The organism is Terrabacter sp. GCM10028922, assembly GCF_042666095.1.
Lineage (GTDB): Bacteria > Actinomycetota > Actinomycetes > Actinomycetales > Dermatophilaceae > Terrabacter.
Genome location: NZ_JBHTFG010000002.1, coordinates 112569 through 224438 on the forward strand (window position 1 = coordinate 112569; position 111870 = coordinate 224438).

Consider the following 111870-nt stretch of genomic DNA (forward strand, 5'->3'; position numbering starts at 1 on the left):
GGGCGTCACGAAGCCCCGCGAGTGGCGCGTCGCCCAGCTGCAGGCCCTGAGGCGCCTCCTCGTCGAGCACGAGGACGAGATCGCGCAGGCACTGCACTCCGACCTCGGGAAGAGCCTCACCGAGTCCTGGGTCACCGAGACGGGGTTCGTCGTCGCCGAGATCGACCACGCGCTGCGCCACCTTCGTTCGTGGCTGGCGCCGCGTCGGGTGCGGGTGCCGCTCTCGCTCGTGCCAGGGCGGGCGAAGGTCGTGCGCGAGCCGCTCGGGGTCGTGCTCGTCATCGCGCCGTGGAACTATCCGCTCCAGCTGTGCCTCGCGCCCCTCGTCGGCGTGCTGGCCGCGGGCAACGCGGCCGTGCTCAAGCCGAGCGAGCTCGCCCCGGCGACCTCTCGGGTGCTCGCGCGTCTCGTGCCCGCCCTCCTCGACCGCGACGCCGTGCACGTCGTCGAGGGAGGCGTCCCCGAGACGACGGCATTGCTCGAAGAGAGGTTCGACCACATCTTCTACACGGGCAACGGGGCCGTCGGGCGGATCGTGCTCGAGGCGGCCGCACGCCACCTCACGCCCGTCACGCTCGAGCTCGGGGGCAAGTCGCCGACCTACGTGTCCGACGACGCAGACCTCCCTGTCGCTGCCCGCCGCATCGTCTGGGGCAAGTTCACCAACGCCGGCCAGACGTGTGTCGCGCCGGACTACGTCCTCGGCAGCCGCGCCACCCTCGAGGCTCTGAAACCCCTTCTCGTGGAAGCGATCCGGGAGACCTTCGGTGACGATCCAGCGGAGTCGCCGGACTACGGGCGCATCGTCGACGCGCGGCACTTCGAGCGCCTGACCGGCCTCATCGACCCGGTGCAGGTCGTCACGGGCGGGCGTTCGGACGCGGCGAGCCGCTACCTGGAGCCGACGGTCGTCGAGGTGCGTGACCCGGGCGACCCGGCTGCGGCGATCATGCGCGACGAGATCTTCGGGCCGGTGCTGCCGCTGGTCGAGGTCGCCGGCCTCGACGCCGCGGTCGACTTCGTCAACGGTCGTGACAAGCCGCTGGCCCTCTACGTCTTCACGGCCTCGGACGAGGTGCGCCGGCGGTTCGTGCGCGACACGTCCTCAGGAGCGCTGGGGTTCAACGTTCCGCTCGCACACCTGTCGGTGCACGGGCTGCCGTTCGGCGGCGTCGGCGCGAGTGGGATGGGGGCCTACCACGGCGAACGCTCGATCGAGCTCTTCTCGCACGCCAAGCCCGTGCTGTCCCTGCCCACCCGGCCCGACACGACGGCGGTCGTGCGGCCACCGTTCACCGACCTCAAGCGCCGGCTCATCGACCGGGTCGTGGCGCCGGGCCGTCGACGACGCCGAGCGTCGTGAAATGACAGCGGTGTCATTAGCATGAGCTGAGGCAAAAGTCGCGCAACTCACCCAGTGTGTCGCATGTGATTTCTGGGAAACCAGTAATCACGTGGCCTGATTGTCCTAGATTGCCGGGAGCATCCTCAGGCAATCACGGGAGACCTACATGCCACTGGCGCCTCGCCCCCAGGCCGGCGGCGGCACGAGCCACGCCGACAAGGCGCGGCAGCGACGCGCTGCGGCGCTGCTCGCTGCGATCGTCACGCTCCTCGTGTCGACCGTGGGGGTCGCTGCCCCGGCCCGCTCCGCCGAGTGGATCGTCCTGTGCACCGGCTACGACCCATGCCAGACGGCGGGCTACCCGCACTCGGGCTACAAGGAGAGCGCCGCGACGAGCTGGTGGCGGCAGTCGACGGGCCACAACTGCACGAACTACGTCGCCTACCGCCTCGTCAAGAACGGCCTGCCCAACACCAGGCCGTCGACCCTGTCGGGCAACGCGTACAACTGGGGGCCGGCGTTCCCGAGCCAGACCAACGACGACCCAGCGGTCGGTTCCGTCGCGTGGTGGAACACGTCGTTCTCGTCGACCGGGCACGTCGCGTACGTCGAGCGGGTCATCTCGGCCGACGAGGTCATCATCTCGGAGGACAACTGGGGCGGGGAGTTCAAGTGGCGCAGGGTGACCCGCACCGGCGGCAAGTGGCCCAACGGCTTCATCCACCTGCGTGACCAGGGCACGACCGTCATCGACACCGACGTGTACCGGCCGGTCACCCCGACCCGGCTGCTCGACACCCGCACCGGTCTCGGCGCCCCCGCCGCGAAGGTGGCGGGCGGTACGTCGATCGGCGTGCAGGTCAGTGGGCGGGCCGGCATCCCGACGGGAGGCATCGGGACTGCCCTGCTGAACGTCACGGTCGCCGCGCCCGGGGCCGACGGCTACCTGACGACCTATCCCTCCGGTGTCACCCGACCCGGCACCCGAAGCCTGTCGTACACGTCCGCGACGACCCTGAGCCAGCTCGTCCCGGCCCGACTCGGCACGGACGGCAAGGTGCGGCTCTACACGTCGGCGACGACGAACCTCGTGGCCGACGTCGTCGGGTGGTACCCGACGACCGGTCACCTCGTCCCCGTGACGCCGACCCGGGTCCTCGACACACGCACCGGCCTCGGCACGGCCAAGGTCCGCGTGCCCGCCGGGGGGACCGTCGACCTGCCCGTCGCCGGAGCCGGGATCGTCCCGAGCACCGGCGCCTCGGCGGTCGTGCTCAGCCTCTCCGCCGCAACGCCGTCCGCTGGTGGCTGGCTGACGGCATACCCGACGGGCGCAGCGCGCCCCGTGACGGCGCATCTGCGCTTCGACCCGGCCGCCTCGATGAGCGGCATGGTCGTCTCCCGACTCGGGAGCGGCGGCAAGGTGACGATCCACTCGACCGCCCAGACCGACCTGCTCGTCGATGTCGTCGGCTGGTTCAAGACGGGTGGCGACCACGTCGCCGTCGCCCCGACGCGTCTGCTCGACACCCGCACGGGCCTGGGAGCGCCGACCGGACGCGTCGCCGCCGGCGGAACCTTGGGCGTGCCGGTCCTCGGACGCGGAGGTGTGCCGACCGTGGGCGTACGCGCCGTCTCGCTCACGGTGACGCCCATCGCGCCGCTCGCCACGACGACGGTCACGACCTACACGAGCGGGACGACCCGTCCCAGCTCGCCGAACGTCACGGTCGCCTCCGGGAGTACGCGAGTCAACTCCGTCGTCGTCCCCGTCGGGGCGGACGGGACGGTGACGCTGCACACGTCCGCGGCGGCATACCTCGTCGTCGACGTGCAGGGCTACCTCAAGAAGTAGCCCACGGACACGTCCGGCTCAGGCGACGGGCTCGGTCACGAAGTCGATGAGCTCCTCGACGCTCGCGAGGAGCGTCGGCTCAAGGTCGGCGTAGCTGCGCACGGTGCCGAGGATGCGTTTCCAGGCGTTCGCGATGTCGGCCTGGCTCGCGTGCGCCCAGCCGAGCTCGGCGCAGATGCCGTGCTTCCACGACGTGCCGCGGGGGATGACGGGCCACTGCTGCCAGCCGAGCCGCTCTGGCCGCACGGACTGCCACACGTCGACGTACGGATGGCCGAGGATCTTGACGTGCTGGGCGAGGCCCGGCAGCGCGCGAGCCTGCTCGACGATGCGCGCCTCCTTCGTGCCGGGCACGAGGTGGTCGACGAGCACGCCGAGGCGGCGGCCGGGGCCCGGCTGGAACTCCGCGATGATGCCGGCGAGGTCGTCCACGCCGTCCATGAGCTCGACGACGACGCCCTCGACGCGCAGGTCGTCACCCCAGACCTTCTCGACGAGCTCGGCGTCGTGTCGGCCCTCGACATAGATGCGTGAGCCGCTCGCGACCTTCGCTCGTGCACCCTGCACGGCGACGGAGCCGCTGGCGGTACGGGACGCCGCACGGCGGGCGTCGGCGAGGGCCGCTGTCGCCGCGGCGGTGGGCGGGGTGAGGGTCACCGGTGCACCGTCGACGAGGAAGCCCGGCCCGAGCGGGAACGCCTTGGTGCGACCCCGTCGGTCCTCGAGGTGGACGACGTGCATGCCGCCCGCCTTCTCGACGCGTACGACGGCGCCGACCCAGCCGGTCTCGACCTCCTCGACGACGAGGTCGCGCTCGGCGGGGGTCGGGACCGACCGGCCGCGCTTCGGCGCGCGCCAGTCCCCGCTCAGCACGTCGGATCCGTAGCGGTCGATGGGAGGCACCACGGGAGGGTATGCCGTGTGGATGCCACTCGCGCAGCCGCCACGCGGGTGCACGCGCCCCCTCAACCGTCGAGTGGGCACTTTCACCCGCGACCCCGGGTCGAGTGGAGCGCCTCGACCCGGGCGCGTCCTGGCCGTCCCGGCATACGGTTGGATGAAATCGGAGATCGGCCGCCCACGACGTAGACTTGGCACTCGTCAACGGAGAGTGCCAGAGACGCGAGGAGGGACGCGATGAGCGAGGACCGCAGGCTGATGGTGCTGCGCGCGATCGTGCAGGACTACGTCCAGACCTCCGAGCCGGTCGGCAGCAAGGCCCTCGTCGAGCGCCACCACCTCGGGGTGAGCGCCGCGACCGTGCGCAACGACATGGCCCTGCTCGAGGAGGAGGGTCTGATCCATGCGCCGCACACGTCGGCCGGGCGCGTGCCCACCGACGCCGGCTACCGCGTCTTCGTCGACCGGCTCAGCGCCGTCAAGCCCCTCGGCCCGGGGGAGCGGCGCGCGATCAGCCAGTTCCTCGAGGGGGCGGTCGACCTCGACGACGTCGTCGACCGCACGGTCCGGCTGCTCGCGAGCCTGACCCGCCAGGTCGCGGTCGTGCAGTACCCCTCGCTGACCCGCTCGACGGTGCGGCACATCGAGCTCGTCCCGCTGGGTGCCTCGCACCTCATGGTCGTGCTCATCGTCAACACCGGCCGGGTCGAGCAGCGGGTCGTCGACATCGGCCGTTCGCTCCTCGACGCCGAGGGGGAGGCGCTCGTCTCGTCGATGCGCACCCGCATCAACGACGTCGCGGCAGGCCTGCCCTTCACCGTCGCGGCCACGCAGCTGCGTCGGCTCGTCGACGAGGCCGATGACGCCGAGCGTGCGGGGTTGACGGCCGTGATCTCCGCGCTCGGCGACGCCCTCGTCGAGGAGCGCGAGGAGCGTGTAGTCCTCGCCGGTCAGGCCAACCTGGCCCGCGCCGGCACCGACTTCCCACGCACGATCGGTCCGATCCTCGAGGCCCTCGAAGAGCACGTCACCCTGCTGCGCCTCCTCGGCCAGCTCGGCGACGATCCCGACCTCGTGTCGGTCCGCATCGGCTCGGAGAACCCCGTCACCGGCCTGCAGACGACGTCGCTCGTCTCGATGGGCTACGGCTCGGGCGCCGAGCGCGTCGCGAGCCTCGGGGTGCTGGGCCCGACCCGCATGGACTACCCCACGACCATGGCCTCGGTCCGGGCGGTCGCGCGCTACGTGTCCGAGATCCTCGACGAGAACCAGGCCACCTGACCCAGACCCGACCCGGCCAGCCCGACCGGTGCATCGTCGCGCCGGAACCGAACGCACCACGTACCAAAGGAACCCGAGCTTGAACGACTACTACGCCGTCCTCGGCGTCTCGCGCGACGCGAGCCAGGAGGACATCAAGAAGGCCTACCGTCGACTCGCCCGCAAGCTGCACCCGGACGTCAACTCCGGCGCCGAGGCCGAGGACGAGTTCAAGCGGGTGTCGCAGGCCTACGACGTGCTGTCCGACCCGCAGAAGCGTCAGTCCTTCGACATGGGCGCCGACCCGTTCGCCACCGGCGGCGCGGGCTTCGGTGCGGGCCAGGGCTTCTCGTTCAGCGACGTGATGGACGCGTTCTTCGGCGCCGGTTCTGCCGCCGGCACGCGCGGCCCGCGCCCCCGGGTCCAGCGCGGCCAGGACGCTCTCGTGCGCCTCGACCTCGACCTCTCGAAGGCCGTCTTCGGCTCGGAGGAGGAGCTGAACCTCGAGACGGCGGTCGGCTGCACCCGTTGCGGCGGCGACGGCGCCGAACCGGGCACCGGTCGTCAGACCTGCCCGATCTGCCACGGCGCCGGCGAGGTGCAGCAGATCCAGCGCAGCTTCCTCGGCCAGGTCATGACGTCGCGGCCGTGCGTCAACTGCCAGGGCTACGGGTCGACCCTCACCGACCCGTGCCACGACTGCTCCGGCGACGGCCGGGTCCGCACGCGTCGCTCGCTCAAGCTCAAGGTGCCGGCCGGCGTCGACACCGGTACACGCATCCAGCTGACCGGCGAGGGTGAGGTCGGCCCGGGCAACGGCCCCAAGGCCGACCTCTACGTAGAGATCCGCGTCGTCAACCACGAGACCTACACGCGCCGCGGCGACGACCTGCACTGCAGCATCGAGCTGCCCATGGCGGCGGCGGCGCTCGGCACGACCCTCAAGCTGGCCACGTTCGACGGCATGCAGGACCTCGAGATCAAGCCGGGCACGCAGAGCGGCGACGTGCTGACCCTGCGCGGCCTGGGCGTGACGCACCTGCGCCACGGCGGCCGCGGCGACCTGCTCGTCCACGCCACGGTCCAGACGCCGACGCGGCTGACCGACGAGCAGCAGGAGCTGCTGCGGCAGTTCGCCGCGCTGCGCGGCGAGGAGCGCCCCGAGGGTCGGTTGACGCCGGCCAACAAGGGCATCTTCGGCAAGCTGCGCGACGCCTTCAAGGAGAAGTGATCGCGCCGGTGACCCCGCGATGACCCACCAGCTGTTCCTCGGCGAGCCGTCCTCGGTCGCCGCGGCCACGGTCGGGTCACCGCTGATCCTCGAGGGCGACGAAGGCCGCCACGCAGCGGCAGTCGTACGCATCCGGCCCGGTGAACGGTGCTTCGTCGCCGACGGCGCCGGTCGGCGGGTCCTCATCGAGGCCACCGAGGTCGACCGGGCGTGGGTGCGTGGCACCGTCCTCGAGGTCGTCGACGAGCCGGAGCCGTCACCCCGGCTCGTGCTCGTCCAGGCCCTCGCGAAGGGCGACCGCGACGAGCAGGCCATCGAGGCGGCGACCGAGCTCGGCGTCGACGAGATCGTGCCGTGGCAGGCGGAGAGGTCCGTCGTTGTCTGGCGCGGCGAACGGGCCTCCAAGTCGCTCGCCAAGTGGGCGTCCGTCGTGACGCGCGCGAGCAAGCAGTCGCGCCGGGCCCGGGTGCCGGTGACCTCGCCGGCGGTCGGGCTCGCGCCGCTCGTGGCGAGGGTGGGCCAGTCGGCCCTGACGCTCGTGCTGCACGAGGACGCCACCGAGCCGCTCGCGTCGGTCGACCTGCCGGAGTCGGGCGACGTGCTCGTCGTCGTCGGTCCGGAAGGCGGCATCACCGACCGCGAGGTGGACGCGCTCACGGTTGCCGGAGCCCGCGCCGTACGGCTCGGCTCGTCGATCCTGCGCGCCTCGTCCGCCGGACCCGCTGCGCTCGCCGTGCTCAGCGCGCGCACCCGCTGGCGCTGACGGCATACGCAGGCCCGCGGCACGCGCCCGGGACAACGCTTAGGTCAGGCGGACGCGGTTCGTTCCGGCGAGATGTCGCCGGAACGAACCGCAGTCACCCGCTCCACCTCCGACCGCCACGGTCGTGGGCTGCCTCATCGTGCGGTGAAGGGGATCCTCTGCTCGAACTCGAGCGAGCCGTCCTTCGCGCTGCTCGAGAAGACGCGCAGCGTGTAGGAGCCGGCAGCGAGGTCCTTCGTCGTCGTGAACCCGTAGGTGCCCCGCTTCGGTGCGCCCATGGTGGCCGTCGTGAAGCCCTTCTCGACGGACGTGCCGTTTCGGAGGAGCTCCCACTCGACGTTGGCCTCGAAGGTGCTGGCGATGCCCTTCACGGTCAGCGGTGCGCCGGCCTTGACGACCGCGCCGCGCGCGGGCTCGTCGACCCAGATCGGCGAGAGGACGTCGTACACGGCCGCCTCGTCACCCGGGCGCTGGTGCTCGCGGCCCGAGGGCACGCCGGGCGCGACCTCACCGCCACCCTCGACCGAGAGCACGACCGGGCGGGTGCCTTGGCCCACCGCGGCCTGGGCGGTCCAGACGAGCTGCTGCAGCGCGAGCTCCGCCGACACCGGCGCGCCGCTCGGCAGGGCGCCGGAGAGGGTCACCGCGATACGGTCTGCGTCGACAGTGACGGACAGCGGACGCACGCCGGCCCACGCCGACACGTAGGACGACGACCGGGGCGCGTCGCCCATGGCGAGGGTCAGCGCGGCGAGGGCCTTGCTCTCGGGACCCGACGGCTGGGTCACCGACCCGCGGACGAACTCGCGGAAGAGCCGCACGTCGTCGCTGCCGCTCACGACAGGCCCGAGGTAGTAGACCGGCACCGACAGGTCCTTCGTCGCGGGCGGGGCGATGCTCGTGGTGGGCCCCGTCGCGGTCTGGGTCGGCACGGTCGACGGACCGGTGGACGGTGTGCCGGTCGATGTGGCGGTCGAAGGACTGGCCGACGGCGTGCCGGTGTCGGTCGAGGTCGCGGCGACGGGCGGGTTCTGCGTCGAGGGCCGGTTCACGGCCCACAGGGTGCCCGCGACGAGGACGGCTGCTGCCGCTGCCGCCGCGGGCACGAGCCAGCGCTGGCGGCGGCCCGCCATGCCACGGGAGTCGTACGCGTGGGCCTCGGTGAGGATCGCGCCGAGGCGGTCGCTCGGGGTGATGCTGCGCGCGTCGCTGTCGAGGGCGCGACGCAGTCGGTCCTCCACGGGACGCAGGCCGGCGCCGATGACCACGGGCTCCTCGTCGGGCGACTGGCCACCCGGTCGTGTCGGGTCGGTGTTCATGACAGCTCCCTGGGGTCGATGGTCTGGCGCAGGGCCGTCAGGCCTCGGTGGGCGTGGGTCTTCACGGCGCCGGGAGAGATCTCGAGGATCTGGGCGATCTGGGCCTCGGAGAGGTCCGAGTAGTAGCGCAGCACGAGGACCTCGCGCTGCCGGGCGGGCAGGCCGCGCAGGGCGTCCATGAGGGCGTCGCGCTCGGCGGAGTGGATGACCTGGGCCTCCGCGCTGCCGGCGCTGCCGCGACCGACAGCGTCGGCGGACGCCGCGTCACGCACGTTCTGCCGGTCGACGACGATGTTGTGGCGCTGCACCGAGCGGCAGCCGTTGACGACGGAGGTCTGCAGGTAGCCGACGACGCGGCCCCCCTCCCGGATGGAGCCCCAGTTGCGGTGCGTGGCGACGAACGCGTCCTGGACGACGTCCTCCGCGGCGAGCTGGTCACGCAGCAGCAGCCATGCGAGCCGCACGAGACGGTGCCAGTGCGCGGCGTAGAGCTCGGTGATGCCGACGTCGGGGTCGGTCGGCAGGTCGCCACCGAACCAGCCGCGGGAAGTCCCCGCCTGTCCCGACGCAGCGCGGCGCGCGGACCCGGAGGCTCCTGGGTCACTGAGCTGGCCGGCCGGCATACTCAACGTTCTCACGGACAACAGACGCGCACGTGGACCCGAAGGTTGACGCATCCGCGCCGAAATGTCGCGAACGCGACGCCCGAGGGCCACGACACTCGCGACAGGAGTGCCGTGGCCCTCGGGCCGACGGTGACGACGCAGGTCAGGCGGCCGCCTTGGCGAGCACCTCCACCTCGCTGACCGTCATGTAGCTGTCGGCCGTCATGACGACCCTGACGGCGCTCGCGCGCACCGGGGTCACGGGCACCGACACCACGGGTGCCGCCGGGCCGGTCGCATCGACCGTGACGACTCCGGAGACGGTTTGCCACCCACCGTCGACCAGGGCCTCGACCTGGAGGGTCTTGGCGTAGCTGACGTTGCCACCGTCCTGGTAGAAGCGCGTCACCACACGCGTCACGTCACCCGGCGTCGGGAGGGTCACCGTGATGGTGTCTCCGGGACGCTGCGTCCCGGAGCGCCAGTTCGACCACGCCTTGTCGGTCACGTCGCCGTTGACGACGCCCTGCGGCGAGTAGCCGGGCTCGGTGTAGGTCGCGGTCGCGACCGTGCCGGGCGCCAGAGCCACGTTGGCCTCGACGGGCTCGGTGACCGTGACGACGAGGGTCGCGGGGATCGTGGACCCATCGGGGATGGTCGCGACTCCCGGCACGGTCACGTCGCCCACGTGGTCGTAGGTGACCCCGGTGGTGTCCCAGGCGACGGGAAGGTTCACCTGCACGGCGTACCGGTCGGACACCGCGGTGACCGTCGACGGCAGGGCGGGGATGCCGCCCACGTAGGTCTTGGTCGCGGCCGGCTGCGTCCGCGTGACCGTGTCGACGGTCACGACGGCGCGAGCGGCGTACTCCCGCCCCGTCGCCGGGTCGGTCGCCGTGCCGAAGACGAACACCGTGCCCGTCCGCTCCCACAGCACGGACGGCACCGAGCGCCACTGGACCGGGATGGCCGCCCCGCCACCGCCGGTGCGCGAGGGCGTCACCGTGGCGGGCAGTGTCGGAGCGACGCCGGGAACGGTGAACAGCTTGAGGTCGGCGACCCCGGTGACCGTCTCGTCGACGAGGCGCCACCGCTGGTTGTTGTTCGCGTTGGGCTGCCAGGTGCCGACGCCGGACCCGTCGGCCGTGGCCTCGCCACCGACCTCGACGTTCGCGGGTCCGGTCGCGCTGGCGATCGTGTACGTGCCGTCGCCGGTCGTGGACAGGTACCACTGGGCGGCCGTGTCAGGGGCCGTCTGCGCCGCTTCGAGCACAAGACCTCCCGGCCGCAGCGCGACCTGACGCCCGTCGAGAGCCCGGATCTGGTAGCGCTCGCGGTTGGTCACACCGTCGGTGACCCGGGTCGCGGTCCACAGCTGGTCGCCGGTCGTGGCGTCGGTCGTGCGGATCGCCAGACCGTTCTCCTCGGCGTCGAGCGACTTGCCGCTCTGCACGCCGACGAACCGGTAGAGGTGCCCGTCCTGGACAGCGGACGCGTCCTTGGCCACCCCCCGCACGTCGGACACGACGAGAGTCGTCACGGAGTGCGCGGGCACCCGCACCGTGGCCGCCGTGCCGCTGACCCGCACGGGAGCCTTCTCCTGCAGCGCCCCCGACGCGTCGGTCACGAACGCCGTCACCGTGGCCGCCGGTCCGACCGTGCCGAACTTCGACAGGTCGACCTGCACGTCACGCGCACCCGACGTCTTGTTCGTGTGGACGAGCGTGGCGGTGCGGGCATCGGGACGGATGGCGCCGACCGTGCTGGTGTCGTTGACCTTGACGACGTGGTCGCCTGGGCGGATGAAGTGGGTGAAGTTGCGGGCGGTGTTGAACTTCTGGTTGGTGTGGATGGCGCACGTGTCGAGCGTGTCCTCGGCGGTGCAGTCGAACGGGAGCTGGATCTCGCCCCAGTTGCCACCACGGCTGCCCTCGCCACCCGGTGCCATGTTGTTGTAGTCCTCGACCGGCTGCCAGAAGACCCAGGCGGACGGCTCCAGCTCCCGCAGGTCGTCGGTGATCTGCTGGGCGAGGCCGAGCCCGGGCGTCATGTCGGCGAAGTCCTGCCCGTTGCCCCAGTCGCCCTCGACCTCGGACATCCACAGGGGCTTGGCGTCGGACTTGGACAGGTCACGGACGGCGGTGCGCTGCCCGGTGCCGTAGGTGTGGACGTTCATCCGGCTGACGGCCGCCTTCACCTCCGCCGGGTACGACATCCAGTTGCGCACGAACGTGCCCGGGTTGGTCTCGTCCATCGCGGAGATCGTGGCCGTCGTCGACGATGCGGCGATCACGGGGGCCAGCGCCTTGATGACCTGCTGCTGGAGCTCCGGCCCGATGTGGGCGCCCTCCTGCCGTCCGCCGGTCGGCTGGCCGTCCGCGCCGAGCTGGGTGCCCCAGTAGCTCGTGTTCGGCTCGTTGAACGGGTCGATGGTGTCGACGGTGATGCCGTGCGCCGTCTCGAGGTGCTCGGTGACGCGCACGAGGTAGGCCGCGAAGTCACCGATGCTGCTCTGCTTGAGCTGGTCCTTCGAGGCGTCGAAGTTGCCGGAGACATAGCCGCTCTCGGTCATGAACCACGGCGGCGAGTTGCTGAACGTCTCCCACTTCGTGATCCCGCCCTTGATGCGGTCGATCCACCAGCGCTGGGTCTGGTCGGCGTCCCAGTTCCAGTCGGCCGGGTCATCGGCAGACCACCAGTCCACGTCGGTGCGGGTCGTGCCGGCCGGGGCCTTCCACCAGCCCTGCACGGCACCGCCGGGGCGCAGGTAGTCCTTGACGTCCGGGGCGTTGCCGCCGCCGATGTTGTAGCGGGCGATGTTGAGTGCCAGGCCGTCCTTGCCGAAGACGAGGTCCGCCAGCTTCTCGCGGACGGCCGGGGGATAGCTGCCCGTGGCGTTGGCGAACCACACGAGGCTCGTCCCCCAGCCCTCGAAGGCGGCCTGCTGGTACGAGGGGTCCGGCGTGACGCGGACCGACGGGACGACGGGCGCATCCGCCGCGGCGGGGGAGGAGGCCGGGGAGGAGTCCGAGAGCGCGGGAGCGGCGGCGGCGCCCGTCCCGATGAGGAGGGATCCGACGGCGACCGTGACGCTGGTCAGCGCGCCGGTGACGGCGCGGGTGGGACGGGGTCTCATGGTGGTGCCTTCCTGGAACGGCGTCGATGGCGGTCCGGGATGTTGCGCCAACATCGTCCTGGGTGAAGGGGTATGTTTGCGTAAACATCGGCCGCCGTCACCGTCCCAGCCGGGCGCGGTGGGTGTCAAGGGACTGTCTCGCCGTGGGTGGCACGATGTGAACGGTTCCGCCGCAGGTGCGTGGTGTTTCCGAGGTGGTTCACGAACGGGAGGAGGGTGCATGGCGGAGCGACGAGCGGTGTCGATGGCGGACGTGGCCCGACTCGCGAACGTCTCCGCGCAGACCGTCTCGCGTGTGTCCAACGGGGAGACGAGCGTCGTCGAGAGCACGCGCCAGACCGTGCTGCGCGCGATGGAGGAGCTCGGCTACCGACCCAACAGCGCGGCGCGCGCCCTCAAGCGCGGCGAGTTCCGCGCCATCGGTGTCATGACCTTCACCCTGTCCACGACGGGCAACGTGCGCACCCTCGAGGGGATCGTGGCGGCCGCGGCCGTGCACGACTACGCCGTGACCCTGATCCCGGTCAACGCGCCGTCGCAGGACGCCGTCCGCGGAGCCTTCACCCGGGCGGGCGAGCTCGCCGTCGACGCCGTCGTCGCCATCATGGAGACGCACCTGGCCAGCGACGCCCCGGCGCCGTACCCACCCGGCTTCAAGGTGGTCGTCGCCGACTCCGACGACGCCGGTGACCGGCACCCCGTCGTCGACACCGACCAGGCCGCGGGGGCGGCCTCCGCCACGGCGCATCTGCTCGACCTCGGGCACCGCACCGTCTGGCACGTGGCCGGTCCCGAGAGCTCGTATGCCGCCGCGCGCCGTCGCGACGCGTGGCGCGGCGAGCTCGTGGCGCGCGGCCTCGACGTGCCTCGCGTGCACCACGGTGACTGGACCCCCCAGTCCGGCTACGAGATCGGGCTGCGGCTCGCCGACGAACCGACGTGCACGGCGGTCTTCGCGGCCAACGACCAGATGGCGCTCGGGGTGCTGCGGGCGTTCCACGAGCGTGGGATGCGGGTCCCCGAGCAGGTGAGCGTGGTCGGCTTCGACGACGTGCCGGAGGCGGCGTCGTTCATCCCTCCGCTGACGACGGTGCGCCAGGACTTCGAGCAGATCGGCCGTCTCTGCGTCGAGCGGGTGCTCGGCCAGGTGCGCGGCACCGGGCCGACGTCGGGCACGACGCTCGTGCCGACGCGGCTGGTCGTGCGCTCGAGCACCGCCGCGCCGGGCCACACGGGTGCGCGCTGACGGCGACGTGCCTAGGGTGCAGTCATGACCTCGCAGACCCCTGGTGACTGCCTCTTCTGCAAGATCGCGGCCGGCGACATCCCGTCCGACCGGGTCGCCGAGAGCGAGCGGTCGATCGCCTTCCGCGACATCAGGCCGGCGGCCCCGGTGCACGTGCTCGTCGTGCCCCGGCGCCACGAGCCGACGGTGGGGGCGCTCGCGACAGCCTCCGACGAGGACCTCGCGGACGTGTTCCGGCTCGCGGCGCAGGTGGCCGACCAGGAGGGGGTCGCTGACGCGTACCGGATGGTCGTCAACACGGGCAGCGAGGCCGGGCAGACGATCTTCCACGCGCACGTGCACGTGCTCGCCGGCACCGCGTTCACCGAGAGGAAGATGGTGTGAGCGTCGAGCCCTCTCCTGAAGCGGACGAGAAGAGCCCCGCGACACCGGCGCCCGCCGACGAAGAGCCGAAACCCGCTGAGGGCGAAGCGAAACCGGCCGAGCCGGTCGACGACCTCGTCACGACCCATCACACGATCAAGGTCGGTCGCCGGCGCCTGCGCTACACGGCGACCGCCGGCCGCGTCGTCCTGCGCGAGGAGGACCACAAGGACGGGACGTTCCGGGGGCACAAGGCGCGCGCCGAGCTGTCGATGACGAGCTACGTCCTCGACGACGCCGACGTGCGCACACGCCCGGTCACCTTCGCCTTCAACGGCGGGCCCGGCAGCTCGAGCGTGTGGCTGCACCTCGGCCTGCTGGGCCCGCGCCGGGTCGTCAGCGGCGATGTCGGCGCGCTCGAGCCGCCGCCGTACGACCTCGTCGACAACTCCGAGTCGCTGCTCGCGGTGAGCGACCTCGTGTTCATCGACCCGATGTCGACCGGTTACTCGCGCGCCGTCGAGGGCGGCAAGCCGGGGGAGTACCACGGCTACCAGAAGGACGTCGAGTCCGTCGCCGAGCTCATCCGGCTCTGGACCTCGCGCAACGGACGGTGGATGTCGCCGAAGTTCGTCGCCGGCGAGTCCTACGGCACCCTGCGCGGCGCCGCCCTCGCGGAGCACCTCCAGGCGCGCTACGGCATGTACCTCAACGGTCTCATCCTCATCTCGAGCGTGCTCGACCTCAGCTCGATCGACTTCGACAACCAGCGCAACGACCGCGCCCACGCGCTCTACCTGCCGACCTACGCCGCCGTGGCCAACTACCACGGCAAGCACGGACGCCGGTCGCTGCGCGCCGTCCTCGACGAGGCGGAGGCGTATGCCGCCCGTGACTACCCGTGGGTGCTGTCCCGCGGCTCCCGGCTGAGCCGGGCCGAGCGCGCCGACGCGGTCTCGACGCTGGCCCGGCTCTCGGGCCTGACCGAGGACTACGTGGACCGCGCCGACCTGCGCATCGAGCACTGGCGGTACTTCACGGAGCTGCTCCGCGACGAGCGGCTCTCGGTGGGGCGGCTCGACGCACGCTTCACGGGTCCTGCGGCCGCGGCGATCGCCGAGAACATGGATGCCGACCCGTCGCACGACGCCATCACCGGGCCCTACGCAGCGGCCTGGAACCACTACGTCCGCGACGAGCTCGGCTACGGCAGCGACCTGCACTACGAGCAGATCTCTCGGCTCGTGCACCCTTGGTCGTTCAAGGACTTCGAGGGGCGACCGGTCGACGTGTCACCCAAGCTCGAGCGCGCGATGCGCCAGAACCCGCATCTCAGGGTGCACATCGCGTACGGGTACTACGACGGGGCGACGCCGCACTTCGCGGCCGAGGACGTCGTCGCCCACCTGCAGATTCCCGAGGACCTGCTGGGCAACATCGAGCACGCCTACTACGAGGCGGGCCACATGATGTACGTCCACGAGCCGTCGCGCATCCAGCAGAGCGCAGACCTTGCCCAATTCGTGGTGAGGAGCTCCGGCCGCGCCACGTAGACTCGTCACCACGATGAATGATGCGCAACCCCGACCATCCGAGTCCGACGGCCCCGACACTCCCGAGCGCCCCCTTGGCGCCGACGCCGGAGTCGAAGCGCCGGTGCTGACGCGCCAGATCCCACCACCGATCGAGATGGTCACGCTCCTCGGTCCCCGTGACGAGCTGCTGCGCACCATGGAGCGCCAGTTCCCCCTCGTGGACACCCACGTGCGCGGCAACGAGATGACCTTCGTCGGCCCGGCCGGCGAGCTCGAGATCATCGACTCGCTCCTCGACGAGCTCCTCGTCATCGTCGAGACCGGCCAGCCGCTCAACCGCGACGCGGTCGAGCGCTCCATCTCGATGCTGCGCAACCAGACCGTCGAGCGCCCTGCCGACGTGCTCACGATGAACATCGTCAGCAACCGAGGCCGCACGATCCGGCCCAAGACCCTCAACCAGAAGCGCTACGTCGACGCGATCGACCAGCACACCATCGTCTTCGGCATCGGGCCCGCAGGTACGGGCAAGACCTATCTCGCCATGGCCAAGGCCGTCGCCGCCCTGCAGGCGAAGCAGGTCAACCGCATCATTCTCACCCGTCCGGCCGTCGAGGCAGGGGAGCGCCTCGGCTTCCTGCCCGGGACGCTCAACGACAAGATCGACCCGTACCTGCGTCCGCTCTACGATGCGTTGCACGACATGGTGTCGCCCGAGACGATCCCCAAGCTCATGGCTGCCGGCACCATCGAGGTCGCGCCCCTGGCCTACATGCGTGGCCGATCCCTCAACGACGCGTTCATCATCCTCGACGAGGCGCAGAACACCTCGAGCGAGCAGATGAAGATGTTCCTGACCCGCCTCGGGTTCGGCTCCAAGATGGTCGTCACCGGTGACATCACACAGGTCGACCTGCCCGGTGGCACGAAGTCCGGCCTCAAGATCGTGCGCGAGATCCTCGGCGACGTCGACGACATCCACTTCGCCGAGCTGACCTCCCACGACGTCGTCCGGCACCGGCTGGTCAGCGCCATCGTCGACGCCTACGAGCGTGACGATGCCCGCGCGCAGAAACGGGCTCGGCGCCTCGCCCGGGACGTGGGGCCCAACGCGGGCGGGTCCGGCAGGCCGGCCACACGGCATACGCCATCGGCTCAGCCGGACGCCCAGGAGGACCTCGCGTGAGCATCGACGTCCTCAACGAGACCGACGCCGAGGTGGACGAGCTGGAGCTGCTCGCGTGCGCCGCGTACGTCATGGAGCAGATGCGTGTGCACGCGCAGGCGGACCTCTGCATCAAGCTCGTCGACGAGGAGGCGATGGAGGTCCTCCACGTCCAGTGGATGGACCTCCCCGGCCCCACCGACGTGATGAGCTTCCCGATGGACGAGCTCCGGCCCGGACGTGAGGGGCAGGAGCCCGAGGAGGGCACGCTCGGCGACATCGTGCTGTGCCCGTCGGTCGCGACGAAGCAGGCGCTCGAGGCGGGGCATGCGCCCATCGAGGAGATGCTGCTGCTCACGACACACGGCATCCTGCACCTGCTCGGCTACGACCACGCCGAGCCCGACGAGGAGCGCGAGATGTTCGAGCTGCAACGCCAGCTGCTGCTGACGTTCCTCGCCACACGCAACCGCCCCAGCGCCTGACGGCGAGCGAGAGAACGACATGCTTCCGCAGTTCGCCCTCCCGGCACTCATCAGCATCGTCGTGGCGTTCGTGCTCTCGGCCGCAGAGGCCGCGATCTTCCGGATGTCGCGCGTGCGCGCGCAGGAGCTCTTCGACGAGGGACGGTCCGGAGCCAAGTCGCTCATGACCGTCGTCGGCGACTCACCGGCCTACCTGTCAGTCATCGCGTTCCTGCGCGTCGTGGCCGAGGCCACCGCGGCGGTGCTCGTCACGCTCGCCGTTTCGGGCCAGGTCGAGTCGACCTGGAGCCGGGCCCTCATCAGCATCGCCATCATGGCCGTCGTCTCCTTCGTCGTGGTCGGGGTCTCGCCGCGCACCCTCGGGCGGCAGAACTACGACACGGTCGCCCTGTGGAGCGCGCCGTTCGCCGTCGGCCTGCGCCGCGTCCTCGGGCCGGTGGCCAAGCTCCTCGTGGTGCTGGGCAACGCCGTCACGCCCGGCAAGGGCTACACCGACGGGCCGTTCCAGACCGAGTCGGAGCTGCGCGACCTCGTCGACATGGCCGGTGACTCCGAGGTCATCGAGGCCGACGAGCGCGAGATGATCCACTCCGTCTTCGAGCTCGGTGACACGGTGGCTCGCGCGGTCATGGTGCCCCGCACCGACATGGTGGTGCTCGACGCCGACAAGACGCTGCGCAGCGCGATGTCGCTCTTCCTGCGTTCGGGCTTCTCGCGCATCCCCGTTGTGGGCGAGGACAGCGACGACGTGCGTGGCCTGCTCTACTTCAAGGACGTTGCACGGCGCCTCAACGCGGCCCCCGAGGACGGGCGCCATCTCGCGACCGAGGTGATGCGGCCGATGCACTTCGTGCCCGAGAGCAAGCCGGTCGACGACCTGCTCCGCGAGATGCAGCGCGACCAGAACCACTTCGCCATCGTCGTCGACGAGTACGGCGGCACTGCCGGGCTCATCACGATCGAGGACATCATCGAGGAGATCGTCGGCGAGATCGCCGACGAGCACGACCGCGAGGCGCCGGGCGTCGAGGAGCTCGAGGACGGCACGTTGCGTGTGCCGGCCTCGATGGACATCGACGACCTCGCAGAGCTCTTCGACGTGACCATCGACGAGGAGGACGTCGACACCGTCGGCGGCCTGCTGACGAAGGTCATCGGGCGGGTGCCGATCGTCGGGTCGTCCGGTACGGTCGCTGGGCTGGAGCTGACGGCCGAACGGATGGCCGGACGCCGACACCGCGTCGCGTCGGTCATCGTGCACCGTGCGCAGGTGCCGGAGGACGACGTCATGCGCCACGAGACGGAGGACGCCCATGGGCACCCAGGACGCTGACCCGAACCCAGGCGACAGCGACGCGTTCCGCGCCGGGTTCGCCTGTCTCATAGGGCGGCCCAACGCCGGCAAGTCCACGCTGACCAACGCGCTCGTGGGCCAGAAGGTGGCGATCACCAGCTCCAAGCCCCAGACGACGAGGCACACGATCCGCGGCGTCGCCACGACTGCGACGGCCCAGCTGATCCTCGTCGACACCCCCGGGCTGCACAAGCCGCGCACCCTGCTCGGCGAGCGGCTCAACGACCTCGTCCGCGAGACCCTGCTCGAGGTCGACGTCATCGGCTTCTGCCTCCCCGCCGACCAGCGCATCGGGCCGGGTGACTCGTTCATCGCCAGGGAGCTGGCGGAGCTGCGCTCCGTGCGCCGGCGCCCGGTCGTCGCCATCGCGACGAAGGCCGACGCCGTCGACCGCGAGCGCGTGGCCGAGCACCTCATCGCGATCGACCGGCTGGGGGAGTGGGACGCCATCATCCCGTGCTCGGCCGTGTCGGGCGAGCAGGTCGAGGAGGTGCGCGACGTCCTCTCGTCGTACCTGCCGCGGTCCCCGCAGCTGTACCCGGACGGCGTGCTGACCGACGAGCCCGAGATGGTCATGATCGCCGAGCTCGTTCGCGAAGCTGCGCTCGAGGGCGTGCGTGACGAGCTCCCGCACTCGCTCGCGGTCGTCGTCGAGGAGATGGTGCCGCGCGAGGGCCGTCCCGAGGACAACCCGCTGCTCGACGTGCGGGTCAACGTCTTCGTCGAGCGCCCCAGCCAGAAGGCCATCGTCATCGGCCGCGGCGGCTCGCGGCTGCGTGAGGTCGGCACCAACGCTCGCAAGGGCATCGAGGCGCTGCTCGGCCAGAAGGTCTTCCTCGACCTGCACGTCAAGGTCGCCAAGGACTGGCAGCGCGACCCCAAGCAGCTGCAGCGTCTCGGCTTCTGACGCCGCGTCGCTGCCCTCCGGAGAACCGGGCGGGGGCGGCCTCCGGTGACTACACTCGGGAGCCAGGAGGCGGTCATGGCTGAGATGGCGGCGCACGACCACGAGCTCGAGGTTCTCGAGGACGACCAGACGGTGCCCCCGCGGCCCGAGGAGCAGATCGCGGACGCACGCGACGAGGTCTCGACGCCGGATGAGGCAGGCGACGCAACGGCCCAGTGACCGACGCCGAGGACTCGTGGGGTCGAGGAGGCTCGTGCTCAACGGGCAGCGCGCGGAGGCGCGATGCCGCTCGGACGTGCCTCCACCGGTCTGACCTCGGTTTCGGCGATCCGGTCACGCGTCCCCCTCTGCGCCCCTAGCGTCGTCTCCTCGAGGACGGGTGCGGTCTCCCGTCAGGCCAGGGGAGGGAGGGCCCGTGCGCTACACCTACAGCGATGTCACAGACCGCGCGGACCTCGTGGCGCCGTATCCCGAAGTGGTGGCCACCTTCGAAGCGGTCGGCTGGCGGCCCCTCGGGCGGTACGCGCTCGAGCTCCCTGACCGGGTCGTCGAACGGCTTGTCGCGGGCTACTCCGAGCCCGCGAGGTCCGAGTTCAGGGCGCACCTGCCAGACGTGACGACCACCCTCGTCTCGCCGGACGGAGAGGTCTCCGCGTTCGTCTCGTGGTTCTGGGAGGAGCCGGCGGTACGGCTCGCGAGCGTGCTTTCCGACGGCACGCTGGTGGAGACGTCGCGCCTCTGGACGAGACGGCCTCCCTGGCCTCGTGCCATGAGGTCGGGATGGGCGGGCATGGACCTGCGTGAGGAGGTCGAGAGGTCGAGCGTGCCCCGACACGGCCGCTCCGTCAGAGGTGTCCTGACGGGCGACCTCGCCGACGTGGCGTCACTGTCGGCTCTCGTCGACGCCCACCGGGCGCACGTCGAGGATTTCCGCTCGGCCTGCGTGCCGTTCGCGTCCATCGGCGATGTGATCGCTGTGCGTCGCAAGGCGTTCGAGCACGATCTTCGGGTCCGCAACCGTGCGGTGGCGGTGCTAGCGGCCCTGCTCCTCCTCAGCGCAGTGGTGCTGGGATGGCTCACGGGCGCCTCTCCGCTCGCACGGAACACCACCTGGCTGGGTCTGCTGCTCGAGTCAGCGGTCCTGCTGGTCGCGATGACCCTGGCCCAGGGGTGGTTGCTGCGCACGCTGTCCTACGTGCGCTGGATCCGCCCGTCCTACCGATGAGGACGGGTCTCAGGATGCGGGCAGCGGTCCCGAAGGGTGGACGCGAACGCAGCGACCGGCATACGGTGGCTTCGTGCGTGCGGTGAGCCTCCTCCTTCTCTGCCGCGACGAGGCCTGATCCCGGCCCTCCTCGTCGCGGAGTTTCCCGTGTCCGGCCGGACACCGAGCGAAACGCAGACGAGAGAGTGAAGCGATGATCCACCCCCAGCAGACGTCGGGTATGCCGTTCCGGAAGTACGTCCCCTTCCACGAGCAGATCCCGTTCGAGCTCCCGGACCGCACGTGGCCGACGAAGCGCATCGAGCACGCGCCCCGCTGGTGCGCCGTGGACCTGCGCGACGGCAACCAGGCCCTCATCGACCCGATGAACTCCGAGCGCAAGCTGCGGATGTTCCAGCTCCTCGTGAAGATGGGCTACAAGGAGATCGAGGTCGGGTTCCCGTCGGCGAGCCAGACGGACTACGACTTCTGCCGCGAGCTCATCGAGGGTGGCCACATCCCCGACGACGTGACGATCCAGGTGCTGACGCAGTGCCGCGACCACCTGATCGAGCGGACCTACGACGCGATCCGCGGCAGCAAGCAGGCCATCGTCCACTTCTACAACTCGACGTCGGCGCTCCAGCGCAAGGTGGTCTTCGGGCTCGACCAGGACGGCATCATCGACATCGCCGTCCAGGCCGCACGCCTGTGCCGCAAGCTCGAGGAGACCATCCCCGACACGCAGGTGTACTACGAGTACTCCCCGGAGTCCTACACCGGCACCGAGCTCGACTTCGCGATGCGCATCTGCAACGCGGTCGTCGACGTCATCGACCCGACGCCCGACCACAAGATGATCGTCAACCTGCCGGCCACGGTCGAGATGGCGACGCCCAACGTCTACGCCGACTCGATCGAGTGGATGATCCGCAACCTCGAGCGGCGTGAGTCGATCGTCGTGAGCCTGCACCCGCACAACGACCGTGGCACCGGCGTCGCGGCCGCGGAGCTCGGCTACCTCGCCGGCGCCGACCGCATCGAGGGCTGCCTCTTTGGCAACGGCGAGCGCACCGGCAACGTCTGCCTCGTCACCCTCGGCATGAACCTCTTCAGCCAGGGCATCGACCCGCAGATCGACTTCGGCGACATCGACGAGGTACGCCGCACGGTCGAGTACTGCAACCAGCTGCCCGTGGGTGAGCGCCACCCCTACGGCGGGGACCTCGTCTTCACGGCCTTCTCCGGGTCGCACCAGGACGCCATCAAGAAGGGCTTCGAGGCGATGGCGGCCGAGGCGAAGGAGAAGGGCACGAGCATCGACGACCTCGTCTGGGGCGTCCCGTACCTGCCGATCGACCCGCACGACCTCGGTCGGTCCTACGAGGCCGTCGTTCGCGTCAACAGCCAGTCCGGCAAGGGTGGCGTCGCGTACATCATGAAGACCGAGCACCAGATGGACCTGCCGCGCCGGCTGCAGATCGAGTTCTCCGGTGTGGTGCAGCGGGGCGTCGACCAGGACGGTGGCGAGGTGGCCCCTGCCGAGCTGTGGGCGAGGTTCCAGGACGAGTACCTCCCGAACCCCGAGAAGGTCTGGGGCCGCTTCGCGCTCGTCAACGTCGTCACCGACTCGACAGTGGACGGCTCGAGCACCATCGAGGCCACCGTCACCGACGGCGGGGAGCCCGTCACGGTCACGGGCACCGGCAACGGTCCGATCGCGGCCTTCGTCGACGCACTGTCGACGATCGAGGGCACGCCGGACGTGCGAGTGCTCGACTATGCCGAGCACGCGCTGTCCGCTGGTGGCGACGCCCGCGCCGCGGCGTACGTCGAGTGCGCGGTCGGCGAGCGCGTCCTCTGGGGCGTCGGTGTCGACCCGTCCATCGTCACGGCATCGATCAAGGCGATCGTGTCGGCCGTCAACCGGGCCGAGCGCGACGCCTGACCGGACGCCCCGGATGACCCCTCCACCCGTGAGGTAGCGTCAGGCGCCATGGAGTCCCCGGTCGGTCGAGCCCTGCTCAGACTGGCCGGGGTCTCGCTCGTCGCCGTCGCGGTCGTCTGCCTGGTCGCGCCGCGCCCCGTCAACGTCGGGCACCGTTGGCAGGTGGTCGTGCCGGTCTGCGCGGCACTCGTGCTGCTCGTCGCAGTCGTGCGGGTTCCGCAGTGGGCGAAGGGCCGCTGGGTGCCGGTCGTCGTGGCCGTCGGCGGGGGAGTGGTCGCGACGTTCATCGGCCTGATGACCCGCTACCGCTACGGCTGGGACGCCCGTGTCGTCATGGACCTGGCGCGTTCCCTGCAGAGCGGTCGTCCGTTGGGATCCGCGGACTACGACTACCTCTCCCTCTACCCGAACAACCTGCCCCTCCTCGCCATCGACCGCACGGGTGTCGCTGTGGCACAAGGCTTCTCGCTGGCGCCGGACGCCGTCCTCATCCCGCTCAACGGCATCTGCGTCGGGGTGACCCTGTATGCCGTCCACCTCCTCGTCGTGCGGATGGCAGGGCGAGGTGCCTCCATGGTTGCGCAGCTCGCGACACTCCTGCTCGTCGGCACGAGCCCGTGGCTCGCGGTGCCGTACACCGACTTCTACGCGATGCCGTTCGTCGTGGGCGGAGTCGCGCTGGCCGTCACGGCGCTCGCCCCGGGGCCGCGTAGGGGCAGGGTCGTGCTGTGGGTGCTCGCGGTGGCGGCGCTCTCGGTCGGCTACGCCATCAAGACGACCCCCGTCGTCATCGTCATCGCGGTGGTCCTGACCGCGGTCATCGGCATCTTCGACCACGACCTGGCGCCCGCGCGGCGGGCGCGGGTGATCGCGGCGTGCGCCGCGTCGATGGTCGTGTTCGTCGGCCTCGGGACCGCCCTGTCCGTCGCCGCGACCTGGGTCTCAGGCGTCGACCAGACACGCATCGACCCCGATGTCACACCGCCGGTCGTCTGGTGGGTCGCGCTCGGTGCCGACGAGCAACGCTCGCCCACCGGAGTCGTCAACTACGGGGCGTACTCGCGCGAGATGGTCGACGCCCTTGCCGGGCGCACACCCGACGAGATGCGGGCGTATGCCGTGGACTTCCTCGGCGACCGGTGGGCCGAGCGCGGTCTCGGCGGCACGCTCGCGTTCTACGGCAGCAAGGCCGCCTGGAACTGGGGCGACGGGATGTTCTGGGCCTGGGGAGAGGGGCCCGACTCGCTGCCGGGGACGTTGGCACCGGCCACCGGAGTCACGGGCATCGTCCACGAGGTCAACGGCTTCCACGGCACGGGCTACGCGTTGAGGGCCGACCTGACGCAGGCCCTCTGGCTGGCCCTGCTGCTGGTGGCCGGCATCGGTCTGCTCCGGGCTCCCTATCGCCGCGAGACGTTGCTCCTCGCCCTGTCGGTGCTCGGCATCGCCGCCTTCACGCTCGTGCTGCAGGGTCGCTCGCGCTACCTCTTCGCCTTCGTGCCGCTCGTCGTGGCCCTCGCCGCGACGGTGCACGGCTCGATCCCGCGCCTCGCGGGCCGACGGGTCCGCTGACGCCGCCACAGCGAAGATGCCGGGTGGCATCAGGAGTGCGCATCCGCCTCACGGGTGCGTCGTGCACCACGGCCCTTTGCCGGAACGGCGCACCTCCGCCGTGGCCGCGCGCACCACGGGTGCCACCGCCGCATCACGTCAGTCGATCGAGCCGCCGAGCACGGCGTCGACGGCGGCCAGGGCGGCAGCGTCGCCGTCTCGGGTGATGTCGCCCTCGACCGGGCGGTTCCAGAGCCAGCAGTCGAGGTCTGCAGCCGAGCCGCAGATCTCAGCGGCTGCATCCGCGTCAGGCCCGTCGCTGACGAGGAACCGTTGCACGTCGATCTCGTCACCGTCCTCGTCGGTGCCCGTGATGCGTACCGGCGTCACGGTCCACGCATGCATGGCGTCGACCGTGGCTATGGTGACGGCGGGTCCGGTCGCCTCGTGGGTCAGCCCCGGTTCGGGCTCGTAGCCGCGCATGACGCGCAGCGCTTCGTCCACGCCGTCGGCGGCGAGCCGGCAGTCGATCGGGCTCCGGTCGCCGACCGTGAGCTCGGCGTCGAGCCGGTGGATGAGCGCCTCGTGCGCCTGCCGGCGCTGGATGTAGCCGGCGGACTTGTCGTCGGCCCACATCCACAACGGCGTCTCGGGCGGCAGCCCGGACAGCACGCGGTGCAGGCGCTCGCTCGAGCGGTCGTAGTACTCGAGCAGACCCGCGCGGTCGACCGGTCGATCGGGACGGTCGGCGTTCATCGCATCGAGCTCGGCCGGGTCGGTGAGCCCGCGTTCGGCGATCTCGCCCCAGAACCACTGCACCTCGCCGAGGTGCCACAGCAGGTCGTCGGCATCCCAGTCGGGACAGGTGGGCACTCGGTCGCCGGCGGGGGCGGTGGCCAGCACCTCCCGGAACCGGGCCGAGTCGGCCGCGAGGTGGTCGAGGAAGGGGAGCTGGCCACCTGAGCGGCTGGACGGCATACGGGATCTCCTGTCAGCGGACGCCGGCGACACGGAACTGCACGGAGATGCGCGGCCCCATCGGCTCTGACGTCTTCGGGACCGAATGGTCCCACGTCCGCTGGCACGAGCCGCCCATCACGACGAGGTCACCATGTCCGAGGGGATACCGCAAGCTCTTTGTGCTCGACCCGGGGATGGCGCCGCCGTCGCGCGGGCGCAGGGCCAGGGTGCGGGCCGACCCGAGCGAGAGGATGGCCACCATCGTGTCGCTGTCGCGCGAGCGGCCGATGCGGTCGCCGTGCCAGGCGACGCTGTCGCGTCCGTCCCGGTAGAGGCACAGGCCGGCGGTCACGAACGGTTCGCCGAGCTCGGCGGCGTAGTGGCGGCTCAGCGCGTCGCGCGCCTCGACGAGGATCGGGTGGGGCAGCTGCTCCCCAGCGGCGTAGAACTTCGTGAGACGCGGCACGTCCACCACCGAGTCGTACATCTGCCGCCGCTCCGCGTGCCATGGCACGTCGCGCAGGAGCACGGTGAACAGCTCGTCGCCGGTGGCGAGCCAGCCGGGTCGCACGTCGACCCACGCCCCGCGACCGAGCTGGTGACGGGTCATGCCGGTGCCGACGTCGCGCAGTGTCATCTCGTCGGTGAGGTCGAGCAGCGACCCCTGCAGGTTGAGGTCCATGCATCCACGATAACCCAGACCTCGAACGCGTGTTCGACTCGGCGTGAAGGTGCCGAAGCCGACTTCGCGTGGGCGGCGCGTGCGGTGCGGTCTGGCCGTGCGCGCGGTGGAGAATGGCCCCATGCCCCTTTACCGTGACGAGGCGATCGTCCTGCGCACCCACAAGCTGGGTGAGGCCGACCGCATCATCACGATGCTCACGCGCACGCGCGGCCGGGTCCGCGCCGTCGCCAAAGGTGTCCGGCGGACGAAGTCGCGCTTCGGCTCGAGGCTCGAGCCGGGGATGATCGTCGACGTCCAGTGCTACGAGGGCCGCAACCTCGACACTGTCACCCAGGCCGAGACGCTGGCACCCTACGGCGATGCGATCGCCCGCAACTACACGGCCTACACCTGTGCGACCTCGATGCTCGAGACCGCGCTCCAGCTGACCGAGGAGCACGAGCCGCAGACCCAGCAGTACCTCCTCCTCGGCGGCGCCCTGCGCTCGCTCGCCGAGCGGGCGCACGACCCGGGGCTCGTCCTCGACGCGTACCTGCTCCGCTCGCTCGCCGTCGCGGGGTGGGCGCCCAGCTTCGTCGACTGCGCGCGCTGCGGGGCGCCGGGCCCGCACCGGGCGTTCAACGTGCAGTCCGGTGGCGCCGTCTGCTCCGTATGCCGTCCGCCCGGTTCGAGCGCGCCCGCCCCCGAGACCTTCGAGCTGCTCGCCTCGCTGCTCACCGGCGACTGGGAGGTTGCCGACGCGAGCGACGAGCGACATCGCAGACAGGGCAACGGCCTCGTCTCGGCCTTCCTCCAGTGGCACATCGAGCGTGGGCTGCGGTCGTTGCGCCTTGTCGAGCGTGCCTGAGCCACAAGCGAGCTCACCATCCAACGGAGACCCATGACCGTCCTGCCCTTCCCGCACCCGTCCGGAGCCACAGCGCCGTCGATCCCGGCCGACCTCCTGCCGAAGCACGTGGCGATCGTCATGGACGGCAACGGTCGGTGGGCCAACGCCCGCGGCCTGCCGCGGACCAAGGGCCACGAGGCAGGCGAGGCGTCGCTGCTCGATGTCGTGGCGGGGGCGATCGAGGTCGGGGTGACCCACCTGTCGGCGTACGCGTTCTCGACCGAGAACTGGCGCCGGTCGCCCGACGAGGTGCGCTTCCTCATGGGCTTCAACCGCGACGTCATCAGACGCCGTCGCGACCAGCTCCACGAGTGGGGCGTGCGCATGCGCTGGGTCGGTCGCGCGCCCCGGCTCTGGCGCTCCGTCATCAAGGAGCTCGAGATCGCCCAGGAGCTGACGAAGCACAACACGGGGCTCACCCTCTACTTCTGCGTCAACTACGGCGGCCGCGCCGAGATCGCCGACGCCGTCCAGCGGATCGCCCACGACGTCAAGGACGGCCGGCTTCGACCCGGCTCGGTCGACGAGAAGACGATCAAGCGTTACCTGGACGAGCCGACGATGCCCGACGTGGACCTGTTCGTGCGGTCGTCGGGGGAGCAGCGCACGAGCAACTTCCTGCTGTGGCAGTCGGCGTACGCCGAGATGGTCTTCCAGAACCGGCTCTGGCCCGACTACGACCGACGCGACCTGTGGGCCGCGGTCGAGGAGTACGTCGCACGTGACCGCCGCTACGGCGGAGCGGTCGACACCCCGACCACTTCCGCCTGAGGGCCAGCCCGACGAGCGACCCTGACGGGCCCGAGCCACCCTCACGGGCCCGAGCCACCGGTGTGCGGGTGGCGTCGATCCAAAAGGGTGGCTTCACACCCTCAGCGACGCTCGATGGGGCCGCGCCGGCCGCGGCTGCGGGCAATGGCTGCGCGGATGCGGGCCCAGAGTGCGGCGGGATCGTCCAGGTCGGCCCACGTCACCCGGACCACGGTCCATCCCTCGTCCTCGAGGGCGTCCTGTCGCCGCTTCTCCTGCCACAGCACATTGCCCGCGCGCTGCGGGTCGGTGTACTTGACCTTCCCGTCGAACTCGAGCAGCACCGAGGTCCCGTCGATGCGGAAGTCGACGCGTCGCGTGCCCAGCCGCGTCGTGATCTTCAGCTGTGGGGTGACAGCCACACCGAGGTCAGCCATCAGATGGGCCAGGCGGGTCTCGCCTGCCGACTCGTGCCGGCCGTCGCACCGACCGAGAGCGGCCGCGGTCCGGCGCAGTCCAGGGTGCCCGGTCAGGAGCTCGACTGCCGACTGCAGCTCCTCACGCGTCACGCACTCGGTGCGGACCGCCGCATCAGCCGCGATGGCCGCATCCATGGCGCCCGCCGTCAGACCGGTCTGGACGATCGCCACGGCCAGCGGCACAACGCAGCCGAGTCCCGGGTGCGACGTGATGGTGAGCCCCGGCACCTGCGAGTGGCTGACCAGGTGGGGTCGGCGCCGGGTGACCCTGTCACGGATGCGCGTCACGTGGACCGCCCCCAGATCGGCTCGCCACACCGGCAGGCCTGCTGCCACCACGCGGGACTGGTGGCTCAACGCCGCTCGGCCGTCGAGGTGACGGAGCACGGCCCGGCTCCGCAGCACGTGCCGATCGGTGTCGCCAGCCGGTGTCCGAGTCGCGTACCAACCCGTGCACAGTCGATGAAGGACGCGGGCGCCGAGGAGGCGGCGCACCTCGTGGGAGTCGATGCCCCGCGCCGCGAGCTGTGCGGCGCTGACGACGTCGTCGGCGGCATACGGGAGGAGCTGGTCCGGGGTGGTCACGCACTCATGGTCGGCGGGCCGGCCGTCCCATGGTCGTCGCGGAGTCGGACCTGTGGAGAGGGTCGATCCACCGTGAGGAGGTGTGGACGACGCCGCCACGTCGGCACCGAGCCACCCTCCCGGCGCCGAGCCACCGGTGTGCGGGTGGCGTCGAACCGTGCCGGTGGCGTCGGCGCCCGGTCAGGCGTCCTGTGCTGCCGCGCAGTCGGCGCAGGTCCCGAAGATCTCGAGCGTGTGGGTCACGCCCGTGAAGCCGTGGTCGCTCGCGACCTTGTCGGCCCACTTCTCGACTGCAGGGCCCTCCACCTCGACGGTGCGACCGCATGCTCGGCACACGAGGTGGTGGTGATGGTGCGTCGAGCACGCGCGGTAGACGGCCTCGCCGTCGTCGGTGCGCAGGACGTCCACCGTGCCGGCCTCGACCATCGACTGGAGGGTCCGGTAGACCGTGGCCAGCCCGACGCCGGCCCCGGCGTCGCGAAGCCGCGCGTGGACGGTCTGGGCCGACGTGAAGTCGTCGGACCGCTCGAGAAGCTCCGCGACGGCGGCCTGCTGGCGCGTCGGCTTGCGCGACCCGCCCGGCCCGCCGTTGCTCGTGCCGTTGGCGCTCTTCACGCTGCTCGCTTCGGGCGTCATGGTCTCGTTCCTCTCGTCGAGGCGGTCGTGGCCGTGGTGGTGTCGGGCGCGTGGTCGTGCGGCCCGCCGTGCTCGTCGTAGTGGCCCTCGTGCGCGGCGTGGAGGTGACCGTCGTGCAGGTAGTCGACGTGGTCGCCGTGGGTGACGGCCAGGTGTCCGCACTCGACCCCGTGCTCGTGCGGGTGGGTCTCGGTGACCGCGTGCCGCCGTCCGCCGAGCCTGGACATGATGCCCGTGACGACGGCCGTCACGACGAAGAGCCCGACGGCGAGAAGGACGATCGTGCCTCCGGAAGGCGTGTTGAGCGGGTAGGACAGCGCGACGCCGCCGACGGAGGAGACGAGGCCGAAGGCGATGGCCCACCGCAGCCCGCTGCTGAACGACCTCGCGATGAGCTGGCTCGCCGCGTTGGGCACGATCATGAGCGCGCTGATGAGCAACAACCCGACGACCCGCATCGCGACGACGACGGTCGTCGCCGTGAGGACCGCGAGAACGATGTTGAGCGGCAGCACCGGGATGCCGACCGCACGCGCGTACTCCTCGTCGTTGGCGACCGCGAAGAGCCTGGGGCGCAGCGCCCAGGTCGTCACCGCGATGAGGACCGCAAGGCCGGCGAAGACGTAGAGGTCGCCGCGCTGGGTCGTCAGGATCGACCCGAAGAGGTACTTCATGAGGTTGGCCGGCGTGCCCTCGGGCGACTTGCTGATGATGACGACGCCACCGGCGATGCCGCCGTAGAAGATGACGGCGAGGGCGACGTCGCCGTTGGTGCGGCCGCGGGTGCGCAGCAGCTCGATGACGACCGCTGCGATGACGGCCGCGACCAGCGCCGTCAGCACGGGCGCCGCGCCGGTGACGAGGCCGAGGGCGACGCCGGCGAGGGCGACGTGGCCCATGCCGTCGCCGATGAGCGAGAGCCGGCGCTGCACGAGGAAGATGCCGACCATAGGGGCGACGGTGCCGACGAGCAGCGCCGCGATGAGCGCTCGCTGCATGAAGTCCACGGAGAGCAGGTCGCTCACGGTCGCTTCCCATCGGTGCGGGTGACGTCGAGCGGTCCGCGGGCCAGCAACGCGCGGTCGGTGTCGAGCTCGAGGTCGTGGTGGTGGCTGTCGTGGTCGTGGTGGACGGTGGCGCGCGCGCCGGCGTACTCCCGCGGTGTCCCGTCGAAGCGGATGCGCCCTGCGTCGACGACGACGATGCGCGTGAGCAGGCGCTCGAGAGCTCCGAGCTCGTGCGTGACGATGACCATGGTGACGTCCTGCTCGACGAGCCGGGCGAGCACGTCGGCGAGCACGTGCTGGTTCGTCGCGTCGACCCCCGCGGTCGGTTCGTCCATGATGAGCACGTCGGGCTGACCTGCGAGGGCGCGGGCGATGAGCACCCGGCGCTGCTGGCCGCCCGAGAGGGTGCTGACCTCGGTGGCGGCGCGGTCGGCGAGGCCGACGAGGTCGAGCGCCCTGGCGACGATCTGCCGGTCGGTGCCGCGAAGGCGGCCGAGCCAGCCGATCCGGGGGAGCCGGCCCGTCGAGACGATCTCCTCGGCCGTGGCGCGCACCGATGCCGAGAGGGTGTGCCGCTGAGGCACGTAGCCCAGGCGAGCGCGGTCGCGCAGCTCATGGCTCGGCACCCCGAAGAGGGTCACGCTGCCGGCGACGCGCTCGTTGAGCCCGAGGATGCCCTTCATGAGCGTGGACTTGCCGGACCCGTTCGGCCCGACGACGGCCACGATCTCGCCGCGCCGGATGGTCAGGTTCGCATCGCTCAGCACGGCCCGCTCGCCGTAGCCGAAAGCGGCGTCGCGCAGGTCGATGGCGACGTCCGCCGACGCCGCCGCGGCGGGTGCCGTGCCGGCTGTCACGAGCAGTCCAGGCCCTTCTGCAGCGCGGTGAGGTTGCTTCGCATGACCTCAAAGTAGTCCTTGCCGGCCGACTCGCCCGTGATGCCCTCGAGCGGGTCCAGCGTGGCGACCTTCGCCCCCGTGGTACCCGCGACGGTCTGCGCGAAGTGGGGCTCGACGAGCGTCTCCTGGTAGATCGTCCCGACGCCCTTGCTGCGCACGAGGTCGGAGATCTGCTTGAGGCCGGCGGCGCTCGGCTCGGCCTCGGGCGAGATGCCGGTGATGCCGTGCTGCTCGAGGCCGTAACGCTGGGCGAGGTAGCCGAACGCGGCGTGGCTCGTCACGAGCACCTTCGAGCGGCACGACGCGAGGCCGGTCTTGAGCTCGCCGTCGAGCGTCGTGAGCTTGGCGACGAACGCCGCGGTGTTCTTCTGGTATGCCGCGGCGTTGGCCGGGTCGTCCGTCGCCAGCCGGGTGCCGATGGCCTTGGCGACCGCCGCGTAGCGCTGGGGGTCCAGCCAGAAGTGTGGGTCGTTGCCGCCGTGGTCGTGGGCGTCGTGCTCCTCCGCGGACTCGCCCTCGTGGCCTTCCTCGGTCGCGGTGAGAGTCAGCTGTGCGGCGTCGGCGACGTCGAGCACCGAGGCCGGGTCGACCTCCGCCATCGCCTCGTCCACTGCCGGCTGGAACCCGTCGGCGTAGACGACGAGGCGGGCCGAGGTCATCGAGGCGATGTCCTGGGGGGCGAGCTCGAGGTCGTGCGGCTCGGCGCCGGGCTTCGTCAGGACGCTGACCGGGAGCGTGCCGCCGGTGATCTGCTGCGTCGCGAACTGGATGGGGTAGAAGGACGTCACGACCGCGCCGCCCTTCGCCGAGGGCGCACCCGACGCGGCTCCCGACGAGCTCCCGCACGCCGTGGCGGTGAGGACGAGGGCGGTCGCGGTGGCGAGCGCGGGCGCGAGGCGGCGGAGGGCGTGGGGGGTCATGCCGACCATTCTCCTGCAAGATGAGAATGATTGTCAAAACCGTTCTCGCCGAAGGCCTGAACAGGTCTCAGCCGGCCGGGACGATCCGCACGACCGCGACCGCGAGGGCCAACACGAGCACGGCGGCACGCAGGAGCCGCTCCGGCAGCGTGAGCCGCTGCCACGTGAGGAACAGCAGCCAGCCGACGAACGCCGCCACGACGAGGAAGGCGATCCCCGCCCACGGGCGTGGCGCGAGCACGCCCACGGCGAGCAGCACGACGAGGACACCGACGGCGACCGGGCGCGGCACGGCGTTGAGCCGCTCGACCCAGGGGTACGACGCGTGCTCGAGACGGGAACGGAAGCTCAGGGCCACCCGACGAGCCTAGGGGACGCGACGGCGTACACCGGACGCGCGGCAACCGGACCCCACGAGCCCGATAACCTGTCCCGCATGGCCAAGCAGACATCCACCGTGGACACCGTCGTCAGCCTCTGCAAGCGCAGGGGCTTCGTCTTCCCCAGTGGTGAGATCTACGGAGGCACCCGGTCTGCGTGGGACTACGGCCCCCTCGGTGTCGAGCTCAAGGAGAACATCCGCCGCCAGTGGTGGAAGTCGATGGTGACGAGCCGCGACGACGTCGTCGGCCTCGACTCCTCGATCATCCTGCCGCGCGAGACGTGGGTCGCCTCGGGCCACGTCGGCACGTTCACCGACCCGCTCGTGGAGTGCCTCAACTGCCACAAGCGCCGTCGCCAGGACCATCTCCAGGAGGCGCTCGCGGAGAAGAAGGGCATCGAGGACCCCGACTCGATCCCGATGTCCGACATCGTGTGCCCCGACTGCGGCACCAAGGGCCAGTGGACCGAGCCGCGCGACTTCCAGATGATGCTCAAGACCTACCTCGGCGTCATCGAGGACGAGTCCGGCCTGCACTACCTGCGCCCCGAGACCGCCCAGGGCATCTTCGTCAACTTCAACAACGTCATGCAGGCCTCGCGCAGGAAGCCGCCGTTCGGCATCGCGCAGACCGGCAAGAGCTTCCGCAACGAGATCACGCCGGGCAACTTCATCTTCCGCACACGCGAGTTCGAGCAGATGGAGATGGAGTTCTTCGTCAAGCCGGGTGACGACGAGGAGTGGCACCAGTACTGGATCGACGAGCGCACCCGCTGGTACGTCGACCTCGGCATCAACCCCGACAACCTGCGTCACTTCGAGCACCCGAAGGACAAGCTCTCGCACTACTCGACGCGCACCGTCGACATCGAGTACCGCTTCAGGTTCGCCGGCTCCGAGTGGGGTGAGCTGGAGGGCATCGCGAACCGCACCGACTTCGACCTCGGCACGCACTCGAAGCACTCGGGCACCGACCTCGTCTACTTCGACCAGACGACGGGGGAGAAGTACACGCCCTACGTCATCGAGCCCGCAGCCGGCCTGTCCCGCTCGCTCATGACCTTCCTCGTCGACGCGTACGCCGAGGACGAGGCGCCCAACACCAAGGGCGGCGTCGACAAGCGTGTCGTCCTGCGCCTCGACCCGCGCCTCTCGCCGGTCAAGGCCGCCGTGCTGCCGCTTTCGCGCAACGCCGATCTGTCGCCCAAGGCGCGCGACCTGGCCGCCACGCTGCGCCGCCACTGGAACATCGACTTCGACGACGCGGGGGCCATCGGCAAGCGTTACCGCCGCCAGGACGAGATCGGCACGCCGTTCTGCATCACGGTCGACTTCGACACGCTCGAGGACCACGCCGTGACGATCCGCGAGCGCGACTCGATGGCGCAGGAGCGGATCTCGCTCGAGAAGGTCGAGGGCTGGCTCGCACAGCGCCTCGTCGGCTGCTGAGGGCTGCCTCCAGCACGGATGCCGTTCGCCCCCGGGCGGGCGGCATCCGTGCATCCGCGGCTGACCCGGCTCGCGCACGCGCGCGGATCCTCGCACTCCCCAAGACCCCTCGCAGCTTCAGCCCGCGCATCTGACGATGTCCGTGGACTCAAGGGCCTCTCTTGACCAAACCCGAGACCAAACGGGAGGGGGTGCTTGAACCGGTCTGGAGCGACCTTTCGTAGGTTCGTCGTCAGCGACCGGACGGCGGCCGCCGAGCCCGAACCAGGAGAGAACCGCGCCCATGACCCGAACCAGTCTCACCACCCTGGCCGCCACGGCGGCGATCGCCACGGCGATCACCGCCGCGATCGCCGCGATGCCGGCCCAGGCCTCGACCCTCGCAGCCGAGGCCCTGTCACCGCAGCCTGCCGCGTCCACCGACGCGGGTCTGTCCGTCGCCGAGATGTCAGCCCACTGGCTCGCCTCGGATCGAGGGATCTCGCTGGCCGAGGCGCGTGAGCGCGTCGCCGCCCAGGAGGGTCAGGCCCGCATGGCGACGTCGCTCGAGCGGTCGCTCGGGGCCCGCGCTGCCGGCTCCTACATCGACGCGGAGTCGGGCGCGCTCGTCGTCAACGTCGTGGACATCGCCTCCGCCCGGACGGTGCGTGCTGCCGGGGCCACCGCCAAGGTCGTCGAGCGCTCGACCGCGGAGCTGGTCTCGAGCGAGCGTTCCGCGCGTGCCCGCGCCGGCTCGGGCGTCGTCTCGTCGTACGCCGACCCGGTGACGAACCAGGTCGTCCTGACCGTTCCCACCGCGCGAGTCTCGGAGGTCCGCGCGGAGGTCGCCGGCCTGGACGGCATCCTGGTCAAGGGCACGAACGCCCGGACGACGACTCAGGCGAACGTGTACGGCGGTCAGCAGATCGAGTTCAGCGGCTACGTGTGCTCGCTCGGCTTCAACGCCACGCGCGGTGGCTCGCAGGTCTTCATCACCGCCGGTCACTGCGGCGAGGGCTACCAGACCTTCCGCAAGAACGGCACGACGCTCGGCACGACGCAGGCCTACTCCTTCCCGGGCAACGACTACGCGTACTCCTCGCTGACGCCGAGCTGGACCGGCATCGGCGCGGTTGACCTCTACGACGGCGTCAACGCGCGACGTGTCACGGGCTACTCGAACGCCCCCGTCGGCACGGCCGTCTGCAAGTCCGGTCGCACGACGGGCTGGACGTGTGGTTCGGTCCAAGCCAAGAACGTCACCGTCAACTACACCAACGGCGACGGCACCTACAGCACCGTCGGGGGCCTGACGCAGAGCAACACCTGCACCGAGGGAGGCGACTCCGGTGGCTCGTGGATGGCGAGCACGACGGCGCAGGGCGTCACGAGCGGCGGCGCCGGCTACGGTCCCAACGCGGTCTGCGGTCAGAAGGTCGGCCAGCCCAACGTCGCCTACTTCCAGCCCGTCGGCGAGATCGTCTCGGCGTACGGCCTGACCCTCAAGACCTCCTGAAGGTCTCCTCGACCGGCTGCGGGCGGGGCGGATGCGCCCCGCCCGCCGCTGCCTGCTCGGCCCGAGTCGGCGACATACTGCCGGGATGGTCGACGACAAGGTGCTCCGTGGCACGCCGGCTGACCGGGCGCGCGCGGCAGCCGGCGCCCTGGGCGACGACGTCCTGACCGCCTGGTGCGCCGACCTGATCGTCGGCCGGGTGGCCTGGGGTGCCCCGGACCTCCCGGACGCGCACTGGGTCGGCGGAGCGGCTGTGGACGGCTGGGGGTCGCCCGACCACCTCGACGACGACACGATCTACTGGTCGAGGGTCTGGGCGGCGCGCACCCTGCTCTACGTGTGGGACGACGCATGCAGTACGGATGTCGTTGCGGGACTGGATGATCCGGCATGGCGGGTGCGGGAGATGTGCGCCAAGGTCGCGGCACGCTGGGAGGTGGGCGCGGCCGGTGAACGCTGTGCAGCCCTGGTCGTCCAGGACGGCCTGCCCCGCGTACGGGCTGCGGCCGCGCGAGTGCTCGGCGCCGTCGGCGAGGCCGAGCACGCCCCCGCTCTGCATGACGCATTTCACGACGCCGAGGAGTCGGTGCGGAGCGCCGCCGAGCGCGCCCTGCGCACCTTGGAGCGGCGCCTCGACCGCCGGCTCTGAGTCACCTCCACGCTGCCCGACACGGCCGGAGCGCACCACGACCCAGCCGCCGACGGCTCAGCCGGGCGTGCGCCCTGTCGCGACGGGGCGCCGGGGGTCACGGATCCACTCGCTCCACGAGCCCGGGTAGAGCACCGCGTCGACGCCCAGCTCGGCCAGCGCCAGCACGTGGTGCGCGGCCGTGACGCCGGAGCCGCAGTAGACACCGACCGGTCCCTCGCGTCCCGCACGCACCTGCGCCCAGTGCTCGGCGAGATCGCGCCGGAAGGTTCCGTCGGCCGTGACCCACTCGGTCGTCGGGCTGTTCACCGCGCCCGGAACGTGGCCGGGCACGGGATCGATCGGCTCGGTCTCGCCGGCGTAGCGCTCCACGGCTCGCGCGTCGAGCAGGACACCGTCGCGGGCGAGCGCGGCAGCCGCGGTGGCGTCGAGCGTCGGCAGCTGCCCGGCCCGCACGACGATGTCGCCGTGCCGGTCGAGCGGCTCCTCGGTCGAGATCGGCAGTCCCGCGGACACCCACGCCGCATACCCGCCGTCGAGGACACGGACGTCGCTGACGCCGACCCAGCGCAGCACCCACCAGGCCCGCGCCGCGGCATACGACTCCTTGGCATCGTAGACGACGACGCGGCTGTGCTCCGTGATGCCGGCCCGGCGCAGCAAGGCCTCGACCACGGCGGGGTCCGGGAGCGGGTGCCGACCGCCCTCGCCCGCCGGTGCGGCCAGCTCCCGGTCGAGGTCGACGAAGAACGCACCCGGCACGTGGCCGGCGTCGTAGTCCTCGCGTCCGGCGGGGGTGTTCGCGGTCGTCAGTGCCCAGCGGACGTCGAGGACGACGACCTCCTCGATCTCGTGGGCGAGCTGCGCGGCGGTGATCAGGTGGGTCACCGGGCCATCGTGGCATCCTCGCCCTGTGCGTGCTCACCTGGTCCTCGTCCACGGCTCGCGCCTGTCGAGCACGCAGTGGGCCCCGCAGGTGCCGCTGCTGCGCGACGAGGTCGACCTCACGCTCGCCGACCTGCCCGGCCACGGCGCACGTGCCGGCGAGGTGTTCACGCTCGCGCGCTGCGTCGAGGTCATCCGGGATGCGGTGGGCGCCGTCCCGTCGGGGACTCCCGTCGTGCTCGTCGGGCACTCGCTCGGCGGCTACGCCGCGATGGCGTATGCCGCCGCCCACCCCGACACGCTGGCCGGACTCGTCCTGGCCGGGGCGAGCGCCACCCCCACCGGTCCCGGGGCGGCCGTCTACCGCGGCGTCGCGGCCCTGACCAACAGGCTCGGCCCGGAGCGCATGACTCGCGTCAACGACCGCGTGCTGCACCGGCTCTACCCGGCCGAGCGCATCGAACCCGTCATCGCGGGCGGCTACTACTTCGCCCCGACTCCTGCCGCGTGGCGCGAGGTCATGACGCACTGCCGGCCGTCCATGCTCGCGCGCGTCGGGTGCCCGGTGCTCCTGCTCAACGGCCAGTTCGACCAGTTCCGGGTCGGCACGCGCGCCTTCCTGCGAGCCTGCCCGACCGCCCGCGCCGAGATCGTCCGCAGGGCCGGCCACCTGTCCAACCTCGACCAGCCCGAGGCCTTCGCCCGGGCCCTGCTGCGCTTCGCCCGCCGCGTCACCGATTCGGCCCCACGCGCCTGATCGGGGAGAATCGGGCGCGTGACCGATGTGATGACTCCTGCGACCGGGTCTGCCGCAGACGCGGCGGGTGTGGCGGGCGCAGTGCTGCCCCCGCTGCGGATCGGTCGCCACGTCATCGAGTCGCCCGTCGTGCTCGCGCCGATGGCCGGCATCACGAACCGCGCCTTCCGCCGCCTGTGCCGTGAGTACGGCAACGAGGGCGTCGAGACCGCGGCGCGCGACCGTGCGAGCGGGGCCACGAGCCTCTACGTCAGCGAGATGATCACCTCGCGCGCCCTCGTCGAGCGCACCCCCGAGTCCATGCGGCTCATCGAGCACGACCCGGACGAGAACCCTCGCTCGATCCAGCTCTACAGCGTCGACCCCGCCACCGCGCGGGCCGCGGCCCGGATGCTCGTCACGGAGGACCGCGCCGACCACATCGACCTCAACTTCGGCTGCCCGGTGCCGAAGGTGACGCGCAAGGGCGGCGGGTCGGCCCTGCCGTGGAAGAAGGACCTCTTCAAGGCCATCGTCGGGGCGGTCGTCGAGGAGGGCGGCAAGCGTGACGTGCCGGTCACCGTCAAGATGCGCAAGGGCATCGACGACGACCACCTGACCTTCCTCGATGCCGGACTCACGGCCGAGGCCGAGGGCGTCGCCGCTGTCGCACTGCACGGTCGCACCGCAGCTCAGGCCTACTCCGGCACGGCCGACTGGGCCGCGATCAAGCTGCTCAAGGAGACGGTCACCACGGTCCCCGTGCTCGGCAACGGTGACATCTGGTCGGCTGAGGACGCCGTCCGGATGGTACGTGAGACCGGCTGCGACGGCGTCGTGGTCGGCCGTGGCTGCCTCGGACGCCCATGGCTCTTCACCGACCTCGCCGCTGCCTTCACCGGCGCCTCGGCGCGGGTCACGCCGACCCTCGGGGAGGTCGCCGACACGCTGCGCACGCACACGGCATACCTCTGCGACTTCTACGGCGAGGAGGAGCGGGCCTGCCGCGACATCCGCAAGCACATCGCCTGGTACCTCAAGGGGTTCCCGGCCGGGTCGACCATCCGCAACTCGCTCGCCCTCGTCGACTCGGTGGCGGCCCTCGACGCCCTGCTCGCCACGCTCGACCCCGACGCGCCCTGGCCCGGCGAGGCGGCCGAGGGCCAGCGCGGCCGGGCCGGCTCGTCGCGCCACGTGGCGCTGCCGGACCGGTGGCTCGAGTCGCGCGAGCTGTCGGAGGAGCACCGCCGCACCATCGCCGAGGCCGAGCTGTCGGTCAGCGGCGGCTGACGCTCACTTCAGCCAGACGCTGAGCGGCCCGAGCCGCTCGCACCCCGCCGCCACGGCCGCGTCGAGGCTCGCCCCGGCCTCCCACCCGACCAGCGGTATGCCGCCGACGACCTCACGGGCGGCTGCCGCGGCTGCCGCCCATGCACCGTCGTCGTCACCGGCCCGGGTGAAGACGTTGCCGATGCCCGCCACCTCGCCCGTGACGTGGACGACAGCTCCCGCGACGACCGGCGCGTCGGGGTCGTCAGCCGGCCGGGCGGCGAGCACGTGCACGCCCGGCTCGTCGAGCAGCGTCGCACGCAGCACGTCCTGGGCATCCGGGTCACCGGCCCAGGCCCGCACCCAGGCCGCCATGCCCGCGGGCGTGGTCACCCGACCCCAGGCGGGTCCGCCGGTCCGGCGCACGGGCGCCGACGGGTCCAGCCACACCCACTCGCCGACGACGATCCGGGCGAAGTCCTCGAGCGACAGGTCGAGGCGCGCCCACGAGTCCTTGACCGAGCAGCCGTCGGAGTCGTCGACCCTGGCGAGCACGTCGTACTCGCCGACCGTGGGGGAGAGCGTCACGGCGTCCGGGTAGTAGGGCGGCGTGCGGGTCGACGCCGCCCAGACGTCGGCGTCGGTCGTCGTCGAGATGCCGTGCGAGCGCGCCACGACGTCGCACCACAGGGCGTTGTTGCGGGCGGCGAGGGTGATGCGGTCGGTCACGCGCCGATCCTCGCAGCACCCGCGCCACGACCGGTGGGTTGTGTCGCCGCCGGATGGCAGGATTCGGGACATGCGACAGGGTGGATCGGCCGAGCGGCCGGCGACGTTCTTCGACGACGCCGAGGACTTCAGGGCCTGGCTCGAGGCCAACCACGACACCGCGACCGAGCTCTGGATGGGCATCAACAAGAAGCACGTCGAGCCGCGAGGGCTGCAGTGGGCCGAGGCCATCCGCGAGGCCCTGTGCTTCGGCTGGATCGACTCCGTCGCCCAGCGCATCGACGAGGACGCCGTGCGCCAGCGGTGGACGCCCCGCAAGCCCGGCAGCAACTGGAGCACCATCAACATCAACGCCGTCGCCGAGCTGACGGCCGCCGGGCGCATGCACCCGGCCGGGCTCGCTGCCTTCGAGAAGCGGCGCGAGGACCGCTCCGGCATCTACGCCTACGAGAACCGCGACCGGACCTGGCCCGACGAGTACGAGGCCCGCCTGCGGGCCAACCCTCGTGCAGCGGCCTTCTGGGACGGTGCCACGCCGTCGTACCGAAAGGTCGTCACCAACTGGGTCGTCACCGCCAAACAGGAGGCGACGCGGGAGAAGCGCATGGCCGAGCTCATCGACGACTGCGCCAACCTACGCCTCGTCAAGGGCCAGCGATACGGCACCGAGCCCGCATGGGTGCGCCGCATGCGTGACGAGCTCGGCTGACCGGGCTCCGAGCCGCCGCGGCCCGGCGGCCCGGACCGGCATCCCGGCGCCGAGGCCGTCACGACCCCGTCAGCGCTTGCCCTTGGGCGGAATGATCTCGATGTGGTCCTTGGCGGCGGCCTTGGCGTGCTTGTCGGCCCGCTTCTCCTTGAGCGACTTGGCCTTCGTGGACATGTGGGACTTCGGTGACTTGTCGCCCATGGCGAGCTCCTCGCGTTGGAAGCCTGGACGGCTCCATGGCTCAGTATGCGCCCTGCCGCCACGGGGTCGCGCCGGGGTTTCTCGGGGCCACGTTCGATGTGCGGGTCGCGACCGGGTGCGGCACCACGCTGCGCTTCCGGGCGCCACATAGAGTTCCGGTGTGGGCTACGAGGGTCGGGACCGGGAGCGGTGGGTCGCGGAGGACCCTGCCCAGAAGCGTGGCGACCGCGACGACTTCGCCCGTGACCGCGCGCGAGTCGTCCACTCGTCGGCGCTGCGCCGGCTCGCCGCCAAGACACAGGTGCTCGCCCCCGGCCACGACGACTTCGTCCGCAACCGGCTGACCCACTCGCTCGAGGTCGCGCAGATCGGCCGCGAGTTCGGAGCGGCCCTCGGCTGCAACGCCGACCTCGTCGACACAGCCTGTCTGTCCCACGACCTCGGTCACCCGCCGTTCGGCCACAACGGTGAGACGGCTCTCGACGAGATCGCTTCGGGCATCGGGGGATTCGAGGGCAACGCCCAGACACTCCGGTTGCTCACCCGCCTCGAGGCCAAGCGATCCCACGCCGACGGCACCCCGGCAGGACTGAACCTGACCCGAGCGAGCCTCGACGCGGCGACCAAGTACCCGTGGGCGCGCGGAGACGGCCCCTACGAGACGCCGAAGTTCGGGGTCTACCCCTCGGACCTTCCCGTCTTCGACTGGATTCGCGAGGGCGCGAAACCACGCGACCGGTGCCTCGAGGCCGAGGTCATGGACTGGTCCGACGACGTGGCCTACTCGGTGCACGACGTCGAGGACGCCATCGCCTCCGGCTGGATCGACCCCCGAGTTCTGCACTCGCGCGACCTGGCCCACGTCATTGCCGCCGCCGGACGCGGCTACGCGCCCGACCTCGGCCCCGACGCGCTCGGCGCCGCGCTGGAACGCATCATCGCCTCGGGGGCGGTCCCCACGGCATACGACGGCTCGCGCAGCGACCTCGCCCGGCTCAAGGACATGACCAGCCGGCTCATCGGGCACTTCGTGAACGTGGTCGAGCGGGCCACGCGCGAACGGCACGGCCCGGGGCAGCTCTGCCGCTTCGAGGCCGACCTCGTCGTCCCCGACGAGACGCGCGCCGAGTGCACGGTCCTCAAGGCCATCGCCAACCACTTCGTCATGACGACCGACGAACGGCTCACGGTGATGTCGGAGCAGCGCGACGTCGTGCGCGCGCTCGTGGAGGCGTATGCCGCCCGGCCCGAGGAGCGGCTCGACGTGGCCTTCCGCATCGACCACGCCGCGGCCGTCGACGACGCGGATCGCCTCCGCGTCGTCGTCGACCAGGTCGCCTCGCTGACCGACGTGCGCGCCCTCGCCCTCCACAGGGAGTGGTGCCGGTGACGGGGGACCGGGCGGTGACGACCTAGAATCGCGAGCAGCGACAGGAGGCAGATGGCGGGGCTGATCAACAGCGAGGACATCGCAGCGGTCAAGGCGCGGTCGTCCATCGAGGACGTCGTGCGTGAGCACGTGACGCTGCGCTCCGCCGGCCCGGGCTCGCTCAAGGGACTGTGCCCCTTCCACGACGAGAAGTCCCCGTCGTTCAACATCCGTCCCGCCGTCGGCGCCTGGCACTGCTTCGGGTGCGGTGAGGGCGGCGACGTCATCTCGTTCGTGCAGAAGGTCGACCACCTGACCTTCTCCGAAGCCGTCGAACGGCTCGCGCAGAAGCTCGGCATGGAGCTGCGCTACGAGGACGGCAGCCGTCCCCGCGAGGAAGGGCTCGGTCGTCGCAGCCGGCTCGTCGAGGCGCACCGCGTCGCGGAGGAGTACTACACCGACCTGCTCCTGAACAGCCAGGGTGCCCGTCAGGCACGCGACTTCCTGCGCGCGCGCGACTTCAACGGCTCCCACGTCAAGCAGTTCGGCATCGGCTTCGCGCCGCGCGGCGGAGAGGACCTCGTCCGGCACCTGCGCGCGAAGGGCTTCACCGACGACGAGCTCGTCACCGGCGGACTCGCGGGGCGCGGCGCCCGCGGCCTCTACGACCGGTTTCGCGGGCGGCTCGTCTGGCCGATCCGTGACATCACGGGCGACACGGTCGGCTTCGGTGCCCGCCGCATCTTCGACGACGACCGCATCGAGGCGAAGTACCTCAACACCTCCGAGACGCCGATCTACAAGAAGTCCACGGTGCTCTACGGCCTCGATCTCGCCAAGAAGAAGATCTCGCAGGGGCGCGAGGCCGTCATCGTCGAGGGGTACACCGACGTGATGGCCTGCCACCTCGCCGGCATCGAGACCGCCGTCGCCACGTGCGGCACGGCCTTCGGCTCCGAGCACATCAAGATCCTGCGCCGGCTCATGCGCGACGAGGCGGGGCTCGCACCCGCCAAGGTCATCTTCACGTTCGACGGCGACGCGGCCGGCCAGAAGGCGGCGATGCGGGCGTTCGCCGACGACGAGAAGTGGACCTCGCAGTCGTTCGTCGCGGTAGAGAAGTCGGGCAAGGACCCGTGCGAGCTGCGGCAGGCCGGGGGAGACCCGGCGGTCCAGGCACTCATCGAGGACGCCGTGCCGATGTTCGAGTTCGCGGTGCGCACGACGATCAAGCGCTTCGACCTAGCGACGGCCGAGGGCCGCATCCAGGCGGTGCGCGCGGTCGCCCCCATCGTCGCCTCGATCCGCGACCGGTCACTGCAGCCGGAGTACACACGGGAGGTCTCGGGCATGCTAGGGCTCGACGTCGAGCAGGTCGCGACCGAGGTGTCCCGCGCCGGCAAGATCAAGGTCGACGATGCGGCCCGGCACGGTGCCGACCGCGGCGGCCGTGACGACGTCGTCGAGCCGAGCGCGGACGAGGCCGCAGGCGGCCTGCCGGTGCCGGACCGGCGCGACCCCGTCGTGCTCGCCGAACGTCAGCTGCTGCAGGTGCTGCTCCAGTTCCCCACCGTCTTCAAGCCTGACGCCATCGACCTGCTGAAGCCGGACTCCTTCTCGGCCCCGGCCCACCGGGCCGTCTTCGACGGCATCCGCATCGCCCACGCCGCCGGCGACAGAGGCAACGTCCGAGCCTGGACGTCCGCGGTCACCGAGGCCGCGCCGACTCCGGTGGCCGGGCTGGTCAGCGAGCTCGCCGTCGACACCCTGCCGACCCGGATGGACCCCTCGACCGGCCTGCCGACGGCGCGCTACGTCGACGAGCTCTTCGACCGCGTACGCACGATCGGCCTGACGCGCCAGATCGCCGACGCCATGAGCGAGATGCGACGACTCGACCACGCCGAGACCCCGGCGCCCGAGCGCACGCGGGAGCTCGGGATACGGCTCCAGACGCTCCAACGTGAGCTCGCCGCGATCAAGGCAGGCATGGGCTGATGCCGCTCTTCGAGAAGCGGCGTCGACCAGCCCTGCCCGGGGCGGTCCGCGCCACGGTGCCGCTCCACGGTGCGGAGCAGGTGCTCGCCTGGGGCCGTGACGAGCAGACCGGCGGTCACGTCGTCGCGACGACCCACCACCTCGTCTTCGTCGGGGCCGACGAGACTCTCGTCTGGCGCCGTCCGTGGCACGAGGCCGAGTCGGGCACGTGGCAGGGCGAGTCGTCCCTTCTCACGGTCACGTGGGTCGACCGCGGGGCCCCGGCTCAGTGGCGCCTGACGGCGCCCTCCCTGCTCCAACAGGCGCTGAGAGAGCGGCTCCAGGCGAGCGTCGTGCTCGCCGACGAGTTCCGCACCGCCAACCGTCGCACCGTGCGTGTCGTCATCCGCCAGGACCTCGCCACGGGCACCCTTCTCGAGCAGACCATCCCGGGCAAGGGCGTCGACCTGAGCGACCCTCAGGTTGCCCGTGAGGCGGTCAAGCGGCTGGCCCGGCTGCGCTCCGAAGTCGGCCTCTGAGCCTCCTCCGTGGGAGTGTCGGACACGGCCAGGAGCCTCCGTGGCGACCTCGCGAACCCCGATTTAGTGTCGCGACAGTTGCTTTGCTATGGTTTCCCAGCAGCATTCCCCTGTAGCTCAATTGGCAGAGCAGCCGGCTGTTAACCGGCAGGTTATTGGTTCGAGTCCAATCGGGGGAGCCCACGAGCACGAAGGCCCCGACACCGCGGTGTCGGGGCCTTCGTCGTACTACAGGTGGTTGGCATCAGGCCTTGGAGTCGCCGCCCATGCCGACCTGGGTTCGGTCCACGGCAATCTCCGCCTCGGGGATGACTCCGCCGGCGGTCGGTGCGATCTTGCGCGGTCCGCGGCCACGGCGGTTGAGCCGCCGTTCGACCCGACCGGCGAGCACGGTCAGCGCGTAGTTGAGCAGGATGAAGATCACCGCGACGAAGATGTAGGCGGGGATCGTGTTGCTGTAGCCGGTGCCGAGGTCCTTGGCCGCCTGAAGCAGCTCCGGGTAGAGAACCGCGGTGCCGAGTGCGCTGTCCTTGAGGATGACGACGAGCTGGCCGACGAGAGCGGGCAGCATGGCCGTCAGCGCCTGCGGCAGCTGGATCAGGCGCAGGGTCTGGCCCTGCGTGAGCCCGATGGAGAGCCCCGCCTCGGACTGGCCCTTGGGAAGGCCGTAGACGCCGGAGCGGACGAGCTCGGCGATGACCGAGCCGTTGTAGAGCGTCAGGCCGGTGACCACCGCGGCGAGGGGGTTGATCTCGTTGGTGAAGACGCCGTTGTTGGAGTAGTAGAAGTACGTGAAGTACATCATCAGCAGGACCGGGACGGCCCTGAAGAACTCCACGACGACGCTGCACACCCAACGGATCGCACGAAGGTGCGACAGTCGGCCCATGCCGAAGACGAGACCGAACGCCATGGCGAGGACGATCGAGATCGCCGCCGCCTTGAGCGTGTTGATGAGGCCTGGGATGAGGTATGCCGTCCACACGTCGGCGGTGAACAGCGAGGTCCACATGGAGGCCTGGAGCTGACCCTGCGCCTGGAACTTCCAGAGCACGAGGCCGATCGTGAGCGCGGCGAGGATGAACCCGAAGACGGTCAGGATCGCGTGGCGACGGGCCGCCCGGGGGCCGGGGGCGTCGAAGAGAACGGTCTGGGCGCTCATCGCTTCACCGCCAGGCGGCGCGACATGGACGTGAAGAACATGCCCACCGGGAGGGTGAGGACGACGAACCCGAGAGCGAAGACGAGGAAGACAGAGACGCTCGCCGTCTCGTTCTCGAAGATCTCGCTCATGAGCAGTGAGGCCTCCGCGACGCCGATGACCGAGGCGACGGTGGTGTTCTTCGTCAGCGCGATGAGGACCGAACCGAGGGGTGCGATGGCGCCTCGGAAGGCCTGGGGCAGGATCACCTCGCGAAGGCTCTGCGCGAACGTCAGACCGATCGAACGGGCTGCCTCCGCCTGTCCCACCGGCACCGTGTTCACGCCGCTTCGCAGCGCCTCGCAGACGAACGCCGCGTGGTAGACGGCGAGACCGACGATGGCCCACCGGATGTTGTTGTCGATGATCGACGTCGGTGATCCCGGGTCGGCGAGGTTGATCTGCAGGATGTACAGCACGCCGAGCGAGCAGAAGACGAGGATCAGGGTCAACGGGGTGTTGCGCACCGTGTTGACGTAGAACGTCCCGAGCCGGCGCAGGACGGCGACCGGCGACACGCGCATCACGGCGAGGATCGTCCCGAGCACCAACGCTCCGATGGCGGAGAAGAAGGTGAGCTTGATGGTCATCCAGAAGGCACCGAAGATCGCGTACTTCTCGAAGATGTCGAGCACTACGCCCCTTTCCGCAGGAGAGTCGCACCGGCGCGGGTCGTGCGGTCACTCCTTTGTGACCGCACGGCCCACGTGCCGGCTGGGTTGATCAGGAGCAGGCCGCCGGGGTGGGCGGGTTGCCCGCGCCGGGCTTGTAGTTGGCGGGCCCGAGGTTGTCCTGGATGGCCTTGTCGAGCGAGCCGTCGCTCTGCATCTTCTTGATGGCGTCGGTGATCTTCTGGCAGAGAGCCGTGTCGCCCTTCTTGAGACCGATGCCGTAGTTCTCCTCGGAGAACGGCTTGCCGACGAGCTTGAACTTGCCCTTGTTCTCGGCCTGGGCGGCGAAGCCTGCCAGGATCGCGTCGTCGGTCGTCAGGGCGTCGACGCCACCGGTGGCGAGGGCCGGCAGGCACTCGGAGTAGGTGGCGAACTCCTGGAGCTGCACGGTCTGCGCGAACTTGTCCTTGACCTTCTGCGCTGACGTCGAGCCCTTGACCGAGCAGAGCTTCTTGCCGTTGAGGCTCTCGGGACCGGTGATGGACGTGTCGTCGGCGCGCACGAGCAGGTCCTGGCCGGCGACGAAGTACGGTCCGGCGAAGCTGACCTTCTCCTTGCGGGCGTCGGTGATGGAGTACGTCGCGACGATGAAGTTCACCTGGCCGGTGGAGATCAGCGTCTCGCGCTGGGCGCTGGGAGCCTGGACCCACGTGATCTTGTCCTCGGCCGTGCCGAGCTCCTTGGCGACGTACTTGGCGACGTCGACGTCCATGCCGGCGTACTCGTTGCCCTTCTTGAGGCTGAGGCCGGGCTGGTCGAACTTGATGCCGATCTTGAGACCGCCATCGCCGCCGGCGCCTGCGCCCCCGCCCCCGCCGGAGCCGCACGCGGCGAGCGTGAGCGCCAGCGTCGCGGCCGCCGCAACGGCTCCGAGTCGTCGTGCCTTCATCTGGGTTCCTCCCTGGTGGTTGCTCACGACGCGCGGGGTGCGCGCCGCTCCCTGTCGTCGGTGGTTCAGTGGGTGAGGATCTTGCCGAGGAAGTCCTTGGCGCGCTCGCTCCTGGGGTTGGTGAAGAACTCCTGAGGCGTGTCGACCTCGACGATCTGGCCGTCGGCCATGAAGACGACGCGGTCGGCGGCCTTGCGGGCGAAGCCCATCTCGTGGGTGACGACGATCATCGTCATGCCCTCCTTGGCGAGACCGACCATGACGTCGAGGACCTCGTTGACCATCTCGGGGTCGAGGGCCGAGGTCGGCTCGTCGAAGAGCATGACCTTGGGACCCATGGCGAGCGAGCGTGCGATGGCGACGCGCTGCTGCTGGCCACCCGAGAGCTGCGCAGGATACTTCTCGGCCTGGGCCTCCACCCCCACACGCTTGAGCAGGTCGGTGGCCAGCTTGTCGGCGTCGGCCTTGGACTTCTTGCGGACCTTCATCGGCCCGAGCGTCACGTTGTCACGAATCGTCTTGTGCGCGAAGAGGTTGAACGACTGGAACACCATGCCGACGTCGGCGCGCAGCTGGGCCAGCGGCTTGCCCTCCTCGGGCAACGTCTTGCCGTCGATGCTGATCGTGCCGGCTTCGATGGTCTCGAGCCGGTTGATGGCACGGCACAGCGTCGACTTGCCTGAGCCCGACGGACCGAGGACGACGACGACCTCGCCCTTGCCGACGGTGAGGTTGATGTCGCGCAGCACGTGCAGGTCACCGAAGTGCTTGTTGACGCCCTCGATGACAACCATCGGGTCACGAGGCGTGGCGGGGGTCCGGTCGCTCGTCGCCGCGGTGTCGGTTTTCACGTCGTCCATTCGCGAAACCTATCGGCTCACGCGGCTGCTCGGCATCCAAGCGCGCCGATGGTGCCCGAATCGTGAGGACAACGGACGCCGCCCGCGACCGAAGAGGACGACGAGGACGGGCAAACCGGGCGGATAGGAGGGGGTCAACGGCTCCGATCGGCCGGTCGGTCAGGCGCCGCCCTCGGCTGCGGCCGTCGACGAGCCCGTCGGCTCGCTCGAGGGTTCGCTCGAGGGTTCGCTCGAGGGTTCGCTGGAGCTCTTCTCCACCGGCGCCTGTGTCGCTTCGCTCGTCGCCGACTGGGTGGCGGTCGCCACCTCGGTAGCCCTCTTGAGCACCTTGGTCGCCGTGGCGGTGGCCGTGGCGGTGGCCGTGGCCGTGGCCGTGGGCTCGGAGCTCTCTGCCGGGGCCGGAGCCACCGGCTCCGTCGTCGTCGGGTCGTCGGCCGTCGTCTCCGGCGGCGCGCTCGTCGTGGTCGTCGGCGGGTCGGCGGTCGTCGTGGTGGTCGTCGTGCTCGGCGTCGTCGGCGCGGTCGTCGTGGTCGTCGGGCTGCTCGTGGTCGGGCTCGTGGTCGGGCTCGTCGTGGGGCTCGTGGTCGGGCTCGTCGTGGGGCTCGTGGTCGGGCTCGTGGTGGTACGCGTCGGGGTCGGTCGGGACGTCGTGGGCGTGGTGCTCGGCGTCGTCGTCGGCGTGCCGCCCGGAGTGGAGGGGGTCTCGGTCGCATCGGGGATCGGCACGTCGCCGTCCTCCACGGTGCGGACCACGCGACCGCCCTCGTCGTACACGAGGTGCGGGACGACGGCATACGGCACGGAGGCCGTGGCCGACGGCGGGAAACCGAGGTACGGGGCGGGGTCGACGTAGCGGTCGTTGACGATGACGTCGAAGTGCAGGTGGCACCCCGTCGACCAGCCGGTCGTGCCGACCAGGCCGATGACCTGGCCCTGCTCGACGACCTGTCCCTCGGTGACGAGGAACTTGGACTGGTGACCGTAGGCGGTCTTGAGAGTGGGGCTGTGCTGGATGATCGTGCGCCCACCCCACGAGTTGGAGACCCGGGCGTAGATGACGGTGCCTGCTGCGGCCGCGCGGATCGGCGTGCCGCAGCTCGCGGCGAGGTCGATGCCGGTGTGGAACATGGGACGCCCGAGGACCGGGTGCATCCGTGGGCCGAAGCTCGACGTCTCCCCGCCGGGGACGGGGTGGATGAAGAGCGGCTTGTGAACGAGCGGTGCAGCAATGGCCCCGGCGGTCGCAGGAGCCAGGCTGATGGCCGGGAACATGAAGAGGCCGCCACCGATGGCGCTCGAGAACGCCGACAGCGCCGGAGCCGCTGCAGGCTGAGCCCCGTTCACCGTTGACTCCGAGAGGATGTTGCGGGCCTCGCCGACGGCGTCGACGGCGCTCTGCACTGCGGGGGACCCGGCGGCGAGCAGCACGGATGCGCGAGGAGTCTGCGGAGTGCTGCCACCGAGGAAGGGCAGCAGGGCGAACAGCATCAGCATCGTGGCGAACGGCACGAGACGTCCGCTCATCCTGATGTTCAGGACGAGCGGACCGTTGCGCTCTTCAGCGTCACGCACCTGTAGGCCACCCCCTGGAGGCAGAACGTTGTCCCTGTCGACACTTCCGGGCGGACGAATCCGCCGCAACCGGAGTGTCGGCTGGACCCCTCGCTCCGGCCGCCCGGTCTCGACAACCATAGGTCGGCTCGCTGGGTCAGGGGCGGTTCCGGCCAAAAACGGTCGTGAAACTGTGGCGCATGTGGTGGATGTGGTCAATGTCCGAACTCTGGACGTCCAGTACGCGGACTCGACCTCCCTGAGGGACGTCCCGGACCGCCGCGGACTCGGTGCCCTGCCAAGGGCGCCGGCGACGGATCCTCTCGGCCTCTTGCAGAAGTCTTGCGGAAACCCCTCTGGTTCACGGGTGTTCATCTTGCAATGTGCCCGGCAGAGTTGGCGTCGAGGGGGAGGGCCGGCCGAACCGTGGGGGAAGGGTCGGGAGCAGGAACCGGTCGGGGGGACCGGGTGGGGGAGTGACGGGGTGGGTTCTGCCGGGGGAGTCGGCGGGACCCACCCCGATCCGTCTCCCCGGGCGGCGGCCACTGCGGCGGTCATCAGTCAGGCGACGTGGCGGACAGCTGCTGTTGGTGGGCTGTTGGTGGGGCTGTTGGTGGGGCTGTTGGTGGGGCAGCAGGGGCTTGAACCCTGGACCGACGGATTATGAGTCCGCTGCTCTGACCGGCTGAGCTACTGCCCCGGGACCCAGCCGACCGAGGTCGGCGTGAGGTCGCTCGGAGTCTAGCGAGGCGCCCGGGGTGCACGTCGCCACCTCCTGGCCACCCTCTAGGCTCGCGGAGGACGATCCACCCGCAGCACGTGAGGACGAAGAATGAGCGACGGCATCCGCGTGGCGGCGGTCGGCGACGTCGAGCCGGGCGAGGCCCTCCTGCTCGACACCGACGTCACGGCGACGGATGAGCCGATCTCGCTCTTCCGCGACGACGACGGCTCCTACTACGCGCTCGACGACACGTGTTCGCACGAGGACGCCTCCCTGGCCGACGGCTGGATCGAGGCCGGCGAGGTCGAGTGCCCGCTCCACGCGACGCGTTTCTGCCTCGCTGACGGCCAGCCGATGTGCCTGCCGGCGACGAAGCCGGTCAGGACCCACAAGGTCGAGGTCCGCGGCGACGACGTCTACCTGTTCCCCGGGGTGGAGCGGAGCGCCTGAGCGGACGCCGCCGTAGGCCGCGCCGCAACCGGACATATCGGTCACCGAGACTGCTGGTGCACGTGTGTCCCATGGTGCACAATGGGCAGGTGCGCGTCGCCGCGCATGCTTGTTCAGCATGACCGGGTCAGACCACCGGAGCTCGAGAAGTGGCAGGCGTTGGGGAAGACGTCCCTGCAACTTCAGGAGGTTCGGATGTCTGTCGCGATGCCGCGCACCATGACACGTGGGGTCCTGTTCGTACACGGCGCCCCTACCGCGTTGTGCCCGCACATCACGTGGGCCATCGAGGCCGTCCTCGACCAGCGGGTGACGCTCGACTGGATGCCGCAGCCCGCCGCGCCCCGGCATGTACGCACCGAGCTGTCCTGGACCGGCGCACCCGGCACCGGAGCGGAGATCGCCAGTGCCCTGCGCGGCTGGGACGGCCTGCGTTACGAGGTCACCGAGGACCCCTCGCCGGGCTGCGACGGCTCACGGTGGTCGTACACACCGCGACTCGGCATCCACCACGCCATGACATCCGCGTCGGGCGACGCCGTCGTGCCGGAGGACCGCCTCCGCGAGGCCATCGTGCGCACGCGGGGTGACGCCGAGGCGCTGCAGGACGAGATGGACCTGCTCCTCGGCGTCCCGTGGGACGACGAACTCGAGGCCTTCCGCTATGCCGGCGACGGAGCCCCGGTCCGCTGGCTGCACAAGGTCGGCTGACCAGCCGACAGCTCCAACCGCGTCCTCCAGCGCGGCGGGCGGGGCGATGAGGGCCCGGGCGGTTCGTGCTCCCGGGCCCTCGTCGTGCCTGCCCGGCCGCACGACGGAAAACGACTGGGCCGGACCTACCACGACGTGCCATTCTCGTCGGGGCGGCCTTCAGCCGTCCTGTTCGAGCGTGCACCCGCCCCCGAAGGACCAGCCATGACCACGGGATCCACCCCCAAGACGAAGCGCTACCCGTGCCTCGTGGATGTGGCGTGCCCGTTCACGGCTGAGCGCCCCGTCCGAAACCCCTGGGCCGACCGACGGCCATCCCCCCGCGACCTCGCCGAGCTGCGACGAACCTGATCCGCTCTCGTGACCGAGCCGCCACCGGGATGTCCCGGTCGGCGGCTCTTCTGTTGTTCCCCGAGCAGGGTCAGACTCACGAGACCGAGAGGAGGTGTGCGGCGTGACGCAGGTCGAGGTGTGGAACGCCGACGAGACGCTGCTGCACCGCGTCTCCGTGCGGCACGCGGTCGGGATGATCTGGCGCGGTGTCGCCACCCCGGTGGAGGTCCACGCGACGGAGTGGTTCGGCCCGTACCAGGTGCCGATCGTCGTGCGGCTCGTGCGCTACGTCGAGCAGAGGTGGCTCTACTCGCGCACCCGCGCCACCTACTCGCGCGAGGGCGTCCTGCTCCGTGACCGGGGTCAGTGCGCCTACTGCGGCCGTTTCGCCGCCACGACGATGGACCACGTGCTCCCACGCTCGCGAGGCGGCGCGACGTCGTGGGTCAATGCGGTCGCGGCCTGCGAACCGTGCAACGCCCGCAAGGGCGACCGAAAGCCCGACGAGGCCGCGATGCCGCTTCGCTGGACTCCGTACGTCCCGACGCGGGCCCAGCTGCACTTCGCGCGAACGCCGCCGCGCGCCGCCGCGGTGCTCGCGGCGTCACCGATCCACCCCCGTACGACCCGATCCCGGAAGGAGCACACACGATGACCAGGACCCGCACGAACCTTCGCAGCCGCACCATCGGACAGGTGGCGCTCCGACCGTCGCCACGAGGGGGGCAGGGCCTCGAAGCCTGGACCTTCCGTGCTGCCTCGGAGCACCCCTTCGACCTGGGCGAGGCCGTGCCCTCGTGCGCCGCCGAGGACCCGGAACTGTTCTGGCCGGCGACCGAGCCGGACGCGGAGCAGGCCAAGCTCGTGTGCAGCACCTGTCCTCTCGCCGCTGCCTGCCTCTCGGTCGCGCGTGACCGGCGCGAGTGGGGTGTCTGGGGCGGTGAGCTGCTCGCCGGCGGCCGGCCCACGACGGAGCTGCCGGGCAACGTCCGCCCGTCATCGCACGACACGGCGCGCATCGCCTGAGCGACGTCGACGCCACCAGCATAGGACCATCACCGAACGTCCCGGAACCGTCATCGGGACATGGCCGGGCACGCGCCCGACCTCACGAAAGGATGAGCACCATGACCACGTTCCCTGTCGCGCTCCCGGGCGCGCAGGCCCAGACCCTGATGTGGGCCGACCCGGCCCAGGTCGAGCACGCCGCCCTCGAGCAGCTGCGCACCATCAGCCGGCTGCCGTGGGTCCAGGGCGTCCGGGTCATGCCCGACGTCCACCTCGGCAAGGGAGCGACGGTCGGCTCGGTCATCGCGATGCGCGACGCGGTCTCGCCCGCAGCCGTCGGCGTCGACATCGGTTGCGGGATGACCGGCGTCCGCACCAACCTCACGGCCGAGGACCTCCCCACCGACCTGGGGCCGCTGCGGTCGGCGATCGAGGCGGTCGTGCCCGTCGGCTGGAACGCCAACGACGGCACGGCTCCGGTGCTCCGGCGCGACGCGGGGCTGGCGACCCGCTTCGACCGGTTGATGGGTCGCTTCGCCGAGCTGCGGGCACCGAAGGTCGCCGACCGTGAGGGACGGGCGCTGGCACAGTGCGGCTCGCTGGGCGGGGGGAACCACTTCTGGGAGCTCTGCGAGGACGACGTCGGTCGGATCTGGCTGATGCTGCACTCGGGTTCGCGCAACATCGGCAAGGAGCTCGCCGAGCGGCACATCGCCACGGCGCGGACGCTCGAGCACAACCTCGGGCTGCCCGATCGTGACCTGGCCGTCTTCCTGTCGGGCACCGACGAGATGACGGCGTACCTCCACGACCTCTACTGGGCCCAGGACTACGCGGCGCTCAACCGTGAGGTGCTGATGGCGACGACGCGCGAGGTGGTCGTCCGCCACTTCCCGCACGTCGTGTTCGACGAGCCGGTGCGCTGCCACCACAACTACGTGGCCGAGGAGACCTACGAGGGCGTGGAAGTCGTCGTGACGCGCAAGGGCGCGATCCGGGCGGGTGTCGGCGACCTCGGTCTCATCCCGGGCTCGATGGGGACGGGCTCGTACGTCGTGCGTGGCCTGGGCAACGAGACGTCGTACTGCTCGGCGAGCCATGGTGCGGGTCGCCGGATGTCGCGCAACGCGGCCAAGCGGCAGTTCACGGTCGAGGACCTGCGGGCGCAGACCGCAGGGGTCGAGTGCCGCAAGGACGCCGGTGTCATCGACGAGATCCCGTCCGCCTACAAGGATCTCGAGTCGGTCATCGCGGCCCAGGCGTCAGGGCCGAGCCCGCTCGTCGAGGTCGTCGCGCGGCTCAGGACCTTGCTCTGCATCAAGGGCTAGGCGGGCTCATGTCAGACAAAGGCCACCCGGCCGTGGTGCACCACGGCCGGGTGGCCTTCTGCCGCAGGGCTTCCCGGTGGGCTGCCTGCTGAACCCTCAGATGCTGCGGATGGTGAGGGCGACGTTGTGCCCGCCGAAGCCGAACGAGTTGTTGAGGGCGGCGATGTCACCGTCGGGCAGCTTCTGGTGCTGGCCCGTGACGACGTTGAGCGGGATCTCGGGGTCCTGGTCGTCGAGGTTGATCGTGGCCGGCACGAGCCGGTTGTAGACCGACTGGATCGTGATGACGGCCTCGAGGGCACCGGCTGCACCGAGCAGGTGACCCGTCATCGACTTCGTCGCAGTGACCGACATGTTGTCGGTGTGGTCGCCGAAGGCCCGCTTGATCGCGTTGTACTCGGCCACGTCGCCGACCGGCGTCGAGGTCGCGTGCGCGTTGATGTGGATGATGTCCGTCGGCGACAGGTCGGCCCGCTCGACGGCATACAGCATCGCGCGGGACGCACCGGAGCCGTTGGGCTCGGGGGCCGTGATGTGGTGCGCGTCGGCCGACATTCCGACGCTCGCGAGCTCGGCGTAGATGCGGGCGCCACGCGCCCTCGCGTGCTCCTCGGACTCGAGGACGATGACGGCCGCGCCCTCACCGAGCACGAAGCCGTCACGGCCCGTGTCGTAGGGACGCGAGGCCTTCTCCGGCTCGTCGTTGCGCGTCGAGAGCGCCTGCATCGCGGCGAACCCGGCGATCGGGAGCGCATGCACGGCGGCCTCGGTGCCGCCCGCGACGACGACGTCGGCGCGGCCGGTGCGGATCATGTCGATGGCGTAGCCCATGCTCTCGGCACCCGACGCGCACGCGCTGACGGTCGTGTGGGCACCGGCGCGGGCACCGATGTCGAGCGACACCGCGGCCGCGGGGCCGTTCGGCATCAACATGGGGACCGCGAGCGGGTATACGCGGCGGGGTCCCTTCTCACGCAGGTTGTCCCACTGGTCGAGGAGGGTCCAGACACCGCCGATCCCGGAGCCGATGGCGGCGCCGAGGCGTTCGGGGTCGACCTCCGGCTTGCCGGCGTCGGCCCAGGCCTCGCGCGCGGCGATGAGGGCGTACTGGCTGGACGGGTCGAGGCGGCGCGTCTCGACCTTGGCGAGGACCTCCTCGGGTTTCGTGGCGATCGTCGCCGCGAAGGTGACCGGGAGCTCGTACTTGGAGACCCAGTCGAAGTCCATGGGGCGGGCGCCGGACCGTCCGGCGAGCAGGGCCTCCCAGGTCTCGGCGGCTGTGCCGCCCAAGGGCGTCGTGGCGCCGAGACCGGTGACCACGACGCGTCGGTCGCGATTGCTCGTCATGGTGACGTGCTCCTCTGAGTCGATGTGGTGGTGCTGGCTGTGCGGGTGGTGCGGGGTGGGACTCCGTATGCCGTCCGGCGGGGGGCGCTGCCCGGTGGGCCGGACGGCATACGGTGCGTTCGGTCAGCCCGTTGTCAGGACTGCGCGCCGCCGATGTACGTGACGGCGTCGCGGACGGTCTTGAGGTTCTTGACCTCGCTGTCGGGGATGCGGACGCCGAACTTCTCCTCGGCGTTGACGACGATCGTCATCATCGACAGGGAGTCGATGTCGAGGTCCTCGGTGAAGGACTTGTCCATCTCGACGGACGCGGTGTCGAGGCCAGTCTCCTCATTGACGATCTCGGCGAGACCCTCGAGGATCTCCTGCTCGGACTGAGCCATCTGTCTGCTCCTTGTGTTGTTCGTTGGTGTCTGCATCTGCCATCCGGAGGCGGATGTCGTTCCGTGGCCCGAATGACCCGTCGGGACCGGCGGGAGCTGTTGCTGCTGAGCGCGGCTCGAGGCCGGCTCAGGGCAGCACGACGACCTGGGCGGCGTACACGAGACCGGCGCCGAAGCCGATCTGAAGTGCGAGGCCGCCACTCGGGATCTCCTTCTCGGCGAGCATGCGCGTCGTCGCGATCGGGATCGAGGCCGCCGACGTGTTGGCGGTGGTCACGATGTCGCGGGCGACGGGGATGTCGGCCGGCAGCTTGAGCTGCTTGACCATCGCGTCGATGATGCGGATGTTCGCCTGGTGCGGGATGAAGGCATCGAGGTCGTCGGCCTTGATGCCGGCCTTGTCGATGGCCTGCTGGGCCACGGGCGCCATGCCCCAGACGGCCCAGCGGAAGACCGTCTGGCCGGCCATGCCGATCGCCGGCCACGCGTTCTTGTCGGCCTGCACGGTCTGCCACGACTCGCGGAAGTCGGTCCAGGCCTGCTTCTGCGTGATCGCGTCGCGCTGGGTGCCGTCGGACCCCCACACGGTCGGGCCGATGCCCGGGGTGTCGCTCGGGCCGATGACGCAGGCGCCGGCGCCGTCGCCGAAGATGAACGCGCTGCCCCGGTCGTAGGGGTCGGTGAAGTCGCTCAGCTTCTCGACGCCCACGACGAGGACGTAGTCGGCCGAGCCGGCCTTGACCATGTCGCTCGCCATGGCGACGCCGTAGCAGTAGCCGGCGCAGGCGGCGGAGATGTCGAGCGCGGGCGCCGTCGAGCCGAGGCGCGAGGCGAGCTCGGGTGCGGCCGCTGGTGTCTGGTAGGGATGCGTCACGGTCGCCACGAGGACGAAGCCGATCTGCTCGGCGGAGACGCCGGCGTGCTCGAGGGCCTGGCGTGCGGCGGCCTCGGACATGTCGATGACGCTCTCGTCCTCGGCCGCGAAGTGGCGGCTGATGATGCCGGAGCGCTCACGGATCCACTCGTCGCTGGAGTCGATCTTGTCGATGATCTCGGAGTTCATGACGACGCGAGCCGGGCGGTAGGCGCCGACACCCATGATCCTCGAGTGGCGCGGGGCGCCGTGGTCGACGAGGGTGCCGGTGCCCTTGGGTGCCGGAGCGGTGCTGGGGGAGGTCACGTGAGGCCTTCTCGAGGGTGAGGGGTCAGGTGGTCGGGGATCGGCAGCGGGAGCGAACCACGGGAGACGGGGTGGCCGCCGGACGGGGTCCACACCACGAGCCTGCCCCCAGTGGGGGTCGGCGCGCCAGTCATGCGGGCGGTGGTCATGAGCGGTGGGCCTCGACGAGCGTGCGGGCCGCCTCGAGATCGTCGGGCGTCTTCACGGCGAGGGTCTCGACGCCCGGCATCGCGCGCTTGGCGAGGCCGACGAGCGTGCCCGCCGGGGCGAGCTCGAGCAGGCCGGTGACGCCGAGCGCGAGCATCGTCTCCATGCACTGGTCCCAGCGGACCGGGTTGCTGACCTGGCGGACGAGCCGGTCGAGTGCGTCGGGACCGTCGTCCACCGTCGCGCCGTCGGCGTTCGACAGCAGCCGGACCCTGGGGGCCGCAGGCGTCACGTCGGCCGCTGCGGCGGCGAGGGCCTCGACCGCGGGTGCCATGTGATGGGTGTGGAACGCGCCGGCGACCTGGAGCGGGATGACCCGCGCCTTCGCCGGCGGCGCCTCGCGCAGGGCGGCCACCTGCTCGAGCGTGCCGGCGGCGACAACCTGTCCGGCACCGTTGATGTTGGCGGGGGTCAGGCCGTGCCCCTCGAGGGTCGCGAGCACCTCCTCGGGGTCACCGCCCAGCACGGCGGCCATGCCGGTCGGGGTGGCGGCACTGGCCTGGGCCATGGCGCGTCCGCGCGTCGCGACGAGCGAGATCGCCTGCTCGTCGGTGATGACGCCGGCGAGGGCTGTCGCGGTCAGCTCACCGACGGAGTGCCCTGCGACGACGGCACCGGTGCCGGAGAGGTCGTCCGGCGACGGGAAGAGGGCGGCGGCCGTGACGAGGCCGGCAGCGACGATGAGGGGCTGCGCGACGGCCGTGTCCTTGATCGTCTCGGCGTCGGACTCGGTGCCGTGGGCCACGAGGTCGTGGCCGGCGGCGTTGCCAAGCGCGGTCAGCTGGTCGCGCACGCCGTCGAGCTCGAGCCACGGGGCGAGGAAGCCGGGGGTCTGGGAGCCCTGTCCAGGGCAGACGATCGCTAGCACGTGCTCAACCTTTCCCGGTTACCGGTGAGGACCTCGCCACCGAATGTCACGAAGTCGCCGGGGATAGTTTGGAGGATTCCTCCAAAACAGGGGCGTCGACGGGGCCATGCTGGCCATGGGCCGGGCGTGTCGGCTCGGCGACCGACGACGTCGCGGACGGCATACCCGCTGGGCCGGTCGTGGCTGGGGCTGCGGACAGCCGCCCGAGCGCCAGCGCGATGCGCACCGTCCACGCCTCGCGCGGCGTGGACAGGTCGTAGCCGGTGACGTCGGAGATGCGCCCGAGCCGGTAGCGCACCGTGTTGGGGTGCACGAAGAGTGCTCGCGCCGACGCCTCCAGCGAGCCGCCGCTCTCGAGATAGGCCGTGGCCGTGTCGAGCAGGGGAGCGTGACCCGCGGCGGAGAGGGGCCGGTGGATGCGGTCGACGAGGATGCGCCGAGCGGGCGCGTCGCCGGCCAGGGCGCGCTCCGGCAGCACGGCGTCGGACTCGAGCACGCGGGGGGCGTGCGGCCAGGCCGCCGCCGCGGACAGCCCGCTCAGTGCGGCCCGCGCCGAGCGCCCCGCCGCGAAGAGGTGTGGGACGGTCGGGCCGACGACGACCGGGCCCGGGCCGAAGCAGTCGGCGACCTGTTCGACGACCCGGGTCGCGTCCCGCGTGCCGCCGAGGATGGCGATGAGGCGCGAACGCTGCACGATGGCGAGGGCTTCAACGTGGTGCTGGCGGACCGACCGGCGCAGGTCGTCGACGGCGGGCACCGCGCCGGCTAACGCCGTGGGGGTGCTGCCGACCACGAAGGTCACGTCGGCGACGTCGCCCCAGCCGAGCGCACTGGCCCGTGACTGCATCGAGTCGTCCGCCTCGCCACGGAGCACGGCGTCCACGACGAGGGCCTCGAGCCGGGCGTCCCAGGCCCCGCGCGCCTCGGCCGCACCGGCATACACCTCCGCTGCGGCGAACGCGATCTCGCGCGAGAAGCGCAGCACGGACTCGCGGAGCAGCTGCTCGTCACCCGGCCCGGCGAGGTTCTCGACGCGCGACTCGACGACGTCGACGACGGTCCGCACGAGGTCGAGGGTCTGGCGCAGGCTCACCGTGCGGGTCAGCTCCTGGGGCGCATTGGCGAAGATCGAGATCGCCGACGGCGCATGGCTCTCCTCCTGGTGGAACCATGCGATGAACTGCGAGATGCCGGCCTGCGCGACGAGCCCCACCTGCGAACGCTCCTCGGCCGAGAGCTCGCGATACCACCGCAGGTGCTCCTCCATCCGGCGCGACGCGAGGGTCGCGAGGTCGCCCGCGCTGCGCTCGACGGCGCGCGAGGTCTCTTCGCTCGGGTGCTGCCGCGACCGCGTGCTCACGTGGTCAGCCTAGGCGCTCCCTGGACACGACTTTGTATGCCGTTCACAAACCGGCGCGACGGCCATGTGGTGCGCGGGTCGCCCGGGTCTCGTCAGTGGGCCGTAAGCACGGAGGTGTGGCCGGCATACGACCTCGGCCCGTCGAAGGGCGCAAGGGCCTCGGCAAGGTGGGGCGCGAAGCTCGCGAGGTATGCCTGGGCGGCCGCGTGGTCGGGGAAGCTGGCGCGCGTCTCGACGTCGCGCTGCGCCACGTGCTCGAAGTGGCGGCCGAGCACCTCGGCGGCGTTCTCCGACGTGAACTGCGTGACGAGGGGCTCCCCGCCCGCCGCGCGAAGCAGCTCGGCCATGTGCTGCTCGCCGTTCGTCGCGACGTGCAGGGTTCCTCCGTCGCGCAGCACCCGACGCAGCTCTCGGAGCGTGCCGTCGAGATCAGGCACGTGATAGAGCATCCACGCGGCGACCGCCGCGTCGAACGTGTCGTCGCCGAAAGGCAGCACGTCGGCCGATGCGATCTCGGCGGTGACGCCAAGTGCACGCGTCGCGTCGACCATCGCTGGAGACAGGTCGGTTGCGACGTAGTCGGTCCCCGGGGCCTCGTCGAGGACCGAGCGGGCGAACTGGCCGGTGCCGCATCCGATCTCGACCAGCCGTGACGGCTGCGCGGACACGACCGTCGTGCGCAGGACGTCGACGGGCGAGACGCCCGCCGGCCCCGGGCCCCACACGTCGCGGCGCGTGCGCAGGTTGTCGGTCGACGCGTACTGCTCGGTGACGCGAGCGTGCTCGGTGAGGTGGCTGCTCTGGTCCATGACCGGAAACCCTAGCCACGTCGAGCGCGAATGCCGCGCCGAAGCGCCGTGGGTCAGTCGGTGCCGAACTCCATCGCGGCGCGGTCGAGCGCGTCGTCCTGCTCGTCGATGCCGACGGCCGCGGGGTTGGCCGAGATGGCAGCCGCCCCGCCGGGCGACAGCTGGCCGACGAGCTCGGTCGCGTGGCTGCCCAGGAGGCCCTGGGCGGCGTACAGCTCCAGCTTGGCGCGGGAGTCGGCGATGTCGAGGTTGCGCATGGTCAGCTGGCCGATGCGGTCGACCGGGCCGAACGCGGCGTCCTCGGTGCGCTCCATCGACAGCTTCTCGGGGTGGTAGCTGAACGCCGGGCCCGTCGTGTTGACGACCGACCAGTCGTCGCCACGGCGCAGACGCAGCGTGACCTCACCGGTGACGGCCGAGGCGACCCAGCGCTGGAGCGACTCGCGCACCATGAGCGACTGAGGGTCGAGCCAACGACCCTCGTAGAGGAGGCGGCCGAGGCGGCGTCCCTCCGCGTGGTAGTTGGCGATGGTGTCCTCGTTGTGGATCGCGTTGAGCAGCCGCTCGTACGTGAGGTGAAGCAGTGCCATGGCCGGCGCCTCGTAGATGCCGCGCGACTTCGCCTCGATGATGCGGTTCTCGATCTGGTCGCTCATGCCGAGGCCGTGGCGACCACCGATCGCGTTGGCGGCGTCGACGAGGGCGACTGCGTCGGCGTACTCCTGGCCGTTGATGGCGACGGGGCGGCCGCGCTCCCAGCGCACCGTGACGTCCTCGGTCTCGATCGCGACCGAGGGGTCCCAGAACCGGACGCCCATGATCGGCTCGACGACCTCCATGGACTCGTTGAGGAACTCGAGCGTCTTCGCCTCGTGCGTCGCGCCCCAGATGTTCGCGTCGGTGGAGTACGCCTTCTCCGCAGAGGCGCGGTAGGGCAGGTCGCGGGCCGTCAGCCACTCGGACATCTCATGGCGTCCACCGAGCTCGCTGACGAAGTCGGCGTCGAGCCACGGCTTGTAGATGCGCAGGCTCGGGTTGGCCAACAGGCCGTAACGGTAGAAGCGCTCGATGTCGTTGCCCTTGAAGGTCGACCCGTCGCCCCAGATCGAGACGCCGTCCTCCTGCATGGCACGCACGAGGAGAGTCCCCGTCACGACACGGCCGAGAGGCGTCGTGTTGAAGTACGTCTTGCCACCGCTGCGGATGTGGAAAGCGCCGCACACGATGGCCGACAGGCCCTCCTCGACGAGGGCCGTCTTGCAGTCCACGAGGCGACTGATCTCGGCGCCGTACTGACCCGCGCGGCCGGGGACGGTGTCGATGTCGGGCTCGTCGTACTGCCCGAGGTCGGCCGTGTACGTGCACGGCACCGCGCCCTTCTCGCGCATCCAGGCGACAGCCACGGAGGTGTCGAGGCCGCCGGAGAAGGCGATCCCGACTCGTTCACCGACAGGGAGGGAGGTCAGTACCTTGGACACGGATGCAAGTATATGCACAGTTGCGCATACCTATCCAATCGGGCCTGGCCCGTATGCCGGGCGGCCGGCCGCACGGGCTGCGCTTGCGCCCAAGGACCGCTGGGCACCGGCCAGTTCCCGCCCCGAACCGCGTCACATGCAGCAAGGCGCGCCGCGTCACGCGATCCACACCCCCTGTGACACCGAGCCCGTTGTGCACAGCCCGATGCGATGCCCGTGCACCGACGCGCGTGCCCGGTCACGGTAGCGGGCATGAACCTGCACCTGCTCGGAGCCGGCGGCATCTTCTCCTCGGCCGACGCGATGCGCCACGGCATCGATCGTCACGCTCTGTCGCGGTTGTGCGCGCGTGGGGAGCTCATCCGGCTCAGCCGGGGCTGGTACTCCGGGGTCGAGGGCGACATGCCGGCCGGCGAGGAGCTGCACCGCCTCACCGCATCGGCGCTCGGGCGTCAGTTCCGGGCCCGAGCGGTGATCAGCCACCACTCCGTGCTCGTCTGCCGACGACTGCCCACCTTCCGTGCCGATCTCGCGACGGTTCACCTCACGTCCGCCGTCGATGACCGGGTCCGGCGGTCGGACGGCAGCCATCGCCGGCGCAGTGTCACGGTGCGCCGGCCGGGGCTCGTCATCCACCGGAGCGTCGACGGCATCCGTGTGGCAGCGGCACCGGCGTACGACGTCCGACCGGCCACCATCCCGCTCGCCCTGGCCATCGTCCAGACGGGGCTGCTCGCTGGGCCGGAGAGTGCCCTGGTGCCGGCGGATGCGGCCCTTCGCTCCGGTGACGTCACGGCCGCCGCCCTGGCACGAGCGGTGGGGCTGTTCCGCAACCACACTGGCATCGGTCCGGTCCGGCGCGCCCTACCGCACGCCGACGCCCGCCACGAGTCGCCGGGCGAAACTCGCACCGCGTTCGTTCTCCGGGCCCTCGGGTTCGAGGTCGAGCCACAGCACGAGGTCGTGGTCGACGGCCGGCTCTACCGTGCGGACTTCCGGATCGTCGGGACACGAGTGCTCGTCGAGTTCGACGGCGCCGTCAAGTACGACGACCGGCGCACGCTGTTCGAGGAGAAGCAACGGGAGGACGCGCTCCGCCGGGCCGGCTGGACAGTCGTGCGACTCGTCTGGGGCGATCTCGACCACCCGGATCGGCTCCGCGGCCGCCTTCTCGACGCGCTGGCACGCGCTGCCTGAAGTCACACGGACTGCCTTTGGTGTCACGTGCCGCGCGGTGCGGAGCGGGTCGTGCAACGAAACGCAGTCCGTGACCCGAGCGCCGGGCCGGGATCGGCGGGGGATGGGCGGGGACGGCGCTGGGCCCGGTCTCCGAGGAGAACCGGGCCCAGCGGCATACGTCAGCGGGGGAGCGTCAGCTCTCGCCGCCCGCGTTGCCGGACGTGCCGGCGGTGACGTCGTCGAGCTGGTACTTCTCCGCCGCGCGGCGCGGCACGTCGGCGTCGACCTTGCCCTCCTTGGCGAGCTGCTGCAGCGTCCGCACGGCGACCGAGGGGCCGTCGATGTGGAAGAAGCGGCGAGCGGCCGGGCGCGTGTCGGAGAAGCCGAAACCGTCGGCACCCAGCGAGGCGAACGTGCCGGGGACCCACTGCTGGATCTGGTCCTGGACGGCGCGCATGTAGTCGGAGACCGCGATGACCGGGCCCTGCGTGCCCTCGAGACACTGCGTGACCCACGGGACCCGCTTCTCGGCGTCGGGGGAGAGGAACTCCTGCTCGTCGGCAGCAAGACCGTCGCGCCGCAGCTCGTTCCACGAGGTCACCGACCACACGTCGGCGGCCACGCCCCAGTCGTCGGCGAGCAGCTGCTGCGCCTCGAGGGCCCACGGCACACCGACACCCGAGCCGAGGATCTGCGCCCGGGGAGCCTCGTGCGTCCAGCCCTCGGTGTTGGCCTCGGAGATGCGGTGCATGCCGCGCAGGATGCCCTCGACGTCGACGCCCTCGGGCTCGCGCGGCTGCTGGATCGGCTCGTTGTAGACCGTGAGGTAGTAGATGACGTTCGACTCCTCGGGCGTGTTGCCCTCGCCGTACATCCGCCGCAGGCCGTCCTGCATGATGTGCGCGATCTCGTAGCCGTACGCCGGGTCGTAGTGCACGACCGCGGGGTTCGTCGCCGCGAGGAGCGGGCTGTGGCCGTCGGCGTGCTGCAGGCCCTCACCGGTCAGCGTGGTGCGACCAGCCGTGGCGCCGATGAGGAAGCCCCGCGACATCTGGTCGGCGGCCGCCCAGATCGAGTCTCCGGTGCGCTGGAACCCGAACATCGAGTAGAAGACGTAGATCGGGACCATCGGCTGGCCGTGCGTCGCGTAGGACGTGCCGGCGGCCGTGAACGCCGCGAGCGAGCCCGCCTCGTTGATGCCGAGGTGCAGGATCTGGCCGCTGGAGTTCTCGCGGTACGCGAGCATGAGCTCGGCGTCGACCGGCGTGTAGTTCTGCCCGTTGGGGTTGTAGATCTTGATCGTCGGGAAGAACGCGTCCATGCCGAACGTGCGCGCCTCGTCGGGGATGATCGGCACGATGCGCGGGCCGAACTCCTTGTCGCGCAAGAGGTCCTTGAGCAGCCGGACGAACGCCATCGTCGTGGCGACCTCCTGCTTGCCCGAGCCCTTCTTGACCTGGGTGTACGCCTCGTCGCCGGGAAGCTTGACCGGCTCGAACTGCACGCGGCGGCTCGGCAGCGTGCCACCGAGCTTCTGGCGACGGTCGACGGAGTACTTGATGACGTCGTTGTCGGGGCCAGGGTGGTAGTAGGGCGGCTGGTACGGGTTGGCCTCGAGCTGCTCGTCGCTGATCGGGATGCGGAGGCTGTCGCGGAAGGCCTTGAGGTCGTCCAGCGTCATCTTCTTCATCTGGTGCGTGGCGTTGCGGCCGGCGAAGTGCGAGCCGAGGCCGTAGCCCTTGATGGTCTTCGCGAGGATGACGGTCGGCTGGCCGGTGTGCTGGCGCGCCGCCTGGTAGGCCGCGAAGACCTTGCGGTAGTCGTGGCCACCGCGCTTGAGGTCCCACCAGACCTGCTCGTCGGTCCAGCTCTCGACCATCTTGGCCGTGCGCGGGTCGCGACCGAAGAAGTGGTCGCGGACGTACTTGCCGTCGTTGGCACGGAAGGTCTGGTAGTCGCCGTCGCTCGTGGAGTTCATCAGGTGCACGAGAGCTCCGTCGCGGTCGGCCGCGAGCAGCGGGTCCCACCCGCGGCCCCACACGACCTTGATGACGTTCCAGCCGGCGCCGCGGAAGAAGGCCTCGAGCTCCTGGATGATCTTGCCGTTGCCGCGCACCGGACCGTCGAGCCGCTGCAGGTTGCAGTTGATGACGAAGTTGAGGTTGTCGAGCTCCTCGTTGGCCGCGAGCTGCAGCAGGCCGCGTGACTCGGGCTCGTCCATCTCGCCGTCGCCGAGGAAGGCCCACACGTCCTGCTGGCTGGTGTCCTTGATGCCGCGGTTGTGGAGGTACTTGTTGAACTGCGCCTGGTAGATCGCGTTCATCGGGCCGATGCCCATCGACACGGTCGGGAACTCCCAGTAGTCCGGGAGCAGCCGCGGGTGCGGGTAGGACGGGACAGCCTTGACCTTGCCGTCGACGAGGTGGCTCTTCTCCTGGCGGAAGCCGTCGAGGTCCGCCTCGGTCAGGTGGCCCTCGAGGAAGCTGCGGGCGTACATGCCGGGGGAGGCGTGGCCCTGGAAGTAGATCTGGTCGCCGCCACCGGGGTGGTCCTTGCCGCGGAAGAAGTGGTTCATGCCCACCTCGTAGAGCGTCGCGGCCGACGCGTACGTCGAGATGTGCCCGCCGACACCGATGCCGGGACGCTGGGCGCGGTGCACCATGATCGCGGCGTTCCAGCGGATGTAGCGGCGCATCTCGCGCTCGACGTCCTCGTCGCCGGGGAACCACGGCTCACGCTCGGGCGGGATGGTGTTGATGTAGTCGGTCGCCGTCAGGGACGGGACGCCGACCTGCTGCTGGCGCGCGCGCTCGATGAGCTTGAGCATGATGTAGCGCGCCCGCGTCCGGCCCTTCTCGTCGAGGACGGCGTCGAGGGAGTCGATCCACTCCTGCGTCTCGTCCGGGTCGATGTCCGGGAGCTGACTGGGGATGCCGTTGAGGATCGGTCCGGCCTCGGATGCCACGTCGTGGGTCCTTTCTCGTCGCGTCGCCGCGCGCGTGACCGGTCGGCCACGCCGCTGCTCCCAACCATCCTCTACCAAACGGTGGTGGTGGTCACACTCGGGTCCAGCACCGGGACGGGCCGCCATGTCGTATGCCGTCGCGCCCGCTGGGGTCGACCCGCGCGTAGTGCGCGCGTGGGAACGTCATTGCGCGGTAGCGTCGGTGCCAGTGCACTGATGTCGTGGCGCAGATGCCGCGAAGAGGGCGCGAGGCACCTGCGCCCGAGGGCACGAGACGGGTACGGGTGCGCTGGACAGCACGAGGCCGCACGGCCATGACCGAGAGGACCGGTGACAGTGAGCGAGACCGCGGGAGCGGCGTCCTTCAGCAAGCTCGGATTTGCCCAGGGGCAGATCATCCAGGAGTTCGGCTATGACGACGACGTCGATGACGACCTGCGGTTCGAGCTCGAGGACGTCATCGGATCCGAGCTCGAGGACGAGGACTTCAACGACGGCGCCGACGGGGTGGTGCTGTGGTACCGCGACGGTGACGACGACCTCGTCGACCTGCTGGTCGACGGCCTGACCAAGCTCTTCGACAAGGGCTTCATCGTCCTGATCACGCCGAAGGCCGGCCGGCCCGGCCACGTCGAGGCGAGCGACGTCGAAGAGGCCGCGTCGACCGCCGGTCTGGTCACGGGCGGCCAGGTCAACGTCGCGCGGGAGTGGGCGGCGACCCGCCTCATGCCGCCCAAGGGGCCGCGCCGCTGAGCGACCCACATCAGCTGCCGACGGGGGCGCGGCCCGGCGTCGAGGCCATGCCAGCGGGCCTGCCGGCGGGTGACACACTGGCCGTCATGACGAACGCGCACCAGGCCGAGCAGTCGGCCCAGGCGTCCACGCCGGTGGGGGTCGGCGAGCTGGCACCTGACTTCACCCTCGTCGACCAGTACGGCGTCGACATCAGCCTGAGCTCGGTGCGCGACCTCAAGAACGCCGTCGTCGTCTTCTACCCGGCCGCCTTCTCAGGCATCTGCCGCGGTGAGCTGCGCGAGATCCGTGACAGCCTCGAGGACTTCCAGGACGACGACATCCAGGTGTTCGCCATCTCGTGCGACTCGATGTACACGCTGCGGGTGTGGGCCGACGCGGAAGGCCACTTCTTCCCGCTCCTGTCGGACTTCTGGCCGCACGGTGAGGTCGCCCGGCGCTACGGCGTCCTCAACGACGAGGACGGCTTCCCGCTGCGGGGCACGTTCCTGCTCGACCCGGACGGCCGCATCGTCTGGGCGGAGGTCCGCGGCATCGGGCACGGTCGCGACTTCACGGCATACCGGGAGGCGCTCGCGACGCTCCGCGCGAGCCAGCGCGATGCCGTAGGCTGACCGCCGCCGCCGGTGACACCGGCCGGCGCGTGAGGGGCCTGTAGCTCAGTTGGTAGAGCACCGCGTTTACACCGCGGGTGTCGTCGGTTCGAGCCCGGCCGGGCCCACGTGGACGATCCCGCCCCCGACGTCTCTGCCGAGCTGCCCCTGCGCGACGTCGTCGCGGCGCTCGAGTCGCTCTACCCCCTCGAGAGCGCGGCCGACTGGGACCGGGTCGGGCTCGTGGCCGGCGACCTCGACCAGCCCGTACGCCGCATCCTCTTCGCGCTCGACCCGACGCTCGCCGTCATCGACGAGGCACGGACGTGGGGCGCCGACCTGCTCGTGACGCACCACCCGCTGCTGCTGCGCGGCGTGCACTCCGTCGCCACCACGGGCGCCAAGGGCGCGTCGGTGACGGCGCTCGTGCGATCCGGCATCGCCCTCTGGGTGGGCCACACGAACGCCGACGTGGCCGATCCCGGGGTCTCGACCGTCCTCGCGGACGCGCTCGGCCTGGCGACCCAGCGACCGCTGTCCACCGAGGGTGCGTATGCCGTCGGCCGGGTCGGTGAGCTCCCCTCGCCGATGCGGCTGGCCGAGTTCGCAGACGTCGTCGCGGCGGCCTTGCCGGCGACGGCGGGCGGCATCCGCGTCAGTGGCGACGCGGACGCGCAGGTGCGCACGATCGCCGTCATGGGCGGCTCGGGAGATGACCGGTTCGACGACGTGCGGGCGAGCGGGGCCGACGTCTACGTCACGGCAGACCTCCGACACCACCCGGTGCTCGAGGCTCGCGAGGAGTCTCGGGGGGGCCCACCTTTCCTCATCGACGCCGGGCACTGGGCCACCGAGTCGCTGTGGCTCGCGAGCGGTCGCGAGCGACTGCTCGCGGCGCTGGAACACGACCCGGGAGCGACTAGGGTCGAGGCCAGAGTCTCAGCAATCCGCACCGAGCCGTGGACGTTCGTCGTCGGTGCGAACGCCGCGCGGGCCGACCGCGTGGCACCCGAAACCGGAGGTGTGTCCTGAAAGCCGACCCGTCCCGCCAGTGGCGCCTGCTCGACCTGCAGGCCATCGACACGCGCCTCGACCAGATCGCGCATGCGCGGGCCACGCTGCCCCAGACGCCCGCGGTCGAGGCGGTCCGGCGTGAGCTCGGGGCGCTCGAGACGGAGATCGTCAACGCGCGCACCGCGGCGGGCGACGTCCAGCGCGAGCTGACGAAGTCCGACCAGGACGTCCAACTGGTCCGCGACCGCGCGGCGCGCAACCAGTCGCGGCTCGACGCCGGGCAGGGCACGGCGAAGGATCTGCAGGCCCTCCAGCACGAGCTGACGTCGCTGGCCCGTCGGCAGGCCGAGCTCGAGGACATCGAGATCGAGGTCATGGAGCGCGCGGAGTCGCTGGGCGCCCGCGTCACCGAGCTCGAGACCCGGCGAGCGGAGCTGGTGCAGCGCCTCGAGACCCTCGAGGCCGAGCGCGACGCCGCGCTCGCGAAGCTCGAGGCCGAGGCCGTGAAGGTCGGTTCCGGTCGGGCCGACATCGTCGCCGGTGTCGGCGAGGACCTCGTCGCGCTCTACGAGAAGATCCGGGCCAGCAGCAGCGGCATGGCGGCGGCCGAGATCCGCCAACGCCGCTGCGGCGGCTGCCGCCTCGAGCTCAACAACGTCGACCTCGACCGCATCCGCCACGCGGCACAGGACGAGGTCGTTCGGTGCGAGGAGTGCCGACGCATCATGATCCGCACGGGCGAGTCCGGTCTGTGAGCCGCCTGTCTCGAGGGACGGGCCGCCGGCTCGTCGTCGAGGCAGACGGCGGGTCACGTGGCAACCCGGGGATCGCCGGCTACGGCGCCGTGGTCCGGGACCCGACGTCCGGACGTGTCCTCGTCGAGCTCGCCGAGCCCCTCGGCACGGCCAGCAACAACGTGGCGGAGTACTCAGGCCTCATCGCCGGGCTTCGTGCCGTCCTCGACATCGACCCCGGGGCGACGGTGAGCGTCAAGATGGACTCCAAGCTCGTCGTCGAGCAGATGTCGGGGCGCTGGAAGGTCAAGCACGAAGACATGCGCCGCCTGGCGCTCGAGGCTCGTGACCTGTGCGCCGCGATCTCCGCGGCCGGGGGATCGGTCGACTTCGAGTGGATCCCGCGCGAGAAGAACAAGGCCGCCGACGCCCTCAGCAACGACGCGATGGACGGCACGTCCGTGCACCGCGTCCTCGTCGAGGACACAGCCGCAACGCCCGAGACCGCTCCGGCTGCGTCCGCTCCCTCGAACGTGGCGACCGCATCACGACCGCTGCGCCTCCTCCTCGTGCAGGCACCGCTCGACGACGCCGCAGTGCCGCGCATCGTGGCCGCGGTCCGGCGACTCGTCGGCCCGGGCACGACGGTCGTCGGTCCCACGGACGGACCGGGGACGCGCGTCGCCTCCGCCCTTGCGGCCGCGCTCGAGAGCGAGGCCAGGACGAGCCGCGACTGGCTCGGCGAGGCGCCCGGCGAGGGAGCCGACGAGACGGTGCGCACGGCATACCGCGGGCTCGTCTCCTCGGGGGGCACCGTCGTCGCCGTGACGAGCCGTCGAGGCGTTCTCTCGGTCTTGACCGACGTGCTCGGCACACCCGTGGAACGCTTCTGGGCGGTCGCGACAGCACCGGGCAGCCTGACCGCCGTCGAGGTCTGGGAGGACGGGTCGGCGTCGGTCGCTTTCACCAATCGGACCGACCATCTCGCCTGACGGACGCTGTGCGATATTCGATGCATGAGCTATGCCGGTGACGTGACCCCCGAGCAGGCCTGGACGGCCCTGCGCGCCGAGCCCGGTGCGGTGCTCGTCGATGTGCGCACGAGGGCGGAGTGGGCCTACGTCGGCCTGCCCGACCTCGGTGAGATCGGCAAGGAGGTCGTCCTCGTCGAGTGGCAGACCTTCCCGGAGGGCAGCGTCAACGAGCGATTCACCGCCGACCTCGAGGCGGCCGGCGTCGCCAAGGACGCAGCTGTGTACTTCATCTGCCGTTCCGGTGTTCGCTCCATCTCTGCCGCCGAGGCCGCGACCCGCGAGGGGTGGAACCGCTCCTACAACGTCACCGAGGGGTTCGAGGGGCCGCACGACGTCGACCGACACCGCACGCTGTCGGGCTGGAAGGTCGCGGGTCTGCCGTGGGTGCAGGGATGAGCGACGACGTGACGCAGGGTTGGCGCCCCGACACCCTCGCGGTGCGGGGAGGCCTGTCCCGCAGTGGATTCGAGGAGACGGCCGAGGCGCTCTACCTGACCTCCGGCTTCGTCTACGACACCGCCGAAGACGCCGAGGCCGCCTTCAAGGGCGACACCGACAGGTTCGTCTACTCCCGCTACGGCAACCCGACCGTCACGATGTTCGAGGAGCGGCTGCGGCGGATCGAGGGTGCTGAGGCGTGCTTCGCCACGGGGTCCGGCATGGCAGCCGTCTTCGTCGCGCTCGCCGCCCTGCTCGGCAAGGGTGACCGGGTCGTCTCGTCGCGGGCGCTCTTCGGGTCGTGCTTCGTCATCCTCGACGAGATCCTGCCGCGGTGGGGCGTCGAGACGGTGTTCGTCGACGGCGCGGACCTCGACCAGTGGCGCGAGGCCCTGTCCGAGCCGACGACCGCGGTGTTCTTCGAGACGCCGAGCAACCCGATGCAGGAGCTCGTCGACATCGCGGCCGTGACCGAGCTGGCCCACGCTGCCGGCGCGAAGGTCGTCGTCGACAACGTCTTCGGCACGCCGGTGTTCAGCAAGCCCCTCGACTTCGGCGCCGACATCACCGTCTACTCCGCGACGAAGCACATGGACGGTCAGGGTCGCACGCTCGGCGGCGCGATCCTCGGACCGAAGGAGTTCATCGACGGTCCGGTGCAGAACCTCATGCGGCACACCGGCCCCTCGATGTCGCCCTTCAACGCGTGGGTCCTCGTCAAGGGTCTCGAGACGATGTCGCTGCGCGTCGAGCGGATGGCCGACAGCGCCCTCGAGGTCGCCCGGTTCCTCGAGTCGCACCCACGCGTCACGCGCGTCGTGCACCCCTTCCTCGAGTCCCACCCACAGCACGACCTCGCCAAGCGCCAGATGCTCGCCGGCGGCACGGTGGTCACCTTCGAGCTCGACGGTGGCAAGGACGACGCCTTCGCGGTGATGAACGCCCTGCAGGTCATCGACATCTCGAACAACCTCGGGGACTCGAAGTCGCTCATCACGCACCCGGCCACGACGACGCACCGCCGTCTCGCTCCCGAAGCCCGAGCCGCCGTGGGCATCACCGACGGCGTGCTCCGGGTGTCGATCGGCCTTGAGGACGTCCGCGACCTCGTCGACGACCTGCGTCGCGCTCTCGGCTGACGGCACGTCTCCCGCCTGCCGCGTCATGGGTGAAAAGTGCCCACTCGACGTGTGGGGTGGGTGACGTGACCACTCGACGTGTCCGGGTGAAAGTGCCCACTCGACTTGTGGAGCGGTGGAGGTGCCCACTCGACGTGTGCGGGTGAAAGTGCCCACTCGACGTGTGGGTGGGGTGGTCGAGTGGGCACTTTCACCCGGCCCCGGCGTCAGGTCGTGATGACGAGGGCCAGGGTCGCCGCGGTCACGACGGTGAGTGCGCACAGCACGCCGGTGCGCGCGATGTGCCCGACGTCGACGCCGAGGCCAGCCGAGCGACAGCGCTGCGCCCAGAGGAGCGTCGCGACCGAGCCCCACATCGTGACGACCGGACCCGTGTTGACGCCGATCAGCAGGGCCGCGAGCCGGGCCGGTGAGTCGGCGACCGTGGGCTCGAGCGCGAGATAGGCGGGCAGGTTGTTGATGCCGTTGGCGGACAGCGCGCCGATGCCGCTGACCCGGAGCAGGTCGGCGACCTCGGTGCCGTGCCCCATGATGGTGCGCAGCCACGTCTCCAGCCCCAGGCGCAGTGCCGCGTCGATCACGAGAAACAGCACGCAGATGCCCATGACCGTCAGCCAGGGCATCCGGATGCGACGAAGCAGCTCGGGTGCCCGCCAGTAGGTCGCTGCGACGAGGATGCCGGCGGCCGGCGCTGCCGCCAGTGCCGGCTGCATGCCGATGACGAAGGCCGGTGCCAGGAGCGCGCACACGCCGCCGGCGACCTGCATCAGCACCCTGTCGTGGGGCTCAGCGAGCGGCGGCGTCTGGAACCTGCCGTCGAGCTGTCGGTGGTGGAGCAGCCACAGGCCGGCGACGGTCGCGACGACCGCGACGAGGGCGGGAACCGCCATGAGCCGGATGTAGCCGAGTGAGCCGACCGCCAGACCCGAGAAGGGATGCAGTGCAAGGAGGTTCGTCAGGTTCGACACCGGCAGCAGGAGCGACGCGGTGTTGGCCAGCCACAGGGTCGTCATCGCGAAGGGCAGGGCGGGCGCGCCGACCTGGCGAGCCACGGTGATGGCCACCGGTGTCAGCAGCACCGCGGTCGTGTCGAGGCTCAGCAGGACGGTGCTCGCCACGGCCAGCAGCACGATGAGCAGCCACAGCACGATGACCCGGCCCCGCGCCACCCGCGCCGCATAGTGCGCCGCCACGTCGAAGAGTCCCGCCAGGTCGGAGACCTCGGCCACGAGTGTGATCGCGACGAGGAAGACGATGATCGGCGCGACGCGCTCGACGAGCTGGGCGAGGTCGAAGAGCACGTCAGGGCCTCGGCCTCGTGGCCAGCTGCCAGGGCCGGCCCGCGCGCGGCGGGGGAGACAGCTCGACCTCGAAGCGCTCCGACAGCCGCTCGGCGAGGCCCTGGGGAGTGCGAGGCGCCTCGGCCTGCACGAGGTGGCGGGTCACGAGCCCACGGGTGTGCTTTGCCATGTGCGAGGCCCCGGGCACCGTGACCTGTACCCACCGCTCGGCGCGCTCGCCCTGCGGACGCCACACGGCGGCATACGTGCTCGACCGGCAGTCGACGACGAGCTCACGCGGCTTCACCGCGGCGTCCAGCGCCTCCGGCAGGGCCCGGCGCCACTCGTGCGTCAGGTGGCCGACGTCGGGGAGCGTGCTGCAGATGTTGACGCGGTATGGCGGGACCCGGTCGCCGAGGCGCAGCGCACCGAACAGGGCCGAGACGACGACGATCCAGCGGTTCGCTCGCCTCTTCGACGCCGGGTCGAGCGACTCGAGGTCGAGTGCCTGGTACAACACCCCGGTGTAGATGCCCGACGCGGCCGCGGTCGGGGCGCTGGCGAGACGGGCGTTGCCCGCGATGTCGTCGACGAGGTTCGGGTTGACCTCGAGGGTGCGGGCGGCATGCGGCTCGTCGCTGACCCTGGCCACCGTCCTGACGAGCGCCTCGCGAAGTGGCGTCAGCTCGGGGAACGAGAGCGTGCCGAGATCGAGCGACCGTCCCCGCCGGGGCCGGTTCTTGCCCTCGGACGGCGGGAGCAGGATGAGCACGGGCGCCAGCCTAGGCAAATCGGACATCAAAGTCGCATCCCTCTCACACGACGCGCGGCAGGGCGCCCGGCCGCTCACCGTCATGACGTTGCGCTCGATGCGTAGGGTGGCGCCATGCCCCAGCGACACATCGTCTTCCGCCCGGCAACGCGGCCCGGCGACGTGGCACAGCAGCTCGCGGCGCGCTTCCAGGCGATCCGCCGAGAGTTCGAGGTGCGGGAGGTGTTCCCACCGGACGTGGTCGCCGAGGCCCGCGGCTCCGCGCAGACCGCCGAGCTGCCCGACCGCGACGAGACGGCGGTCCCTTTCATCACCGTCGACCCACCCACCGCGATGGACCTCGACCAGGCCATGTGCATCGAGCGCCGGGGCGACGGCTACCGCGTGCGCTACGCCATCGCCGACGTGCCGGCCTTCGTCCGTGCTGGGGGGGCGGTCGACGCGGAGGCGCGCCGTCGCGGCCAGACCGTGTACTGCCCCGACGCGCGCGTCCAGCTTCACCCGAGCGAGCTGAGCGAGGGAGCCGCCAGCCTGCTGCCCGGGCAGGTGCGCCCCGCCTTCGTCTGGGACATGACGCTCGCCGCAGACGGTGAAGGCACGGCCGTCGAGGTCTACCGCGGCATGGTCCGCAGCGTCCGCCGATACGACTACGAGCAGGTTCAGAAGGACGTCGATGCCGGTACCGCCGAGGAGTGCCTCGTCCTGCTCAAGGAGGTGGGTGAGAAGCGGGTGCTGCTCGAGCGGATGCGAGGGGGTGCGACGCTGCCCATGCCCGAGCAGGAGGTCGAGGAGGACGAGAACGGCCACTTCCGCATCTCGTTCCGGCCCCTGCTCGCGTCGGAGGACTGGAACGCGCAGATCTCCCTGCTCACCGGGATGGGCGCCGCAGACCTCATGCTCAAGGGCAAGGTCGGCATCCTGCGCACCATGCCGCCACCCGACCCTCGCGACCTCGAGCGCTTCCGTCGACGGGCTGCGGCCGCCGGCGTGGACTGGCCGGACGACCTGTCCTACGGCGAGCTGCTGCGCGCCCTCGACCACACCAATCCCCGGCATCTCGCCCTCATCCACGAGGCGACGACGCTGTTCCGCGGCGCCGGCTACACGCCGTTCGACGGGGCCCTTCCCGCGCAGCCGAAGCACTCGGCCGTGGCCAACCCCTACGCCCACGTGACCGCGCCCTTGAGACGCCTCGTCGACCGGTTCGGGCTCGTCGTGTGCGAGGCGCTCTCGGCCGGTCGTGAGGTGCCCGCCTGGGTGCGAGAGGCGCTCCCGACCCTGCCCGAGACGATGACCGCCTCCGACCGCCGCACCAACGGGGTGGAGCGGTCCTGCACCGACGCCGTCGAGGCCGCCGAGCTGCATCCCTACCTTGGCCGCACGCTCGAAGGCGTCGTCGTCGACGAGAACCAGAAGGGCGTGGTGGTCCAGCTCCTCGAGCTGGCAGTCGTCGCGAAGGCGAGCGGCTCGGCGAAGGCGGGGGAGACGGTGACCCTTCGCGTCGACGCGGCCGACGTCACGACAGGGACGATCTCACTGTCGCTCGCCTGAGCCGCCCGCCTCCGTCGTCGCTGATGTCCCGCCGGCCGGTGTGGTGACGCTGTCGGCGCCCGGCGTGGCCTCCGGCGCAGTGGTCGCCTCGGCGCCTGGCGTGTCGGTCGTCGGGTCCGTACCGGTGGCCGGTGTGGTCGCGCCCGGCGCAGGGGTGCCGGCCGTCGTGGGCGTCGGGGCGGTGGACGTCTCGGTGGACGTGACGGGCGGTTCGGCGTCCGAGGCGGTCGAGCCGCTCTCGCGGGTCCCGCCGGTGCCGGCACGGGCGTCGTCGACGACCTGGCCCGGGGCGCGACCACCGAGGTCGGTGCCCGTCACCTGGGCGCCCGTCGCGAGCTGGAGGCCCGCGAGGAACGCCGCCGCGATCAGGAACACTGCAGCAGTCGTGGCGAGCACCCGCCGGGTCGTCGCTCGGTCGGGCCGCTTCCACCATCCCTGGTCGACGACCGCGACCCCACCGCTGCGCGAGCGCACGAGCACGACGGCGTCCTTGGCTCGCGCCATCGAGTTGGTGTAGAGACTCGCCGCGATGGCCGACACGATGCTCAGCACCGCGGCCCCGGCGATCGTGCCGACGACGCCGAGCCGCGACCCGAGCGCGGCCGCGGTGGCAGCAGCCATCGAGCCTCCGAGCAGCTGGGTGAGGGAGAGATCGAGCAGCTTCGCTCTGGGACGTGCGTCCCGGTCGGGCTCGGACTCGGCCGGCGGGCCGGTGCCGGCGTCCATCGGGGTGAGGGGTCTGGTGTCGGGCAGGTCGTCAGTGCTCTGTCGGGTCATGTTCCTGAGGTCGGTCGCGATCGTCATCTCCCTTGCACGACGAACGAGCCGCTCGGTTCGTTGACACTCCGGGTCCGACGTGACGAGGGTCACGAGGCGGGCGTCGGGGACGGCAGGCGTCGACGCCGCCCGGCCGGGCGAAACTCGTGACGAATCGGGCCCGATCGTTCTACGGTGTGCAGAGCGCAGGATCGTCGAGAGGAACCTTCGTGGACGTCTCGGTCTCGATCGGGGAGGGCAGGACAGTTGCCCGGTTGCAGGGCGAGATCGACACGTACACCGTGCCCGACGTCCGGCGCGCGTTCGACGGGCTCGAGCTGGCCCGCGGGGCTCAGGTCGTCGTCGACCTGCGGGACGTCACGTTCCTCGACTCGTCCGGGCTCGGCGCCATCATCGGGCTCTACCACCGCGTGCAGGCGGCAGACGCCCACCTGCAGCTCGTCAGCTCGGGCGTGACCCTGCGGCTCATCAGGTTGATGAACCTCGACCAGGTCATCGATGTCGTCACGGACGACGAGGAGACCGCGGGCGGGCCCTCGGTCCGTCGCACATAGGTCACGCCGCCTGGCTCAGGTCGCCGTCCGCGCCAGGGTGAGGTGCAGCCGCACGCGCGTACGCGTGGGGTGGGCGTCGATGGTCAGGCGGTCGCTCAGGCGCTGGGCGATCCACAGGCCGCGACCGCTCGTCGCGTGGTCCTCGGCGCGGAGCACCTCCGGCACCGTGCCGGTGCCGTCGGCGTCCTCGACCGTGAACACGAGCGCGTCGGCGGTCTCGTCGATGTGCAGGACGCCGTGGCCACCGCCGTGGACGATGCTGTTCACCGCGAGCTCGTGCACCGCGAGGATGGCATCGGCGGCCCGCTCCGGGATGCGGTCGGCGGCGATGGTGCGGACCACGTCGCGCACGGCGCGCAGGTCGTCCGGGCCGAACTCGACTCGGCCCAGCTCGCTCTCGCCGTCGATCGTGGACGTGCCCACCTTTGCCATGGTGCCACTTCTGACCCATCTGTGGGACGTGCGGCGTGTCCGACTGTCAGGATGGGCCCATGGACGCGACCGAGCGGGACGATGGCACGCGCATGCCGTCGCAGTCCACGCCGCGGCTCGCGGCCCTGGCACGTATCGCCGGACACCTCGCTTGGGCGACCACGATGGACGACCTGACGGAGGTCATCACCGAGCGGGCCTCGGAGGTGATGGGGGCATCGCGCGCGGTGCTGGCGGTGCGCGACGGCACGCAGCGCCTGCGCACCATCGCGACCCACGGACTGAGCGCCAGCCAGGTACAGCAATGGGCGACCTTCGACCTCGACCTGGCGACACCACTGACCGACGCTGTCCGTTCCGGCAGGACCCTGGTCCTGACGAGCCGCGCGGAGATGCTCGAGCGCTACCCGGAGCTCGAGGACGACGGCGCCGAGCGCTCGTCCGTCACGCTGCCGCTCATCTCGCCCGTCACCGGCGACGCGGTCGGCGCGGTGGGTTTCCGGTTCGACGGGCGCGTCGGGCCACCCGACGCGGAGGAGCTCTCGGTCCTCCGGGTGCTGAGCGACATGTGTGCCCAGACGATGCTGCGCCTGCGCGCCGAGGAGCAGAGCGCCGCACGGGCGGCCCAGCTGGAGTTCCTCGCGGATGCCTCCCAGGCACTCGCGGCGTCGCTCGACTACCGCCAGACGCTGCGCCAGGTCGCGTCGCTCGCCGTGCCCACGCATGCCGACTGGTGTTCCGTGCAGATGGTGGACGACGGAGTGCTGCGCACCCTCGCCGTCGCGCACGTCGACCCCAAGAAGGTGCAGCTCGCCAAGGACCTCGAGACCCGGTGGCCACCGGATCCGGACCGTCCCGGCGGTGCGGCCCAGGTCGCCCGCACCGGTCAGAGCCTGCTCATCGAGGTCGTCACCGACGAGATGCTCGTCGCGGCCGCGCGCGACGAGGAACACCTGCGTGTCGCGCGCGAGCTCGGCCTGCAGAGCGCGATGTCGGTGCCGCTCCTCGCGAACGACCGCGTCCTCGGCGTGCTGACCTTCGTCGCCGCCGAGTCGGGCCGGCGCTACAGCACTGACGACGTCGCCTTCGCCGAGGACCTCGCGCGACGGGCCGGGCTTGCCATCGACAACGCCGACCTCTACTCGCAGACCCGGCGGGTCGCCTCGGTGCTCCAGGCGACGCTGCTCCCGCAGGACATGCCGGAGGCGCCCGGCTGGCGGTTGGCCACCGTCTACCGCCAGGCCGGTCGCACGGAGGTCGGTGGCGACTACTACGACGTCACCGTTCTCGACGACGACCGCGTCGTCGCCGTGGTCGGCGACGTCATGGGACGGGGTGTCGATGCAGCCGTCGCCGGCTCGCGCATGCGATCGGCCGCCCGGGTGCTGGCGACGCAGGACCCGGAGCCCGGTGCACTCGCCCGCTCCATGGACCGGTTCATGGCGGCCGATCCGCCCACCCAGATGGCCTCCGCCGCCTACGTCCTCTTCGACTCGGCCCGTGACCTGCTGTCGATGACCGTAGCCGGCCACCCACCGCCCCTGCTGCTCCAGAACGGGCACAGCCGCTACGTCACCGAGCACGGCTCGCCCGTGCACGGCCTCGGCCTCGTGGAGCGTCCCACTGCCCGTATGCCGTTCTGCGAGGGTGATCTCCTGCTGCTCTACACCGACGGGCTGGTCGAGCGGCGGGGGGAGAGCATCGACATCGGCCTCAAGCGGCTGCAGGTTGCCGCCGAGGACCTTCTGACGAACGTCGATCCCGACGCCGACCTCGATGAGGTGCTCGGCGAGCTCCTCGAGGCCGTGACCGACCCCGACCGCCACGACGACGTCGCCGTCGTCGCGTTCCTGCGCGGCGAGTGGCCGGAGCGCCCGGCCGGCGGGTCGGGCTGAGCCCTCGCGCGTTGGAGCACACGGCATACGCCCTATGCTGGTGTGCGGATGAGTCGGCCAGACGGTCGCGTCAGGGCCTCGGCCCTGCCGAGGAACGTCCGGGCTCCACAGGGCAGGGTGGTGGCCAACAGCCACCCGGGGTGACCCGCGGGACAGTGCCACAGAGAACAGACCGCCGGCCGCTTCGGCAGCCGGTAAGGGTGAAACGGTGGTGTAAGAGACCACCAGCGCTCCAGGTGACTGGGGCGGCTCGGTAAACCCCACCCGGAGCAAGTCCAGACAGCGCACGTTCGAGACCGGCCCGGTCGAGTGCGCGGGTAGGACGCTCGAGCCGGCCAGCAATGGTCGGCCTAGATGGATGGCCGTCGCCGCGTCCCCGGCAACGAGGACGCGGAACAGAACCCGGCGTATCGGCCGACTCATCCACTCTCAGCCCTTGGACCTGCGGTGATGTGATTCGTCACCCCCGTTGGTCCGCAAATAGTCCGCAAAATTTCGGAGGACTCCGTCGACGGCGGCCCTGGTTCGCTCGTCGTTGTCGGGCCAGAGGCGGCTGTAGGCGTCGAGAGTCTCGCCAGCGCTGGCGTGGCCCAGGCGGGCCTGAACAGTCTTGACCGACTCGCCGTGGCGGATGAGCAGGGAGGCGTAGTAGTGACGCAGCTCGTGGCACCGGATAGCGGGGACGCCGGCCCCTTTCAGGGCCCGGTTCCACTCCGTCCAGAAGGTGGATCGGCGGAGCGGGGCGCCGAGGTTGTTCGTGAAGACGAGAGTGGTCGAGGGGTACACCCGCAGGTGCCCGCGTGTGCAACGACGCTCGGGAGCGGCATGAGGCGGACGCTCGCCTGCGACTTGGGCGGCCCGTAGAAGGGTTCGCGGCCGTTGACGTTGATGAGCTGTCGGTTGACGAGGACGGTTCGGCGATCCAGGTCGTGGCGGTCGACGGTGAGGCCGAAGATCTCGCCCTGCCGCAGGCCGGTGCCGGCGGCCAGGATGACGAGTGCCTCATGTCGGCGGGGCATTTTCTGGACGATGGCGCCAAGCTGGCCTTCGGTGATCGGGTGCACCCTGGGCTTGGTGACCTTGGGCAGCTTCGTGCCCGTGCACGCGTTCGAGACGATACGCCGGTCGGTGACCTACGCGACCAGCTCCCGCGCCGCGCAAGGCACTGAACTACGGCGACCGCCGAGTGTTCGTCGAGCGAGACTCGCTTGCCGATGGTCGCCACAGTGCGCCGCTGCTGGGTTGGCTCCTCACTGGCGCCATGCCGATTCCATTGTCGCGAAGTGGATCACGAGGACCTCGCGGTCGCCGTCAGCGTTGACCCGGGGCGACACATCGTCACCTGGAAGTGCAAATCGCCAGGCTCTGTGGGCGTTCTGACATGGGGCAAGTGACTGGCGGGAGAGTCAGGATCTCAGCTAGAGCCACCGTGAAGGGTGGAGCGCCTGCCTAGGAGTGAATACATGGACCGATACGACCTCTCCCTCATCGGATTCGGCGGCGTCAACCGCGCGCTTGCCGAGCTCATCGTTCAGCGCGGCGACGACCTAGCTGTTGAGCTCGGGTTCACTTTGCGTGTCGTGGCGATCACGGACCTGCGAGCCGGTTCCTTGGTCGACATCGACGGCATCGACCTCGTACCGCTCCTCTCGACCGAGCCCGGTGCGTTGAGCTTCGCGGGCCTTGCCGGCGGAAGTGCCGATCCGCGCAATGAGTGGGTGATCCGCCACGTGCCAGCGGACATCGTGGTCGAGGCGACGTACACGAACCCCACGGACGGTGAGCCCGCCCTGTCCCATGTGCGCTGGGCCCTCGAGTCGGGCAAGCACGTCTGCACCACCAACAAGGGGCCGGTCGCGCTCGCCGGCCGGGCACTCAAGGCACTGGCCGTCGACCACGGCGTCAGCTTCGAGTTCGAGGGCTCCGTGCTCAGCGGCACCCCTGTCCTGCGCACCGCTCAGCGCCTGCTCGGCGGACTGACGATCACCGGCGTTCAGGGCATCATGAACGGCACGTCGAACTACATCCTCGGCCGGCTCGAAGACGGCGTCGATCTGCCGAGGGCCATCGCGGAGGCTCAGGCACTGGGATACGCCGAATCCGATCCCACCGCCGACATCGAGGGCCACGACGTCCAGCTCAAGGTCATCATCCTGGCCAACGAGGTGCTGGGCGCCAGGCTGCGCCGCGAGGACGTCCCCTGCGAGGGCATCTCCGCGATCACTCCGCAGGAGGTCAGGGACGCCGCGTCGAAGGGACTGCACTGGAAGCTGGTCGGCTCCGCCACCCGGCAGGAGGACGGCAGCGTTGAGGCCCGTGTCGCCCCCGTCGCGGTGCCGGCACACCACCCGCTCGCCGGGATCTCCGGACCGTTGAACGCGGTGTCCTTGCACACCGACCTGCTTGGCACGATCACGGTGTCCGGGCCCGGCGCCGGCCGCATCGAGACCGCGTATGCGCTCCTCTCGGACATCATCGCCATCCACCAGCGCGGCGCCGCAGACACCACCACCCCCGCACGCTTCGTTCGCCAGGAGCCCAACTGTGTCTGACACCATCATGCGCCCGGCCGTTGAACTCGGCACCGACACGGCGCCCGTGCGCAACCCCTTCACGGGCGAGATCATCGCCTCGGTGCCTGTTGTCGACGTCACCGCAATCGGGAGCATCCTGCAGCAGGCCAGATGCGGTCGCCGCGCGGCGGCTTCGCTCTCCCGCGCTGCCAGGGCGTCCATCTTGGAACGCGCTTCCCACCTGGTCGAGCGGGGCGCCGAGTCCTTCGCGCGGCTGATCGTCAGCGAGGCCGGCAAGACCATCACCCAGGCCCGAAAAGAAGTCTCCCGCGCGGTCAACACCCTCTCCCTATCCGCGGCGGAGGTCCGGAGAAACGCCGGCGAGGTCATCCCGTTCGACTCGTATGCCGGCTCCGAGCAGCGGCAGGGATGGTTCACTCGCGAACCGCTGGGCATCATCGCCGCCATCACCCCGTTCAACGACCCCCTGAACCTCGTCGCCCACAAGTTGGGACCGGCGATCGCAGGCGGCAACGCGGTCATCCTCAAACCGTCCGCGTTGACGCCGCTGTCCGCCATGCGCTTGGTCGACGCGCTCGTCGAGGCCGGCCTGCCCGAGGAGGTCGTGACCGTCGTCAACGGCGATGCCGAGATCGCTGCCGCCATCGTGGCCGCCCCGGACGTGCGGATGGTGTCCTTCACCGGCGGCTTCGCCACCGGCGAGGCGATCTCTCGCAGCGCCGGGCTGAAGAAGCTGGCCATGGACCTCGGAGGCAACGCCCCGGTCATCGTCATGGAGGACGCCGATCTCGACGAGGCAGTCAGCTCCTGTGTCTCCGGTGCGTTCTGGGCCGCGGGTCAGAACTGCATCGGCACGCAGCGGATCCTCATCGCCCGCGAGGTCTACGCGCGGTTCCGCGACGGCTTCGTCAATCGCACCAAACTGCTGCACGTCGGCGACCCGCTGGACGACATCACCGACGTCGGCCCCATGATCACCCCGGAGGCCGCGCTGGCTACGCAGGCGAAGGTCGACGCTGCGGTCGGTCAGGGCGCCACACTGCTGTGCGGCAACGACCTCGACCGCTCGGTGTACACGCCCGCCGTCCTGGAAGGCGTCCCGGCCACGAGTTCGATCTGGCAGGAGGAGGCGTTCGCCCCCGTTGTCGTGCTGCAGCCAGTCGAGTCCTTCGAGGACGCCATCGAGCAGGCCAACGCCATCGACTACAGCCTCCACGCTGGCATATTCACCTCGAGTCTGGACCGCGCGTTGACCGCGGCACGATTGCTGGAAGCAGGTGGCGTGATGATCAATGACTCGTCCGACTACCGGTTCGACGCCATGCCGTTCGGCGGGTTCAAGTACGGCAGCATGGGGCGAGAGGGCGTGCGCTTCGCCTTCGAGGAGATGACGCAGCCGAAGGTCCTGTGCATCAACCGGCTCGGCAGCGCCTCATGACTGTGTTCAGACCGTCCAGACGTCAGGCCATACGTCACCTGTCGCCTTCGGTGAACGTCCCCAAAGCCCGCAGGCCGTCTGTGCCGGATTGACACAGCCATGTTTGCTGGTGCTCACTTCGGCGGCAGGACGAGCGAGCGTTCGGGAATCTGGTTGAGCACCAGGAAGGTGCGCACGCCGGCGATGCCGGGAATGCGCGGTCGCAGGTCATCGGTGATGAAGCGCTGCAGGTGTTCGACGTCCCGCAGCCGCACGAGCAGCAGGAGGTCGAACTCTCCGGCGATGTCTGCTGCGTACTCGACCTCGGGCATCTCCTCGATCAGCGGCGCGATGGATGACCACTGCTTCCAGACGTCCGTGGTGGACCGGAGCAGGATCACCGCGGTGACCGTGTGCCCGACGCGCTTCGGGTCGACGGTGACCGTGAGCGAGTTGATGACTCCCTCGTCCCGCAGCCGGGCGAGGCGAGCATAGACCGTCGCCCGTGAGGCGCCGGCGGCTTTGCTCAACGCGCCGATCGGTGCGCGCGCGTCTTCCCTGAGCGCATGCAGCAATGCCAGGTCTATGCCGTCGATCGCATCCGCCGATCCATTGCTCTTTCGCTGCACCACGTCCACCTCGTATCGAGTCGTGCACTCCTGCCGCGACCACGTAGCAGCCGTCAACGGAGGCTAAACGGCAGTTGGACGATCAGACCCATTCGGTCGCAATGTCTGTTCAAACAGATCACAGAGCACCGCTGTTGCACATGATTGCTTGGAATTGGTGCTGTGTTCTGGACGAAATTTTGGCTGGGCCCCTAGCGTCGTCGCGTTGGACATCGCAGATGACTAGGAGACCAGCAACAGATGACTGAGATTCACACCAGGGGCCGTTCCGCCGCGGAGCGGCTCCGTGCTATGGGCCTGAGCCTGCCCGAAGTGCGCGAGAGCTCGAAGTACGTGAACCACCGGACGCTCGACGCCAGCATCTACATCGCGGGCCAACTGCCTTACCAGGACGGTTGGCTGTTGGGGCAGGGAACCGTCGGCATGGATGTCGAGATGGAGGCAGCTCGAGGGCTCGCGCGCCACGCCGCCCTCAACGCGCTCGCTGTTGCCGCAGATGCGGTGGGCGGCCTGGACCGGGTTCGCATCGTGCAGATGTTGGTCTTCGTGGCAAGTACGCCCGAGTTCGGTCAGCAGGCAGATGTCGCCGACGCAGCCAGTGAGCTGCTCGTCGAGGTGCTGGGCGAGAACGGGCGGCACGCTCGCACTGCCATCGGTGTCGCCAGCTTGCCGCTGAACAGCCCGGTCGAGATCCAGATGGTGTGCACCGCGGGTTAGGGCTACCCACCAGCGGCGCCCGACTGCTTTCGTGGGCCAGGAAGTCGTCCGCGCCGCTCAACCACACCACTTCCAAGTTCAAGGAGTGAACGTGCACCAGCTTCAACGAGCACTCAACGGCCTGGTCGACCGGGTGGACACCCCGGCACCGATCGTGGTCCGGGATGTCATGCAGCGAAACATAGATCGGATGCAAGCCTTCGCCGTCGAGCACGGCCTCGGCCTGCGACCTCACGTCAAAACGCACAAGTGTGTCGAGATAGGTCGGCTGCAGGTCGAGGCGGGGGCGGTAGGCGTCACCGCCGGCAACGTCGGTGAGGCGGAAGTCTTCGCCGCGGCAGGGTTCGACGACATCTTCCTCGCCTACCCGGTCTGGCCATCGGGAACCAAGGGCAAGCGAATCCGACGGCTCGCCAAGACCGCCCGACTCCGGGTGGGTGTCGACAACATCGCGGCGATCGACGCGCTCGCCGACGCGATGGGAGACGAACCCGACCGACTCCAGGTGGTGGTGGAGGTCGACTGCGGCGCCCGCCGGTCGGGTGCGCCGCCCGAGGCAGCCGGTGGCCTCGCCACCGCAGCCCGCAAGCGCGGACTGGTTCCGGCCGGGGTCTACACCTACCCGGGGCATGGCTGCTTCGGTCCGGACTCCCGCGAGCCGGCGGCCCAAGACCAGGAAGGCGCCCTGACCACCGCAGTGCGCAGCCTCGCCGACGTCGGAGTGACCGCCGAGGTGGTCAGCGCGGGTTCCACGCCCACGGTGGCGTTTGCGACCGGCAGCGTGATCACGGAGATCCGTCCCGGCGAGTACGTCTTCTGCGACCTGGACAACACCCGGATCGGCGCGTGCGACGAGGACCAGATCGCGCTGTTCGTCGCCGCCACCGTGGTTAGCGACTGGGTCCCCGACCAAGTGATCCTCGACGTCGGCACCAAGGCCCTGGGCCGCGAGGGCAGCCCGGAGAAGGGCTACGGCGGCATCGCCGGACACAACGCGGTCTTGGCGAAGCTCAACGAGTACCACGGGTTCCTCGCCCTCCCCGGCGGCGAATCGCGCCCCCGCGTCGGCAGCGTGATACCTGTGGCGCCCAACCACGTGTGCCCGGTCGTGAACAGCTTCGAGGAGCTGATCGTCACCGACCGCTCCGGCACGTCGGTGGAGCGCTGGCCGGTCGCCGCCCGTGGACTCCTCAGCTGAACTGTCCGCACCACACGCACAGCACCATTCCCATTCCAACGAGGAGAAGCTGACATGAGACTCGAGAAGATGACCGTGCTGGTCACCGGCGCCAGCAGCGGCATCGGCGAGGCGGTGAGCTCCCACTTCCGTCGTGAAGGCGCGCGGCTGCTGCTGACCGGTCGCCGCGAGCAGATGCACAGTGCCCAGCCCGATGACGTGTACGTCCCAGGGGACCTCAACGACGAGGCGTTCGTCGCTGGTCTCGCGGCGCAGGCCACGGAGTCCTTCGGTTCGGTCGACGTGGTCGTCCTGAACCATGGCCTGCAGGCCAGCAGCCCGCTGACCGAGATGGCCCACGAGGACGCGCGTAACGTGCTCGAGAGCAACCTGCTCAGCGCGTTCCTGGTGATGAAGCACTTCGCACCGCTGATGCCTGCGGCCGGGGGATCATTCGTGTGCGTGAGCTCGCGGCTCGGGATGGTAGGCATGGCTGGGCAAGTGCTGTACTCCGCGGCCAAGGGTGGCCTGATCATGCTCGCCAAGGGCGCGGCGATCGAGTGGGCGCCACGCAACATCCGGGTCAACGTCGTCGCGCCCGGCCTGACCTCCACGCCGGTCATCGAAGCAGCGATTCAGCGCCGGCCTGACCCTGAGGCGTACCGCCGCGAGCGCGCGTCCCAGATGCCACTCCAGCGACTCGCCACCCCTGAGGAGGTGGCCGACGCCATCCTCTTCCTCGCATCCTCGGAGTCGTCGTACATCACCGGAGCGGTCCTGCCCGTCGACGGCGGGTACACCGCCTTCTAGGCATCCCGCCCAGTGTGGCGACCCGCACTGGGTGCAATTGGTACGGTCGGCTGTCCTCGGTTGCGCTTTTGCGGCTGGGCAACGAGTCCCAGCGCAACCGCATGACGAGGCGTTGTCGCCAGCTCCGCCGGTTATGAGGACGATCATGCTCGTCAGGTTCTTGTGGGAGCGGGAGCTGCCGGAGCCGATCCAGTCGATAACCAATAAGGTCCAGACATTCCACAAGGCCAGCAACTGGCTGATGTTCGGATGGTCCTGGCGCGCCGCCGGATGCCGCTTCATCTCCGACGGCGAAGCGGTGACCGTCCTGCACGCAGGGCGGTCACCCCATCATCCTTATGGGTACTCCAGGGGACGACTCTCGCTACAGACCCACGACGGGGGCCAGCTGGGCTCTGAGGGTCCCCGCGTGGGGCTGAAGGGAACCGTCGAAAGCGGCGGATCCGATGGTGAAGGCGTCGGCCCCGGCTGCTGCGAGCGCCTGTATCTGCTCGGTGCCGGTGATGGAGCCGGCGACGACCAGGCGGCCGGTGGTGGCCGCGCGGGCGGCGCGGACCAGGTCGAGAGGGTCGGCATCGGTGGCGCGGTACGCGAGGAGGTCGACGCCGGCACAACCGGCGGCCTCCGCTCGTCGGCAGTCATCGGCGATGCGGTCCGGGTCGCCGGCGAGTCGGGTGGGGTGGCCGAGGGGTTCTCCGGCGAAGGGTAGGTAGCCGATGGATGTGCCGTGCAGGAGGTCGAGGGTCTCCTCGAGCCAGGTGCCGCCCATCAGCCAGTCGACGCCGAGTTCGATGGCGGTCCGGACTGAAGCAAGGGCCTGGTCCCGGTGGGTGCTGACGACTTCGAGATAGGTGGTGGCGCCCATGTCCTTGATGCGGGTGTGGAGCTGGGCGAGGGTGTCGGGGTCGACTCCGATGTCTTTGAACCCGATGTGTGTGATGCCGAGGTCCTCGATGGTGTCGAGCACCTCAAGGCAGTCGGTGACGGTGCGGTCGTCGCGGGTGAGCATGAAGATGAAGTCCATGGTCCTTTGGTTTCTCGAGGGGGCTGACGGGAGTCGGTGGGTCAGGAGCGGTCCGGTGCCCCTGACGACAGGCGGTCGGCTTGGGTCAGGGCCGCGAGCAGGCTGGTGTGGTCGGCCGTGCCGCTACCGGCGATGTCGAAGGCGGTGCCGTGGTCGACGCTGGTGCGGACGAAGGGCAGGCCGATGGTGATGTTGACGCCGTGTTCGATCCCCAGGTACTTGATGGGGATGAGGCCCTGGTCGTGGTATTGGGCGACCACGACATCGAAGGCTCCGGCGCGGGCTCGCATGAAGACGGTGTCGGCGGGCCAGGGTCCGCTGGCCTCGATGCCTTCGCCCTGGGCGGTCTGGATCGCGGGGGTGATGATGTCCAGGTCCTCGCGCCCGAACAGGCCGTTCTCCCCTGCGTGGGGGTTGAGGCCGGCGACGGCGATGCGAGGGGCGGGGAGGCCGCTGTGCTGGAGTGTGCGGTGGGTGAGGCGGATGGTCTCGAGCACGCGGTCTGTGGTTATCGCGACGATGGCGCTGCGGAGTGACTGGTGCACGGTGACCAGGACGATCCGCAGTTCGTCCGTGGCCATCATCATCGCGTAGTCCGTGGTGCGGGACAGGTCGGCGAGGATCTCGGTGTGGCCAGGGTAGGGGACGCCGGACAGGCGTAGTGCTTCCTTGTTGATCGGCGCGGTCACCAGAGCCCGAATCTCGTGGGCCATCGCAAGCTGGATGCCGCGGCGGACGTACTGGAAAGACGCCGCACCGGCTCGCGCGTCGAGTGCGCCCCAAGGCAGGCCGGCCGGAAGGCCGTTCTGCGCAAGGACATCCACCGTCCCGGGCGCGAACGTCGCCTGGTCGACCGACGCGATGGGACGGAGAGTCAGATGGGTGTCGGCGATCCCGTTGGCGCGGGCAAGCACGTCCAGGTCGCCGATGACGACGACGGGCACCGTACGCCGGGAGTCGGCGCAGGCCTTGAGGGTGATCTCGGGACCAATTCCGCAGGGGTCGCCCATGGTGATGGCGATCGGGGTCATGCGTGCTCTCCTTGGTTGACGGGGTGTCGGATGAGGTCGCACAGGCGCAGGAGCATGGCGTCGTCGCCGAAGCCGCCTGCCTTGATCAGTACGCAAAGGGGGAGAGGGCCTATCAGAGATCCGCGCACGACGCCGGGTTCAGGTTCGTCGAGCAGGTCGATCCCGGTGGTCCCAAGGGGCTGGAGCACGGTCGTGGCCGTCTCGCCGCCAGTGATGACGAGTGCGTCGACCGTGTGGTCTTCGGTCAGCGCCCGCACGACTGCTGCCTGAGAGCGGGCGAGGACTTCGGCGGTCTCTGGAGTGTGGCGTTCGTCGGGTGTCTGCAGGGTGAGGATGGAGGTCGTCAGGCCTCGCAGGGTCTCCACGGCTGGGTCCGGATCGACGCCCACGGTGACGCCCTGGACGTCCACGCTGGCGTGGAGCTTGGCCAGCTGCCGTCGCGTCGCCTGGTTGGTGCTACCGACGACGACCAGCGGACGTCGGGCCGGGGTGGGCAGTGATGCAGCACTGCCCGCGGGGCGAGCACACCTTCGGGCCAGGGCGGCAGCCAGGCCTGGGGAGCCGACCCACAACACATCGTCGAGCCGTGGCACCGCTGCCACCAGGCGGTCGAGGTCGCCGTCGTCGGCCGCGGAGTAGACGATGAGGTCACCGTTCTCGATCAGCCCCGGCAGATCGGCTGCCCCCTCTGGCTGCCGAAGAACGGCCTCCGGAAACAGCATGGTCAGGTTCGAGCACTGCACGGGATGGGCCGGGTCGCGAGCAAAGTCGCTCTGGTGGACCGGTACACCCGACACGTGCTGGACTCCTTCGACTGTCACTCTGCCCTCCGCGGGGAAGGCCGGAGCGACGATGACAGCCCGCCTGCGCGATCCCGCCCATGCGGCCCGGACCTCGGCCGCGACATGACCGCGCAGCGTGGAGTCCATGGTCTTGAAGAGCAGCTCCGACCCAGCAAACAGGCGGGCGGCCCGCCAGGTTCGCGACGCGGCAGCCTCTTGGTCCAGCACCCGGGTCCCGAGGTCGACCGCGCTCAGGCCCGTGGTGTGCCGCGGCGCGCATGCTGGGGCGGTGAGCAGGATCCGGGCGTCGTGACCTGCCTGGCGGAAGGGTGCGGCACCGTCACCTGCGCTGGTGAGGTCATCGGCCAGGACGGTGAGACCATGCACGTCTTTGCTGAGCGTCATCTCGCACCTTCCGTCAAACGGCCGTCTGTGTGACGAGATCAATACTCGTGCAGATGAAAGTGCAGGACAAACGATTCATTCTCACGTGATGCGTGAGTAAAGTTCACTCATGCGATGGTCCGCCCTCCCACCTCTGAACGCTCTGCTGCCCTTCGAGGCGACCGTTCGGCACGCGAGCATGACCGCCGCGGCGCAGGAGCTGCACGTCACGCACGGCGCCGTCAGCCGACAGGTCCAGAATCTGGAACGGTCGCTTGGACTATCGCTGTTCGAGCGGAAGACACGCGCCCTGCGCCCGACCCCGCAGGCTCGCCAGCTGGCGGCCGTTGTGCGGGACGCGCTCGATCAAATCGACGCGGCAGCCCAGCAGATCACGCACCACACGCCAACCGGACCGCTCACCCTCTCGTGTGAGCCGACACTCCTGATGCGATGGCTCATTCCCCGGCTCCTCGATCTGGCCGCGAACGTGCCGGACGTTGCCGTCCACCTGTCCGCTGGCGGCGGCCCCGTCTTCTTCGACCGGGACAACGTCGACGTCGCGATCCGCCGAGACGACTTCGCGTTCCCCGAGAAGGCGAGCCGGACGCGCTTGTTCGCAGAGCGGATCGGACCAGTCTGTCGGCCCGATCTCGCAGCCCGCCTGACCGGGACCGCCGGCGTATCGCAGGTAGCACTTCTGCACACCCACACGCGTCCGCAGGCGTGGGACGACTGGGGACGTATCACCGGCATGAAGGTAGAGCCCGCCTCCCAGCAGACCCTGGAGCATTTCTACCTGACCCTGCAGGCCGCCGCAGCGGGCGTCGGGGTCGCGATCGCCCCGTATGCCGTCGTCCGCGACGACCTGGAGCGAGGGCAGCTCGTCGCACCCTTCGGATTCGTCCGGGACGGCACCGGCTACTTCCTGCTCAGCCGTCGACCACCCGAGCAAGATGGTCGCGTTCGCCAGCTGGCGGCATGGCTGCGCGCCAAGACGAGCCGGCTCGACGACGACGATTCCCAGCCGGCGTGACGGTCCACCACTTTGCGGCTTCCTGTCCCAACGAACAACGGTGGGCGACGGGTACGTACACGTGATGGCAGACCTGCCCGTACCCGACAGCTGTCATGAGGCAGCCGTGAAACTGACTACTTCGGTGCCGCCCGTACCGCGCTGAGGATGTTGGCACTCCCACACGCTTGTCTTGAGGACAGGGTCGGTGTCGGACGGCAGTTTCGACGTGTCTCCGGAGCCGTCGCCGGGACGGGGACCGTTGGGCTCGAGCTCCCCAAGGATCGTGGCCTCGGTGACGTGCAGGACGGCAGCATGAGGTTCTCCTTTGGTGGTCTTGTCATGGTGATGCCGCTTTGAGTGGCCGGGGCAGACTCATCAGAGGACGGATCATGCGACGGCTGGGATCGGTCAGCTCGGTGGCAGGAACGGCTTGACCAGCCATGCGCGCTTGGCCGGCCTCCCACTGCGCTCTTCGTAGGCGTCAGACGACGCGAGCGTCTTGGTGATGACCCTCGAGGCGATGAACCGCAACGGCTCAGGTTCCCAGTTTCGGGTGTGGTGTCCTACCCATGGAAGAGATGTCAGGTCCGTGGTCTGGCCGAAGATCAGGTCGCGCATCGTGCGGCCCGAGATGTTGGCGGCGGTGACGCCATGACCGCCGAACGCACCGACGAAGCCGAGCCCCGTTGTGCGGTCGAACGTCGTCCTCATGCACCAGTCCCGGGGTACCGCCAGGGAACCGCCCCAGTGATGAGTGATCCGAGCCTGCGCCGCAGCCGGAAACGCCTCGCGCAGAGTCTCGCACAGCCGCTCGTAGACGCGAGCATCCTGCTCGTTCTCGGTGGAGATGGGGTTCATCAGCCGATACGGCGCGCCTCGGCCGCCCAGTGCGATCCTGCCGTCGACCGTGCGCTGTGAGTAGTAGTAGAGGTGCCTCACGTCCCCGATCCCCATGCCGTCCTGCCACCCGAGCTCGTCCCAGGTCTGCTGCGGGAGGGGTTCGGTGGCGATCATCAGGGAGTAGAGCGGCAGGAAGCTGCGTCGCTCGGCCCGCTCACGGATCGTGTAGGACTCCGTGGCCCGAACCACGACGTCAGCTAGGACTCGTCCACCCCTGCACTGAACCACCTTGGGGCGCAAGAGCTCTGCCGGACTCTGCTCATAGATCTTGACGCCCAGGCGCTCGCAGGCCGCGGCCAGCCCGCGAGCGAGCCGAGCGGGGTCGACGCGGGCGCAGTGCGGCGTGAAGGTTCCGGCGAGGACGCCCTCAGCCCCGCGGACGAGCTCAGCACACTCATCGGCGTTGAGAAGCCGGATGTCCTCGGAGCCGAGCCCGAAACGGTGCTTCGCCTCGACCCGGGCATTGAGACGCTGCACCTGCGGCTCTGTGGTCGCCACAGTGAGCGCCCCCGACTTCTTGTAGCCACAGTCGATGCCCTCCGACGACACGACGCGGCCGATCTCGTCGACCCCGCGCTGGACCTCGCGCTCGGCCCGAAGGACGCTGTCCCAACCGCTACGTCGCGCGTAGCGTCCGCCGCTGCCGGCGATACCAGCGGACACGAAGCCGCCGTTGCGACCTGCAGCGCCGAATCCGGCGATCTCGGCCTCGACGACGGTGACCCGCAGGGACGGGTCGGCCGCCTTGAGGTAGTACGCCGTCCACAGCCCGGCGAAACCGGCGCCGACGATCGCCACGTCACACGTGTGGTCGCCGGAAAGCTGCTCTCTCGGTGTCAGGTCCTCGACGACCCCCTCGAGCCACAGGCTGCGCGACCACGGGTTATCGGATGCCGGTGGAGGGTCGGCCACACCATCTGGCCCGTTCATTGGGTATGACGCTGACTTCATGACGGTCGTCTCTCCGAACTGTGAATGATGCTGGGGGATGGGTCGCGCGAGATGGTTCCGGCTCGGGGATCCAATGGCCGGGCGAGGGTCATCGAGGCACCGTCGCGAGTCGTGCAAGGTGGTCTGCCCGGCCACCACTACTGCGGGATGCGATTGGCCCAGCGCCCCGCTCCGAGGTCAGATGACACACTCGAGAAACTCCTGCGTCCGCCGTTCCTGGGGATTGGTGAGAACCGCCCTGGCGTCACCCCGCTCGACGATGACACCGCCATCCATGAAGACGAGGCTCTTGGCCACCTCCCGGGCGAAGCCCATCTCGTGGGTGACCACCACCATGGTCATTCCCGCGCCGGCAAGGTCCCTCATGACATCGAGGACCTCGCCGACCTTCTCCGGGTCCAAGGCGCTTGTCGGCTCGTCGAAGAGCAGGATGCTGGGTTGCATGGCGAGTGCCCGGGCGATCGCAACGCGCTGCTGCTGTCCACCCGAGAGCTGTGCGGGGTACTGCTTCTCGCACTGGCTGAGACCGACCTTTGCCAGCAAGGTGCGGGCCTGTTCTCGCGCTACCTCACGTGAGACCTTCTTGACCACCACCGGCCCAGCCATGACGTTGTCAAGCGCAGTCATGTTGGGGAACAGGTTGAACTGCTGGAAGACCATGCCGATCCCGGTTCGTTGCTTTGCCAGTCGGCGCGGCGCCACGGCGTGGAAGGCATGGGCGTGCTCGACGTAGCCAAAGTCCTCGCCGTTCACCTTCAGGATGCCCCGGTCAACGGTCTCCAGGCCGTTGAGGCAGCGCAGCAGGGTCGATTTGCCCGAACCACTGGGTCCGATGATGCATGAGATCTCACCCGATGCGACCTCGAAATCGATGTTGCGTAGGACGGGATTGTCGCCGAAGCTCTTGCACAGCTTCCGGGCAAGAATGGTTCCTTCACTCATAGCAACGACTCCTTCGGGGCGATCTCGACCGTGCGCGGGCGCTCGCCACCGCTGATGGTGCGACTCGACTTGACCGAACGAGAGGATCGGGAGAAGCGCCGCTCGATCATGGACTGCGGCACGCTCAGGGCCAGCGTCATGATCAGGTACCAGAGACTGGCGACGATGAGCAGCGGGACCGTCTCGTACGTCCGGGCGTAGATCGCCTGGGCGCTCTGCAGCAGGTCCGCCACCCCGAGGACGCTCACCAGTGACGTTTCCTTGAGCATTCCGATGAACTGGTTGCCGGTGGGAGGAATGATCGAGGGCAGCGTCTGCGGGAGGATCACCGTCCTGAGCTTGTCGAACCCGTGCATGCCGAGAGACTCGGCCGCCTCGAGTTGTCCGCGTCCCACCGCCGCGAAGCCGCCCCGGATGATTTCCGCCATGTAGGCGGCCTGGTTCAAGGTCAGTCCGATGAGGGCTGCCGTCAGCGGGCTGAGCAGCTCGTTGACGTCGACGGGCATCGAGATGTCCGTGAAGGGCACACCGATGGAGAGGCGGGGATAGAGGGCGGCGATGTTGAACCAGAAGACCAGCTGGACGAGCACCGGCGTCCCACGGAAGAACGTGATGTAGAGCCGCGCCAGACCCGAGACCGGCAGCTGGGAAGACGCGCGCATGACGGCGAGGACCAGTCCCAGGAGGATTCCCAGGACCATGCTGATCATGGTCAACAGCAACGTGATCCAGATGCCGTGGATGATGGACTGGGCGGTGAAGTACTTCAGTACCACCGGCCAGCGGTAGTTCTCGTTCGTGACGAGGGTGTAGGCCAGCGCCGCGATGATTCCGGCTGCGAGTGCCCAGGCGAGGTAGTCGACTGGGCGCCTGAGCCGAATGCGAGGTTTGTCCTCAGGAAGAATTTCCGGCATGGTTCAGTTCCTTTCCGGGTTGCTGGGCGGTGACGACGGAGGTAGTCACCGCCCAGCAGGTCCGTTGCCCCGAACGGCGTCAGCCCTGTGGGGTCGCGATGGACGCCTTGTCGATGCCGAGGGAGTCGAATCCCCAACGGTGGAGCGCCTCTGTGTACTTGGGGCTGTCCATGATCGACTGGATCGCCGCCTGGACGGCCGGCGTCAGGGCGGAGCCCTTGCCGAGGGCGACGGCGTTGTCCGCTGTGGCGACCTGGGGCTTGAGCACCTGGAAGGTGTTCGGCTGCTGCGCGTCGGCCCAGTTCAGCGATGTCGTGTCGTAGAAGACACCGTCGACCCGGCGTGAGGCGACCTGGGTCAGTGCGTCCTGCACGCTCGGCAGCGAGACGGGCTTGATGGCAGGCTTGCCCTTGGACTCGCAGGTCTTCTCGGAGAGGGTCGGGAGCCGCTTCAGCTCCTGTACCGAGCCCGACTGCACGGCGATGCTCATGCCACAGAGGGTCTCGTTCGTGAGGTTCTTGGGATTGCCATGGGCAACAGCGATCGAAGAACCGTTCTTGAAGTAGAAGACCATGTCGAGGACCTTCAGACGGTCCTCGTTGGCCGACATCCCCGACACCGTGAGGTTGTACCGTCCCCCGTCGAGGCCGGGGATGATCGTGTCGAACTTGACGTTCTTGATATCGAGCTGCAGACCCAGCTTCTTCGCGATGAGCCGGGCGATGTCCGGGTTGAAGCCGATCGGCGTCGTGTTGTCACTGGCCATGAATGTCGTGGGGGGACTCGACAGATCCATGGCGACGACCAGCTTGCCCGACTTGCGGACGTCCGGCGGGACGAGGTCTGCGGCAGCGCGGTCGACCGCGACACCGTTCGAGATGTCGTCGGTGTGTTCGCGTGCATCGGCTGGGGCCGGCTTGGTGACATCCGCGTCGCCGCCGCAGGCGGTGAGGGACAAGGTTGTGGCGATGGCAGCCAAAGCAATGCCGGTTCGGAAACGGGTTCGCATCAGTGATCTCCTACTCAGGGGTGTGTGGCAGCGGAGGCAACGGGGACCCGTGCAACTCGAGCTGGGAGCCCACCGCTCGGGCGGGGGGCGAAGTGGAACGTGTTCTTCTTTCAGAACTCGCGGGTGCTCACCGGCAAGCCCGCTCAGATGTCTGATCCCACGACGCTAGGACCGCTGCCGAAACCGTGTCCAGATCTGCGTGGAAGATCCAGGCATACGTGCTGGCAAAAGCCGTTTGGCCATCTCTTCACACGATGAAGTCGGTCCGAACCCCTTCTTTTGTCCAGCCCGGGTAGCCTGTCGTCAGGGCGGCGGTCGGCTCCGACACAGCAGCTCACCAATCAGTGTGAGGTGGACCATGGTTCGGCGACAGACCAGCGAATCGGCGAATCCCATCGACGACATCGACCTGGCCCTGCTATATGCGCTCAAAGAGGACGCGCGGGCGCCCATCGGTACGTTGAGCGATGCCGCCGGCGTCTCCCGGGCCACCGCGTATGCACGCTTGGCCCGGCTGCGGGAGGAGGGCGTCATCAACTCCCTGACAGTCACCGTTGACCCGAAGCGCGTCGGACTCGCGGTGACGGCGGTCGTCCTTCTCCGGTCCACCACGGACGTCTGGAAGCCGTGGTCGGACCTGGCCCCGTTGCTCGAGGAGATGCCCGAGGTCGAGTTCGCAGCAGACATCGCCGGGGAGTTCGACATCCTGCTTCTCGTGCGGCTTCGCGACGCCGAACACCTGCAACGCTTCATCACCGAGGAGCTGCGGCCGCGCATCCCCGGCATCGCGGGCACGCGTACCCTCTTGGTACTCAACCAGGTTCCCGAGCGCTCGCTCGTGCTGCCTCCGAAGTGACACCGGCCGGCGAATCGCCAAAGCCTGCACATCGACGTCACCCTAGAAGTGGTTCGTCGCGTTCGTCGCTGAGCCGGGCCGCGGGGGCGGCGGCGTACGCAGACCGTATGGCCTTCCAGGCGCCTTCCGTTGGCTTCATCGTATGGCTCGACGGTCGACCAGCAGCCATTCGTCTCGTGCGCGCCTGACTGTCTGGACGGCGTACCTCGCCGCCGCCTAGCCTTCGGGAACCCTGCCGGACTATGCAGCAGGCGGCGACTCTGGACCTGCGCGTGCAACGCACAACGGATTGCCGCAGGCACACGACGTCGCCATCGCGGCCGTGATCGGCATGTTGCTCGCCATTGATGAGGAGCCCTCGATGAGCACTCTCTACCGCCACGGCGTCGATGCCGACTCGATTACCGCCGCACTCTCCGAGCTGGGCGTCCCGGTGCCCGCTGCCGATCCTCTGCGAAGTTTCGTCGGGCCGCCCATGCGCCAGACGTTTCGTGAGTTCCTCGGCCTCGACGAGGCGACGGCCGAGAGGGCCGTCTGGTTGTACCGGCGTCATTACGCCGAGACCGGCGCCCTGGACTGCAGCCTGTACGACGGAGTTGCTGCCCTGCTGGAAGGACTGTCGACTGCCGGTTGGTCGATGGCGGTGGCCTCTTCGAAGGTCGAGGATCTCGCATGCGCGAGCGCGGAGTCGACGTCTCTCGCCCGCTGATGGTGGGGGACCGTGGCTACGACGTACTGAGCGCCGCCGCGGAAGACGTTCCGACAATCCACGTGCTGTGGGGATACGGGACGCCGGAGGAGTCGGCGGAAGCTCTCGCGACCGCTCACTCACCTCAGGCGCTGGCAGGCCTGCTTCTGCACCGGGGCGAATCGTCAGTATCCGCCGTCGCGCGCTCCTCCTGACTGGAGGCCTAAACCACGAAGGAACTGTCCGCTGTGGACGCTATTGACGAGCAGATCGTTGCCGACCTGACCCGTAACGCCCGTGTCTCCTACGCGGAGCTGGCCGGCCGGGTCTTGTTGTCGCGCAATGCCGTGCGCCAGCGGATCGAACGGCTGGAGCGGCAGGGACACATCGCGGGCTACACCATCGTCCGTGCCGGCGACGACACTGGCGATGTCGTCTCGGCGCTCGTATTCGTCTACCGCCAGGACCGCCTGCGAGGTGGGGACGTCCTAGCTGCGCTCAAACGCATCCCTGAGGTCGTCATCTGCGAGATTCTCAGCGGAGACTTCGACATCATGGTGCGTCTGGAGGCGCCCTCGCTCGAACGCGTCCGTGGGATCTGGGAGGACATCGCAAAGATGCCCGGCGTCCTAGACACGGTCACGGCGCTCACCCTGTCCAGCGTGGTCAATCGCCAGCGAGGACGGCGAAGCTCGGCGGTAGAAGACTGAGGAGGGTAGTGAAACGCCGGACCTGCTTCCCGCGTTGTTGGCGTCTGCCAACGATAGTGCCGTGCCGAGAGACGTTGTCAGGGCCGCACGCGCTTGCTCTGCGAGACGGCAAGATGAGCAGCGAGATGAACTCGGCTTCTTGATCCGATCGAGGCTCGAGCGACCTCCCTTGCCAGTGATGGGGAAAATCCGACTCGGACGACCGGGCCGAGCAGCCGACCTGACCTCACGAGAGCCGAGTCACGAACGCGTGCCCATGCCTCTCCTCGATGTCGACGACACGGTTGAGTCGCGTCGCGATCGCGATCGCGATCGCGACGCGACTCGCCGTCTCCGGTCAGGTCACTCGGGTGCGCTAGCCGTCGACATCGACATCGGCGTTGCGGTCGTCCTCAGGGGCCCCTCGCGTCGCAGGCCTCGGCGTACGAGCGGCCAGAAGAGCACCAGGGCGCCTACTGCGATGAAGCTCGTGAAGACCTGGGTGCGTCCCGTCTCCGACGTCAGCATGATCACGACGATGCCGATCGCACCAAGGATGAGGACGATGTTCGGCCACGGAAAGAGCCAGACCCTCAGTTGCAGGTTCGCCCGCTCCTCCGCGGTCATCGCCGCTCGGGTGCGCCACTGGGTGACGGCGATGAACACGTACACGATCAGGGCGACGAGGCCGGTCGAGTTCATGATGAAGTCGTAGATGCCGGTGCTTGGTGCCACGAAGTTCACGACGGTGGCGATGAGGCCGCCGACCGTCGACGCGATCACCGCAAGTGTTGGCACGCCGCGCTTGGTCCGCTTCGCGACGACAGCCGGTGCCAGCCGCTGCTCCGCCAGCGCCGCGAACATACGCGACGCCGAGTAGGTGCCGGAGTTCAGCACGGAGGTCACAGCGGTGAAGATCACCAGGCTCATGATCGTCTCGGCGCCGGGGACGCCGAAGAGCTTGAAGACATAGCTGAACGGCGCGATGACGTCGGGTGACGGGACCTTGTCCCACGGGACGATCGTCACGATGACGAACACGGCGCCCACGTAGAAGAGCATGACGCGCCAGATCACCGTATGCGCAGCCTGCCGGACGCCCTTCGCCGGGTTCTCGGACTCGGCTGCGGCCATCACTGCGATCTCCGTGCCGAAGTAGGAGAAGAGCACCAGGGCGATGCTGGAGAGTACGACGCCGAACCCGTTGGGCATGAAGCCGCCGTGCGCCCACAGGTTCGCGATCGACATGGTGCTGGACGGCCAGAGTCCGAGGGCGAAGAGGACGCCGGCGCCGAGGAACACGACGATCGCGACGACCTTGATGCTCGCGAGCCAGAACTCCGTCTCGCCGAACGACCGGAGGGAGATGAGGTTGGTCGTGACGAAGATCGCCAGGAGAGCCAGGGACCCGGCCCACGCTGGGATCGCTGGGAACCAGGTGTTGATCATCCCGCCGCCCACGACCGCCTCGTAGGCGATGACGCCCACCCAGAAGTACCAGTACAGCCAGCCGACGAGGTAGGCCGCCCAGCTGCCCAGGCCGAGGCGGGCGTACTCCATGAACGACCCGACTGCCGGCCGCGTGGCCGCCATCTCGCCGAGCATGCGCATGGCGAGGAACACGAGCAGTCCGCCGGCGAGGTACGAGAGCGTGGCCGCCGGTCCGGTGGTGCGGATGATGTTGGCCGATCCGACGAAGAGGCTGGCGCCGATGATCCCGCCCAGCGTGATCATCGTGACGTGGCGCGAGCGGAGCCTCTTGGCCGGTTCAGTGTCTCCTCCGACCGCGTCTGCGGATGTGTGCGGCGAGGGCGGGTGGTCGTGGCCGGATCGTTGGGCCGGTCGCGTGATGGGGTCGGGTGCCAAGGTGAACGCTCCTTCGGTGCTGCTGGTCTAGCGGTCGGAGGCCGGCTGGAGGAACCCTGCCGGCTCGCGCCGCGTTAGGGGTGGCGGATAACTGGGCTTGCTGCGGGTTCAGTGCGTGGCGCGTCGTGCGACGTTGTAGAGGCGGATGTTCTGGTTTGTGTCGATCCCTTCCGCGCTGCCGTTGCGCCTGAGACCGGACTGCTTCACGCCGCCCAAGGGGACGGCGGCGCTGGAGGGTATGCCCTGGTCTGCGGCAGGTCGGGGAAAGCCTCTGCAACCCCCGCGTGCGTGATGAGCCCACCTCTGGTGTTGACCCCGAGCGCCAGGGCCGGGTCCTGGGCGGTGGCCTGCTCGGGTCCGAGGTTGGCGAGCCGCCGCAGGTAGGGGAACGTCGCGTTGGTCAGGGCGCGGGTGGAGGTCTGGGGGACTCCGCCGGGCATGTTTGCGACGCAGTAGTGGCGGATGCCGTCAACCTCGTAGATGGGGTCGGCGTACGTCGTGGCACGCGATGTCTCGAAGGCGCCGCCCTGGTCGATGGCGACGTCGATGACGAGGGCACCCTTCGGCAGGAGGGCGAGGTCGGCGTGCGAGACGACCTTGGGCGCGGCCTTGCCGGGAACCAGGACCGCTCCGATGACGACGTCCGCCGAGCGGAGCTCACGGGCGAGAGTGTCGGGATCGCTCACGACGAGGCGGGCGCGGCCGTCCAGCAGGAAGTCGAGCTGGCGGACCCGGGTCGCGGAGGTGTCGAGGACGGTGACCTCGGCCTGCATACCGAGCGCCAGGAGAGCAGCTTGCGTGCCCACGACGCCGCCGCCGATGACCACGACGCGGCACGGGGCCACCCCGGGGGATCCGCCAAGGAGTCGACCCCGGCCGCCTTCGGGAGCGGTCAGGTAGCTGGCTGCGGCGTGGGCAGCGAGCCGGCCGGCGATCTCACTCATCGGAGTGAGAAGGGGCAGGCCAGTGTGGTCCTGGACGGTCTCGTACGCGATCCCGAGCGTCCTGCTGTTCAGGAGCGCGTGAGTGAGCGGACGGTCGGCGGCGAGGTGGAGGTACGTGAACAGGGTGAGGTCCTCGCGGAGGAAGCTGTACTCCGCGGCGATGGGCTCCTTGACCTTCACGAGCAGTTCGCCGTTGGCCCAGGCCTCGGCCTGGTCCACGAGCTTGGCGCCGGCCTGCTCGTAGTCCTCGTTGGAGAAGCCGGCACCAATACCGGCATTGCGTTCGACGAAGACATCGTGCCCATCGCCCACGAGGACGGTGACACCGGCCGGGGTGAGACCGACCCGGGCTTCCTTCGTCTTGGTTTCCTTGACGGTCGAGATTCGCATGGTGATGTCTTTCGCTGGATGAAGTGCCGAAGGCGATTGGTGTGCTCAGGCGGTGGGACGGCGGGCGAGGTTGTAGAAGCGGATGGACTGGTACTCCTCGAGTCCCTCGGCGCTGCCCTCGCGGCCCAGGCCCGAGTGCTTCACTCCTCCGAACGGCGCGGCGGCGTTGGACGGGACGCCCTGGTTGATGCCGACCAGGCCGGTCTCGAGGGCATCGGCGACGTTGAGCGCCCGGTCCAGGCTCTCGGTGAACACGTAGCCCGCCAGTCCGAACTCCGTCGCGTTGGCCCGCTGCACGACCTCCGCCTGGGTGGTGAACCGCTGGATGGCCGCGACCGGTCCGAAGATCTCCATGCCGGCGATCTCGGCGCGTGCCGGCACGTGATCCAGCACGGTGGCCTGGAAGAAGTGGCCCTTCGACTCGAGGGCCCCTCCGCCGGTGCGCACACTCGCGCCGTGGATGACCGCATCGTCGACCAGGCGCTGCATGCTCGTCACGGCCCGGTCGTCGATCAGTGGGCCGAGCGCGACGTCGTCGGCCAGCCCGTCACCGGTTACCGCGGCGCCCATCTTCTCCGCGAGTCCTTCGACGAAGGCGTCGGCGATGCCGTCCTGGACGAAGATCCGGTTCGCCGCGATGCACGACTGACCGCCATTGCGCATCTTCGCCGCATACGCGCCGTCGACGGCCCGTTCGAGGTCTGCGTCGTCGAAGACGATCAGCGGCGCGTTGCCGCCCAGCTCCATCGAGGAGCGCAGCACGTTGTCGGCGGCCAGGCGCAGCAGCACCTTGCCGACCCCCGTCGACCCGGTGAAGGACACCTTGCGCACCCGAGCGTCGGGAAGCACGGCGTCGCTGAAGCCCGAGGCGTTGGTGGTGCACACCACCTGGACCAGGTCCTCGGGGACGCCGGCCTGGTGCGCGAGCTCGACGGCGTAGTAGGTGGTCAGCGGCGTCAGCGCGGCCGGCTTGATGACCACCGGGCAGCCCGCGGCCAGGGCTGGCGCGATCTTGCGGGTGGCCATCGCCAGCGGGAAGTTCCACGGCGTGATGAGCACCGACAGCCCGACCGGGGCGCGTCGGGTCAGCAGCGTGGCACCGCCTGTGGGGACGTCGCGAACGTTGCCGCCCGGACGCACCGCCTCTTCGGCGTACCAGCGGACGAAGTCGCTGCCGTAGGTGACCTCGGAGCGGGACTCGGCCAGCGGCTTGCCCATCTCCAGGGTCACGAGGAGCGCGATGGCGTCGGCGTGCTCGACGAGCAGGTCATACCAACGACGCAGCACGTCCGCGCGATGGCGTGGGGTGGTGGCCGCCCACTCGCGACCGGCGTGATCGGCACGGGCCACGGCGTCCAGAGCCTCGCCCGGGCCGGTGTCGGGCAGGCTGGCGATCACCGCGCCGGTGGCGGGGTTGTGCACGTCGAACGTGGCCGGACCGGTGGGCAGCCGCAGACCCTGCAGCACGATGTCGGCGGCGCGCGCGCGTGCGGGGTCCGCGACCGCGAGGCGCGTGCTCGGCGCCGTCGGCCCGGTGGTGCGCTCGGTGTTCAGTTCTGTGGTCATCGGGCTTCCTCTGCGAATAGAACGTCTTCGATGGCGTCGACGAACCCGGTGAGCTCGTCGTCGGTGGTGATGAACGGCGGGCTGATCTGCAGGGTGTTGCCACGCAGCGGGCGGGAGATGAAGCCCAGCTCGATGAGCGCGTCGGCGGCACGCTCGACCGGAATGTCGTCGCGGAGCGTCACCCCGCCGAGGAACCCCGCGACCCGCACGTCGACGACGCTGGGCCGGCGAGCCAGCAGCTGCTTGAGAAGGCCGTCGAGGCGGTGTTCGAGCTCGACGACCCGTGGCAGCAGCTGCTCCTGTTCCAAGATGTCGAGGTTGGCCATCGCGACCGCGCACGCGGTGGCGTGACCGGCGTAGGTGGCGCCGTGGCGGAACACCGGTGTGGCGGGGTCGTCGAGGTAGAACGGTTCCCAGATCCTCGGCGCGACCAGGACCCCGCCCAGGGGCGCGTAGCCGGAGGTGACGCCCTTGGCGAAGGTGATCAGGTCCGGGTCGAGACCAAACCGGTCGGTGGCGAACATGGCGCCGGTCCGTCCGAACCCGGTGATGACCTCGTCGACGATGAGCAGGATGTCGTGCTCGCGGCACAGCGCCTGAACCTTCTCGAGGTACCCCGGGGCCGGCGGGTTGACTCCGCCGGTGCCCTGGATCGGCTCGGTCACCAGCGCGGCAATGTTCTTCGCGCCGATCCGCGTGATGGTGCGGGCAAGCGCGTCGACGTCGTGGACCGCGACTCGTGCGGTCTCGGGCACCAGCGACTCGGTGCCATAGCCTTCTCGGTTGAAGTCGAGGCCAGCGATGCTGGTGCCGTACGCGTGCAGGCCGTGGTACGCGTGTTCCCGGCTGAGGATGGTCGTCTTGGAGTGCCGTCCCTCCCGCTGCCAGTGGCGCCGGGCCAGCTTGCAGGCCACATCGATCGCGTCGGAGCCGCCCGAGTTGAGGATGACCTTCGGATCGGCGATCGGTGACAGTCCCGCGAGCCGCTCGGCCAGCTGCAGGGCTTGGTCGTTCACGAACCGGGCGAAGATGTGGTAGGTCTCCAGCTTGAGCATCTGGGCGTGGGCCGCCTCCGCCAGGGCCGGGTGCGAGTGGCCGATGTTGGCGTGCCACAGTCCGGCGGTGCCGTCGAACAGGCGCCGGCCGTCGCTGGTGTGGATGTAGGAGCCGTCGCCCCGGTCGATGACGAGCTGGCGTCCTAGGACCGACGGCAGGTGGGCTTGAGCCGACCAGAGGGCCGGCCCGTCCAGGATGGTGCGAGTGGCGGACATGGTGTGTGTGTCCCTTCTTCCCAGTAGAGGGGTGGTCAGCGTGCGGTGTAACCGCCGTCGATCGCGATGGAGACTCCGGTGATGTAGCAGGCGTCCTCCGAAGCCAGGAAGCTGACCGCGGCGGCGACGTCGGCCGGGCTGGCCAACCGCCCCAGAGGGATGGCCTCGACCACGTCGCGCTCGGTCTGCTCAGGGTCGAGTTGCTTCTTGACCCAGGCGTCGTAGAGGGGTGTGCGCGTCATGCCGGGTGCGACCGCGTTGACCCGGATGTTGCGGGGCGCGAGCTCGACCGCGGCCGCAGTGGTGAGCGCCTTGATGGCGCCCTTGGTGGCGGAGTACAAGCTCATCGTGGGCACGCCGATCGAGGCCAGGCGCGACGTGATGTTGATGATCGCGCCACCGTGGTCCATGCGTTTCGCGCTCTCTTGGATCACGCCGATCGCGGCGATGGTGTTGACCTCGAACAGGCGCCGCACCTCCTCGATCGGCGCCTCGAGCAGATCATCGGTGTGGTCCATCGCTGCGTTGTTCACCACCACGTCCAGCCGCCCGAAGAGTTCGATCGCCCTCTCGGCGAGCTGTGCGGGCGCCCCAGTGGAGATCAGGTCCAGCGGGACGAACGCAGCGTGGGGCCCGAACTCCTCGCGCACCTGCTCGCCGCGATCCTTGTCCCGGCCGGTGATCACCACGTTCAGGCCGTCGGCGTGCAAGCGGCGGACGATCTCATGCCCGATCCCCGAGGTCGATCCGGTCACGATGGCGGTCCGGCGGCTCACCGCTGCGCTCCGGACTTGTCGACAGCGGCCTTGAGCCGGGCAACCCCCTCATCGATGCGCTCCGGCGTCGAGGTCGCAAAGCACAGCCGCAGCGCATCGTGGAAGTTGCCGTTGGTGGAGAACGCCGGCCCTGGGATGTAGGCGACGCCCTCGGCCAGCGCGGGCTCGAACAGCGCCGCGGTGTCCACCTGCGCGTCCGCGAAAGCGACCCAGAGGAAGAACCCGCCGTCCGGGTCGGTCGCGCGGACCGCATCGCCGAAGTGTCGGTCCAGTGCGACCCGCATTGCGTTCTTGCGCTCGCAGTAGAGGCTCAGCACCCGGTCCAGGTGCGGTTGCAGGTGTCCGCCGGCGAGGAAGTCGGTGACCGTGCGCTGCGCCGGGACGCTGGTGCAGGTGTCCATGGCCTGCTTGGCGTTGATGAGCAGCGGATGCAGGCTCGGGTCGGCATCGACCCAGCCCACCCGCAGCCCAGGGGCGAGGATCTTGGACAACGTGCGCACGGAGAAGATCCGCGGGTTCCCGGGATCGATCTCGTTCAGTGACGGGATCGGGCTGTTCTCAAAGCGCAACAGGCCGTACGGATCGTCATCGATGATCATCGCGCCCCACTGCGCGGCCAGTTCCAGCAGCTGCTCGCGCCGGGCCAGCGACAACGTCACCCCTGAGGGATTCTGAAAGTTGGGGATCGTGTAGATCGCCTTCGGTGTCCGCCCGCCCCGCGCAACCAGCTCCGGCAATACCTCTACGACCAGGCCGTTCTCGTCCAGAGGTGCTTCCAACAGCTGCGCGCCGTAGGAGAGCGCAGTCGCGTTGCCGTTGGTGTATGTGGGTCCCTCCACGATCACCAGATCACCCGGGTCGACGAACAGCTTGCAGGCCAGGTCCAGACCCTGCATGCCCCCGGTGGTGACCGTGACTCGGTCGGGCGCGCTGGCGTGGCCGTGCTCGGCCTGGAGCTTCAGGATCTGGTCGACGAAGTCGGGCTCACCCTCTGTGGAGCCGTAGGTGTACTTGCCCGGCACCGGGTTCGCCGCGAACCGGTCCAACAGCTCCACCGGCATCAAGTCATCACTGGGGGCGCCCATGGCGAACCGGACGATGTCGTGGGTGTGACGCGCCAACAGCGACGTCGAGGAGTCGATGACCGAGCCCACGAGGTCGCTGGTTCGGCCGGCCAGGGGGAGCGAGTGGTCCCGCATGATTCTCCGTTCCATGAGTCGTCGAGACGAGGCTAGGCATCTGAAACGGATAACAAAAGCGACGGTTATTGACTATGACAAGTCGGTTTTTCTTACAGATCCAAGGTTGGCTGTGGTCACACGTTGGGCTGGCCGAGTGCCGTGGCGAATGCCCTTCTGCATGCTGCGACGGCTGGCCGTCGTTCGGCTCCGGATCGGCATATCAACAGGATCTCTCGACGCTGATGGGTGCCTAGCAACGGCGAGGGCTCCAACTGCAACCCCTCGCCACGCACCAAGAGATCTGGCAGGAATGCTGCCGCCAAGCCGGCCTCGACCATCCGCACGTGGAACAGCAGATCGGCCGATTCATAGACGGCAGCCGGCTGGAAGCCGTGCTGCATGCACAGGCGGCGAACCCAAGCGTGGGCCTCCGAGCCGTTCGGCTCGAGGACCCACTTGAGCCTTTGCAGCTCCCCTAACGTCCCGGCATCCGCCCCGACCGGCAGGTAGGCACGGACGGGGTCGTCCATCAGCAGGTCCGCGTGCAGATCCGCCGGTGTTCCCTCAGACGTACCGGGGTAGCTGTCCGCTACGAGGACGTCTATGCGACGTGAAGAGAGCAACAACACCCCCTCCTCCGGCTCGACCTGACGGTATCGAACCTCCAACGCTGGGTGCTGGGCCTGCAAGGCGCCGATCACGCCGGGAACTGCGTACCGGCTGATGGTGCTGAAGGCCCCCAGTCGCACCACGCCTCGAACCTGAGTATCGCTGGCCGCCAGATCGGCTTCCGCACGCTCGAGAATGGCCAAGATGCCATCGGCGTGGTGGACGAGCTCTTCCGCAGCAGGCGTGAGGCGCACACCCCGCCCGACCTTCTCCAACAACGACACCCCGGCCTCCTTCTCCAGCAGAGTCAGTTGCTGGGAGACAGCGGAATGCGTGTAAGACAACGACCGAGCTGCCGCCGTGATGCTGCCCCGAAGCTGAACCTCACGCAAAAGAACCAGGCGATGTACATCCAGCACGAGTCTCTCCTAAGTCGATCCGTGGCCATAGTTCAGCATGGGGGGCTCGCCGGGGTGGTTAGCGCACCATGCTGCCGAGGCAACCTGATCGCGTGGGCGACCACCACCAGAAGTGCGAGCGCTCGCACAACCACGCCCGCGGCCGCCGCCAGATCCGCAACCTGGGCGGCGACGGACGGCGTGTGCGGTCGGCTACCTCTACCAAGGTCCGCGACACGGGAACGTCCCTCGGAGGGCGCGCAACCGAGGACCCTTGGCGGCGGCGGTTACGCGAGCTACTTCCAGCCCGGCGAACAGAGGCATGGAGGCATGACCCCCGCGTCGGCGACGGACAGCGCGGTCAATACCCGGCTCCGATCAGCCTGATGAAATGTAAGGCACGCTTACTGGTAAGCGTAAAAAGTGGTCGCTATTGCTAAACCACGCAGCGCCCTATCGTTCGTGGCCTCACCAGTTGCATGCGCACCCGCCTAAGACCAAAGACGCTCCACGTCTATGTGTTACTCCGGTGTTGCAGCAGTCGCGTCCGATACGTGCATAACTCAGAGGAGAAGATTCCAGATGCGAAAGGTTTCGCGGACCAATATCGCCGCAGTGGCGGTCGCCACGGCTGTCTCGCTCACGGCGTGTAGTGAGGGATCGGGTGTCAAGGGCGCGGTCGAGGCCGTCGCCGGCGAGCATACCGACGATATCTCGAAGGGAGTCGAAATCGATCCGGCGGCGGCAAAGTTGGTACCGGCGAACGTGCGCAACACCGGCAAACTCGTGGTCGCAACGGAGCTCACCAGTCCGCCGACCGAATTCCTGGCTTCCGACAACAAGACGCCGATCGGCTTCGACCCTGACATGGCGCGATTGATCGCGCGGAAGCTGGGTCTGGAACCCGAGATCAAGAACGTCAAGTTCGCCACGATCATCCCCGGACTCCAGGCCGGGCGCTTCGACCTGTCGGTGTCGGCGATGGCAGCGACTGCAGATCGCTTGAAGGTCGTCGACATGGTCGACTACTTCAGTAACGGCTCATCGATCGCCGTTGCCTATGGCAATCCAGACCATCTCACCCCGACTACCTTGTGTGGGAGAAGCATCGCCGTCCAGACCGGCTCGGTGCAGGAGATCGAACGGCTCCCCAAGCTGTCCAAGGAGTCCTGCGAGTCCAAGGGCAAGCCGGCCGTCAAGGCTGTCTCGCTGCCGAGCGTGCAGGATGCGCTCACCCAGGTTGCCTCAGGCCGAATCGACGGCGTCTTCTACGACACGCCGTCTTTGGTTTGGGCGGACACCAAGCAGCCAAAGACCTTCGAGGTTCTCACCCCCCAAGTTACGACAGCTGATAACGCCGTCGCACTTAGCAAGGACTCACCACTCACGCCGGCGGTACAGGCCGCGATCCAATCGATCATCGACAGCCCGAAGTACCAAGAGGCGCTTGACCGATGGGGCATCAAGGCGCAGGGCATCGACAAGGCGACAACCGCGGCCGCGGAATAGAAGCAGCCAGGAGCGACAAAAGCGTGGTGGATAGCTTTATGACCGCCGATGTCCAGCGGTTCGGGGAAGGAGATCTCGAAAGCGCGTCTGGGCGGTAACTCCACCGTGGTCCAAATCCCAACGCCTCCGCCATATGATGTCTCAGGACATCGGCGACAGTGGCCCTACGGAAACGTAGGGCCACTGTCGTTGTGTCTGGGCTGTTGTGGCGGCGCCGTGAGATGCGTACCGGTTGGGGTCGTGTCTGCCGTATTGCTACTCGACCGCTGCAAGGAGCTGGAAGAAGGTGGCGAAGGTGCCCAGCACGCCGATGGCGATGAGCACGAGCGCTACTGTCACGGCCTAGCAGGACTCGGACTCCAAGGCCCGGTGACGGTAGATGACGTCCAGCAGGACCCAGGCGATGAGCCAGACGAGGTCGTTCCGGCCCTGGTCCGCGGACCGCTCCGTGTTCTCGGAGTTCACCACTTCGTCCGTTTGACGAATGCTGAACAAGAGTCCCAGGACCGGCCGCAGGCAAGGTGACTCCCGAGACATGCTTGGTTCAAGGCCTCAGCTGGGTTCCGTCTAGGTGGACCGGCTGACCTACGCGACCGGTGTCTGGCTCGGGTCATCGCCTTCGGGATGATGTCCGTGGTCAGCCACGGGCGCTCGGGCGTAGGCCAACGAGAGCGGCGTGGGCGTGGTCCGGGGGTCAGGCGCGACCTGCAGCGGTGCAGCCCCTCGCTAGACGGCGAATGTCCGCAGGTACCCGATTGCCCCGTTGAGGGAGCTTTCCAGTGGAGCGACATCCTTCCAGGTCTGGCACAGCAGCAGACCGCCTTGGAGTGCCCCGAGGAGGGTCATCGCCAGCAGGGCCGTGTCCGCGTCCTGACGCAGCAGCCCGAGGTCTTTCATCTGCTGGACTGCGCCGCGGAAGGCGCGCTCCCACCGCTGGAAGCTCTTGAGCAGCACCTGACGAGTCAGCTCGTCGTCGTCCGCCAGCTCACTGGCAAGCGAACCGAGCGGGCACCCGCCGACGCAGCCGGCGCTTCGTTGGATCTCGACGACGTAGTCGCGCCATGCCTCCCAGCTCTGCCACCCCTCGATGTGAGCGAGATGCGGTTCTTGCCCGTGGAGGATGAGCTCGGCCTGCCGCTCGATCACCGCCCGAACCAGCTCGTTCTTGTCATCGAAGTAGTGGTACACCTGCGATCTGCCGACACCCGCGGCGGCGCAGACGCCTTCGATCGTGGTCCCGGCCACCCCGTCGCCGAGCATCAAGGTGGCGGCCGCGTCCACGATCTTGGCCCGGGTTCGTTCGCCCTTTGCCGTCAGCGAGCGGGCCGGAACGGTCTGAGTCACGCATCCTCCTGGTTTTGGACTCGATATTACATTTTGTCTTCGCTAGGAATGGGTGCGGGCCGTTGGCGGGACCAGCGGCTCCCCAAGCGGCAGCAACCCGTGGACGCCGTGCAGGCGAGGACTGAGACAGAGGTGTGCAGATGAAGGCGATCGTGGTGACGGACCGGGCTGGGGGATTGGCCGCGATGGCGCTGGTGGAGCGGCCCGAGCCAGCGGCAGCGATCAACGACGTCGTCGTTGAAGTTCATGCGTCGGGATTCGTGCCGACCGAGCTGGAGTGGCCCTCGACCTGGACCGATCGCCGTGGCCGTGACCGGGCGCCCTCGAGCCCCGGGCACGAGCTGGCCGGAGTGGTCACTGCTCTGGGCTATGGCACGACCGGGCTGTCGGTGGGGCAGCGGGTGTTCGGCCTGACGGACTGGCATCGCGACGGCACCCTGGCGGAGCTGGTGGCAGTCGAGGCGCGCAACCTCGCGCCCCTGCCGGGCGACGTCGACTTCACGGTCGGTGCGAGCCTGCCGATCTCGGGGCTCACCGCGTGGCAGGGACTGTTCGAGCACGGCCGTCTCCGGGCGGGGGAGAGCGTCCTGGCGCACGGTGCTGCCGGTGCTGTCGGGTCGATGGTGGCGCAGCTGGCCCGTGAGGCCGGTGCCTACGTCATCGGCACCGGACGTGCCGCGGACCGACAGGCGGCGCTCGACTTCGGCGCGCAGGAGTTCCTCGACCTCGACCACGACGCACTGGAAGACGTCGGTGGTGTCGATCTCGTTTTCGATGTCATCGGCGGCGACATCGCGAAGCGGTCCGTGGGCCTCATCCGAGCCGGGGGAACACTGGTGAGCGTCGTCGGTCCGCCAGACGCGCGGCCCGCCGACGGCCGGGCAGTCGACTTCGTCGTCGAGTCTGATCGCGCTCAACTGGGTGAGATCGTCCGGCGGGTCCGTGAGGGGCGCCTGCGGACGAACATCGGCACCGTCGCGAGCCTCGACGATGCCGCCGACGCCCTCAACCCGACCGAGCGACGGACGGGCAAGACGATCATCCGCGTCCGCCCGTAAGGACTCCCGACAGCGATCGGTTCTTCCGGCCCCGAGATGAGTGTCAGCCGCGTCGCGGATGAGCAGCGCTCTCCGGCCGTCCATGCGCACGACATCAAAGGGTTTCAGACCATCAGATGACGTTGACGGCGTCCAGGAAGCGCTGGCTCGGCTATCGGCAGGGGGGCGACCCGGACCACGAGTCGAACCCCCACTGGCACAAGCGGATTCGTGCCCCTCATGCCGTGGGCAGAGCTACGGGCATCGGCGCGCAGAGTCTTGCGGCGAATACGCTGGTTCTCGCCTGTTCGCCTTGCAGTTGGCGCGGCAGGGTGACCGTCATGGGAAGGACCGACCGCTTCGTCGGAGATGGTTGGAGCAGTAGCCGGTCGGGGGACCGGGTGGGGGCGTTGCCGGGGTGGGTTCTGCCCGGGGAGTCGACGGAACCCACTCCGATCCCGACACCGCCACGGATTCTGCATCTGAAGCTCTGGTCGGCATCGGTCGTGCGACTGCACTACAAGCTCATGTCGGTCGGCGACTGACCAGCTCCCAGCGGCAGAACCGGACGGATCGCGGATTGGGCTGCTTTCAGGGGCCCGAGAGCACGACGTCGACCAGCAGGCCGGGGTGATCAGTGGTGCCATGCATGTCGATGACCGAGTGCGATCGCACCTCGGTACCCGGGCTCACCACGACGTTCTGAAGAGCGCCGTCGTCGGTGCGCTGGTAGCCGGTGGGCAGGCATTGCTGTGGGCTGGGTGAGCCGCGAGGCGCGAGGTTGAGATCTGCGCCGAGGATGATCGGGTCGCCGCCGTCCCGGTGGCCGATCCTCGGCACCACTGAGTTCAGCAGGTATCGGCACTGGTTGAGCGCGATAGTCGTGTTGGTGCTGGCCGTGTGCGTGGTGCAGGCAGAGAACCGTGTGGCCAGATGGATGCACACCCAGACGCGGTCCTCGGGGTCGTGGGGATCTTGAACCGGGTAGACGCCGCTGTAGCTGCGGAAGCCACGTGCGGGGGACGAAACCACAACGAGGGTGCCGTCGCCGAACTGCTGGCCGTTCTGACAGCGAACCGGTGCCTGGGTGGGGCGGTCTTTCGCGGCCGTGAACGCCGAGGCGACCGCGGCGCTGGGGAAGGTCGCCGACATCGCCTGCTTGAGGACGCGCAGGTCATCGCGGCAAACCTCGTTGAGGCTGACCATGTCCGGCCGGTGCTGGTGGACCAGTGCCACCGCCATGCTGACAGCACGGCCGCCGGAGTAGCACTCAGCGCGCCCACTGTTGCAGAGGTTCAACTGCAACACGCGCACCGTTGTCTCGTCCGGGCCGATCGTTGGCCGGCTCACGTTGGTTGGGTCGCTCGCCGCGCGATCGGCGGCGCAGCCCCCGAGACAGCCGACGCAGATCACCAGGAAGGATGCTGCGGCGGCAGCCCGCCGCAGGCCGCGGACGAGTTGAACGCGCATACCCACCATCGAACCCGGCGGTCGCGCGGTGAGCAATCGACGCGGCGTGGCGGTGAGTAGCTGGCGCAGCCAGCGGCGACTGCCCCCCGCTCTAGCTGATCGCGTGGCATCTCCGGGGGTGGGTGAGGTGTGTGCTCGCACGCAAGCTTTTGATCTCGAAGGCGCGCTCGACGAAGACGCATCGTGCAGGGGTGCTCA

Annotated in this window: 106 protein-coding genes, 3 tRNA genes, 1 other RNA gene and 1 pseudogene (1 of these 111 cut by a window edge); 59 read left to right on the forward strand and 52 right to left on the reverse strand. The window is 69.8% G+C overall.

Features of this window, described 5'->3' with window-relative positions:
* Positions 1-1363, forward strand: the 3' portion of a protein-coding gene (locus ACFQU3_RS01920) for an aldehyde dehydrogenase family protein (RefSeq protein ID WP_385905677.1). The gene continues 167 nt to the left of window position 1, outside the view; 1363 of the gene's 1530 nt are visible here — the last part of the coding sequence; its start codon lies beyond the left edge, outside the window; the stop codon is at positions 1361-1363.
* 148 nt (positions 1364-1511) lie between these two features.
* Complete coding sequence (locus tag ACFQU3_RS01925) at positions 1512-3200, forward strand: CHAP domain-containing protein (RefSeq protein WP_385905680.1); 1689 nt, start codon at positions 1512-1514, stop codon at positions 3198-3200.
* A gap of 18 nt (positions 3201-3218) precedes the next feature.
* On the opposite strand, the gene ACFQU3_RS01930 is transcribed toward ACFQU3_RS01925, so the two are convergent.
* On the reverse strand, positions 3219-4103 hold the full coding sequence (locus ACFQU3_RS01930) for a DUF3097 domain-containing protein (protein WP_385905683.1): 885 nt from the start codon (positions 4101-4103) through the stop codon (positions 3219-3221).
* 234 nt (positions 4104-4337) lie between these two features.
* Here ACFQU3_RS01930 and hrcA point away from each other — a divergent pair, with 234 nt between their 5' ends.
* From hrcA to ACFQU3_RS01945, 3 genes are all read left to right on the forward strand, one after another.
* On the forward strand, positions 4338-5381 hold the full coding sequence (hrcA, locus tag ACFQU3_RS01935) for a heat-inducible transcriptional repressor HrcA (RefSeq protein ID WP_385905686.1): 1044 nt from the start codon (positions 4338-4340) through the stop codon (positions 5379-5381).
* 79 nt (positions 5382-5460) lie between these two features.
* On the forward strand, positions 5461-6591 hold the full coding sequence (gene dnaJ, locus ACFQU3_RS01940; RefSeq protein ID WP_385905689.1) for a molecular chaperone DnaJ: 1131 nt from the start codon (positions 5461-5463) through the stop codon (positions 6589-6591).
* Between the two features lie 19 nt (positions 6592-6610).
* Positions 6611-7354 (forward strand): 16S rRNA (uracil(1498)-N(3))-methyltransferase, encoded by a 744-nt coding sequence (locus ACFQU3_RS01945; protein WP_385905692.1) that lies wholly within the window; start codon positions 6611-6613, stop codon positions 7352-7354.
* A 134-nt stretch (positions 7355-7488) separates the two neighbouring features.
* Here the strand turns inward: ACFQU3_RS01945 and ACFQU3_RS01950 are convergent, their stop codons facing one another.
* From ACFQU3_RS01950 to ACFQU3_RS01960, 3 genes are all read right to left on the reverse strand, one after another.
* Positions 7489-8673 carry a Gmad2 immunoglobulin-like domain-containing protein gene (locus ACFQU3_RS01950; protein WP_385905695.1) on the reverse strand — a complete coding sequence of 395 codons (1185 nt, stop codon included), beginning with the start codon at positions 8671-8673 and terminating at the stop codon, positions 7489-7491.
* Positions 8670-9311, reverse strand: coding sequence for an RNA polymerase sigma factor (locus tag ACFQU3_RS01955; protein WP_385905698.1), 642 nt, complete (start codon positions 9309-9311; stop codon positions 8670-8672). Before ACFQU3_RS01955 ends, ACFQU3_RS01950 begins: the two co-directional genes overlap by 4 nt.
* Positions 9312-9441: 130 nt before the next feature.
* Positions 9442-12414, reverse strand: coding sequence for a glycoside hydrolase (locus tag ACFQU3_RS01960; protein ID WP_385905701.1), 2973 nt, complete (start codon positions 12412-12414; stop codon positions 9442-9444).
* Positions 12415-12634: 220 nt separating this feature from the next.
* Between ACFQU3_RS01960 and ACFQU3_RS01965 the strand changes: the two genes are divergently transcribed.
* From ACFQU3_RS01965 to ACFQU3_RS02015, 11 genes are all read left to right on the forward strand, one after another.
* Positions 12635-13660, forward strand: a complete 1026-nt coding sequence (locus ACFQU3_RS01965) for a LacI family DNA-binding transcriptional regulator (protein ID WP_385905704.1) — start codon at positions 12635-12637, stop codon at positions 13658-13660.
* A gap of 24 nt (positions 13661-13684) precedes the next feature.
* Positions 13685-14044 (forward strand): histidine triad nucleotide-binding protein, encoded by a 360-nt coding sequence (locus tag ACFQU3_RS01970; protein ID WP_385905707.1) that lies wholly within the window; start codon positions 13685-13687, stop codon positions 14042-14044.
* Positions 14041-15576, forward strand: a complete 1536-nt coding sequence (locus ACFQU3_RS01975) for a S10 family peptidase (protein ID WP_385905709.1) — start codon at positions 14041-14043, stop codon at positions 15574-15576. Before ACFQU3_RS01970 ends, ACFQU3_RS01975 begins: the two co-directional genes overlap by 4 nt.
* 13 nt (positions 15577-15589) lie before the next feature.
* Complete coding sequence (locus ACFQU3_RS01980) at positions 15590-16744, forward strand: PhoH family protein (RefSeq protein WP_385905711.1); 1155 nt, start codon at positions 15590-15592, stop codon at positions 16742-16744.
* A complete protein-coding gene (gene ybeY, locus ACFQU3_RS01985) occupies positions 16741-17208 on the forward strand; it encodes an rRNA maturation RNase YbeY (protein ID WP_385905714.1) in 468 nt (155 codons plus the stop codon). The genes ACFQU3_RS01980 and ybeY overlap by 4 nt, the downstream gene beginning before the upstream one ends.
* 19 nt (positions 17209-17227) lie before the next feature.
* Complete coding sequence (locus ACFQU3_RS01990) at positions 17228-18541, forward strand: hemolysin family protein (RefSeq protein WP_385905717.1); 1314 nt, start codon at positions 17228-17230, stop codon at positions 18539-18541.
* Complete coding sequence (gene era / locus ACFQU3_RS01995) at positions 18522-19469, forward strand: GTPase Era (RefSeq protein WP_385905720.1); 948 nt, start codon at positions 18522-18524, stop codon at positions 19467-19469. The genes ACFQU3_RS01990 and era overlap by 20 nt, the downstream gene beginning before the upstream one ends.
* Positions 19470-19544: 75 nt before the next feature.
* Positions 19545-19688: a hypothetical protein gene (locus ACFQU3_RS02000; protein WP_385905723.1), complete on the forward strand. Its 144-nt coding sequence runs from the start codon at positions 19545-19547 to the stop codon at positions 19686-19688.
* A 196-nt stretch (positions 19689-19884) separates the two neighbouring features.
* Complete coding sequence (locus ACFQU3_RS02005) at positions 19885-20694, forward strand: hypothetical protein (RefSeq protein WP_385905726.1); 810 nt, start codon at positions 19885-19887, stop codon at positions 20692-20694.
* 193 nt (positions 20695-20887) lie between these two features.
* Positions 20888-22621 (forward strand): 2-isopropylmalate synthase, encoded by a 1734-nt coding sequence (gene leuA / locus ACFQU3_RS02010; RefSeq protein ID WP_385905729.1) that lies wholly within the window; start codon positions 20888-20890, stop codon positions 22619-22621.
* 48 nt (positions 22622-22669) lie between these two features.
* On the forward strand, positions 22670-24193 hold the full coding sequence (locus ACFQU3_RS02015) for a hypothetical protein (RefSeq protein ID WP_385905732.1): 1524 nt from the start codon (positions 22670-22672) through the stop codon (positions 24191-24193).
* Between the two features lie 138 nt (positions 24194-24331).
* On the opposite strand, the gene ACFQU3_RS02020 is transcribed toward ACFQU3_RS02015, so the two are convergent.
* Positions 24332-25150, reverse strand: a complete 819-nt coding sequence (locus ACFQU3_RS02020; RefSeq protein ID WP_385905735.1) for a maleylpyruvate isomerase family mycothiol-dependent enzyme — start codon at positions 25148-25150, stop codon at positions 24332-24334.
* Positions 25151-25163: 13 nt separating this feature from the next.
* Entirely contained in the window at positions 25164-25814 is a 651-nt protein-coding gene (locus ACFQU3_RS02025; RefSeq protein WP_385905737.1) for an alpha-ketoglutarate-dependent dioxygenase AlkB, read from the reverse strand.
* Positions 25815-25935: 121 nt separating this feature from the next.
* Here ACFQU3_RS02025 and recO point away from each other — a divergent pair, with 121 nt between their 5' ends.
* On the forward strand, positions 25936-26664 hold the full coding sequence (gene recO / locus ACFQU3_RS02030; protein WP_385905740.1) for a DNA repair protein RecO: 729 nt from the start codon (positions 25936-25938) through the stop codon (positions 26662-26664).
* A 33-nt stretch (positions 26665-26697) separates the two neighbouring features.
* Positions 26698-27477: an isoprenyl transferase gene (locus ACFQU3_RS02035; RefSeq protein WP_385905743.1), complete on the forward strand. Its 780-nt coding sequence runs from the start codon at positions 26698-26700 to the stop codon at positions 27475-27477.
* Positions 27478-27578: 101 nt separating this feature from the next.
* On the opposite strand, the gene ACFQU3_RS02040 is transcribed toward ACFQU3_RS02035, so the two are convergent.
* The 6 genes from ACFQU3_RS02040 to ACFQU3_RS02065 form a co-directional block, all read right to left on the reverse strand.
* Entirely contained in the window at positions 27579-28520 is a 942-nt protein-coding gene (locus ACFQU3_RS02040; protein ID WP_385905746.1) for a hypothetical protein, read from the reverse strand.
* 180 nt (positions 28521-28700) lie between these two features.
* Positions 28701-29156: a Fur family transcriptional regulator gene (locus tag ACFQU3_RS02045; RefSeq protein ID WP_385905749.1), complete on the reverse strand. Its 456-nt coding sequence runs from the start codon at positions 29154-29156 to the stop codon at positions 28701-28703.
* Complete coding sequence (locus ACFQU3_RS02050; protein ID WP_385905753.1) at positions 29153-30181, reverse strand: metal ABC transporter permease; 1029 nt, start codon at positions 30179-30181, stop codon at positions 29153-29155. The genes ACFQU3_RS02045 and ACFQU3_RS02050 overlap by 4 nt, the downstream gene beginning before the upstream one ends.
* Positions 30178-31020, reverse strand: a complete 843-nt coding sequence (locus tag ACFQU3_RS02055) for a metal ABC transporter ATP-binding protein (protein WP_385905756.1) — start codon at positions 31018-31020, stop codon at positions 30178-30180. The genes ACFQU3_RS02050 and ACFQU3_RS02055 overlap by 4 nt, the downstream gene beginning before the upstream one ends.
* Positions 31017-31982: a metal ABC transporter substrate-binding protein gene (locus ACFQU3_RS02060; RefSeq protein ID WP_385905759.1), complete on the reverse strand. Its 966-nt coding sequence runs from the start codon at positions 31980-31982 to the stop codon at positions 31017-31019. The genes ACFQU3_RS02055 and ACFQU3_RS02060 overlap by 4 nt, the downstream gene beginning before the upstream one ends.
* Positions 31983-32049: 67 nt before the next feature.
* A complete protein-coding gene (locus ACFQU3_RS02065) occupies positions 32050-32340 on the reverse strand; it encodes a DUF6703 family protein (RefSeq protein ID WP_385905762.1) in 291 nt (96 codons plus the stop codon).
* A gap of 78 nt (positions 32341-32418) precedes the next feature.
* Here ACFQU3_RS02065 and ACFQU3_RS02070 point away from each other — a divergent pair, with 78 nt between their 5' ends.
* The 3 genes from ACFQU3_RS02070 to ACFQU3_RS02080 all read left to right on the forward strand — a co-directional run bounded on the left by ACFQU3_RS02070 (position 32419) and on the right by ACFQU3_RS02080 (position 35957).
* Complete coding sequence (locus tag ACFQU3_RS02070) at positions 32419-33813, forward strand: glycine--tRNA ligase (RefSeq protein ID WP_385905765.1); 1395 nt, start codon at positions 32419-32421, stop codon at positions 33811-33813.
* A 283-nt stretch (positions 33814-34096) separates the two neighbouring features.
* A complete protein-coding gene (locus tag ACFQU3_RS02075; protein ID WP_385905768.1) occupies positions 34097-35308 on the forward strand; it encodes a S1 family peptidase in 1212 nt (403 codons plus the stop codon).
* Between the two features lie 85 nt (positions 35309-35393).
* The gene (locus ACFQU3_RS02080) at positions 35394-35957 is read left to right on the forward strand and encodes a HEAT repeat domain-containing protein (RefSeq protein WP_385905771.1); all 564 of its coding nucleotides are present in this window, start codon (positions 35394-35396) and stop codon (positions 35955-35957) included.
* A 57-nt stretch (positions 35958-36014) separates the two neighbouring features.
* Here the strand turns inward: ACFQU3_RS02080 and ACFQU3_RS02085 are convergent, their stop codons facing one another.
* Positions 36015-36845, reverse strand: a complete 831-nt coding sequence (locus ACFQU3_RS02085) for a sulfurtransferase (protein WP_385905774.1) — start codon at positions 36843-36845, stop codon at positions 36015-36017.
* A gap of 25 nt (positions 36846-36870) precedes the next feature.
* Between ACFQU3_RS02085 and ACFQU3_RS02090 the strand changes: the two genes are divergently transcribed.
* Together ACFQU3_RS02090 and dusB are read left to right on the forward strand one after the other, a co-directional pair.
* Complete coding sequence (locus ACFQU3_RS02090) at positions 36871-37599, forward strand: alpha/beta fold hydrolase (protein ID WP_385905777.1); 729 nt, start codon at positions 36871-36873, stop codon at positions 37597-37599.
* Positions 37600-37629: 30 nt separating this feature from the next.
* Positions 37630-38868 carry a tRNA dihydrouridine synthase DusB gene (gene dusB / locus ACFQU3_RS02095; protein ID WP_385906587.1) on the forward strand — a complete coding sequence of 413 codons (1239 nt, stop codon included), beginning with the start codon at positions 37630-37632 and terminating at the stop codon, positions 38866-38868.
* A gap of 3 nt (positions 38869-38871) precedes the next feature.
* Here dusB and ACFQU3_RS02100 read toward each other — a convergent pair whose 3' ends face one another.
* Positions 38872-39576: a hypothetical protein gene (locus ACFQU3_RS02100; protein ID WP_385905780.1), complete on the reverse strand. Its 705-nt coding sequence runs from the start codon at positions 39574-39576 to the stop codon at positions 38872-38874.
* A 70-nt stretch (positions 39577-39646) separates the two neighbouring features.
* Between ACFQU3_RS02100 and ACFQU3_RS02105 the strand changes: the two genes are divergently transcribed.
* The gene (locus ACFQU3_RS02105) at positions 39647-40285 is read left to right on the forward strand and encodes a YdeI family protein (RefSeq protein ID WP_385905782.1); all 639 of its coding nucleotides are present in this window, start codon (positions 39647-39649) and stop codon (positions 40283-40285) included.
* A 69-nt stretch (positions 40286-40354) separates the two neighbouring features.
* Here the strand turns inward: ACFQU3_RS02105 and ACFQU3_RS02110 are convergent, their stop codons facing one another.
* Complete coding sequence (locus tag ACFQU3_RS02110) at positions 40355-40486, reverse strand: hypothetical protein (RefSeq protein ID WP_385905785.1); 132 nt, start codon at positions 40484-40486, stop codon at positions 40355-40357.
* 160 nt (positions 40487-40646) lie between these two features.
* Between ACFQU3_RS02110 and ACFQU3_RS02115 the strand changes: the two genes are divergently transcribed.
* From ACFQU3_RS02115 to ACFQU3_RS02130, 4 genes are all read left to right on the forward strand, one after another.
* Positions 40647-41876, forward strand: a complete 1230-nt coding sequence (locus ACFQU3_RS02115; protein ID WP_385905788.1) for a deoxyguanosinetriphosphate triphosphohydrolase — start codon at positions 40647-40649, stop codon at positions 41874-41876.
* A 51-nt stretch (positions 41877-41927) separates the two neighbouring features.
* Positions 41928-43853 carry a DNA primase gene (gene dnaG / locus ACFQU3_RS02120; protein ID WP_385905791.1) on the forward strand — a complete coding sequence of 642 codons (1926 nt, stop codon included), beginning with the start codon at positions 41928-41930 and terminating at the stop codon, positions 43851-43853.
* Positions 43853-44371, forward strand: a complete 519-nt coding sequence (locus ACFQU3_RS02125; protein WP_385905794.1) for a hypothetical protein — start codon at positions 43853-43855, stop codon at positions 44369-44371. Before dnaG ends, ACFQU3_RS02125 begins: the two co-directional genes overlap by 1 nt.
* A gap of 106 nt (positions 44372-44477) precedes the next feature.
* A tRNA-Asn gene (locus tag ACFQU3_RS02130) sits at positions 44478-44550 on the forward strand.
* A gap of 65 nt (positions 44551-44615) precedes the next feature.
* On the opposite strand, the gene ACFQU3_RS02135 is transcribed toward ACFQU3_RS02130, so the two are convergent.
* The 6 genes from ACFQU3_RS02135 to ACFQU3_RS02160 all read right to left on the reverse strand — a co-directional run bounded on the left by ACFQU3_RS02135 (position 44616) and on the right by ACFQU3_RS02160 (position 50243).
* Positions 44616-45533: an amino acid ABC transporter permease gene (locus tag ACFQU3_RS02135; RefSeq protein ID WP_385905797.1), complete on the reverse strand. Its 918-nt coding sequence runs from the start codon at positions 45531-45533 to the stop codon at positions 44616-44618.
* Entirely contained in the window at positions 45530-46207 is a 678-nt protein-coding gene (locus ACFQU3_RS02140) for an amino acid ABC transporter permease (protein ID WP_385905801.1), read from the reverse strand. The genes ACFQU3_RS02135 and ACFQU3_RS02140 overlap by 4 nt, the downstream gene beginning before the upstream one ends.
* A gap of 88 nt (positions 46208-46295) precedes the next feature.
* The gene (locus ACFQU3_RS02145) at positions 46296-47132 is read right to left on the reverse strand and encodes a glutamate ABC transporter substrate-binding protein (RefSeq protein WP_385905804.1); all 837 of its coding nucleotides are present in this window, start codon (positions 47130-47132) and stop codon (positions 46296-46298) included.
* 65 nt (positions 47133-47197) lie between these two features.
* Entirely contained in the window at positions 47198-47926 is a 729-nt protein-coding gene (locus ACFQU3_RS02150; RefSeq protein ID WP_385906590.1) for an amino acid ABC transporter ATP-binding protein, read from the reverse strand.
* 225 nt (positions 47927-48151) lie between these two features.
* Positions 48152-49564, reverse strand: a complete 1413-nt coding sequence (locus ACFQU3_RS02155) for a M23 family metallopeptidase (protein ID WP_385905806.1) — start codon at positions 49562-49564, stop codon at positions 48152-48154.
* Positions 49565-50166: 602 nt separating this feature from the next.
* Positions 50167-50243 (reverse strand) — tRNA-Ile (locus tag ACFQU3_RS02160).
* A gap of 132 nt (positions 50244-50375) precedes the next feature.
* Between ACFQU3_RS02160 and ACFQU3_RS02165 the strand changes: the two genes are divergently transcribed.
* The 5 genes and pseudogenes from ACFQU3_RS02165 (at position 50376) to ACFQU3_RS02185 (ending at position 54097) form a co-directional block, all read left to right on the forward strand.
* Positions 50376-50717: a bifunctional 3-phenylpropionate/cinnamic acid dioxygenase ferredoxin subunit gene (locus ACFQU3_RS02165; protein ID WP_385905809.1), complete on the forward strand. Its 342-nt coding sequence runs from the start codon at positions 50376-50378 to the stop codon at positions 50715-50717.
* 195 nt (positions 50718-50912) lie between these two features.
* Positions 50913-51428, forward strand: a complete 516-nt coding sequence (locus ACFQU3_RS02170; RefSeq protein WP_385905812.1) for a DUF3145 domain-containing protein — start codon at positions 50913-50915, stop codon at positions 51426-51428.
* Positions 51429-51882: 454 nt separating this feature from the next.
* On the forward strand, positions 51883-52416 hold the full coding sequence (locus ACFQU3_RS02175; protein ID WP_385905815.1) for an HNH endonuclease: 534 nt from the start codon (positions 51883-51885) through the stop codon (positions 52414-52416).
* Positions 52413-52691, forward strand: a pseudogene (locus ACFQU3_RS02180) (WhiB family transcriptional regulator); the annotation flags it as partial. The gene ACFQU3_RS02175 and the pseudogene ACFQU3_RS02180, both read left to right, overlap by 4 nt.
* Before the next feature lie 197 nt (positions 52692-52888).
* Positions 52889-54097, forward strand: coding sequence for an RtcB family protein (locus ACFQU3_RS02185; protein ID WP_385905818.1), 1209 nt, complete (start codon positions 52889-52891; stop codon positions 54095-54097).
* Between the two features lie 96 nt (positions 54098-54193).
* On the opposite strand, the gene fabF is transcribed toward ACFQU3_RS02185, so the two are convergent.
* The 7 genes from fabF to argG all read right to left on the reverse strand — a co-directional run bounded on the left by fabF (position 54194) and on the right by argG (position 61729).
* Entirely contained in the window at positions 54194-55444 is a 1251-nt protein-coding gene (fabF, locus tag ACFQU3_RS02190) for a beta-ketoacyl-ACP synthase II (protein WP_385905821.1), read from the reverse strand.
* Positions 55445-55578: 134 nt separating this feature from the next.
* On the reverse strand, positions 55579-55827 hold the full coding sequence (locus ACFQU3_RS02195; RefSeq protein WP_385905824.1) for an acyl carrier protein: 249 nt from the start codon (positions 55825-55827) through the stop codon (positions 55579-55581).
* Between the two features lie 127 nt (positions 55828-55954).
* Complete coding sequence (locus tag ACFQU3_RS02200) at positions 55955-57007, reverse strand: beta-ketoacyl-ACP synthase III (RefSeq protein ID WP_385905826.1); 1053 nt, start codon at positions 57005-57007, stop codon at positions 55955-55957.
* Positions 57008-57152: 145 nt separating this feature from the next.
* Positions 57153-58082 carry an ACP S-malonyltransferase gene (locus ACFQU3_RS02205; protein ID WP_385905829.1) on the reverse strand — a complete coding sequence of 310 codons (930 nt, stop codon included), beginning with the start codon at positions 58080-58082 and terminating at the stop codon, positions 57153-57155.
* Between the two features lie 46 nt (positions 58083-58128).
* Positions 58129-59442, reverse strand: coding sequence for a PucR family transcriptional regulator (locus tag ACFQU3_RS02210; RefSeq protein ID WP_385905831.1), 1314 nt, complete (start codon positions 59440-59442; stop codon positions 58129-58131).
* Positions 59443-59534: 92 nt separating this feature from the next.
* Positions 59535-60251: a class I SAM-dependent methyltransferase gene (locus ACFQU3_RS02215; protein WP_385905832.1), complete on the reverse strand. Its 717-nt coding sequence runs from the start codon at positions 60249-60251 to the stop codon at positions 59535-59537.
* Positions 60252-60304: 53 nt separating this feature from the next.
* Positions 60305-61729, reverse strand: coding sequence for an argininosuccinate synthase (gene argG / locus ACFQU3_RS02220; protein ID WP_385905835.1), 1425 nt, complete (start codon positions 61727-61729; stop codon positions 60305-60307).
* 252 nt (positions 61730-61981) lie between these two features.
* Between argG and ACFQU3_RS02225 the strand changes: the two genes are divergently transcribed.
* Positions 61982-62926: a type IV toxin-antitoxin system AbiEi family antitoxin domain-containing protein gene (locus ACFQU3_RS02225; RefSeq protein ID WP_385905838.1), complete on the forward strand. Its 945-nt coding sequence runs from the start codon at positions 61982-61984 to the stop codon at positions 62924-62926.
* 175 nt (positions 62927-63101) lie between these two features.
* Here the strand turns inward: ACFQU3_RS02225 and aceE are convergent, their stop codons facing one another.
* Positions 63102-65873, reverse strand: a complete 2772-nt coding sequence (gene aceE / locus ACFQU3_RS02230; RefSeq protein WP_385905841.1) for a pyruvate dehydrogenase (acetyl-transferring), homodimeric type — start codon at positions 65871-65873, stop codon at positions 63102-63104.
* Between the two features lie 336 nt (positions 65874-66209).
* Here aceE and ACFQU3_RS02235 point away from each other — a divergent pair, with 336 nt between their 5' ends.
* The 8 genes from ACFQU3_RS02235 (at position 66210) to ACFQU3_RS02270 (ending at position 71578) form a co-directional block, all read left to right on the forward strand.
* Positions 66210-66626, forward strand: coding sequence for a DUF3052 domain-containing protein (locus tag ACFQU3_RS02235; protein ID WP_385905844.1), 417 nt, complete (start codon positions 66210-66212; stop codon positions 66624-66626).
* A gap of 86 nt (positions 66627-66712) precedes the next feature.
* A complete protein-coding gene (locus ACFQU3_RS02240; RefSeq protein WP_385905847.1) occupies positions 66713-67240 on the forward strand; it encodes a peroxiredoxin in 528 nt (175 codons plus the stop codon).
* Between the two features lie 34 nt (positions 67241-67274).
* Positions 67275-67347, forward strand: a tRNA-Val gene (locus tag ACFQU3_RS02245).
* A gap of 1 nt (position 67348) precedes the next feature.
* Positions 67349-68251 carry a Nif3-like dinuclear metal center hexameric protein gene (locus tag ACFQU3_RS02250; protein ID WP_385905850.1) on the forward strand — a complete coding sequence of 301 codons (903 nt, stop codon included), beginning with the start codon at positions 67349-67351 and terminating at the stop codon, positions 68249-68251.
* Positions 68179-68988, forward strand: a complete 810-nt coding sequence (locus ACFQU3_RS02255; RefSeq protein WP_385905852.1) for a zinc ribbon domain-containing protein — start codon at positions 68179-68181, stop codon at positions 68986-68988. The genes ACFQU3_RS02250 and ACFQU3_RS02255 overlap by 73 nt, the downstream gene beginning before the upstream one ends.
* Entirely contained in the window at positions 68985-69959 is a 975-nt protein-coding gene (locus ACFQU3_RS02260) for a reverse transcriptase-like protein (RefSeq protein ID WP_385905855.1), read from the forward strand. The genes ACFQU3_RS02255 and ACFQU3_RS02260 overlap by 4 nt, the downstream gene beginning before the upstream one ends.
* 24 nt (positions 69960-69983) lie before the next feature.
* Positions 69984-70397 carry a rhodanese-like domain-containing protein gene (locus ACFQU3_RS02265; RefSeq protein ID WP_385905858.1) on the forward strand — a complete coding sequence of 138 codons (414 nt, stop codon included), beginning with the start codon at positions 69984-69986 and terminating at the stop codon, positions 70395-70397.
* Positions 70394-71578, forward strand: a complete 1185-nt coding sequence (locus tag ACFQU3_RS02270; RefSeq protein WP_385905861.1) for an O-succinylhomoserine sulfhydrylase — start codon at positions 70394-70396, stop codon at positions 71576-71578. The genes ACFQU3_RS02265 and ACFQU3_RS02270 overlap by 4 nt, the downstream gene beginning before the upstream one ends.
* Positions 71579-71784: 206 nt before the next feature.
* Here ACFQU3_RS02270 and ACFQU3_RS02275 read toward each other — a convergent pair whose 3' ends face one another.
* Positions 71785-72879 carry an SLC13 family permease gene (locus ACFQU3_RS02275; RefSeq protein ID WP_385905864.1) on the reverse strand — a complete coding sequence of 365 codons (1095 nt, stop codon included), beginning with the start codon at positions 72877-72879 and terminating at the stop codon, positions 71785-71787.
* 1 nt (position 72880) lies between these two features.
* Complete coding sequence (locus ACFQU3_RS02280) at positions 72881-73630, reverse strand: YaaA family protein (protein ID WP_385905867.1); 750 nt, start codon at positions 73628-73630, stop codon at positions 72881-72883.
* A gap of 114 nt (positions 73631-73744) precedes the next feature.
* On the opposite strand from ACFQU3_RS02280, the gene ACFQU3_RS02285 reads away from it, so the two are divergent.
* On the forward strand, positions 73745-75181 hold the full coding sequence (locus ACFQU3_RS02285; protein ID WP_385905869.1) for an RNB domain-containing ribonuclease: 1437 nt from the start codon (positions 73745-73747) through the stop codon (positions 75179-75181).
* Here the strand turns inward: ACFQU3_RS02285 and ACFQU3_RS02290 are convergent.
* Positions 75164-75958: a hypothetical protein gene (locus tag ACFQU3_RS02290; RefSeq protein ID WP_385905871.1), complete on the reverse strand. Its 795-nt coding sequence runs from the start codon at positions 75956-75958 to the stop codon at positions 75164-75166. The two genes, ACFQU3_RS02285 and ACFQU3_RS02290, sit on opposite strands and share 18 nt — an antisense overlap.
* A gap of 209 nt (positions 75959-76167) precedes the next feature.
* On the opposite strand from ACFQU3_RS02290, the gene ACFQU3_RS02295 reads away from it, so the two are divergent.
* Positions 76168-76512 carry an STAS domain-containing protein gene (locus tag ACFQU3_RS02295; RefSeq protein ID WP_385905874.1) on the forward strand — a complete coding sequence of 115 codons (345 nt, stop codon included), beginning with the start codon at positions 76168-76170 and terminating at the stop codon, positions 76510-76512.
* 15 nt (positions 76513-76527) lie between these two features.
* On the opposite strand, the gene ACFQU3_RS02300 is transcribed toward ACFQU3_RS02295, so the two are convergent.
* Positions 76528-76944: an ATP-binding protein gene (locus ACFQU3_RS02300; RefSeq protein ID WP_385905877.1), complete on the reverse strand. Its 417-nt coding sequence runs from the start codon at positions 76942-76944 to the stop codon at positions 76528-76530.
* A 59-nt stretch (positions 76945-77003) separates the two neighbouring features.
* On the opposite strand from ACFQU3_RS02300, the gene ACFQU3_RS02305 reads away from it, so the two are divergent.
* A complete protein-coding gene (locus ACFQU3_RS02305) occupies positions 77004-78839 on the forward strand; it encodes a GAF domain-containing SpoIIE family protein phosphatase (RefSeq protein ID WP_385905880.1) in 1836 nt (611 codons plus the stop codon).
* 49 nt (positions 78840-78888) lie between these two features.
* Positions 78889-79265: RNase P RNA component class A (gene rnpB, locus ACFQU3_RS02310), an RNA gene on the forward strand.
* A gap of 3 nt (positions 79266-79268) precedes the next feature.
* Here the strand turns inward: rnpB and ACFQU3_RS02315 are convergent.
* Positions 79269-79625 carry a tyrosine-type recombinase/integrase gene (locus ACFQU3_RS02315; RefSeq protein ID WP_385905883.1) on the reverse strand — a complete coding sequence of 119 codons (357 nt, stop codon included), beginning with the start codon at positions 79623-79625 and terminating at the stop codon, positions 79269-79271.
* Positions 79626-79639: 14 nt separating this feature from the next.
* Here ACFQU3_RS02315 and ACFQU3_RS02320 point away from each other — a divergent pair, with 14 nt between their 5' ends.
* From ACFQU3_RS02320 to ACFQU3_RS02330, 3 genes are all read left to right on the forward strand, one after another.
* Positions 79640-80008 (forward strand): hypothetical protein, encoded by a 369-nt coding sequence (locus ACFQU3_RS02320; RefSeq protein ID WP_385905886.1) that lies wholly within the window; start codon positions 79640-79642, stop codon positions 80006-80008.
* Between the two features lie 294 nt (positions 80009-80302).
* The gene (locus tag ACFQU3_RS02325) at positions 80303-81391 is read left to right on the forward strand and encodes a homoserine dehydrogenase (RefSeq protein WP_385905888.1); all 1089 of its coding nucleotides are present in this window, start codon (positions 80303-80305) and stop codon (positions 81389-81391) included.
* A gap of 7 nt (positions 81392-81398) precedes the next feature.
* Positions 81399-82811 (forward strand): aldehyde dehydrogenase family protein, encoded by a 1413-nt coding sequence (locus ACFQU3_RS02330; protein WP_385906593.1) that lies wholly within the window; start codon positions 81399-81401, stop codon positions 82809-82811.
* A gap of 113 nt (positions 82812-82924) precedes the next feature.
* On the opposite strand, the gene ACFQU3_RS02335 is transcribed toward ACFQU3_RS02330, so the two are convergent.
* Positions 82925-83422 carry an Lrp/AsnC family transcriptional regulator gene (locus ACFQU3_RS02335; protein ID WP_385905891.1) on the reverse strand — a complete coding sequence of 166 codons (498 nt, stop codon included), beginning with the start codon at positions 83420-83422 and terminating at the stop codon, positions 82925-82927.
* Between the two features lie 237 nt (positions 83423-83659).
* Here ACFQU3_RS02335 and ACFQU3_RS02340 point away from each other — a divergent pair, with 237 nt between their 5' ends.
* The 3 genes from ACFQU3_RS02340 (at position 83660) to ACFQU3_RS02350 (ending at position 86123) form a co-directional block, all read left to right on the forward strand.
* Positions 83660-84136: a RidA family protein gene (locus ACFQU3_RS02340; RefSeq protein WP_385905894.1), complete on the forward strand. Its 477-nt coding sequence runs from the start codon at positions 83660-83662 to the stop codon at positions 84134-84136.
* 85 nt (positions 84137-84221) lie between these two features.
* Positions 84222-85334 carry an alanine racemase gene (locus ACFQU3_RS02345; protein ID WP_385905897.1) on the forward strand — a complete coding sequence of 371 codons (1113 nt, stop codon included), beginning with the start codon at positions 84222-84224 and terminating at the stop codon, positions 85332-85334.
* 54 nt (positions 85335-85388) lie between these two features.
* Positions 85389-86123: an SDR family NAD(P)-dependent oxidoreductase gene (locus ACFQU3_RS02350; RefSeq protein ID WP_385905900.1), complete on the forward strand. Its 735-nt coding sequence runs from the start codon at positions 85389-85391 to the stop codon at positions 86121-86123.
* A gap of 364 nt (positions 86124-86487) precedes the next feature.
* Here ACFQU3_RS02350 and ACFQU3_RS02355 read toward each other — a convergent pair whose 3' ends face one another.
* The 3 genes from ACFQU3_RS02355 to ACFQU3_RS02365 are packed head-to-tail and all read right to left on the reverse strand — an operon-like array spanning position 86488 to position 89365.
* A complete protein-coding gene (locus ACFQU3_RS02355) occupies positions 86488-87147 on the reverse strand; it encodes a HisA/HisF-related TIM barrel protein (RefSeq protein WP_385905903.1) in 660 nt (219 codons plus the stop codon).
* A 41-nt stretch (positions 87148-87188) separates the two neighbouring features.
* Entirely contained in the window at positions 87189-88178 is a 990-nt protein-coding gene (pdxA, locus tag ACFQU3_RS02360; RefSeq protein ID WP_385905906.1) for a 4-hydroxythreonine-4-phosphate dehydrogenase PdxA, read from the reverse strand.
* Positions 88175-89365 (reverse strand): four-carbon acid sugar kinase family protein, encoded by a 1191-nt coding sequence (locus ACFQU3_RS02365; protein WP_385905909.1) that lies wholly within the window; start codon positions 89363-89365, stop codon positions 88175-88177. The genes pdxA and ACFQU3_RS02365 overlap by 4 nt, the downstream gene beginning before the upstream one ends.
* A 109-nt stretch (positions 89366-89474) precedes the next feature.
* Here ACFQU3_RS02365 and ACFQU3_RS02370 point away from each other — a divergent pair, with 109 nt between their 5' ends.
* The gene (locus ACFQU3_RS02370) at positions 89475-90380 is read left to right on the forward strand and encodes a LysR substrate-binding domain-containing protein (RefSeq protein ID WP_385905912.1); all 906 of its coding nucleotides are present in this window, start codon (positions 89475-89477) and stop codon (positions 90378-90380) included.
* Positions 90381-90770: 390 nt separating this feature from the next.
* Here ACFQU3_RS02370 and ACFQU3_RS02375 read toward each other — a convergent pair whose 3' ends face one another.
* The 4 genes from ACFQU3_RS02375 to ACFQU3_RS02390 form a co-directional block, all read right to left on the reverse strand.
* Entirely contained in the window at positions 90771-92192 is a 1422-nt protein-coding gene (locus ACFQU3_RS02375) for an NAD(P)/FAD-dependent oxidoreductase (RefSeq protein WP_385905915.1), read from the reverse strand.
* 198 nt (positions 92193-92390) lie between these two features.
* Positions 92391-93155, reverse strand: a complete 765-nt coding sequence (locus tag ACFQU3_RS02380; protein WP_385905918.1) for an amino acid ABC transporter ATP-binding protein — start codon at positions 93153-93155, stop codon at positions 92391-92393.
* Positions 93152-94069: an amino acid ABC transporter permease gene (locus ACFQU3_RS02385; protein ID WP_385905921.1), complete on the reverse strand. Its 918-nt coding sequence runs from the start codon at positions 94067-94069 to the stop codon at positions 93152-93154. The genes ACFQU3_RS02380 and ACFQU3_RS02385 overlap by 4 nt, the downstream gene beginning before the upstream one ends.
* 79 nt (positions 94070-94148) lie before the next feature.
* The gene (locus ACFQU3_RS02390; protein ID WP_385905924.1) at positions 94149-95078 is read right to left on the reverse strand and encodes an ABC transporter substrate-binding protein; all 930 of its coding nucleotides are present in this window, start codon (positions 95076-95078) and stop codon (positions 94149-94151) included.
* A gap of 358 nt (positions 95079-95436) precedes the next feature.
* On the opposite strand from ACFQU3_RS02390, the gene ACFQU3_RS02395 reads away from it, so the two are divergent.
* The 4 genes from ACFQU3_RS02395 to ACFQU3_RS02410 all read left to right on the forward strand — a co-directional run bounded on the left by ACFQU3_RS02395 (position 95437) and on the right by ACFQU3_RS02410 (position 97332).
* Complete coding sequence (locus tag ACFQU3_RS02395) at positions 95437-95934, forward strand: Lrp/AsnC family transcriptional regulator (RefSeq protein ID WP_385905927.1); 498 nt, start codon at positions 95437-95439, stop codon at positions 95932-95934.
* Positions 95935-96295: 361 nt separating this feature from the next.
* Positions 96296-96643, forward strand: a complete 348-nt coding sequence (locus tag ACFQU3_RS02400) for an HAD hydrolase-like protein (RefSeq protein ID WP_385905930.1) — start codon at positions 96296-96298, stop codon at positions 96641-96643.
* Positions 96643-96837, forward strand: coding sequence for a hypothetical protein (locus ACFQU3_RS02405; RefSeq protein ID WP_385906596.1), 195 nt, complete (start codon positions 96643-96645; stop codon positions 96835-96837). The genes ACFQU3_RS02400 and ACFQU3_RS02405 overlap by 1 nt, the downstream gene beginning before the upstream one ends.
* A 33-nt stretch (positions 96838-96870) precedes the next feature.
* The gene (locus ACFQU3_RS02410; RefSeq protein WP_385905933.1) at positions 96871-97332 is read left to right on the forward strand and encodes an Lrp/AsnC family transcriptional regulator; all 462 of its coding nucleotides are present in this window, start codon (positions 96871-96873) and stop codon (positions 97330-97332) included.
* A gap of 342 nt (positions 97333-97674) precedes the next feature.
* On the opposite strand, the gene ACFQU3_RS02415 is transcribed toward ACFQU3_RS02410, so the two are convergent.
* The 7 genes from ACFQU3_RS02415 to ACFQU3_RS02445 all read right to left on the reverse strand — a co-directional run bounded on the left by ACFQU3_RS02415 (position 97675) and on the right by ACFQU3_RS02445 (position 106333).
* Entirely contained in the window at positions 97675-99177 is a 1503-nt protein-coding gene (locus tag ACFQU3_RS02415; RefSeq protein WP_385905936.1) for an amino acid permease, read from the reverse strand.
* Between the two features lie 203 nt (positions 99178-99380).
* On the reverse strand, positions 99381-100511 hold the full coding sequence (gene ald / locus ACFQU3_RS02420) for an alanine dehydrogenase (RefSeq protein ID WP_385905939.1): 1131 nt from the start codon (positions 100509-100511) through the stop codon (positions 99381-99383).
* A 45-nt stretch (positions 100512-100556) separates the two neighbouring features.
* The gene (locus ACFQU3_RS02425) at positions 100557-102077 is read right to left on the reverse strand and encodes an NAD-dependent succinate-semialdehyde dehydrogenase (protein WP_385905941.1); all 1521 of its coding nucleotides are present in this window, start codon (positions 102075-102077) and stop codon (positions 100557-100559) included.
* Positions 102074-103348, reverse strand: coding sequence for an aspartate aminotransferase family protein (locus ACFQU3_RS02430; protein ID WP_385905944.1), 1275 nt, complete (start codon positions 103346-103348; stop codon positions 102074-102076). The genes ACFQU3_RS02425 and ACFQU3_RS02430 overlap by 4 nt, the downstream gene beginning before the upstream one ends.
* Before the next feature lie 35 nt (positions 103349-103383).
* A complete protein-coding gene (locus ACFQU3_RS02435; protein WP_385905947.1) occupies positions 103384-104124 on the reverse strand; it encodes an SDR family NAD(P)-dependent oxidoreductase in 741 nt (246 codons plus the stop codon).
* Entirely contained in the window at positions 104121-105278 is a 1158-nt protein-coding gene (locus tag ACFQU3_RS02440) for a PLP-dependent aminotransferase family protein (protein ID WP_385905950.1), read from the reverse strand. The genes ACFQU3_RS02435 and ACFQU3_RS02440 overlap by 4 nt, the downstream gene beginning before the upstream one ends.
* A 161-nt stretch (positions 105279-105439) precedes the next feature.
* Positions 105440-106333, reverse strand: coding sequence for a LysR family transcriptional regulator (locus ACFQU3_RS02445; protein WP_385905953.1), 894 nt, complete (start codon positions 106331-106333; stop codon positions 105440-105442).
* 561 nt (positions 106334-106894) lie between these two features.
* Between ACFQU3_RS02445 and ACFQU3_RS02450 the strand changes: the two genes are divergently transcribed.
* Positions 106895-107821, forward strand: a complete 927-nt coding sequence (locus ACFQU3_RS02450; RefSeq protein WP_385905956.1) for an ABC transporter substrate-binding protein — start codon at positions 106895-106897, stop codon at positions 107819-107821.
* Between the two features lie 342 nt (positions 107822-108163).
* On the opposite strand, the gene ACFQU3_RS02455 is transcribed toward ACFQU3_RS02450, so the two are convergent.
* Together ACFQU3_RS02455 and ACFQU3_RS02460 are read right to left on the reverse strand one after the other, a co-directional pair.
* Positions 108164-108286, reverse strand: coding sequence for a hypothetical protein (locus ACFQU3_RS02455; RefSeq protein WP_385905959.1), 123 nt, complete (start codon positions 108284-108286; stop codon positions 108164-108166).
* 261 nt (positions 108287-108547) lie between these two features.
* Complete coding sequence (locus ACFQU3_RS02460) at positions 108548-109165, reverse strand: TetR/AcrR family transcriptional regulator (protein WP_385905962.1); 618 nt, start codon at positions 109163-109165, stop codon at positions 108548-108550.
* Positions 109166-109305: 140 nt separating this feature from the next.
* Here ACFQU3_RS02460 and ACFQU3_RS02465 point away from each other — a divergent pair, with 140 nt between their 5' ends.
* Complete coding sequence (locus ACFQU3_RS02465) at positions 109306-110223, forward strand: NADP-dependent oxidoreductase (protein WP_385905964.1); 918 nt, start codon at positions 109306-109308, stop codon at positions 110221-110223.
* A 570-nt stretch (positions 110224-110793) separates the two neighbouring features.
* Here the strand turns inward: ACFQU3_RS02465 and ACFQU3_RS02470 are convergent.
* Positions 110794-111672, reverse strand: a complete 879-nt coding sequence (locus ACFQU3_RS02470) for an endonuclease/exonuclease/phosphatase family protein (RefSeq protein ID WP_385905967.1) — start codon at positions 111670-111672, stop codon at positions 110794-110796.
* Positions 111673-111870: the final 198 nt, after the last annotated feature.

Excerpts from the sequence above, each read along its gene's own strand:
- ACFQU3_RS02380 (WP_385905918.1), bottom strand. The coding sequence starts at position 93,155 with ATGAGTGAAGGAACCATTCTTGCCCGGAAGCTGTGCAAGAGCTTCGGC.
- ACFQU3_RS02405 (WP_385906596.1), top strand. The coding sequence starts at position 96,643 with ATGGTGGGGGACCGTGGCTACGACGTACTGAGCGCCGCCGCGGAAGAC.
- ACFQU3_RS02135 (WP_385905797.1), bottom strand. The coding sequence starts at position 45,533 with ATGAGCGCCCAGACCGTTCTCTTCGACGCCCCCGGCCCCCGGGCGGCC.
- ACFQU3_RS01950 (WP_385905695.1), bottom strand. The coding sequence starts at position 8,673 with ATGAACACCGACCCGACACGACCGGGTGGCCAGTCGCCCGACGAGGAG.
- ACFQU3_RS02075 (WP_385905768.1), top strand. The coding sequence starts at position 34,097 with ATGACCCGAACCAGTCTCACCACCCTGGCCGCCACGGCGGCGATCGCC.
- ACFQU3_RS02185 (WP_385905818.1), top strand. The coding sequence starts at position 52,889 with ATGACCACGTTCCCTGTCGCGCTCCCGGGCGCGCAGGCCCAGACCCTG.
- ACFQU3_RS01960 (WP_385905701.1), bottom strand. The coding sequence starts at position 12,414 with ATGAGACCCCGTCCCACCCGCGCCGTCACCGGCGCGCTGACCAGCGTC.
- ACFQU3_RS02330 (WP_385906593.1), top strand. The coding sequence starts at position 81,399 with ATGCGCCCGGCCGTTGAACTCGGCACCGACACGGCGCCCGTGCGCAAC.
- ACFQU3_RS01970 (WP_385905707.1), top strand. The coding sequence starts at position 13,685 with ATGACCTCGCAGACCCCTGGTGACTGCCTCTTCTGCAAGATCGCGGCC.
- ACFQU3_RS01945 (WP_385905692.1), top strand. The coding sequence starts at position 6,611 with ATGACCCACCAGCTGTTCCTCGGCGAGCCGTCCTCGGTCGCCGCGGCC.
- ACFQU3_RS02390 (WP_385905924.1), bottom strand. The coding sequence starts at position 95,078 with ATGCGAACCCGTTTCCGAACCGGCATTGCTTTGGCTGCCATCGCCACA.
- ACFQU3_RS02425 (WP_385905941.1), bottom strand. The coding sequence starts at position 102,077 with ATGACCACAGAACTGAACACCGAGCGCACCACCGGGCCGACGGCGCCG.
- ACFQU3_RS02110 (WP_385905785.1), bottom strand. The coding sequence starts at position 40,486 with ATGGGCGACAAGTCACCGAAGTCCCACATGTCCACGAAGGCCAAGTCG.
- ACFQU3_RS02215 (WP_385905832.1), bottom strand. The coding sequence starts at position 60,251 with ATGGACCAGAGCAGCCACCTCACCGAGCACGCTCGCGTCACCGAGCAG.
- ACFQU3_RS02290 (WP_385905871.1), bottom strand. The coding sequence starts at position 75,958 with ATGACCCGACAGAGCACTGACGACCTGCCCGACACCAGACCCCTCACC.
- ACFQU3_RS02035 (WP_385905743.1), top strand. The coding sequence starts at position 26,698 with ATGACCGTCCTGCCCTTCCCGCACCCGTCCGGAGCCACAGCGCCGTCG.
- ACFQU3_RS02020 (WP_385905735.1), bottom strand. The coding sequence starts at position 25,150 with ATGCCGTCCAGCCGCTCAGGTGGCCAGCTCCCCTTCCTCGACCACCTC.
- ACFQU3_RS02105 (WP_385905782.1), top strand. The coding sequence starts at position 39,647 with ATGCGACAGGGTGGATCGGCCGAGCGGCCGGCGACGTTCTTCGACGAC.
- era (WP_385905720.1), top strand. The coding sequence starts at position 18,522 with ATGGGCACCCAGGACGCTGACCCGAACCCAGGCGACAGCGACGCGTTC.
- ACFQU3_RS02225 (WP_385905838.1), top strand. The coding sequence starts at position 61,982 with ATGAACCTGCACCTGCTCGGAGCCGGCGGCATCTTCTCCTCGGCCGAC.
- recO (WP_385905740.1), top strand. The coding sequence starts at position 25,936 with ATGCCCCTTTACCGTGACGAGGCGATCGTCCTGCGCACCCACAAGCTG.
- ACFQU3_RS02045 (WP_385905749.1), bottom strand. The coding sequence starts at position 29,156 with ATGACGCCCGAAGCGAGCAGCGTGAAGAGCGCCAACGGCACGAGCAAC.
- ACFQU3_RS02145 (WP_385905804.1), bottom strand. The coding sequence starts at position 47,132 with ATGAAGGCACGACGACTCGGAGCCGTTGCGGCGGCCGCGACGCTGGCG.
- leuA (WP_385905729.1), top strand. The coding sequence starts at position 20,888 with ATGATCCACCCCCAGCAGACGTCGGGTATGCCGTTCCGGAAGTACGTC.
- ACFQU3_RS02450 (WP_385905956.1), top strand. The coding sequence starts at position 106,895 with ATGCGAAAGGTTTCGCGGACCAATATCGCCGCAGTGGCGGTCGCCACG.
- hrcA (WP_385905686.1), top strand. The coding sequence starts at position 4,338 with ATGAGCGAGGACCGCAGGCTGATGGTGCTGCGCGCGATCGTGCAGGAC.
- ACFQU3_RS02285 (WP_385905869.1), top strand. The coding sequence starts at position 73,745 with ATGCCCCAGCGACACATCGTCTTCCGCCCGGCAACGCGGCCCGGCGAC.
- ACFQU3_RS02365 (WP_385905909.1), bottom strand. The coding sequence starts at position 89,365 with ATGACGCTCAGCAAAGACGTGCATGGTCTCACCGTCCTGGCCGATGAC.
- ACFQU3_RS02240 (WP_385905847.1), top strand. The coding sequence starts at position 66,713 with ATGACGAACGCGCACCAGGCCGAGCAGTCGGCCCAGGCGTCCACGCCG.
- ACFQU3_RS02370 (WP_385905912.1), top strand. The coding sequence starts at position 89,475 with ATGCGATGGTCCGCCCTCCCACCTCTGAACGCTCTGCTGCCCTTCGAG.
- ACFQU3_RS02340 (WP_385905894.1), top strand. The coding sequence starts at position 83,660 with ATGACTGAGATTCACACCAGGGGCCGTTCCGCCGCGGAGCGGCTCCGT.
- ACFQU3_RS02385 (WP_385905921.1), bottom strand. The coding sequence starts at position 94,069 with ATGCCGGAAATTCTTCCTGAGGACAAACCTCGCATTCGGCTCAGGCGC.
- ald (WP_385905939.1), bottom strand. The coding sequence starts at position 100,511 with ATGCGAATCTCGACCGTCAAGGAAACCAAGACGAAGGAAGCCCGGGTC.
- ACFQU3_RS02170 (WP_385905812.1), top strand. The coding sequence starts at position 50,913 with ATGTCTGTCGCGATGCCGCGCACCATGACACGTGGGGTCCTGTTCGTA.
- ACFQU3_RS02270 (WP_385905861.1), top strand. The coding sequence starts at position 70,394 with ATGAGCGACGACGTGACGCAGGGTTGGCGCCCCGACACCCTCGCGGTG.
- ACFQU3_RS02195 (WP_385905824.1), bottom strand. The coding sequence starts at position 55,827 with ATGGCTCAGTCCGAGCAGGAGATCCTCGAGGGTCTCGCCGAGATCGTC.
- ACFQU3_RS02060 (WP_385905759.1), bottom strand. The coding sequence starts at position 31,982 with ATGACCCCCCACGCCCTCCGCCGCCTCGCGCCCGCGCTCGCCACCGCG.
- dusB (WP_385906587.1), top strand. The coding sequence starts at position 37,630 with ATGACTCCTGCGACCGGGTCTGCCGCAGACGCGGCGGGTGTGGCGGGC.
- dnaG (WP_385905791.1), top strand. The coding sequence starts at position 41,928 with ATGGCGGGGCTGATCAACAGCGAGGACATCGCAGCGGTCAAGGCGCGG.
- ACFQU3_RS02000 (WP_385905723.1), top strand. The coding sequence starts at position 19,545 with ATGGCTGAGATGGCGGCGCACGACCACGAGCTCGAGGTTCTCGAGGAC.
- ACFQU3_RS02150 (WP_385906590.1), bottom strand. The coding sequence starts at position 47,926 with ATGGTTGTCATCGAGGGCGTCAACAAGCACTTCGGTGACCTGCACGTG.
- ACFQU3_RS02355 (WP_385905903.1), bottom strand. The coding sequence starts at position 87,147 with ATGGACTTCATCTTCATGCTCACCCGCGACGACCGCACCGTCACCGAC.
- ACFQU3_RS02165 (WP_385905809.1), top strand. The coding sequence starts at position 50,376 with ATGAGCGACGGCATCCGCGTGGCGGCGGTCGGCGACGTCGAGCCGGGC.
- ACFQU3_RS02350 (WP_385905900.1), top strand. The coding sequence starts at position 85,389 with ATGAGACTCGAGAAGATGACCGTGCTGGTCACCGGCGCCAGCAGCGGC.
- ACFQU3_RS02375 (WP_385905915.1), bottom strand. The coding sequence starts at position 92,192 with ATGAACGGGCCAGATGGTGTGGCCGACCCTCCACCGGCATCCGATAAC.
- ACFQU3_RS01965 (WP_385905704.1), top strand. The coding sequence starts at position 12,635 with ATGGCGGAGCGACGAGCGGTGTCGATGGCGGACGTGGCCCGACTCGCG.
- ACFQU3_RS02325 (WP_385905888.1), top strand. The coding sequence starts at position 80,303 with ATGGACCGATACGACCTCTCCCTCATCGGATTCGGCGGCGTCAACCGC.
- ACFQU3_RS02080 (WP_385905771.1), top strand. The coding sequence starts at position 35,394 with ATGGTCGACGACAAGGTGCTCCGTGGCACGCCGGCTGACCGGGCGCGC.
- pdxA (WP_385905906.1), bottom strand. The coding sequence starts at position 88,178 with ATGACCCCGATCGCCATCACCATGGGCGACCCCTGCGGAATTGGTCCC.
- ACFQU3_RS02430 (WP_385905944.1), bottom strand. The coding sequence starts at position 103,348 with ATGTCCGCCACTCGCACCATCCTGGACGGGCCGGCCCTCTGGTCGGCT.
- ACFQU3_RS02125 (WP_385905794.1), top strand. The coding sequence starts at position 43,853 with ATGCCGCTCTTCGAGAAGCGGCGTCGACCAGCCCTGCCCGGGGCGGTC.
- ACFQU3_RS02025 (WP_385905737.1), bottom strand. The coding sequence starts at position 25,814 with ATGGACCTCAACCTGCAGGGGTCGCTGCTCGACCTCACCGACGAGATG.
- ACFQU3_RS01990 (WP_385905717.1), top strand. The coding sequence starts at position 17,228 with ATGCTTCCGCAGTTCGCCCTCCCGGCACTCATCAGCATCGTCGTGGCG.
- ACFQU3_RS01925 (WP_385905680.1), top strand. The coding sequence starts at position 1,512 with ATGCCACTGGCGCCTCGCCCCCAGGCCGGCGGCGGCACGAGCCACGCC.
- ACFQU3_RS02470 (WP_385905967.1), bottom strand. The coding sequence starts at position 111,672 with ATGCGCGTTCAACTCGTCCGCGGCCTGCGGCGGGCTGCCGCCGCAGCA.
- fabF (WP_385905821.1), bottom strand. The coding sequence starts at position 55,444 with ATGACGAGCAATCGCGACCGACGCGTCGTGGTCACCGGTCTCGGCGCC.
- ACFQU3_RS02395 (WP_385905927.1), top strand. The coding sequence starts at position 95,437 with ATGGTTCGGCGACAGACCAGCGAATCGGCGAATCCCATCGACGACATC.
- ACFQU3_RS02465 (WP_385905964.1), top strand. The coding sequence starts at position 109,306 with ATGAAGGCGATCGTGGTGACGGACCGGGCTGGGGGATTGGCCGCGATG.
- ACFQU3_RS02265 (WP_385905858.1), top strand. The coding sequence starts at position 69,984 with ATGAGCTATGCCGGTGACGTGACCCCCGAGCAGGCCTGGACGGCCCTG.
- ACFQU3_RS02400 (WP_385905930.1), top strand. The coding sequence starts at position 96,296 with ATGAGCACTCTCTACCGCCACGGCGTCGATGCCGACTCGATTACCGCC.
- ACFQU3_RS01980 (WP_385905711.1), top strand. The coding sequence starts at position 15,590 with ATGAATGATGCGCAACCCCGACCATCCGAGTCCGACGGCCCCGACACT.
- ACFQU3_RS02070 (WP_385905765.1), top strand. The coding sequence starts at position 32,419 with ATGGCCAAGCAGACATCCACCGTGGACACCGTCGTCAGCCTCTGCAAG.
- ACFQU3_RS02015 (WP_385905732.1), top strand. The coding sequence starts at position 22,670 with ATGGAGTCCCCGGTCGGTCGAGCCCTGCTCAGACTGGCCGGGGTCTCG.
- ACFQU3_RS02300 (WP_385905877.1), bottom strand. The coding sequence starts at position 76,944 with ATGGCAAAGGTGGGCACGTCCACGATCGACGGCGAGAGCGAGCTGGGC.
- ACFQU3_RS02305 (WP_385905880.1), top strand. The coding sequence starts at position 77,004 with ATGGACGCGACCGAGCGGGACGATGGCACGCGCATGCCGTCGCAGTCC.